This window comes from Methylophilus flavus (assembly GCF_042678905.1).
GTDB lineage: Bacteria > Pseudomonadota > Gammaproteobacteria > Burkholderiales > Methylophilaceae > Methylophilus > Methylophilus flavus.
In genome coordinates this window covers 57,672-173,014 of record NZ_JBHTLN010000001.1, presented here as the reverse complement: position 1 = coordinate 173,014, position 115,343 = coordinate 57,672, and the positions used below count along the sequence as shown (strand labels likewise).

At 49.6% G+C, this 115,343-nt stretch carries 107 protein-coding genes, 2 tRNA genes, 1 pseudogene and 2 riboswitches (2 of these 112 cut by a window edge); of the genes and pseudogenes, 56 read left to right on the top strand and 54 right to left on the bottom strand.

What is annotated here, in order from left to right; translation table 11 throughout:
* On the top strand, positions 1 to 1,411 hold the 3' portion of the coding sequence (locus tag ACFQ2T_RS00800) for an acetamidase/formamidase family protein (RefSeq protein WP_379029176.1). The gene continues 47 nt to the left of window position 1, outside the view; the window shows 1,411 of its 1,458 coding nt (coding positions 48–1,458); the start codon falls outside the window, past its left edge; it ends in the stop codon at positions 1,409 to 1,411.
* Between the two features lie 136 nt (positions 1,412 to 1,547).
* Here the strand turns inward: ACFQ2T_RS00800 and ACFQ2T_RS00795 are convergent, their stop codons facing one another.
* From ACFQ2T_RS00795 to uvrB, 4 genes are read right to left on the bottom strand one after another with little or no spacing between them, the layout of a single operon-like run.
* The gene (locus ACFQ2T_RS00795; protein WP_379029173.1) at positions 1,548 to 2,099 is read right to left on the bottom strand and encodes a hypoxanthine-guanine phosphoribosyltransferase; all 552 of its coding nucleotides are present in this window, start codon (positions 2,097 to 2,099) and stop codon (positions 1,548 to 1,550) included.
* 29 nt (positions 2,100 to 2,128) lie between these two features.
* Positions 2,129 to 2,998, bottom strand: a complete 870-nt coding sequence (galU, locus tag ACFQ2T_RS00790) for a UTP--glucose-1-phosphate uridylyltransferase GalU (RefSeq protein WP_379029170.1) — start codon at positions 2,996 to 2,998, stop codon at positions 2,129 to 2,131.
* A gap of 52 nt (positions 2,999 to 3,050) precedes the next feature.
* Positions 3,051 to 3,317 carry a SemiSWEET transporter gene (locus ACFQ2T_RS00785; protein ID WP_379029167.1) on the bottom strand — a complete coding sequence of 89 codons (267 nt, stop codon included), beginning with the start codon at positions 3,315 to 3,317 and terminating at the stop codon, positions 3,051 to 3,053.
* Positions 3,314 to 5,347: an excinuclease ABC subunit UvrB gene (gene uvrB, locus ACFQ2T_RS00780; RefSeq protein ID WP_379029164.1), complete on the bottom strand. Its 2,034-nt coding sequence runs from the start codon at positions 5,345 to 5,347 to the stop codon at positions 3,314 to 3,316. The genes ACFQ2T_RS00785 and uvrB overlap by 4 nt, the downstream gene beginning before the upstream one ends.
* 156 nt (positions 5,348 to 5,503) lie before the next feature.
* On the opposite strand from uvrB, the gene ACFQ2T_RS00775 reads away from it, so the two are divergent.
* Positions 5,504 to 6,523, top strand: a complete 1,020-nt coding sequence (locus ACFQ2T_RS00775) for a trypsin-like peptidase domain-containing protein (RefSeq protein WP_379029161.1) — start codon at positions 5,504 to 5,506, stop codon at positions 6,521 to 6,523.
* A gap of 131 nt (positions 6,524 to 6,654) precedes the next feature.
* On the top strand, positions 6,655 to 7,869 hold the full coding sequence (locus ACFQ2T_RS00770) for a pyridoxal phosphate-dependent aminotransferase (protein ID WP_379029158.1): 1,215 nt from the start codon (positions 6,655 to 6,657) through the stop codon (positions 7,867 to 7,869).
* Positions 7,870 to 7,959: 90 nt separating this feature from the next.
* Here ACFQ2T_RS00770 and ACFQ2T_RS00765 read toward each other — a convergent pair whose 3' ends face one another.
* Positions 7,960 to 8,541 (bottom strand): hypothetical protein, encoded by a 582-nt coding sequence (locus ACFQ2T_RS00765; protein ID WP_379029156.1) that lies wholly within the window; start codon positions 8,539 to 8,541, stop codon positions 7,960 to 7,962.
* A gap of 229 nt (positions 8,542 to 8,770) precedes the next feature.
* Here ACFQ2T_RS00765 and ACFQ2T_RS00760 point away from each other — a divergent pair.
* The 17 genes from ACFQ2T_RS00760 to ACFQ2T_RS00680 all read left to right on the top strand — a co-directional run bounded on the left by ACFQ2T_RS00760 (position 8,771) and on the right by ACFQ2T_RS00680 (position 26,846).
* Positions 8,771 to 8,846 (top strand) — tRNA-Asn (locus tag ACFQ2T_RS00760).
* A gap of 222 nt (positions 8,847 to 9,068) precedes the next feature.
* Positions 9,069 to 10,514 (top strand): cytochrome ubiquinol oxidase subunit I, encoded by a 1,446-nt coding sequence (locus ACFQ2T_RS00755; protein ID WP_379029153.1) that lies wholly within the window; start codon positions 9,069 to 9,071, stop codon positions 10,512 to 10,514.
* Positions 10,515 to 11,528, top strand: coding sequence for a cytochrome d ubiquinol oxidase subunit II (gene cydB / locus ACFQ2T_RS00750; protein WP_379029150.1), 1,014 nt, complete (start codon positions 10,515 to 10,517; stop codon positions 11,526 to 11,528).
* A gap of 14 nt (positions 11,529 to 11,542) precedes the next feature.
* Positions 11,543 to 11,683 carry a DUF2474 family protein gene (locus tag ACFQ2T_RS00745; protein ID WP_379029147.1) on the top strand — a complete coding sequence of 47 codons (141 nt, stop codon included), beginning with the start codon at positions 11,543 to 11,545 and terminating at the stop codon, positions 11,681 to 11,683.
* Between the two features lie 158 nt (positions 11,684 to 11,841).
* A complete protein-coding gene (locus ACFQ2T_RS00740) occupies positions 11,842 to 13,125 on the top strand; it encodes a PqiA/YebS family transporter subunit (RefSeq protein ID WP_379029144.1) in 1,284 nt (427 codons plus the stop codon).
* The gene (gene pqiB, locus ACFQ2T_RS00735) at positions 13,109 to 14,941 is read left to right on the top strand and encodes an intermembrane transport protein PqiB (RefSeq protein ID WP_379029141.1); all 1,833 of its coding nucleotides are present in this window, start codon (positions 13,109 to 13,111) and stop codon (positions 14,939 to 14,941) included. Before ACFQ2T_RS00740 ends, pqiB begins: the two co-directional genes overlap by 17 nt.
* A 12-nt stretch (positions 14,942 to 14,953) precedes the next feature.
* A complete protein-coding gene (locus ACFQ2T_RS00730) occupies positions 14,954 to 15,565 on the top strand; it encodes a PqiC family protein (protein WP_379029138.1) in 612 nt (203 codons plus the stop codon).
* A 90-nt stretch (positions 15,566 to 15,655) separates the two neighbouring features.
* Entirely contained in the window at positions 15,656 to 15,982 is a 327-nt protein-coding gene (locus ACFQ2T_RS00725; RefSeq protein ID WP_379029135.1) for a hypothetical protein, read from the top strand.
* Between the two features lie 190 nt (positions 15,983 to 16,172).
* A complete protein-coding gene (locus tag ACFQ2T_RS00720; RefSeq protein WP_379029132.1) occupies positions 16,173 to 17,792 on the top strand; it encodes a GGDEF domain-containing protein in 1,620 nt (539 codons plus the stop codon).
* A 253-nt stretch (positions 17,793 to 18,045) separates the two neighbouring features.
* Positions 18,046 to 19,272: a cation:proton antiporter gene (locus tag ACFQ2T_RS00715; protein WP_379029129.1), complete on the top strand. Its 1,227-nt coding sequence runs from the start codon at positions 18,046 to 18,048 to the stop codon at positions 19,270 to 19,272.
* Positions 19,273 to 19,375: 103 nt separating this feature from the next.
* The gene (locus tag ACFQ2T_RS00710; RefSeq protein WP_379029126.1) at positions 19,376 to 20,992 is read left to right on the top strand and encodes a GGDEF domain-containing protein; all 1,617 of its coding nucleotides are present in this window, start codon (positions 19,376 to 19,378) and stop codon (positions 20,990 to 20,992) included.
* 97 nt (positions 20,993 to 21,089) lie between these two features.
* A complete protein-coding gene (locus ACFQ2T_RS00705; protein ID WP_379029123.1) occupies positions 21,090 to 21,257 on the top strand; it encodes a hypothetical protein in 168 nt (55 codons plus the stop codon).
* Positions 21,258 to 21,479: 222 nt separating this feature from the next.
* A complete protein-coding gene (locus ACFQ2T_RS00700) occupies positions 21,480 to 22,163 on the top strand; it encodes a PEP-CTERM sorting domain-containing protein (RefSeq protein ID WP_379033851.1) in 684 nt (227 codons plus the stop codon).
* 114 nt (positions 22,164 to 22,277) lie between these two features.
* Positions 22,278 to 22,440: riboswitch (yybP-ykoY riboswitch) on the top strand.
* Positions 22,441 to 22,449: 9 nt separating this feature from the next.
* Positions 22,450 to 23,028: a manganese efflux pump MntP gene (mntP, locus tag ACFQ2T_RS00695; protein WP_379029121.1), complete on the top strand. Its 579-nt coding sequence runs from the start codon at positions 22,450 to 22,452 to the stop codon at positions 23,026 to 23,028.
* A 156-nt stretch (positions 23,029 to 23,184) separates the two neighbouring features.
* Positions 23,185 to 24,987 carry an AIPR family protein gene (locus tag ACFQ2T_RS00690; protein WP_379029118.1) on the top strand — a complete coding sequence of 601 codons (1,803 nt, stop codon included), beginning with the start codon at positions 23,185 to 23,187 and terminating at the stop codon, positions 24,985 to 24,987.
* Positions 24,988 to 25,102: 115 nt separating this feature from the next.
* Positions 25,103 to 26,137: a CobW family GTP-binding protein gene (locus ACFQ2T_RS00685; RefSeq protein ID WP_379029115.1), complete on the top strand. Its 1,035-nt coding sequence runs from the start codon at positions 25,103 to 25,105 to the stop codon at positions 26,135 to 26,137.
* A 169-nt stretch (positions 26,138 to 26,306) separates the two neighbouring features.
* Positions 26,307 to 26,846 carry a TIGR00645 family protein gene (locus tag ACFQ2T_RS00680; RefSeq protein WP_379029112.1) on the top strand — a complete coding sequence of 180 codons (540 nt, stop codon included), beginning with the start codon at positions 26,307 to 26,309 and terminating at the stop codon, positions 26,844 to 26,846.
* 389 nt (positions 26,847 to 27,235) lie between these two features.
* On the opposite strand, the gene ACFQ2T_RS00675 is transcribed toward ACFQ2T_RS00680, so the two are convergent.
* The 4 genes from ACFQ2T_RS00675 to ACFQ2T_RS00660 all read right to left on the bottom strand — a co-directional run bounded on the left by ACFQ2T_RS00675 (position 27,236) and on the right by ACFQ2T_RS00660 (position 29,996).
* Entirely contained in the window at positions 27,236 to 27,946 is a 711-nt protein-coding gene (locus ACFQ2T_RS00675) for a PEP-CTERM sorting domain-containing protein (RefSeq protein WP_379029109.1), read from the bottom strand.
* Between the two features lie 246 nt (positions 27,947 to 28,192).
* The gene (locus ACFQ2T_RS00670; protein ID WP_379029106.1) at positions 28,193 to 28,525 is read right to left on the bottom strand and encodes a cupin domain-containing protein; all 333 of its coding nucleotides are present in this window, start codon (positions 28,523 to 28,525) and stop codon (positions 28,193 to 28,195) included.
* 69 nt (positions 28,526 to 28,594) lie between these two features.
* Complete coding sequence (locus tag ACFQ2T_RS00665) at positions 28,595 to 29,140, bottom strand: cysteine hydrolase family protein (RefSeq protein ID WP_379029103.1); 546 nt, start codon at positions 29,138 to 29,140, stop codon at positions 28,595 to 28,597.
* 76 nt (positions 29,141 to 29,216) lie between these two features.
* The gene (locus tag ACFQ2T_RS00660; RefSeq protein ID WP_379029100.1) at positions 29,217 to 29,996 is read right to left on the bottom strand and encodes a hypothetical protein; all 780 of its coding nucleotides are present in this window, start codon (positions 29,994 to 29,996) and stop codon (positions 29,217 to 29,219) included.
* A 238-nt stretch (positions 29,997 to 30,234) separates the two neighbouring features.
* Between ACFQ2T_RS00660 and ACFQ2T_RS00655 the strand changes: the two genes are divergently transcribed.
* A complete protein-coding gene (locus ACFQ2T_RS00655) occupies positions 30,235 to 30,624 on the top strand; it encodes a DUF6232 family protein (RefSeq protein WP_379029098.1) in 390 nt (129 codons plus the stop codon).
* Here the strand turns inward: ACFQ2T_RS00655 and ppk2 are convergent.
* Complete coding sequence (gene ppk2, locus ACFQ2T_RS00650) at positions 30,621 to 31,595, bottom strand: polyphosphate kinase 2 (RefSeq protein WP_379029096.1); 975 nt, start codon at positions 31,593 to 31,595, stop codon at positions 30,621 to 30,623. The two genes, ACFQ2T_RS00655 and ppk2, sit on opposite strands and share 4 nt — an antisense overlap.
* A 169-nt stretch (positions 31,596 to 31,764) precedes the next feature.
* On the opposite strand from ppk2, the gene ACFQ2T_RS00645 reads away from it, so the two are divergent.
* Entirely contained in the window at positions 31,765 to 33,387 is a 1,623-nt protein-coding gene (locus tag ACFQ2T_RS00645) for an inorganic phosphate transporter (protein WP_379029093.1), read from the top strand.
* 59 nt (positions 33,388 to 33,446) lie between these two features.
* Here the strand turns inward: ACFQ2T_RS00645 and ACFQ2T_RS00640 are convergent, their stop codons facing one another.
* From ACFQ2T_RS00640 to ACFQ2T_RS00630, 3 genes and pseudogenes are all read right to left on the bottom strand, one after another.
* The gene (locus tag ACFQ2T_RS00640; protein ID WP_379029090.1) at positions 33,447 to 33,920 is read right to left on the bottom strand and encodes an arsenate reductase ArsC; all 474 of its coding nucleotides are present in this window, start codon (positions 33,918 to 33,920) and stop codon (positions 33,447 to 33,449) included.
* Positions 33,921 to 33,971: 51 nt separating this feature from the next.
* The gene (arsB, locus tag ACFQ2T_RS00635) at positions 33,972 to 35,018 is read right to left on the bottom strand and encodes an ACR3 family arsenite efflux transporter (RefSeq protein ID WP_379029088.1); all 1,047 of its coding nucleotides are present in this window, start codon (positions 35,016 to 35,018) and stop codon (positions 33,972 to 33,974) included.
* A gap of 92 nt (positions 35,019 to 35,110) precedes the next feature.
* Positions 35,111 to 35,431 (bottom strand): annotated as a pseudogene (locus tag ACFQ2T_RS00630) (ArsR/SmtB family transcription factor); the annotation flags it as partial.
* Between the two features lie 320 nt (positions 35,432 to 35,751).
* On the opposite strand from ACFQ2T_RS00630, the gene ACFQ2T_RS00625 reads away from it, so the two are divergent.
* Positions 35,752 to 38,310, top strand: a complete 2,559-nt coding sequence (locus ACFQ2T_RS00625) for a methyl-accepting chemotaxis protein (protein WP_379029085.1) — start codon at positions 35,752 to 35,754, stop codon at positions 38,308 to 38,310.
* 330 nt (positions 38,311 to 38,640) lie between these two features.
* Entirely contained in the window at positions 38,641 to 41,133 is a 2,493-nt protein-coding gene (locus tag ACFQ2T_RS00620; RefSeq protein WP_379029082.1) for a methyl-accepting chemotaxis protein, read from the top strand.
* Between the two features lie 189 nt (positions 41,134 to 41,322).
* Here the strand turns inward: ACFQ2T_RS00620 and ACFQ2T_RS00615 are convergent, their stop codons facing one another.
* From ACFQ2T_RS00615 to hemN, 6 genes are all read right to left on the bottom strand, one after another.
* The gene (locus tag ACFQ2T_RS00615) at positions 41,323 to 42,237 is read right to left on the bottom strand and encodes a hypothetical protein (RefSeq protein WP_379029080.1); all 915 of its coding nucleotides are present in this window, start codon (positions 42,235 to 42,237) and stop codon (positions 41,323 to 41,325) included.
* A 40-nt stretch (positions 42,238 to 42,277) separates the two neighbouring features.
* On the bottom strand, positions 42,278 to 46,270 hold the full coding sequence (gene hrpA, locus ACFQ2T_RS00610; RefSeq protein ID WP_379033849.1) for an ATP-dependent RNA helicase HrpA: 3,993 nt from the start codon (positions 46,268 to 46,270) through the stop codon (positions 42,278 to 42,280).
* Positions 46,271 to 47,220: 950 nt separating this feature from the next.
* The gene (locus tag ACFQ2T_RS00605) at positions 47,221 to 47,640 is read right to left on the bottom strand and encodes a hypothetical protein (RefSeq protein WP_379029077.1); all 420 of its coding nucleotides are present in this window, start codon (positions 47,638 to 47,640) and stop codon (positions 47,221 to 47,223) included.
* Between the two features lie 15 nt (positions 47,641 to 47,655).
* On the bottom strand, positions 47,656 to 48,492 hold the full coding sequence (locus ACFQ2T_RS00600; RefSeq protein WP_379029075.1) for a DNA ligase: 837 nt from the start codon (positions 48,490 to 48,492) through the stop codon (positions 47,656 to 47,658).
* Between the two features lie 116 nt (positions 48,493 to 48,608).
* On the bottom strand, positions 48,609 to 49,313 hold the full coding sequence (locus ACFQ2T_RS00595) for a sulfite exporter TauE/SafE family protein (protein WP_379029072.1): 705 nt from the start codon (positions 49,311 to 49,313) through the stop codon (positions 48,609 to 48,611).
* 9 nt (positions 49,314 to 49,322) lie between these two features.
* Positions 49,323 to 50,708: an oxygen-independent coproporphyrinogen III oxidase gene (gene hemN / locus ACFQ2T_RS00590; protein ID WP_379029069.1), complete on the bottom strand. Its 1,386-nt coding sequence runs from the start codon at positions 50,706 to 50,708 to the stop codon at positions 49,323 to 49,325.
* Between the two features lie 220 nt (positions 50,709 to 50,928).
* Between hemN and fnr the strand changes: the two genes are divergently transcribed.
* Together fnr and ACFQ2T_RS00580 are read left to right on the top strand one after the other, a co-directional pair.
* Positions 50,929 to 51,693: a fumarate/nitrate reduction transcriptional regulator Fnr gene (gene fnr, locus ACFQ2T_RS00585; protein WP_379033847.1), complete on the top strand. Its 765-nt coding sequence runs from the start codon at positions 50,929 to 50,931 to the stop codon at positions 51,691 to 51,693.
* A gap of 15 nt (positions 51,694 to 51,708) precedes the next feature.
* On the top strand, positions 51,709 to 52,554 hold the full coding sequence (locus ACFQ2T_RS00580) for a hypothetical protein (RefSeq protein WP_379029066.1): 846 nt from the start codon (positions 51,709 to 51,711) through the stop codon (positions 52,552 to 52,554).
* A gap of 20 nt (positions 52,555 to 52,574) precedes the next feature.
* On the opposite strand, the gene ACFQ2T_RS00575 is transcribed toward ACFQ2T_RS00580, so the two are convergent.
* The 10 genes from ACFQ2T_RS00575 to ACFQ2T_RS00530 form a co-directional block, all read right to left on the bottom strand.
* On the bottom strand, positions 52,575 to 52,841 hold the full coding sequence (locus ACFQ2T_RS00575; RefSeq protein WP_379033845.1) for a FixH family protein: 267 nt from the start codon (positions 52,839 to 52,841) through the stop codon (positions 52,575 to 52,577).
* 58 nt (positions 52,842 to 52,899) lie between these two features.
* Positions 52,900 to 54,345, bottom strand: coding sequence for a cytochrome c oxidase accessory protein CcoG (gene ccoG / locus ACFQ2T_RS00570; RefSeq protein WP_379029063.1), 1,446 nt, complete (start codon positions 54,343 to 54,345; stop codon positions 52,900 to 52,902).
* Positions 54,346 to 54,360: 15 nt separating this feature from the next.
* Entirely contained in the window at positions 54,361 to 55,257 is an 897-nt protein-coding gene (gene ccoP / locus ACFQ2T_RS00565) for a cytochrome-c oxidase, cbb3-type subunit III (protein WP_379029060.1), read from the bottom strand.
* Positions 55,258 to 55,287: 30 nt separating this feature from the next.
* Positions 55,288 to 55,428 (bottom strand): cbb3-type cytochrome oxidase subunit 3, encoded by a 141-nt coding sequence (locus ACFQ2T_RS00560; RefSeq protein ID WP_055825643.1) that lies wholly within the window; start codon positions 55,426 to 55,428, stop codon positions 55,288 to 55,290.
* 11 nt (positions 55,429 to 55,439) lie between these two features.
* Positions 55,440 to 56,066 (bottom strand): cytochrome-c oxidase, cbb3-type subunit II, encoded by a 627-nt coding sequence (ccoO, locus tag ACFQ2T_RS00555; protein WP_055825648.1) that lies wholly within the window; start codon positions 56,064 to 56,066, stop codon positions 55,440 to 55,442.
* Between the two features lie 9 nt (positions 56,067 to 56,075).
* Complete coding sequence (gene ccoN, locus ACFQ2T_RS00550) at positions 56,076 to 57,512, bottom strand: cytochrome-c oxidase, cbb3-type subunit I (RefSeq protein ID WP_379029055.1); 1,437 nt, start codon at positions 57,510 to 57,512, stop codon at positions 56,076 to 56,078.
* Positions 57,513 to 57,615: 103 nt separating this feature from the next.
* On the bottom strand, positions 57,616 to 57,753 hold the full coding sequence (gene ccoS / locus ACFQ2T_RS00545; RefSeq protein WP_325240666.1) for a cbb3-type cytochrome oxidase assembly protein CcoS: 138 nt from the start codon (positions 57,751 to 57,753) through the stop codon (positions 57,616 to 57,618).
* A gap of 4 nt (positions 57,754 to 57,757) precedes the next feature.
* Positions 57,758 to 60,064, bottom strand: coding sequence for a heavy metal translocating P-type ATPase (locus ACFQ2T_RS00540; RefSeq protein ID WP_379029051.1), 2,307 nt, complete (start codon positions 60,062 to 60,064; stop codon positions 57,758 to 57,760).
* Positions 60,065 to 60,258: 194 nt separating this feature from the next.
* Entirely contained in the window at positions 60,259 to 62,325 is a 2,067-nt protein-coding gene (gene metG, locus ACFQ2T_RS00535; RefSeq protein WP_379029048.1) for a methionine--tRNA ligase, read from the bottom strand.
* 231 nt (positions 62,326 to 62,556) lie between these two features.
* Positions 62,557 to 63,015, bottom strand: a complete 459-nt coding sequence (locus ACFQ2T_RS00530) for a fasciclin domain-containing protein (RefSeq protein ID WP_379029045.1) — start codon at positions 63,013 to 63,015, stop codon at positions 62,557 to 62,559.
* A gap of 262 nt (positions 63,016 to 63,277) precedes the next feature.
* Here ACFQ2T_RS00530 and apbC point away from each other — a divergent pair, with 262 nt between their 5' ends.
* Together apbC and ACFQ2T_RS00520 are read left to right on the top strand one after the other, a co-directional pair.
* Positions 63,278 to 64,366: an iron-sulfur cluster carrier protein ApbC gene (apbC, locus tag ACFQ2T_RS00525; RefSeq protein ID WP_379029043.1), complete on the top strand. Its 1,089-nt coding sequence runs from the start codon at positions 63,278 to 63,280 to the stop codon at positions 64,364 to 64,366.
* Positions 64,367 to 64,378: 12 nt separating this feature from the next.
* Positions 64,379 to 64,933, top strand: coding sequence for a DUF1003 domain-containing protein (locus tag ACFQ2T_RS00520; RefSeq protein WP_379029040.1), 555 nt, complete (start codon positions 64,379 to 64,381; stop codon positions 64,931 to 64,933).
* 76 nt (positions 64,934 to 65,009) lie between these two features.
* Here the strand turns inward: ACFQ2T_RS00520 and pgl are convergent, their stop codons facing one another.
* On the bottom strand, positions 65,010 to 65,696 hold the full coding sequence (gene pgl, locus ACFQ2T_RS00515; RefSeq protein ID WP_379029037.1) for a 6-phosphogluconolactonase: 687 nt from the start codon (positions 65,694 to 65,696) through the stop codon (positions 65,010 to 65,012).
* A gap of 231 nt (positions 65,697 to 65,927) precedes the next feature.
* Between pgl and gnd the strand changes: the two genes are divergently transcribed.
* The 4 genes from gnd (at position 65,928) to ACFQ2T_RS00495 (ending at position 71,526) form a co-directional block, all read left to right on the top strand.
* On the top strand, positions 65,928 to 66,833 hold the full coding sequence (gene gnd / locus ACFQ2T_RS00510; protein ID WP_379029035.1) for a phosphogluconate dehydrogenase (NAD(+)-dependent, decarboxylating): 906 nt from the start codon (positions 65,928 to 65,930) through the stop codon (positions 66,831 to 66,833).
* 108 nt (positions 66,834 to 66,941) lie between these two features.
* Positions 66,942 to 68,417 carry a glucose-6-phosphate dehydrogenase gene (gene zwf / locus ACFQ2T_RS00505; protein WP_379029033.1) on the top strand — a complete coding sequence of 492 codons (1,476 nt, stop codon included), beginning with the start codon at positions 66,942 to 66,944 and terminating at the stop codon, positions 68,415 to 68,417.
* A gap of 182 nt (positions 68,418 to 68,599) precedes the next feature.
* Positions 68,600 to 69,169, top strand: a complete 570-nt coding sequence (gene dcd / locus ACFQ2T_RS00500) for a dCTP deaminase (RefSeq protein WP_055825679.1) — start codon at positions 68,600 to 68,602, stop codon at positions 69,167 to 69,169.
* Between the two features lie 110 nt (positions 69,170 to 69,279).
* Positions 69,280 to 71,526: an Orn/Lys/Arg family decarboxylase gene (locus ACFQ2T_RS00495; protein ID WP_379029030.1), complete on the top strand. Its 2,247-nt coding sequence runs from the start codon at positions 69,280 to 69,282 to the stop codon at positions 71,524 to 71,526.
* Between the two features lie 156 nt (positions 71,527 to 71,682).
* Here the strand turns inward: ACFQ2T_RS00495 and ACFQ2T_RS00490 are convergent, their stop codons facing one another.
* Positions 71,683 to 72,168: a dihydrofolate reductase gene (locus ACFQ2T_RS00490; protein WP_379029028.1), complete on the bottom strand. Its 486-nt coding sequence runs from the start codon at positions 72,166 to 72,168 to the stop codon at positions 71,683 to 71,685.
* 9 nt (positions 72,169 to 72,177) lie between these two features.
* Complete coding sequence (locus tag ACFQ2T_RS00485) at positions 72,178 to 72,717, bottom strand: peroxiredoxin (protein ID WP_379029025.1); 540 nt, start codon at positions 72,715 to 72,717, stop codon at positions 72,178 to 72,180.
* A gap of 134 nt (positions 72,718 to 72,851) precedes the next feature.
* Here ACFQ2T_RS00485 and ACFQ2T_RS00480 point away from each other — a divergent pair, with 134 nt between their 5' ends.
* Positions 72,852 to 74,687: a tetratricopeptide repeat protein gene (locus ACFQ2T_RS00480; protein ID WP_379029022.1), complete on the top strand. Its 1,836-nt coding sequence runs from the start codon at positions 72,852 to 72,854 to the stop codon at positions 74,685 to 74,687.
* A gap of 4 nt (positions 74,688 to 74,691) precedes the next feature.
* On the opposite strand, the gene ACFQ2T_RS00475 is transcribed toward ACFQ2T_RS00480, so the two are convergent.
* Positions 74,692 to 75,528 (bottom strand): HDOD domain-containing protein, encoded by an 837-nt coding sequence (locus ACFQ2T_RS00475; RefSeq protein WP_379029019.1) that lies wholly within the window; start codon positions 75,526 to 75,528, stop codon positions 74,692 to 74,694.
* A gap of 229 nt (positions 75,529 to 75,757) precedes the next feature.
* Here ACFQ2T_RS00475 and map point away from each other — a divergent pair, with 229 nt between their 5' ends.
* Complete coding sequence (gene map / locus ACFQ2T_RS00470) at positions 75,758 to 76,552, top strand: type I methionyl aminopeptidase (RefSeq protein ID WP_379029016.1); 795 nt, start codon at positions 75,758 to 75,760, stop codon at positions 76,550 to 76,552.
* Between the two features lie 15 nt (positions 76,553 to 76,567).
* Positions 76,568 to 79,144, top strand: coding sequence for a [protein-PII] uridylyltransferase (locus ACFQ2T_RS00465; RefSeq protein WP_379029013.1), 2,577 nt, complete (start codon positions 76,568 to 76,570; stop codon positions 79,142 to 79,144).
* Between the two features lie 19 nt (positions 79,145 to 79,163).
* Here ACFQ2T_RS00465 and ACFQ2T_RS00460 read toward each other — a convergent pair whose 3' ends face one another.
* On the bottom strand, positions 79,164 to 79,439 hold the full coding sequence (locus ACFQ2T_RS00460; protein ID WP_379029010.1) for a cupin domain-containing protein: 276 nt from the start codon (positions 79,437 to 79,439) through the stop codon (positions 79,164 to 79,166).
* 252 nt (positions 79,440 to 79,691) lie between these two features.
* Here ACFQ2T_RS00460 and ACFQ2T_RS00455 point away from each other — a divergent pair, with 252 nt between their 5' ends.
* A complete protein-coding gene (locus ACFQ2T_RS00455; RefSeq protein ID WP_379029008.1) occupies positions 79,692 to 80,171 on the top strand; it encodes an acyloxyacyl hydrolase in 480 nt (159 codons plus the stop codon).
* A 138-nt stretch (positions 80,172 to 80,309) separates the two neighbouring features.
* Positions 80,310 to 81,185: a phosphotransferase gene (locus ACFQ2T_RS00450; RefSeq protein ID WP_379029005.1), complete on the top strand. Its 876-nt coding sequence runs from the start codon at positions 80,310 to 80,312 to the stop codon at positions 81,183 to 81,185.
* A 22-nt stretch (positions 81,186 to 81,207) separates the two neighbouring features.
* On the opposite strand, the gene pnuC is transcribed toward ACFQ2T_RS00450, so the two are convergent.
* The 7 genes from pnuC to ACFQ2T_RS00415 all read right to left on the bottom strand — a co-directional run bounded on the left by pnuC (position 81,208) and on the right by ACFQ2T_RS00415 (position 86,422).
* Complete coding sequence (gene pnuC / locus ACFQ2T_RS00445; protein WP_379029002.1) at positions 81,208 to 81,828, bottom strand: nicotinamide riboside transporter PnuC; 621 nt, start codon at positions 81,826 to 81,828, stop codon at positions 81,208 to 81,210.
* A 26-nt stretch (positions 81,829 to 81,854) separates the two neighbouring features.
* Positions 81,855 to 82,115, bottom strand: coding sequence for a YkoF family thiamine/hydroxymethylpyrimidine-binding protein (locus ACFQ2T_RS00440; RefSeq protein ID WP_379028999.1), 261 nt, complete (start codon positions 82,113 to 82,115; stop codon positions 81,855 to 81,857).
* A gap of 49 nt (positions 82,116 to 82,164) precedes the next feature.
* Positions 82,165 to 84,243 carry a TonB-dependent receptor gene (locus tag ACFQ2T_RS00435; protein WP_379028997.1) on the bottom strand — a complete coding sequence of 693 codons (2,079 nt, stop codon included), beginning with the start codon at positions 84,241 to 84,243 and terminating at the stop codon, positions 82,165 to 82,167.
* Positions 84,244 to 84,339: 96 nt separating this feature from the next.
* Positions 84,340 to 84,443: riboswitch (TPP riboswitch) on the bottom strand.
* A gap of 192 nt (positions 84,444 to 84,635) precedes the next feature.
* A complete protein-coding gene (locus ACFQ2T_RS00430) occupies positions 84,636 to 84,911 on the bottom strand; it encodes a cupin domain-containing protein (RefSeq protein WP_379028994.1) in 276 nt (91 codons plus the stop codon).
* 76 nt (positions 84,912 to 84,987) lie between these two features.
* Positions 84,988 to 85,077, bottom strand: a tRNA-Ser gene (locus ACFQ2T_RS00425).
* Positions 85,078 to 85,101: 24 nt separating this feature from the next.
* Positions 85,102 to 85,635: a peptide deformylase gene (def, locus tag ACFQ2T_RS00420; protein WP_379028992.1), complete on the bottom strand. Its 534-nt coding sequence runs from the start codon at positions 85,633 to 85,635 to the stop codon at positions 85,102 to 85,104.
* Positions 85,636 to 85,666: 31 nt separating this feature from the next.
* The gene (locus ACFQ2T_RS00415; RefSeq protein ID WP_379028989.1) at positions 85,667 to 86,422 is read right to left on the bottom strand and encodes an S-methyl-5'-thioinosine phosphorylase; all 756 of its coding nucleotides are present in this window, start codon (positions 86,420 to 86,422) and stop codon (positions 85,667 to 85,669) included.
* 75 nt (positions 86,423 to 86,497) lie between these two features.
* Between ACFQ2T_RS00415 and hpnC the strand changes: the two genes are divergently transcribed.
* The 3 genes from hpnC to hpnE are packed head-to-tail and all read left to right on the top strand — an operon-like array spanning position 86,498 to position 89,519.
* Positions 86,498 to 87,367, top strand: a complete 870-nt coding sequence (gene hpnC / locus ACFQ2T_RS00410) for a squalene synthase HpnC (RefSeq protein WP_379028986.1) — start codon at positions 86,498 to 86,500, stop codon at positions 87,365 to 87,367.
* A complete protein-coding gene (hpnD, locus tag ACFQ2T_RS00405; RefSeq protein ID WP_379028983.1) occupies positions 87,364 to 88,200 on the top strand; it encodes a presqualene diphosphate synthase HpnD in 837 nt (278 codons plus the stop codon). The genes hpnC and hpnD overlap by 4 nt, the downstream gene beginning before the upstream one ends.
* Positions 88,201 to 88,208: 8 nt before the next feature.
* Positions 88,209 to 89,519, top strand: a complete 1,311-nt coding sequence (gene hpnE / locus ACFQ2T_RS00400; protein WP_379028980.1) for a hydroxysqualene dehydroxylase HpnE — start codon at positions 88,209 to 88,211, stop codon at positions 89,517 to 89,519.
* A 15-nt stretch (positions 89,520 to 89,534) separates the two neighbouring features.
* On the opposite strand, the gene ACFQ2T_RS00395 is transcribed toward hpnE, so the two are convergent.
* The 5 genes from ACFQ2T_RS00395 to ACFQ2T_RS00375 all read right to left on the bottom strand — a co-directional run bounded on the left by ACFQ2T_RS00395 (position 89,535) and on the right by ACFQ2T_RS00375 (position 95,439).
* Positions 89,535 to 89,819 (bottom strand): hypothetical protein, encoded by a 285-nt coding sequence (locus ACFQ2T_RS00395; RefSeq protein ID WP_379028977.1) that lies wholly within the window; start codon positions 89,817 to 89,819, stop codon positions 89,535 to 89,537.
* Between the two features lie 501 nt (positions 89,820 to 90,320).
* The gene (gene radA, locus ACFQ2T_RS00390) at positions 90,321 to 91,676 is read right to left on the bottom strand and encodes a DNA repair protein RadA (protein ID WP_379028974.1); all 1,356 of its coding nucleotides are present in this window, start codon (positions 91,674 to 91,676) and stop codon (positions 90,321 to 90,323) included.
* Positions 91,677 to 91,716: 40 nt separating this feature from the next.
* Entirely contained in the window at positions 91,717 to 92,784 is a 1,068-nt protein-coding gene (gene alr, locus ACFQ2T_RS00385; RefSeq protein ID WP_379028971.1) for an alanine racemase, read from the bottom strand.
* 18 nt (positions 92,785 to 92,802) lie between these two features.
* Positions 92,803 to 94,185, bottom strand: a complete 1,383-nt coding sequence (gene dnaB / locus ACFQ2T_RS00380) for a replicative DNA helicase (protein ID WP_379028969.1) — start codon at positions 94,183 to 94,185, stop codon at positions 92,803 to 92,805.
* 441 nt (positions 94,186 to 94,626) lie between these two features.
* The gene (locus tag ACFQ2T_RS00375; RefSeq protein WP_379028966.1) at positions 94,627 to 95,439 is read right to left on the bottom strand and encodes an inositol monophosphatase family protein; all 813 of its coding nucleotides are present in this window, start codon (positions 95,437 to 95,439) and stop codon (positions 94,627 to 94,629) included.
* 136 nt (positions 95,440 to 95,575) lie between these two features.
* Here ACFQ2T_RS00375 and ACFQ2T_RS00370 point away from each other — a divergent pair, with 136 nt between their 5' ends.
* The 10 genes from ACFQ2T_RS00370 (at position 95,576) to fdx (ending at position 103,957) form a co-directional block, all read left to right on the top strand.
* Positions 95,576 to 96,313 (top strand): RNA methyltransferase, encoded by a 738-nt coding sequence (locus ACFQ2T_RS00370; RefSeq protein ID WP_379028964.1) that lies wholly within the window; start codon positions 95,576 to 95,578, stop codon positions 96,311 to 96,313.
* A gap of 118 nt (positions 96,314 to 96,431) precedes the next feature.
* A complete protein-coding gene (gene cysE / locus ACFQ2T_RS00365; protein WP_379028961.1) occupies positions 96,432 to 97,166 on the top strand; it encodes a serine O-acetyltransferase in 735 nt (244 codons plus the stop codon).
* A 129-nt stretch (positions 97,167 to 97,295) separates the two neighbouring features.
* Entirely contained in the window at positions 97,296 to 97,766 is a 471-nt protein-coding gene (locus tag ACFQ2T_RS00360) for an Rrf2 family transcriptional regulator (protein ID WP_379028958.1), read from the top strand.
* 15 nt (positions 97,767 to 97,781) lie between these two features.
* Positions 97,782 to 98,927: a cysteine desulfurase family protein gene (locus ACFQ2T_RS00355; RefSeq protein WP_379028955.1), complete on the top strand. Its 1,146-nt coding sequence runs from the start codon at positions 97,782 to 97,784 to the stop codon at positions 98,925 to 98,927.
* A 24-nt stretch (positions 98,928 to 98,951) separates the two neighbouring features.
* Positions 98,952 to 100,169 (top strand): IscS subfamily cysteine desulfurase, encoded by a 1,218-nt coding sequence (locus tag ACFQ2T_RS00350; protein WP_379028953.1) that lies wholly within the window; start codon positions 98,952 to 98,954, stop codon positions 100,167 to 100,169.
* A 237-nt stretch (positions 100,170 to 100,406) separates the two neighbouring features.
* Entirely contained in the window at positions 100,407 to 100,790 is a 384-nt protein-coding gene (iscU, locus tag ACFQ2T_RS00345; RefSeq protein ID WP_379028950.1) for a Fe-S cluster assembly scaffold IscU, read from the top strand.
* 1 nt (position 100,791) lies between these two features.
* Positions 100,792 to 101,115: an iron-sulfur cluster assembly protein IscA gene (gene iscA / locus ACFQ2T_RS00340; RefSeq protein WP_379028948.1), complete on the top strand. Its 324-nt coding sequence runs from the start codon at positions 100,792 to 100,794 to the stop codon at positions 101,113 to 101,115.
* Between the two features lie 94 nt (positions 101,116 to 101,209).
* A complete protein-coding gene (gene hscB / locus ACFQ2T_RS00335; protein ID WP_379028945.1) occupies positions 101,210 to 101,722 on the top strand; it encodes a Fe-S protein assembly co-chaperone HscB in 513 nt (170 codons plus the stop codon).
* A 5-nt stretch (positions 101,723 to 101,727) separates the two neighbouring features.
* A complete protein-coding gene (gene hscA / locus ACFQ2T_RS00330; protein WP_379028942.1) occupies positions 101,728 to 103,614 on the top strand; it encodes a Fe-S protein assembly chaperone HscA in 1,887 nt (628 codons plus the stop codon).
* Position 103,615: 1 nt separating this feature from the next.
* Positions 103,616 to 103,957 (top strand): ISC system 2Fe-2S type ferredoxin, encoded by a 342-nt coding sequence (fdx, locus tag ACFQ2T_RS00325; protein ID WP_379028939.1) that lies wholly within the window; start codon positions 103,616 to 103,618, stop codon positions 103,955 to 103,957.
* Positions 103,958 to 104,024: 67 nt separating this feature from the next.
* Here fdx and ACFQ2T_RS00320 read toward each other — a convergent pair whose 3' ends face one another.
* From ACFQ2T_RS00320 to ACFQ2T_RS00305, 4 genes are all read right to left on the bottom strand, one after another.
* Positions 104,025 to 104,669, bottom strand: a complete 645-nt coding sequence (locus ACFQ2T_RS00320; RefSeq protein ID WP_379028935.1) for a carbonic anhydrase — start codon at positions 104,667 to 104,669, stop codon at positions 104,025 to 104,027.
* A 56-nt stretch (positions 104,670 to 104,725) separates the two neighbouring features.
* A complete protein-coding gene (locus ACFQ2T_RS00315) occupies positions 104,726 to 106,309 on the bottom strand; it encodes a SulP family inorganic anion transporter (RefSeq protein ID WP_379028932.1) in 1,584 nt (527 codons plus the stop codon).
* Positions 106,310 to 106,468: 159 nt separating this feature from the next.
* Positions 106,469 to 106,759, bottom strand: a complete 291-nt coding sequence (locus tag ACFQ2T_RS00310) for a hypothetical protein (protein ID WP_379028929.1) — start codon at positions 106,757 to 106,759, stop codon at positions 106,469 to 106,471.
* A 96-nt stretch (positions 106,760 to 106,855) separates the two neighbouring features.
* Positions 106,856 to 107,125 (bottom strand): hypothetical protein, encoded by a 270-nt coding sequence (locus ACFQ2T_RS00305; RefSeq protein WP_379028926.1) that lies wholly within the window; start codon positions 107,123 to 107,125, stop codon positions 106,856 to 106,858.
* Positions 107,126 to 107,265: 140 nt separating this feature from the next.
* Between ACFQ2T_RS00305 and ACFQ2T_RS00300 the strand changes: the two genes are divergently transcribed.
* The 3 genes from ACFQ2T_RS00300 to ACFQ2T_RS00290 are packed head-to-tail and all read left to right on the top strand — an operon-like array spanning position 107,266 to position 110,474.
* Positions 107,266 to 108,033, top strand: coding sequence for a LuxR C-terminal-related transcriptional regulator (locus tag ACFQ2T_RS00300; RefSeq protein ID WP_379028923.1), 768 nt, complete (start codon positions 107,266 to 107,268; stop codon positions 108,031 to 108,033).
* Between the two features lie 8 nt (positions 108,034 to 108,041).
* Entirely contained in the window at positions 108,042 to 110,009 is a 1,968-nt protein-coding gene (locus tag ACFQ2T_RS00295; RefSeq protein ID WP_379028920.1) for a hybrid sensor histidine kinase/response regulator, read from the top strand.
* Positions 110,010 to 110,021: 12 nt separating this feature from the next.
* Entirely contained in the window at positions 110,022 to 110,474 is a 453-nt protein-coding gene (locus ACFQ2T_RS00290; RefSeq protein ID WP_379028917.1) for a response regulator, read from the top strand.
* A gap of 27 nt (positions 110,475 to 110,501) precedes the next feature.
* Here ACFQ2T_RS00290 and ACFQ2T_RS00285 read toward each other — a convergent pair whose 3' ends face one another.
* Positions 110,502 to 110,741: a hypothetical protein gene (locus ACFQ2T_RS00285; protein ID WP_379028914.1), complete on the bottom strand. Its 240-nt coding sequence runs from the start codon at positions 110,739 to 110,741 to the stop codon at positions 110,502 to 110,504.
* 206 nt (positions 110,742 to 110,947) lie between these two features.
* Here ACFQ2T_RS00285 and ACFQ2T_RS00280 point away from each other — a divergent pair, with 206 nt between their 5' ends.
* Positions 110,948 to 111,289: a PepSY domain-containing protein gene (locus tag ACFQ2T_RS00280; protein ID WP_379028911.1), complete on the top strand. Its 342-nt coding sequence runs from the start codon at positions 110,948 to 110,950 to the stop codon at positions 111,287 to 111,289.
* A 31-nt stretch (positions 111,290 to 111,320) separates the two neighbouring features.
* Here the strand turns inward: ACFQ2T_RS00280 and ACFQ2T_RS00275 are convergent, their stop codons facing one another.
* Genes ACFQ2T_RS00275 through ACFQ2T_RS00265 form a run of 3 tightly spaced genes read right to left on the bottom strand, consistent with a single transcriptional unit; the run spans position 111,321 to position 113,637 of the window.
* A complete protein-coding gene (locus tag ACFQ2T_RS00275; protein WP_379028908.1) occupies positions 111,321 to 112,649 on the bottom strand; it encodes a sensor histidine kinase in 1,329 nt (442 codons plus the stop codon).
* A complete protein-coding gene (locus ACFQ2T_RS00270) occupies positions 112,646 to 113,341 on the bottom strand; it encodes a response regulator transcription factor (RefSeq protein WP_379028905.1) in 696 nt (231 codons plus the stop codon). The genes ACFQ2T_RS00275 and ACFQ2T_RS00270 overlap by 4 nt, the downstream gene beginning before the upstream one ends.
* Complete coding sequence (locus ACFQ2T_RS00265) at positions 113,341 to 113,637, bottom strand: PepSY domain-containing protein (RefSeq protein ID WP_379033843.1); 297 nt, start codon at positions 113,635 to 113,637, stop codon at positions 113,341 to 113,343. Before ACFQ2T_RS00265 ends, ACFQ2T_RS00270 begins: the two co-directional genes overlap by 1 nt.
* Positions 113,638 to 113,882: 245 nt before the next feature.
* Between ACFQ2T_RS00265 and ribA the strand changes: the two genes are divergently transcribed.
* Together ribA and ACFQ2T_RS00255 are read left to right on the top strand one after the other, a co-directional pair.
* On the top strand, positions 113,883 to 114,488 hold the full coding sequence (ribA, locus tag ACFQ2T_RS00260; RefSeq protein WP_379028902.1) for a GTP cyclohydrolase II: 606 nt from the start codon (positions 113,883 to 113,885) through the stop codon (positions 114,486 to 114,488).
* Between the two features lie 142 nt (positions 114,489 to 114,630).
* A protein-coding gene (locus ACFQ2T_RS00255; protein WP_379028899.1) for an O-acetylhomoserine aminocarboxypropyltransferase/cysteine synthase family protein crosses the window boundary here: on the top strand, positions 114,631 to 115,343 show its 5' portion. 556 nt of this gene lie beyond the right edge of the window; 713 of the gene's 1,269 nt are visible here — the first part of the coding sequence; its start codon is at positions 114,631 to 114,633; its stop codon lies beyond the right edge, outside the window.

Sequence of the window (115,343 nt, the reverse complement as noted above, 5' to 3'; positions counted from 1 at the left end):
GGAAAATGAGGGGCTGATCAAAGAAGAGTTTCATGAGGCCAGGCGATCATTTCTGAAAGATGCATTTGCTGTTGGCAGCAGTACAGCTGCCCTAGGCGCGTTGGGAATTACGATGTCTCAAAGTGCATTCGCGCAAAGCCCTAAGGTAGGTGCTGGCGCCGGGCGGGCCAGCCATTATTATGTGCCAGCCAATGATAAAACTGTGCATTGGGGCTTTTTCAGCAAATCACTCAAACCATTGATCGAAGTTGAATCCGGCGATTATGTCACGCTGGAAACCCTTACCCATCACGCCAATGATGACGCCGAGCGTATGGTACGCGGCGACCCTGGTGCGGAAAGCGTGTTTTACTGGGACAGCAAGCGCAAAGGGGTGGATCGCCGCGGTATTGGGGCGATGAATGCCAAGGTCGGAGCCGGTGGCGGTTTGGGCGTGCATATCTGCACCGGACCAGTTGCCATCAAGGGCGCTGAGCCAGGCGACATACTGGAAGTGCGTATTGTAGATGTCACACCCAGGGCCAGTGCAAATCCACTTTACAAAGGCAAAGCATTTGGCAGTAATGCGGCAGCCTGGTGGGGATTCCACTATGGCGATACAGTGGAAGAACCCAAGAAACGCGAAGTCATCACTATTTATGAAGTAGATGCAACCGGTGAAAGAAACTACGCCAGTGCGGTGTATAACTTCCGCTGGACGCCGCAGACCGACCCTTTCGGCGTGGTGCACCCTATCATTGATTACCCTGGCGTGCCGGTGGACCACAAGACCATACAGGAAAACCACAACGTACTGAAAAACGTGCGCGTACCTATCCGTCCGCACTTTGGCACCATGGGCGTGGCACCTGCCGAAGTAGATATGGTTAACTCGATTCCACCAAGTTACACCGGCGGCAATATCGACAATTGGCGCATAGGCAAAGGCGCTACCTTGTATTACCCGGTTTCCGTTACAGGCGGATTGTTTTCGGTGGGTGATCCGCATGCGTCACAAGGCGATTCCGAGTTGTGTGGTACCGCCATTGAATGTTCGCTCACCGGCACCTTCCAGCTGATTTTGCATAAAAAAGCCAGCTTGCCCGGCACGCCTCTGGAAAGCCTGAAGTACCCGTTGCTGGAAACGCAGGATGAATGGTTGCTGCATGGTTTCAGCTACCCTAATTACCTGGCTGATCTGGGGCCGGATGCGCAGAACAGTATTTTTGCCAAGTCTTCAGTGGATTTAGCCTTGCGGGATGCTTACCGGAAAATGCGCGACTTCCTGATGAGTACGCAAGGATTAAGCGAGGATGAAGCCATTTCACTGATGTCGATTGCCGTGGACTTCGGGATTACGCAGGTAGTGGATGGCAACTGGGGTGTACATGCATTGGTGAAGAAAAGTATTTTCCCGCCACGCAAAACCTGATTGAAATGCTGGCTATACGAGTTTAATAGTGGGTTTGCCAGCCAGCTATGGTAATAAAAAAAGCCGGTGCTGTTTTTTACACTCAGCATCGGCTTCTTGAATTTCCTGGCATTGAATCCTTAACTGCCACGATTCCTTAAGCCACTCTTAGTGCACGAATCTCGGGCAGATTCCGCCACCAGCCATACACATCCATGCCACAGCCAAACACATAGCGGTTTGGTACTGTTAAGCCTACGACATCTGCTTTGAGTGGTTTTGTCAGGCCATTATCTTTGTCAGTCAGTACGGCGGTCAGCACCTGCTTTGCCCCCGCCTGCTGGCAATGACGCACCACTTCAGCCAGCGTAATACCTTCATCGAGAATATCATCCAGCACCACCACAGTTTGCCCGGCCAAGTCAAATTCCGGCGCCTTGGCCCACACAATGTCACTGCCTGAGGTACCGTGGTAGCGGTTCGCTTGCAGGTAATCGAGGCGCGCAGGCAGTTGCAGCCTTTGCATCAGCTGCCCGGCGAGATATAGCCCGCCGCGCATCACACACAACAGCAAGATGGATTGCCCGGCCAGCCTTTCGTGCAGGGCATGGGCCATGCGGTCCAATGCCTGCGTTACCTCGGCTTCAGTAAATACGACGTCAGAATTGGCAAGCCAGTAGTCGGGCGACTGGGTGTGGGGATCTTGCATAGTGACTTGTATGTTGACTTGATAGGGAATTAAATATCCAGTGTTTTCAGGTACTCCCTGAAGCTGTCGGAAATTTCATGATGCTTTAATGCCAGCTCAACGTTAGCCTGCATAAAGCCCAGTTTGCTGCCGCAATCATAGCGTTTGCCTTTGTAGCGGTAGGCTTTCACCTTTTCAAATTCCATTAAAGCAGCAATACCGTCAGTCAGCTGGATTTCACCACCCTTGCCTGGTTTTACTTTTTCCAGGCATTCAAAAATACGTGGTGATAATACATAACGGCCAACCACTGCCAGGTTGGAAGGCGCTTCTTCCGGTTTTGGTTTTTCAACCATTCCTTTCACTAACAGCAGGTCGTCAGTTTCTGCAACCGCATCCACTATGCCATAGCTGCTGGTTTCTTCGGGCGCAACAGTTTCAATGCCGAGGATAGAGCATTGGTTTTGCTCATAGACATCGACCATTTGCTTGGTAATCGATACATCGCCGCACAGCAAGTCATCGGCAAGTAAAACGGCAAATGGCTCATCACCGACTACCGGTTTTGCACATAACACCGCATGGCCCAGGCCCAGCGCTTGTGACTGGCGGATAAACACGCAGCTCACGCCTTTAGGCAAAATGCTATGTACGATATCCAGCAATTTTTGTTTACCGGCGGCTTCCAGCTCGGCTTCCAGCTCGTAGGCTTTGTCAAAGTGATCGGCAATCGAACGCTTGTTACGACCGGTGATGAAGATCAGTTCTGTAGCACCTGCGGCAATCGCTTCTTCAGCGGCATATTGAATCAGTGGTTTATCTACGATGGGCAACATTTCCTTGGGGCTGGCTTTGGTCGCCGGTAGAAAGCGGGTGCCTAACCCGGCAACAGGAAACACTGCTTTTGTAATTCTTTTCATGGTCGTATCCTAAGAAATTTCTAGTTATAAAATAAGTAAAATTAATCTGACATTAGCACTGTGCAATTGATTTCAATTTTAACAAAAGAACCACACCTGCGAGTAGTGCCGTGATCGCGTTGGCAATAATCACTGGCCAATCGCGTATCAATAATCCGTAAACCAGCCACAAAATAACACCTATGGTAAAAATGGTGTACATGGGCAGCGAGATACCACTTAAATCTCGCGTGCGCCACGATTTAATCACCTGTGGCACAAATGCTACTGTAGTGCAGATAGCGGCTATCGCGCCAATACAGGTATTTAACGCAATCATTTCAAATCTTCTACTTCGGCACCAAACATCTGCAACTTGAGTTTTTTGAACTGATCACGGAATTGGGCCGCTTTTTCAAATTCAAGGTTTTTGGCTGCGTCGTGCATGGCTTTTTCAATCCGCTTGAGTTCTTTGGCCAGTGTTTTTTCACTCATGCTTTCATAACTGGCCTGCTCTTGCGCGGCTTTACGTTCACGATGCGCCTCATCCTTGTCGTATACGCCCTCAATAATATCTTTAATGCGCTTGGTCACCCCTTTAGGGACGATGCCATGCTCTTTATTGAAAGCTTCCTGAATGGTGCGCCGCCGATCAGCTTCATCCATCGCCAGCTTCATGCTGCGTGTGATCTTGTTGGCGTAAAAAATCACCTTGCCATTCAGGTTACGCGCGGCACGGCCTGCGGTCTGGATCAGTGAGCGTTCCGAACGCAAAAAGCCTTCCTTGTCCGCGTCCAGCACCGCGACCAGCGATACTTCCGGAATATCCAGGCCTTCACGCAACAGGTTGATCCCCACCAGCACATCAAACTCGCCCAGGCGCAGATCGCGGATAATTTCCACCCGCTCCACCGTCTCGATATCACTGTGCAGGTAACGTACCTTGACGCCATGCTCGGACAGGTAATCTGTGAGGTCTTCTGCCATGCGTTTGGTCAGGGTTGTAGTCAACACGCGTTCGCCCACCGCGACACGCTCCCTGATCTCGCCCAGCAAATCATCGACTTGCGTATCTGCCGGTTTGACAATGATTTTCGGGTCAACCAGTCCGGTAGGCCGCGCGATCATTTCAACAACCTGCTGCTGGTGATTCTTTTCGTAATCTGCCGGCGTGGCTGATACGAATACACACTGACGCATGATGCGCTCGAATTCTTCAAACTTGAGCGGACGGTTATCCATGGCTGAAGGCAGGCGCCAGCCATAATCCACCAGGTTCGCCTTGCGTGAACGGTCACCCAGGTACATGCCGCCGATCTGCGGCACTGTGACATGGCTTTCATCGATGATCATCAACGCTTGTTCAGGCAAATAATCAATCAATGTTGGCGGCGGATCGCCAGGCTTGCGACCGGTCAGGTGGCGGCTGTAGTTTTCAATGCCTTTGCAGAAGCCTATCTCGTTCAGCATTTCCAGGTCAAAACGGGTACGCTGCTCAATCCGCTGGGCTTCTACCAGTTTGTTTTCACCCAGGTAGACTTTGACCCGGTCGCGTAATTCGGCCTTGATGGTTTCCATCGCCCGCACCGTCGCTTCACGCGCCGTCACATAATGGCTGGAGGGGAAAATACGGAAATTATGGATTTTATTGAAGACCTGGCCGGTCAATGGATCAAATAGCTGGATACTCTCGATCTCATCATCAAACATGCTGATACGCACTGCAGTTTCACTGTTCTCGGACGGGAACACATCGACAATATCGCCACGGACACGGAAGCAGCCACGGCCAAAATCAAAATCGTTGCGGTCATATTGCATCGCAACCAGGTGTGCCACAACGTCTTTCTGTTCCATCTTCAGGCCCTGGTGTACATGCAACACCATGCCATGATATTCACCCGGGTCACCAATACCGTAAATCGCAGAGACGGTGGCGACAATAACCGCATCTTCACGCTCAAGCAAAGCCTTGGTCGCTGACAAACGCAGTTGCTCAATATGTTCGTTAATACTGGAGTCTTTTTCGATAAACAGGTCGCGCGAAGGTACATAGGCTTCAGGCTGGTAATAGTCGTAGTAACTGACGAAATACTCAACCGCATTATTGGGAAAAAACTCGCGGAACTCACTGTATAACTGCGCCGCCAGGGTTTTATTCGGCGCCATGACGATCGCAGGTTTGCCTATGCGCGCAATCACGTTAGCCATAGTGTAGGTCTTGCCAGAGCCGGTCACCCCGAGCAGGGTCTGGAACTTCAAACCGTCCTCAAGGCCCTTCGTGAGTTTTTCAATCGCCTGAGGCTGATCTCCAGCCGGAGGGAAAGGCTGGTGTAACTCAAATTTGCTACCTGGAAAGGTGACGATCACGAAAACAATCTGATGAAATACATAATAGTGTCATTTTAACCGTTTTTGGTTCATCAAGCGTGTGATTTACATTTTCAAATCGCATACTATTGATAGAACTTTTACAGGCGCAAATGGTCCTTTTGTGAATGCCTGCAAATCACTCCGGGGAATAGTTTGAAGCTTCTGTTATCGGTGTTTATCGTATTACTCTCCTCAACAGCGCAAGCATATAATCAGCAGGCCATGATGGAAGCTTATTTTGGCGTGGTCATGATACGTGGCTACAATGAAAATGGCGGTATGGCTTATGGCTCCGGCGTCATTATCGCGGACCATACCGTGGTCACCAATTGCCATGTGTTGCGCGCCACCAAACAACCCTGGGTGTCGCGTGGAGAAGATAACTATCCGATCACTACTGTGCGTGCCGATGTCTGGCATGACTTGTGTGTGGTCACCTCGCCCACCCTGCCATTCAAACCTGTCGCACGCGGCAACAGCTATGCACTAGTGCGCGGGCAGGAAATCAGCGCCATCGGTCACTCCAACGGCGTGCCTGCCCCCATCACCTCTATCGGTGAAATCCAGGGGCTTTACCCTACGCCATCCGGCAATATGATACGCAGCAGCGCCAAGTTCATGATGGGGGCCAGCGGCAGCGGCTTATTTGATATGGATGGCAAACTGGTCGGCATCAATACGTTTAAAACCGCCGGCCATGGTGGCAGCATACACTTTGCGTTACCGGTAGAGTGGCTGGAAACGCTGGAGAAAATGCCTGCCAGCTCAGAATTTCCGGTGCGTGGTAAAGCCCTGTGGGAAGAAGACGAAGATAAAAAGCCTTATTATATGCGGGCAGCCGTGCCAGAGTCGCGCCAGGATTGGCCTAACCTTGAAAAAATCAGCATGCTCTGGACACAGCAGGAAGTCACTAATGCGGATGCCTGGTTCAGCCTGGGCCTGGCCGAACAATCCCTGAAACAATTAGATGCTGCCGCCAATGCTTTCCAGAGAGCCGTGACGCTGGACGGCCAGTTTGTGGAAGCCTGGTTCAGGCGCGGTGAAGTCGCCCAGCTATTAGGCGACAGCAAAACCGTGAAAGATATTGAACTGCAATTACAGAAAATTGATCCCTTGCTGGTGTCTGTGTACCAGAATTACCTGAATTGCGAGAAAAACTGCCAGAAACAATGATTTAAACCGGCAAAAAACGCCCGTCGCTGACTTCCAAGACACTCCATTTTTGCGTAAAATGTTGCGTTTTTCATTTTTTTGCAGGCATCACCTGCCTGCTTGTGCACCTACCGATCAACAAGGAAGCCATTTTGAGCAAACCTGCCGCCAACGTGCTGTCAGCGCGTGTTTTATCCATCAAAGAATCCCCTACTTTGGCAATTACTGCCAAAGCCGCCAGATATAAATCTGAAGGCCGCCCGATCATTGGCCTGGCAGCAGGCGAGCCGGATTTCGATACGCCACAGCATATCAAGGATGCAGCCAAAGCAGCCATTGATGCCGGTTATACAAAATACACACCCGTCAGCGGCATCCCTGCCCTGAAAAAAGCCATTGTTAACAAATTCAAAAATGAAAACGGCTTTGACTATGCCGTGAATGAAGTGATTGTGGGCGTAGGCGGCAAACAAACCATTTTCAATCTGTGCCTGGCCGTGTTGAACCCTGGCGATGAAGTGATTATTCCTGCGCCTTACTGGGTCAGCTATGCCGATATCGCCATGGTGGCTGAGGCCAAACCGGTGATCCTGGAATGTGGTATTGAACAAGGCTTTAAATTACTGCCTAGCCAATTGGAAGCAGCGATTAACAGTAAGACCAAACTGGTGATGTTTAACTCGCCTTCCAACCCTACCGGCGCGGTATACAGCCTTGAAGAATTAAAAGCACTGGGCGAAGTATTGCTCAAACACCCGCATGTATTGATCGCTACGGATGATATGTATGAACACGTCAACCTGACCGGCGACAAATTCTATAATATCCTCAATGCAGCACCGGGGTTGAAAGAACGTTGCATCGTATTGAACGGTGTTTCCAAAGCCTATTCCATGACCGGCTGGCGTATTGGTTACGCGGCGGGCCCGGCTTATATCATTAAGGCGATGGAAATCCTGCAAAGCCAGTCCACCAGCAACCCGACCTCGATTTCACAATATGCTGCTGAAGCAGCCCTGAGTGGTTCTCAGGACTGTATCAAGCCTATGGTCGCTGCGTTTAAAGAGCGCCACAAATACGTGGTTGACCGCTTTAACGCGATGCCTGGCCTGAGCTGCCTGATGGCTGGCGGCGCTTTCTATGCCTTCCCGGATGCACGCCAGGCAATCAGCAACCTGCACCAGGCTGGCAAGATCAAGGAAACCTCCGATATGGCCCTGGCTGAATACTTGCTGGAAGAACATAACGTGGCCGTGGTGCCTGGCTCTGCTTTCGGTGCCGAAGGTTACTTCCGCATCTCGTTCGCCACCAGCATGGATAACCTGCGCGAAGCCTTAGACCGTATTGAAAAAGCACTTATCGTTTAACCTATTGACGCATTCAGCAGACAATAAAAAAGCGCCTCTGGCGCTTTTTTAGTTTTACATCGTTAATCCCGAGTCATTGAGAATTAACCCTTAGTCATTCAGGATGTCTTTAAACGGGCTATTCGGCAACCCGATATCTGCACTGGCGGTTTGCGTCATCAGGTCAGCCAGCTGGGTAATTGGCAGCACAGTCGGCGAGACAACTGCATGGTGTTCGCCAGACACCAGTACATCATGGATATTCAATGCATCATGGATATTCAATGCATCAAGCGACAATGGCTGCTCGGTGATAGAAGCATGCGCGATTGAAACAAAAGCGCTGGTATCTTCTTGCAGCATGGATGCCAGCGGTGGCGACAAATCAATCGTATCGTTCTGCAAGGCAGCCAGCAAATGCTGGATCACAGCCGGGTTCACGGCATGCTCACTAATATCCACTGCATCAGGTGAGGCGGAAAAAACCTCCGAAAGCTTGATCGCCTGTTGCTCGGCAAAATTTACAACCTCGCCATTCCCCACTTGCATGGACACCTGAGCGCCAGCGACAGTGACTAATTGATCACCCTCATGCAAGGCATCGCCCGTTTTCAGCAATTTATGTTGCCCATGCTGATCCACAATTTCCGCCACACCGGTGAGCGCAACGACTGTTCCTAACACTGTACGCATAATCATCTCCTGTTGCGCTCATTATAAACGACGTTGCCATAATAAAAAATTGACCCATTTGGGTAATAAAACCGCATCTGACCCATGTAAATCACTTGACTTCCATCCACAGTTTATTAGCAAAACCGGCATTTAAAGTGCGCATGGAAAAATATAAAGAAATTCGCAAAAAGTGGTTGACCAAGGGGCACGCTCTCAGTAATATAGCGCCTTCAAACGACGTACCGATTCCTCAATAGCTCAGTCGGTAGAGCGCCGGACTGTTAATCCGTAGGTCCCTGGTTCGAGCCCAGGTTGAGGAGCCAAATTAAAAAATAGCCTTGCAGAAATGCAAGGCTATTTTCATATCAGCGAGTCTTATCATTCTTTCCGCTACCTTACCGCTAACTTTTATCACGGATGCAACTATCCTCGATAAATTCGGCTCCATGTAATAACGCTAGTCACTCTGTTAACATTCCTGAGTAAGTCATCATTCGCTCGGCATGAGACTAGCAATAGCACATGCGCGATACATAAGGATAAGAATGTCTGATTTGGCTTTAACGCTGGCAAGAATTCAGTTTGGATTCACCATCTCTTTCCATATCGTCTTTCCGGCGATCACCATTGGTTTGGCTAGTTACCTGGCTGTACTTGAAGCCAGCTGGTTAAAAACCAAAAACACCGTTTACCTCGACCTTTACCACTTCTGGGTCAAGATATTCTCTTTATGTTTTGGCATGGGCGTCGTGTCCGGCCTGGTAATGGCTTACCAGTTCGGCACTAACTGGGCAGGGTTTTCCACGGTGGCTGGCAGCGTGACCGGGCCGCTACTTGCTTATGAAGTATTAACCGCTTTCTTTCTTGAAGCTGGTTTTTTAGGCGTAATGCTGTTTGGGTGGAACAAAGTCGGGCCCGGCTTGCACTTTACTTCTACCGTAATGGTGGCGATTGGCACCCTGGTTTCAGCGACCTGGATATTAGCCTCCAACAGCTGGATGCATACTCCGCAAGGGTTTGAGCTGGTCGCTGGTAAAGTCATCCCGGTGGACTGGTTCAAGATTATTTTCAACCCCTCCTTCCCCTACCGTCTAGTGCATATGGTGGTCGGTGCCTATCTGGCAACCGCACTATTCGTCGTGTCTGCGGGCGCCTGGCAATTGCTGCAAGGCAAAAACAATCCTGCCGTGCGCAAAATGATGTCTATGGGTTTATGGCTGATATTATTGCTCGCGCCTATGCAGGTCGTGATCGGTGACCTGCATGGCCTGAATACCCTTAAGCACCAGCCTGCTAAAATCGCTGCGATTGAAGGCCACTGGGAAAATCCGCCAGGTCAGCCAACACCACTGGTTTTATTCGGCTGGCCGGATATGGCAAATGAAAAAACGCATTTTGCGCTTGAAATCCCTGTGCTGGGCAGCCTGATCTTACGCCATTCACTGACTGAGCAAATTCCTGCACTAAAAGACTTCCCGGCGCAGGACAGACCCAATGCAACCATCGTGTTCTGGACCTTCCGCCTTATGGTAGGCCTGGGGATGCTGATGATATTGCTGGCAGTGACTTCGTTATGGTTACGTGTCAAAGACCGGTTATACCAGAGCACGCCATTCCAGAAATTCGCCATTGCCATGGGCCCAGCCGGCGTGGTCGCCATTTTGGCTGGCTGGTATACCACCGAAATCGGCCGTCAGCCATGGGTGGTGTACGGCGTTTTGCGCACAGCTGACGCCGTCACACCGCATACTACCGGCGAAGTCGCGCTTACCCTGGGCTTATTCGTGGTGATCTATCTCGCCTTATTCGGCATGGGCACCTTGTATGTGTTGCGGTTAATTAAGATCGGCCCGAAAACCGGAGAAGCCTTGCAAGGTGATGCCATTTCCATCAACCCCACCGATGTGGATGAGTTTGCAGTGGCGCCAGAATTTCACCCGGATAACAAAGTGCCGGCAGCGCCTGGTCATACTGATAAAAAGGATCAATAAATGGACTTATCTCTGGACTTATCATTGGTATGGGCCGGCATTATCCTGTTTGGCATCATGATGTATATCATCATGGATGGCTTTGATCTCGGCATAGGCATCCTTTATCCTTTTTTCCAGGAGAAGCATGACCGCGACCTGATGATGAACACGGTGGCACCGGTATGGGACGGCAATGAAACCTGGCTGGTGCTGGGTGGAGCCGGGCTGCTGGCAGCCTTCCCGCTCGCTTATGCCGTGATTTTGAGTGCGCTTTCCTTGCCGCTGTTATTTATGCTGATGGCATTGATCTTCAGAGGCGTGGCGTTTGAGTTCAGGTTCCGGGCCACGGATGAAGAACGGCATTTCTGGGATAAAGCCTTCTTGTGCGGTTCGATTGCAGCGACTTTCTTCCAGGGCATGGCACTGGGGGCGTATCTGCAGGGGATTAAAGTCGTGAATGACGCCTACGCCGGTGGGCCACTGGACTGGATTTCGCCATTTTCCATTTTCACCGGCCTGGGATTGCTGGTGACTTATGCTTTACTAGGCGCTACCTGGCTGATCATGAAAACAGGGGGCGATCTGCAAAAGACCTGTTACAAACTCTCGCGCCAGGTTTCCATCCTTTTGTTCGTGATCATCATTGTCATCAGCCTGTGGACGCCGCTGATGGATAGTGACATTGCGAAACGCTGGTTTTCCATGCCTAACTTCCTGTTTCTCTCGCCGGTGCCGTTGCTGGTGGCATTTGTGTTTTATCGCCTGCAAGCATCGTTGCGGGCTGCATCAGAAACGTCACCTTTCATCTATACGCTGTGCCTGATCCTGCTCGGTTATGTGGGCCTGGGCATCAGCATCTGGCCCAATATCATCCCGCCACATATCTCCATCTACGCCGCCGCAGCACCGCCACAAAGCCAGATGTTTGCACTGATAGGCGCGGTGGTCATTATCCCGGTAATCCTGATTTACACCGGCTGGGCCTATTACGTGTTCCGCGGCAAGGTAAATCCGGATGAGGCTTATCATTAACAGGGAATGGGCATATGACAGGCTCAAAACCAAAAAGCAGTTTTGCTAAAAGATTAGGCTGGCTGGTGCTGATCTGGCTGGCCAGCATTGCTACCCTTACCCTGCTTAGCCTGCTTATCAAGCTATTGATGAAAGCCGCTGGATTCAACAGCTAGGCCAGGCCAGCTTGGTTTTGAGAATCTTTTTTACATTTTCCGGTCATCACTATATGGGCATTGCGATTGCATGCATGATCAAATATGCTTGCCCGTTCAAAAACTATACGTTTAACATGCCATATAAAGCTTTGCCTTAACCAATCCAACCAGACCGAATGACTAACCAGCAGAAAATTAAATGGCGACGTTTGCGTGCCTGCAGTGCATGCGACCTGGTCAGCGCGATTCCGGTGCTGCGGCCGGGCGAGCACGCCAACTGCCCGCGCTGTGGTCATGTGCTGGCAAGGCGGCATCTGCATCCGGTGCAGCGTAGCATCGCACTGGCTGTCACTGCCCTATTGAGTTTGATGATTGCGGTCGCCTTCCCGTTTATCAGCATGGATACCAATGGCCTGGATAGCCAGATTCTCTTGCCGCAAACCGCGGCGACACTGGTGAATGTGAACCAGCCACTGGTAGCGCTGATCGTGAGTGCGACGGCGATCATCCTGCCCGGCTTGTACCTGATCGGTGTCATCCTGATGCAGGCTAACGTGTTACGTAGAGTGCCGCGCGCCTACAGTGATGTGATTGCCAGGTTATTCTCGCAACTGCATCCGTGGATGATGGCAGATGTATTTATTATCGCCGCGCTGGTGAGCCTGGTGAAGCTGACCGATATTGGCGAAGTGCATCTGGGTGCTTCATTCTGGGCATACTGCGTATTTGCCGTATTGCTGCTGATGACCACACGCTCGGTCGATATCGATCTGTTATGGTTGAAGCTGGCTGGTGAGCCTGCGCCTGACCCATCCATACGTTGCGGCATTAACGCCAGAGACCAGCATGTGATCGGATGCTCCACCTGTGGCCTGGTCAACGCCATACCCGAAACTCAAACCGCATCGGCATTTATCTGCATCCGCTGCGGCAGTACCTTGCACAAGCGCAAACCCAACAGCCTGCAATTCACCTGGGCATTGCTGCTGACGGCCGCAGTATTATATATTCCGGCCAATGCCTACCCTATGATGATTACGACTTCGCTAGGGAAAAGTCATTCTTCGACCATTATTGGCGGCATGATAGAACTCTGGCAGCATGGTTCAGAACCTGTGGCAGTGATCATCTTTGTTGCGAGCGTCATGGTGCCGATTATCAAAATGGTGATACTGGTCATTTTGTTATGGCTGGCGCGCCACCCAGGCCCGTTAAATGCCGAGCAAAAAACCAGGCTTTACAGAATTACCGAATTGATTGGCCGCTGGTCTATGGTCGATGTTTTTGTCGTCGCCATCATGGTGGCACTGATACAATCCGGCAACCTGATGTCGGTATTACCCGGCCCTGCAGCGCTGGCATTCAGCGCAGTGGTGATTACGACCATGCTTGCCGCCATGGCATTTGATCCCCGCTTATTGTGGGATACACAAGGAAAACCTAATGACAGAGCACTCTAATAATCCGCCACCTGATAATGAGCTGCCGCCAAACCAGCCGCCAGGTCATCAGTCATCGAATGATCAGCAAGCTGATAACCAACCAGATGGTGAGCTGCCACAAAAAGATCACCAGCTGGCAAACGTCAACAAACAAGTCAGAATTTCACCTATCTGGATCGTGCCTGTTGTTGCCCTGCTGATAGGCTTATGGCTGGCTTATGATAACTACACCAAAGTCGGCAAACAGATCACGCTCTCCATGACCAATGCCGAAGGCATTGAAGCCGGTAAAACCAAAATCAAGGTGCATAGCGTGGATATCGGCCAGATCGAGCAAGTGACTTTGTCTGACGACCTCACCCATATCGAAGTTACCGCGCGTATTACGCCTAAAGCGCAACCCATGCTGGTTCAGGATACCCAATTGTGGGTAGTCAAACCACGTATCGGGCTGGAGGGCATCAGTGGCCTGAATACCGTGATTTCAGGCTCTTATATTCAACTGCAACCGGGTAAAAGCCTGGAAGAAACCGACCAGTTTACGGTACTTGATCAACCACCGATTTCACTGAATGGCGCCAAGGGCGTGCATGTAAACCTTGAAGGTAAAGTCGGCAATGCCTTGCGTGTCGGTGACCCGGTCACTTACCAGGGTTTGCGCGTAGGCCGCGTCGTCAGCGCTACCTTTGACCCCAAACAGCGCAAGATGCAGCACGAGCTGTTTATCGAGCATCCTTACGATGTATTGGTCACCAACAATTCGCGCTTCTGGACTGCCGTAGGTATAGACGTGAAACTGGATGCACAGGGCTTCAGGGCAAATATCCCGACTGTGGAGTCATTGATAGCCGGCGGCGTCAGCTTTGGTCATCCGGATGATATCCCCATGGGGCAACCGGTACGCTCGGAAACCACCTTTGAGCTGTTTGCCAATGAAGAGGCTGCACGCCAGCAAACCTACGACCAGTACATTGAATATGTGCTGCTGGTGGATGACACCGTGCGCGGCTTGAACAAGGGCGCCCCCGTGGAATTCCGCGGCCTGCGCATAGGTACCGTCATGAGTGTGCCATGGAAATTCAATTCGCCTGAACGTAAAAAAGATTTCCGCTATGCGATACCGGTACTGATTCACCTGGAACCGGGACGGTTGGCCGATAACGGCCAGGCAAACCTGGAAGAATGGAAAACACGCATAGGTCATATGCTACAGCGCGGGCTGCATGCCACCCTGAAATCCGGCAACCTGCTCACCGGCTCCGTGTATGTTGATTTGAATATGGATCAAAAAGTACACAAACCCTATAAGCGCGAGCGCTTTGAAGGTCTGCCGGTATTGCCAACCAGCGCCACAAGCCTGGCCCAGATCGAACAGAAACTGTCAGACCTGCTGGATAAACTCAACCAGCTGAAAGTAGAACCTGTACTTTCCGGCCTGGATAAAAACCTGCAGCAGTCTGAAGTGACGATGAAGGAAATCCGCTCGCTGAGCGTGCAAGTGAACCAGTTTATCAGCCAGCCTGAGCTGCAACAGATGCCTGCCAACCTGAACAAGACCATGCAGGAAATGCAAAGCACGCTGAAAGGTTTGTCACCTGATTCACCGGCCTACCAGGAACTGACCGCAACGCTGCAACGCCTGGATAAAGCTTTGCGCGATATCCAGCCATTGGCGCGCACCCTGAATGAAGAGCCGAGTGCCATCCTGTTTGGCCGCAAACCAGGAAATGACCCGGTGCCTCAAGCACCGGCAAATCAAATAACGCCCCAAGCACCGGCAAATCAGAACGCACCACAGGTGCCTGATCCTCAACCAGCATCGGCCAACCCGTAAGGAACCCGCATCATGATAAAGACCTACCACTTACGTACCGGCCTCATGCTGATCCTGGCAGGGAGCCTGGCCGCCTGCCTGAAATCCAACCCGCCGATACAAAGCCAGCGATACAGCCTGCCTGAAGTGCAAGCCTCCACGGCAGTGCAGCAGAATAATCCGGCTGTAACCTCCCGGCAGACCTTAGTCCTTAACCGTATTCAGCTGGCAGATTACCTGGACAGCGATAGAATTGTGGTACAACTGAGCGATATCACCTTGCATCCGGCACGCGACCATCTATGGGTAGATAACCTGTCCCAGGAGTTGCAGCGTGGTTTACGTAACCGCCTGTCCAATCGTTTGCCTGCTACATCGGTAGTAGATCCACTGCCAGGCGCGCCGCTTAACGCCCCCAGCCTGCAACTGACGATAGACCAGTTCCATGGCCAGATAAATGGCTATGCCGTGCTCAGTGGTCAATGGCAGTTACTGTCGGCAGACCGCAAACCCGTACAGAGCCAGCCTTTCAAATTCACTACACCATTGGCTGAAAGCGGCTACCCGGCACTGGTGCGCGCACTGGGTAATAACCTTGATTTGCTAAGTGACCAGATTGCAGCGCAATTAAAGCAAAAGCCATAGCGATGATGGGCGTCGATTAGAGTTCTGATTTAAGCGCACTGTAAGCTTGAAGTGATTTAATTGGTTGAAGTGAATAAACTAGGAGCCTTTATGACCGCATTTTTTCGTTTGTTAAGCATTGCTGGTTTGAGCATGACCCTGTTGGTAGCTTGTAGCGATAACGAAACCACCATTGAAGAAGCGTACAAGTCCGCCCACGACCAGCCTAACGAGACAGCAGACCCTGCTCAGGCTGGTGCATCAAGCACCCCTCAGGCTGATGCCACAGGCACTTCTCAAGATGCTACTACAGGCACCGCTCCGGATAAGGATAGCGCAGCAGGGGCTGTGCAGGCGGCCAGAGATGCAGTAGCAGCAAGCAATGCACAGACTAAAAAAACGAATGAAGCGACCGAAGCCGCGATAAAAAACAACTAGGCTTTTCAGCCTTTTTTGTCTAAACCACCACCCGCACTCCAGTGCGGTTTTTTTATATCCTGTTCAGCCATCACCAACCCAACGTTCGTTAGTAATTCTTTGCTTTTCTTAATCAGATCACCCACCTATAGCACGGGAACTTTTCATGTACACTGCCCCGTGATTTGCAGCGTTGACTGGGAAACTAAGAGTGCATCGATATCGGTTATGGACGCGACTGACACAATGGATCATCCTGATTCCATTGATGTTTTGCATGGTGCCTCTGGCATCAGCGGCCCCGGCTTTGCTCGGCACTACCTGCATCAACCAGCAAGGCGTGATCATCGCCAGTATCCCGCTGCAAGGGGGGAAGTTTGTCTGCCAGAGCGTAGTGAAAATCACGCAGGCCAACCTGTACGTGATCGACTTCAAAAACACGTCGACGATTGCCCGCTTCCAGCATGAGATTTTCCGCGATGGCGATCTTAAGGATAACCTTAGCGAAGAGAAAGACCTACTGAGTATCCTCAAGGGTGGCTTGAGCGGAAACGAACACAACCCGTTTATGCTTCGGCACGGGCGCACCGTCAGCCTCAATCCCGGTACCTACCGGCTGGTGACCTGGGTGCAATCCCCCTACTACCTCACAGCCCCCACCCTGTCTATCACCGACCTGGCCAGCTATCAGCAGCAGAGCAATATCAGTGCAGCGACCAGCTTATTGCTGTTGGGGATTCTGCTGGGTTTATTTATTTACTATGCCGCACTGGGTGCATTACCAGGCCATTTGACCGAACGCATGTATGCCATCTTTATTTTTGGCAACCTGGTATTTCACGCCGCCGCACTGGGCGCATTCAACCAGTTTTTTCACTGGCACTGGTTTTACCTGACTGGCCTGCCCTTGCTGATTGCCAACCTGGCCTATGTCAGCTTTATCTGCCACCTGCTAGGCATCAACCAGTTTCACAGGCCGCGCCTGTACCAGCTATCACTGATCGCCAGCAGCCTGCTGATTGCCCTGATTGTGCTCGGCATGATCTTCCCGGACTGGATGCTGGAGATGTCGCGCACAGGTATCGTTATTTTCCTGGCTTTTGGCCTGTTTTGCGGGGCGCGCCTCAGCATGCAACGGCAAATCATCGCGCAACTCTACCTGCTGGCGACGTTAGGGTTTGGTGTTCTCGGCATGATGGCGATCAGCGCGGCTGATGCGACCCAACATATATTCACCATTGAGCAGCTGGGCCTGTTTGCGGTGACGATTCATGCCATCCTGCTCTCTCTGCTGGTCGCTTACAAACTGAATCGCCTGCATCACGAGAAAGAACAATTACTGGTCGAGCTGCAGAACACACGCTCGCTGGCACTCACCGACAGGCTGACCGGCATCCCCAACCGGCATGCACTGGAGAATAAACTGCTGAAGTTGCCGCTACATGGATGCCTGATGTTTCTGGATATGGATAACCTGAAATATTTAAATGACCAGTTCGGCCATGAAACCGGGGACATGCTGCTGACGCTATTTAGCCGGATACTAAACGATAAACTCAGCGAGTATGGCCAGCTTTACCGGCTGGGCGGGGACGAGTTCGCCATTCTTTGCCATGAAGATGATGTCGAGTGGTGTCAGCACCAGCTCGAATACACCCACATGCAACTGCATAAAGAAGGCTTTGCCGGGGTCGGTGCCAGCATGGGCATTGTGTTCGCACACGAGGCCACCACAACTGATGCCTTGTTACGTATCGCAGACAAACGCATGTACGAAAACAAACGTATCCGTAAGAACCGTAAAGAAATGATGCAGGTTCTGCATCCTTAACATTTGCAGCACACGCAAAAAATCGCCACATGATTTAATTTCGTCTAATATACATGCATGGCTGTATTTAAATCTGTAAGCCTGGCCTGCTTATGATTTATACTCACCAGATTGATCGTCAGGCACCATCACCAGCGTATCGGATTTAAGACCTTTTAGTCTGTGCATTAAAAAAGGCTTTCGATAAAAGCGGATCTATACAAATCAAGCGAACGCAATCAGGTGCCTTGCACAAGTATTAAAGAAAGTAGTCATGCCTTTACTTACTACCCTGCTTGTACTGATTGTCTGCGCCCGTCTGCTGGGGCAGGTATTTAGCCGCTTTAACCAGCCCGCTATCATCGGTGAAATGGTTGCCGGGGTCATTCTTGGCCCCAGCCTGCTCAACTTCATCACGCCTACACCAGCCTTATCAGGCATTTCAGAACTGGCCGTATTCCTGATCGTGTTATCAGCCGGCCTGGAAATGAATTTCAAGGAAGTCATAGACTCCATGCGCGGCAAAGGCATTGTGATTGCCTTGCTCGGTTTTTTACTGCCACTCACAGGCGGCATCCTGGTCGGTGTAGCGTTTGGGCTGGATGTCAGCCGCACCATCTTTTTAGGCTTATGCGTGTCTATCACCGCCTTGCCTGTCACCGTCAGCATTCTGCAAAGCTTCAAACTGCTGGATTCGGATATTGCGCGCTACTCGGTCGCCACCGCGATTTTTAACGATGTCGCCGCGCTGCTGGTGTTAGGTGTGATTCTCAACCTGCCGGAACAGAAATCCTACCAGGCGGTCAGCATTGCCATTTTCAACGCCAGCTGGAAACTCATCCTGCTGATTCTGCTGATCGTCAGCGTCAGCCTCATCATCAAAAAGGTGATTGATAAAGGCGTGAACCTGCACCTGTGGTCAGAAAAACTGGTGGCGCTCATAGGGAACGAAGCGCTGTTCGGTATCCTGCTGCTGTTCGTGCTGGTGTTTGGCTCGGTGAGCGCTGCACTAGGCTTCCACTTTGTCATTGGTGCATTCTTTGGTGCGCTGTTGATAGACCGCAATTTCTTCCTGCCCTCCCGCTACAAAGAATTGGAGTTAACCCTGGGCTCCATCACTGGCGGGTTCCTGGCGCCGGTGTTCTTTGCTTACCTGGGCCTGGAATTCAAAGTGCAGATCATCGAATCATTCTGGTTTGTGGCGGTGGTGCTGGTCGTCTCTATCGCGACCAAGATATTAGCCGGATGGCTAGGCGGACGTTTGATCGGCCTGCCGAAGAGTGATGCGTTGGGCATAGGCTTTATCCTCAATGGCCGCGGCGTGATGGAACTGGTGATTGCCAGCATTGCCTACGAGCGCGGCTTTATTGGCCAGGAGCTGTTCTCGGTGCTGATCCTGATGGGCGTGGTGACCACCCTGATTACGCCGCTGATGTTCCGTAAATGGATCATGCCGCAGATCGAAGCCAGGGCCGGCACAGCGGCGCCCACCATCCGCTAAGCCGGATTTAAAGAATTGCCGCAGAAAATAACCTATAATAACAATTACTAACACTTGAAAATCCTTTTTAGGTCCTAAAAAAACCGGGAAGGATTCATACATAATGGTATTCACCCCTACTGTTCAAGGCAAAGCCGTGCTGTTGTCATCACTACTACATCGTTGCTTATTGCTGTTGATCAGCCTGCTTGTAGCCAGCCAAGCCTATGCCGCGCCATCGCTCAGTGCAACCCAGTGCCAGAACGCACAAGGCCAGCCCGTCACACATATTCCACTTGAAGGCGGCAAATTCAACTGCCACACCACGCTGACGATTACTGACACTGATGCGTATGTGCTGGATTTTAAAAACACTACCGTCATCGCCAACTTCAACCATTCACTGGCTGCCCCGGATGGCAAAACCTATCTTGCACACGGCGGGCTCAGTAGTCGCGAGACTAACCCTTATCTGTTACGCCACGGGCGCAAGTTCACCCTGACACCCGGCACTTACCAGCTCACTACCCAGCTCGACTCGCCTTATTACCTGGCGCAACCAGAACTGTTTATCACCAGTGAACCCGATTACCTGAACCAGGTGCTTAAAAGCTCGGCAGGCGCGATCCTGATGCTGGGCGTGCTGGTGGGTATTTTTATCTATTACATCGCCATCGGCATGACGCCGGGCAACACGACCGAACGCCTGTATGCCCTGTTTATCCTAGGCAACCTGCTGTTCCAGGGTGCGGCTCTGGGCGCATTTGCGCAACTGGCAGATTCACACTGGTTTTACCTGAGCAGTGCGCCTATCCTGCTTTCAAATATGGCCTATGTCGGCTTTGTCCGCCACCTGCTCGGCATCAACGCTACGCATTACCCCAAGCTGCATAAGCTCACCTTACTGGTGTACGCCATCCTGGTCGTTTTATTGATCAATGCCATGATCAACCCGAACTGGATGCTGGAAATGGCCCGTACCGGTGTTGCGATCTTCCTGTGCTTCAGCTTTATTTGTGGCAGTTATTTCAGCTGGCTGAAACATCGCACCGCGCAATTCTATTTAATCGCGATTACGGTATTTGGTATTTTGGGTGGCATGAGTATCAGCATGCAAAAAATCAGCACCAATATCTGGACCATAGAACAGATGGGCCTGATTGCAGTGACGGTAGAAGCCATCCTGCTGGCACTGGTGTTGGCTTACCAGATAAACCGCATGCACAAAGACAAAGAGCGCATGCTGATTGAACTGCAAGATACCCGCTCACTCGCCATGACCGACCGGCTCACCAATATCCCCAACCGTCACGCGCTGGAAAGCAAAATGCTGAATTTCCCCTCGTATGGCTGCCTGATCTTCCTGGATATGGATAACCTCAAACACTTCAACGACCACTTTGGTCATGATGTAGGCGATACCCTGCTGAAAAACTTCAGCCTGTTCCTCAACCAGCGCCTCGACAGCGAAGCGCAGCTATACCGCCTTGGTGGCGATGAATTTGCCATTCTGTGCCACGAAGATGAAGTGGAATGGTGCCAGCACCAGGTAGATGCCACCAACAAGCAGCTGCAAGCCGGCGGCTTTGTCGGTGCCGGTGCCAGCCAGGGCGTGGTGTTTGCGCGTGAAGCCAATACCCCGGCAGAACTGATGCGCATTGCCGACAAACGCATGTACGCGAACAAGCGCTCGCGTAAAGACCGCAAGGAAATGATGCACGTCTTGCAGCAGTCCAATTGACCTTCCCGGCTTTATTCCGGCAAACGTCTAGCCACCGTACCGCCTACTTTTTCAAAGCTTAAATAGCACCATCATCAAACTGCCAGCCGCAGCAGGTGTGCCGCCAGTCGATTTCAGCGGCAACCAGCCACCGTTTGTACCTGATTATGTCGCCAACCTCGGCTTCAGGGTGCGCAACCTCACTGACGAGTTTTACGCGATCTTTGGCTCGTCAAATGGCAGGCAAGCCATGATTGCAGCACCGCGTACGTTTGAAGTGTCATAAAACCTGCGCTACTAATTCAGGCACATTTTTCTTAATCCCCTTTTCAAAAAAGCAAAACGACCCCCTCATATTGGGGGTTGTTATTTTTCACCAAGAAGCGCAATTTACAAGCTACTCGCCAAACTGATCACTTTCACGTTTATTTAATGTCCATAAACGACTATGCTGACTGTAAAACGATTATCCGTACTAAAAAAAGACACAACTTGAGAGGAGAAAGTGATGTTTAGTAAAAAGTACTATCTGGCTTTAATAATGGCAATTCTCGGAACAGCGAATATCGCCCAGGCAGCCACCTACAATGTCTATGGCACTGTGAATTTCTCAGCACAAGGCTCTGAAATTGCCAACCCAACCGGTCAGTCGATTGTCGCGGCGCTGGTTAATAAATATGCGGCTTTTTCAGCTACGGTCGATACAAGCGTTCCTGATAGTGACTCCTCAAACGATGTTTTTCTACTGAATACCGCAGTCACTTCTACAGCGAGCATAGGAGCGTTTAACTTTGGCACTGATAGCAACTCATGCTTCAGCGTGCAATTTGATTGCAAAGTAGAGTCCAAAATCAATTTCCCTACTGAAAGCTTTACTTTTGACAATCAATTTATTACCAGCCAGATGATGACTGCAGATGCATTAGGTGCAAACAGTAGACTGAATTTTTACTACTCCACTGTTGGCTACGATCTGTTCAACACCGCACAATTGATTGACCCGTTTGCAGGCACCCTCAGCGTTGGTTTCTCGGTTTTCTACCGCCACGACAACCAATTTCAACGTATCAATTTTGATCTCTCCAATATCACAGCCACACCAGTCCCGGAACCAGCTACCAGCGCAATGCTTGGTGCATCGCTGCTACTGCTAGGGTTTCTCAGGCAACAACGCAAAAAATCCACTATTTAATCCAGTGGACGAATACAAAAGCCTCCAACACCGGAGGCTTTTTGCTTTGAGCAAATTATCTGCTTTCTAGCAAAGGTTTCATAATCTTAAAGCCATGCCTGAGTTATAATGCCGCCACCTTTGGGGAGTAGCCTGCTTCATCTAATATGAAGCGCCTGTGTCAACATAATCGACTCACGTCGTGGTGCAGGCGGCCGTTTTCGGTTGGCGAGACTAATGGATATCAGTGCGACAAGAGTCGGGCGTGCTGCTATCTGTTAATTTCGTCCCGACTAGAGAACCCAACATGAACTTCACCTCCATCGCGCTGATCGCGCTTGCCATGTCCACCGACGCGTTTGCCGCAGCGATCAGCAAAGGCGCAGCGCTCAAACATCCCAAACTGTCAGAAGCACTACGCACCGGATTGATTTTTGGTGTCATCGAGGCCATCACGCCTTTAATCGGCTGGGCCATCGCCACCTTCGCCATCAAAACTTTTGCGTCACATTACATTACCGATTGGGATCACTGGATCGCCTTCACCCTCCTGCTCGCCCTTGGCCTGCATATGATTTACGAAGGCTTTAAACCGGCAGAACTCGAAGAAGAAAAACCCACCAGCCACTCCTTCTACATCCTAGCCCTCACCGCAGTCGCCACCAGCATAGATGCCATGGCCGTAGGCGTCAGCTTGGCGTTTATGGAGGTGAATATATTCATCACCGCCGCAGCGATTGGTTTTGCCACATTTATCATGGTGACCATTGGTGTGATGCTTGGGCGTGTGTTAGGGTTAATGTTTGGAAAACGTTCGGAAGTGGTTGGAGGTTTGGTGTTAATTATGATTGGGGCTTATATTCTTTACGAACATTTAGTCACATAGAACTCATTGCAAAGTAAGTCGACCAAAAATCAGACAACCAAATTGTTTTGAGCAGTACCAGTCATGAATAACATCAACTTGAAAATTATGCTCTAATTTAAAGAGTTTTAAATCATTTCGGAATTAACTTAACTACCGTAATAATCAAAGACCAATATGAAATATAACTTCCTAATAAACGTTCTTGATAAATTAAGATATGAAGCAACTAGTAGTTACATAAAGCGCTATCTCCCTAATGAAAATGACTTGGAAAAAATAAACCAAGCCAGATCACGTGCATACATACATTTATATTTGAAAGTATTATTTGGAATACTAGACTTTGATGAACGTGAAAAACTTATCACAGATGACCCCTATGATGGAGGCATTGATGGTTACTATATTGATGAAGATAGAAAGTTCATCTATTTAATTCAATCCAAATTCAGGATAACTGAACATTTATTTGAGAATAAAGAAATTAGATTAGATGAAATATTAACCATGGATATAGATAGGATTCTTGGAGGTGAATTAACTGACGAGAACAATAACCCTTACAATGGAAAAATAAAAAAACTGCAGAGAGAAATAGCAGAAACTCCTGATATTGCTAGATACAACTATAGAGTTACGATTTTAGCTAACTTACCTTCAGTAAGTCCGACTAAATTACGTCAATTAACTGGAGGCTACAACGCAGAAGTATTTGACCATCAAAGAAGTTATCGAGAGTTATTATTGCCAGTGATATCTGGCACGTACTTCACAGCAGATGATATAAGCATACCTATTGATCTTTCTAACAAGAATGCAGGAAGTAAAATAAGTTATACAGTGAATACAAAATATAGCGATTGTGAGATCACTGTTCTTTTTGTACCTACTTTAGAAATTGCAAAAATAATGAGTAAGTATAAAAACTCAATTCTCAAGTACAACCCAAGAAGTTTTTTAGAGTTTGAAGGGAAGAATGTAAATAACTCGATTAAAGAAACAATTCTAAAAAATGGAACTAATGAGTTTGCTCTTTATAACAATGGCATAACTATGATTTCCGATGAGACCAATATTAATGAAAAAATTGGAACAAAAAATAAAGCTCAATTGAGAATTAAGAATCCGCAAATTATCAATGGAGGCCAAACATCATACTCATTAAGTCGAATATATGAAGAAAATCCAGGCCTAGACTCCGAAAATATTTTTCAGAATAAAGAGGTTTTGTTAAAAATAATCACATTCATGGATAACATCAGTGACGAAAAAAAGCTTGAACTTATAGATGAGATTTCAGAAGCCACCAATAAACAAACTCCGGTAATTAATGCGGATAGATTTGCAAATGAGTCCTTTCATAAAGAAATACAACAAAAAATATTTGAAACCTATGGCTTACTTTTTGAAAGGAAAAGAGGAGAGTACGCAGATGGAATACAAAGTGAGTATGTTGCAGAGTCTGATGTTATTGAGCGAAATTTATTCTTTCGCTTGTATTACACCGCAAATGGCAACTTGCGAAAAGGGATCCAAAGAAAACTATTTCAGAAGAACGACTTCTTTGGATTTGACATTAATGATCAACAGTCTTTAGATAAATGCGTATTAGGCTATAGAATTTATTCACTTTTGGCTCTAGGGAAAAATACGCAGAGTCCAGTTAGCCATGCCTTCTATTACAAGATATTTTTATACATATGTTTATTCTTAGAGGAAGGTATTCATCAGGATCAAGCTCAATTTGAATTGAATTATAAAATTGTTGAATTAGCTTGGGCACAGTTTATGAATGACAGAAGAAAAAATTCAGAGGTTGCTAGAAAAACCCGTATTAATAAGACCACTGGTGAAGAAATCGTGATTTTTATGGAAAAAAAATATTTAGAATCAGTACATGTAACTGACGATTTACGAATATTCCTTAACAAATTCAACCTCTCTGCAATAAAGCAAGGACTCGAATTGAATACGTAAACCGTTTATCTCACTATGATTAGCATTAAGCCGTCATTGTTGTTTAAGTCTAATGGTCAAAAAATAATTAACATCCGCGTTAAAATACCGCCACACTCGTTTTATTAGAATTTATATGGATAAACGTATCCCCGTCACGCTACTCACTGGTTTTTTGGGCAGCGGCAAAACCACCCTGCTCAACAAGCTGCTACATAACCCGGCGATGAAAGACACCGCCGTGATCATCAACGAGCTCGGCGAAGCGGGTTTAGACCAGATTTTTGCCAATAGCCAGATTTCGCAAACCATCGAGAGTGAGCATATTGCCGATAACACGGTGTTGTTGAGTTCTGGCTGTTTGTGCTGCTCGCTCAAAAACGAACTGGCCGATACCATGCGCGATTTGTTCTTCAAGCGCAGTTTGCAAGCGGTACCGGAATTTAACCGCCTGGTGATTGAAACTACTGGCATGGCTGACCCTGGCCCGATATTAGCTAACCTGATGAATGAGCCGGTGATTGAGTCGGTATATCGCTTGGACGCCGTGGTGGTGACGATTGATGCGGCTTATGGTTTGCAGCAGATTGAATCGCAGAAAGAAGCGCTCAAACAAGCAGCCGTAGCGGATGTATTGCTGATTACCAAGTCTGACACTGCCACACCGGAACAGATTAGCGCGTTGCAGGCAAAGCTGAACGCGATTAACCCGAATGCGACGCAGCAGTTTGTGTTGCATGGTGAAATCGACCCGATGCAGATTATTGATGTCGGGCTGTTTGATTTTGCCAAGCAAGCTAACCCGCAGCGCTGGTTGAAAGCACCTGCTAGCGGCTTTAGCGCAGCTAAGAAAGGCACGATTCCACAAGCACCAGCGCATGATGATGTAACGACGTTTACTGTCTATTTGCCTAAACCGATGGCATGGTCAGATTTCAAGGGCGTGATCCTCAAGCTGTGTCAGGTGCATGGTGAAAACCTCTTACGTTTAAAAGGCATTCTGCACGTGGAAGATGCGCCTGCACCGCTGGCGATACACGCGGTGCACTTTACGCCCTACCCGCCTACGCTGCTGGAAGGCTGGGATGAAGATGAGCCGATCAGCCGGATTGTGATTATCGGCAAAGGTATCGATGAGCAAGCAGTTCGCGATATGCTCACCCAGTTCTAAAAATAAAGACTGCGCGGGCGAATTGTTGTGTTGCGCGGTACTCAAAATCCTCATGTACTAAATGTACATTCCGGTTTCTGTGTTCCGGGCGCCTTGCACTTCATCCCGCTCGAATATTTATTTGACGTTTGTGTAAACAATAAAATTTGAATTAAACAATGGAGTTTTTATGGGTCGTTATTTAGAAAGATTAATTGAAAGCTGGATTTTCCAGAGCCGCTGGTTGATGGCACCGATGTACCTTGGTTTGGTCGGTGGCCTGTTTATTTTGCTGGTGAAGTTTGGCCAGGAATTCTTCCATATTGTTTCGCACCTGGCTTCGTTCTCGGAGCAGGAAACCGTGCTGTCCCTGCTGGCACTGGTGGATATCACGCTGGTCGGCAATTTGCTGATCATGGTGATTTTCAGTGGTTACGAAAACTTTGTCTCGCGCATTGATACCGCGAACAGTGAAGACAGACCTGAGTGGATGGGTAAAGTCGATTATTCCGGCCTGAAAATCAAGCTGATTGGTTCTATCGTCGCGATTTCTGCCATCGACCTGCTGAAAGCCTTTGTGCACCAGAGCTCAGGCACTGCCAGCTTCACCACTGAGCAAATGGCATGGCTGGTGGGCATACACCTGACCTTTATCATCACCGGTGTGCTGTTCGCCTGGATGGATAAAATTGCCGGGCACAGCCATGGCAAAGGTAAGTCAGATCATTAAGTAATTTGTCAGCGCCGAAGGTATACTGATCAGCCAGCAAAGACTGTACACGGAAGTTTCCGTAAGAAATATTTCAAAAAATTAATCAGATAACCTTGGGAAAACCACTATGACAAAAAAAATTGTTTTATTAGCGCTAGTGAGCATGCTGCTTTCCAGCTGTGTCATCTTGCAAGATCGTAATCATTGCCCACCAGGACAGGCTAAAAAAGGTAATTGCTAGATTAAGTTGCTCGCTTAACACGTTGAAAATAAAAAGCCTCACAGATGTGAGGCTTTTTATTTCGCGGGGAAGATCAGTGCACGATGGTTCTGATATGCCAGGTTTATAGCGTGTATGAAAAACGGGAGCTTAAGCGCCCGCCATCTGATCAAGAGATCAATATCGATTAAGCTTGTTTTTGTTTACGGCGTTTGGCAACTGTACCTACCAAAGCCAAACCGGCAAACATCATGGCATAAGACTCTGGCTCTGGTACTGCCGCAGCAACTGAGGTCACCGCTGTGTATTGCAGACTGAGGAAGCCGTTGAAAGGCAACTGCCAGCCCTGACCAGGAATCGTGCTGTTATAGGCATTACCCAGACCAAAGCCTGTGCTGTCCGCTGCAGTTTGGGTACGTGACAGCTGAATGCCGGTCACGCTAGCGTCACTGCTGGTCAGGTAGGCGATGTACTTGGTGCCCGCATTCAGGTTCAGGCCCAGGTTTTCAAATGACAATGTGGTGTAACCGCCTGCAGCATTGTATGTATCGACAGCGTTAAATGTTGAGGTTAGCAAGTTGCTGCCTACGGTATTTTCAGCCTGGTTCTGGGCGTTAGTAGCTGGGTTCCATTGGGCGACATTCAACTGAAAAGAGGCTGATGTATTACCAACAGCGTAGAAGCTGAATGATGACAGCAGGCTGTCGGATGTCAGTGAGAACACCTGGCCGACTTTTGGTGAATCACCACTTGGGTTAGCGGCGTTGCCGAAAGAGGCAAATGGCAAACCGGTGTTCGCGCCAGCTGGCACATTGGTGTAAACCGTAGCTGAGGCGCTGCCTGCAAAAGCAAGCAACAGGCCGGCAACTATCTTCATTTTAAATGCTGATGAGGTCATGATTTTTCCTAGAGGGTGGCAATGGCAATTGGTTAGAACAGTGCTCTAACCCAGCCAAAGTACACTGGCAATATTTCAGATATTTGAAAAAATATGACCGGCCATAGTCCGAAAAATCGGAGCTAGCTATACAGAATATGGGTGGAAAGCATGCATGTAAATTTGTATAAAAGTAGTGGCTGAAGAGATTTACAAACGCTGATCAGCGCCTGAGTGGGGCCAGAAGAATCGAGTATTGCTTTAGTATTACTCGCGTTGCAGCAGGATAGTAATCAGCAGCGTGGTATCAGTGAGCGCTTTCACGGTGTGTGCTTCATTGGCTTTTAAATAAACCAGATTGTGGGCTTTTAGCACCCTCACTTCATCCCCCAACCCCAGCTCAATTTCGCCCTCGATACACTGTATGGTGATTGCACCAGCGGCGGTGTGTTCCGGTGTGGTTTTACCTGCGGTTAACACAAACCTGAACACCTCGATATGGCTTTCACGTATCAGCGTCTCAGATGCGGCTTTCACAAAATTCGCGCCGTAAGGGCTGATATCAATGACCTGGCCAGGTGCAAAATGCTGGATACTCATAAAAGTAAGCCTCTCTTGATGCGTGTATATTTAATTTTAACGCGACTGTGCTGGCTTTCCAAATAGGTGTTAAGAGAGATATTTATCCGTGGAGATGACAGACCCGTAACCAAACGCGAATGCTGCCATCATGGCGGCATGCACTTGCGACGCTGGTATGTTCACGCCATCAAACTCCAGGTCCAGCGTGGCACAAGCGTCGTGCAATATGGTGGCGACATAGCCCATATCGACTGCCGCGCGGACAACGGCATCGACACACATATGGCTCATGGCACCAACCACGATCACTTCTTCAACCCCTTGCGCATCTAGCTGGTGTTTCAGGTCAGTATCGCGGAAGGCATTGATGTGATTCTTGACGATGACCGCTTCTCCTTCAAGCGGTGCGACCGATGGCTGGATTTCGACACCTGGCGTGCCCGGCACAAATACCGGTGCTTCGCCATTGGCGAACTCGTGGCGGATATGGAATATCGGAATGCCTTTTTGTCTGGCATCGGCAATCACCCTGGCAGCATTGGCGGCAGCGGCTTCAATACCACACAACGGTAACTTGCCGGTTGGCAGGTATTCGTTTTGCAAATCAACAACGATGAGACCACTTTTCTTCATGCTGCTCTCCTGTCAGGTTCACGATAGCGTTATGTTAGCACCAGTCTGTAACATAGCTTCAACCTGCCTGTTGCGATCAGTTTACTTCTGTCGCTATATTTAACCTGTTGTATTCACTGGTATTTTCCGAGGCGTAACATTCCAGGATCTTGGCATCATTCGCCTTGAATTTGATGCTCTCGATGGAATTGATATTTTTTTCGAAGCTGGGGTCCAGCTCACCGCACTTTTTGGCACGGTTGCTCACAAAATGGAAATAATCTTTCCTGTTCAACTCAGTCCTGATAGAACCATCATTGAGCAAGTTTGTATAGGCACGCCTTAACCTGAGCTCAGACACACTCCAAAGGCTGAAAGTGATCTGGTTGGTAGACACGTTCACAACAGGTCGCAGGTCTTCTACCGGCGCGGGTTCAGCTTTTGGGGTGACCGCACTTTCCACGACTGGCGCTGGCGGTGGTGCGATTTCTGGTTGAACAACCGGAGCAGCGGGTAATGATTCCACATCAGCAGGTTTTTCTGCGGGTGGCGTTTTTGCAGGCGCAACTTCACTCTCAGATTCTTCCTCAATCTCGGGCAGCTCAATCTGTTGCTCTGCTTTGGTTAAAGATTCTTCCACCGCACTTAAGGGCTCGACTGCCGGCGGCGGTTCAGAGTCTTGCAAGCTGAATATCACCAGGCCCAACACGATCAAGCCGGTTAAATAAAACAGGACGGTCGCGATGAAGTTGAATTTTTCATTGGAGGTATTTTCGCTGTTGCAGTTTGGGCAGTTAGACGACACCGCCTCATCTTTTGGGTACCAAATAAATCCGCAGTCGTTGCAGACCTTGTGAAGTCGAAGAAATAGGCTCATCAGGTTCTCTTATTGTTATCGAAAAATCGTTTCATTTGAAGCCACTGCCACTTACTTATTGTAAACCCGGGCCACTATCGCTCAGGTGATGCCTTATTTTAGGTTTTGGCATTTGATATAAGTTCATCCATATTGCAGCCATATCTACATATAAAGCGCATGAACCAGCAGACAGCTGGTGAATTTAAATGAATACGCAAGGTCGGTATGGATTATGGACTTGAAACAGGATGTAAACATGGAAGAAACCGTATTTTTTAATTTTAATGGCATCATCGTCAGCAATAGCCGCTTTATCGTGCGCAGCCAGACCTATGCCATGCAGAGCGTCACCTCAGTGAAGCCCGGCATCGTGAAACCATCGCGAGGTGTCGCGATGGTGTTTATGCTGATTGGCGTACTACTGCTGATAGCGGAGTTGCTGGAGCTGTTTGATAAAGGAGTATTGCTGGTCGCCGGTGTGGTCGCCATTTTGATTGGTTTAATCGCCTGGTATCTGGAAAAACCCAGATACTCGGTGATCTTGAATACGTCAGCCGGCGAGCACCACGCATTGATCAGTGACAAGAAACAGGATATCGAGCATGTGCTGCAAGCGCTGAATCAGGCGATTGTGAGCCGGGGTTAGTACTTGGCCGGGACAAACATCTCCTTGGGCACTGGCCCGCGTATGTAATCCGGGTTGTGCACACGTTTAGGCAACACGACTGACGGATGCTCTACCTTGTCATACTCGATCTGGCTTAACAAATGGTTGATGCAATTCAGCCGCGCTTTCTTTTTATCCACCGCTTCAATCACCCACCACGGCGCTTCAGGGATATGCGTACGCTCGAGCATGATCTCCTTGGCTTTGGTGTATTGCTCCCACAGGCGACGTGATTCCAGATCCATAGGGCTGAGCTTCCATTGCTTGAGCGGATCCTGGATGCGCGTCATAAAGCGTAAGTGCTGTTCGTCATCGGTGATCGAGAACCAGTATTTGATCAGGATGATGCCGGAGCGCACCAGCATCTTCTCAAACTCCGGCACCGAGCGAAAAAACTCTTCGTATTCGTCCTCATTGCAGAAACCCATCACCTTTTCCACCCCGGCGCGGTTATACCAGCTGCGGTCAAACAGGACGATCTCGCCACCGGCTGGCAGATGCGAGATATAGCGCTGGAAATACCATTGCGTGCGTTCACGTTCACTCGGCGCTGGCAAGGCGGCGACACGACAGACGCGCGGGTTCAGGCGCTGGGTGATGCGCTTGATCACGCCACCCTTGCCTGCGGCGTCACGGCCTTCAAACAGCACCACCACCTTCAGTTTATTGTGCACCACCCAGTCTTGCAGTTTGACCAGCTCGCCTTGTAGCCGGAACAGTTCTTTAAAGTAGATCTGGCGGTCAGACAGGGACTCGGTGTGGAGGCCTTCCATTCCGGTTGCGGAAGCGAACTCTGCCAGCAGCTGATCCATGCGCTGATCATCCAGCTCCATTTCCAACTCCTCATCAAAGCTGTCCAGCATCTCATTATGCAATTGCGCCTCAGTAAATCGTTCATGGCTGAATTGCTCATCGTTAGCAGGGTTTTCGACAGTTTTATCATCAGTCATGGTGATTTCCGGGGAGATTGAGGTAGAAACTGAAAATCCTAATTTTCCAGCATGACAGTTTGATGACTATTTTGCTTTTGCGCCTGTTTGACCAGTTATCTCCTGTCATCAATTTGTCACATTGAAAATCAATACTCAGGGTTCTCGATAAAAAAATCAGGCGAATATCATGAACACTTCCTCTGCCAGTGCCTCGTCGTTGTTGCATAGCAGTTCTAAACCAAATCTCGATAACAAACCGGGCTTGCTCACCAAAACGATATTTATCGGTTTATTAGTATTGGGCCTGATTTATACCGGCTTCAGCCTGATGAACGATGTCAACGATACCGGCGCCAGCACGACCACCTGGGTACCGTTTATCCTGCTGGGTGTGGCCCTGGTGATCGCACTGGCGTTTGAGTTTGTGAATGGTTTTCATGACACGGCCAATGCAGTGGCGACGGTGATTTACACGCATTCGCTACCGGCCAACTTTGCGGTGATCTGGTCAGGCACTTTCAACTTCCTCGGCGTGCTTGTTTCCAGCGGCGCAGTGGCATTCGGAATTATTTCCCTGTTGCCGGTGGAACTGATTCTGCAAGTCGGCTCAGGTGCAGGCTTTGCCATGGTGTTTGCTTTACTGATCGCCGCCATTTTGTGGAATTTAGGTACCTGGTTACTTGGTTTGCCAGCTTCATCCTCACACACCCTGATCGGATCCATTATCGGCGTCGGTGTGGCTAACGCTTTAATGCATGGCCGCAATGGCACCAGCGGTGTGGATTGGGCGCAAGCAACCAAGATTGGTTACTCATTATTGCTCTCCCCTGTGATCGGTTTCTTTTTCGCGGCTTTGTTATTACTGACGCTGAAAGCGTTTGTCAAAAGCAAAGAGCTTTACCAGGAACCTAAAGGTAACAAACCACCGCCATTGTGGATCCGTGGCTTACTGATTCTGACCTGTACCGGCGTTTCGTTTGCGCATGGTTCCAATGACGGCCAGAAAGGCATGGGGCTGATCATGCTGATCCTGGTGGGGACGGTGCCTATGGCCTATGCCCTGAACCGTGCCATGCCGGTAGACCAGATGACGCAGTTTGTCGCTGTAGCACACGTCACCCAGCAATCCCTGGAACAAAACAGTTCTGCTACCCCGCCTGCCAGCAATGACGCTGCCCGCCATACACTGACGGAATATGTACGCACCAAAGCAGTGACGAAGGAACTGATCCCGGCGCTGGCGGCCATGACCGGCAGTATCGGCGACCAGGTCAAATCACACGGCACCTTTGCTGCATTCCCTGCCGAGCAAGTCGGTAACGTGCGTAACGATATGTACTTGGTGTCGGAAGCCATTCGTTTCCTGGATAAAGACGAAACCGTTAAATTTGATGCTGACACCAAAGCCAATGTGACTGCCTTCAAAAAAGAAATCGATAAAGCGACCAAATTCATCCCATTATGGGTAAAGGTGGCGGTTGCGATCGCGCTGGGCTTAGGGACGATGGTCGGCTGGAAGCGTATCGTCGTGACCGTAGGCGAGAAAATCGGCAAGACACATTTAACCTACGGACAAGGCGCCTCTGCCGAACTGGTGGCGATGACCATGATAGGTGCGGCGGATATGTACGGTTTACCGGTATCGACTACACATGTGTTGTCGTCAGGGGTGGCAGGCACCATGGCTGCCAATAAATCCGGTCTGCAAATGTCTACTATCCGTAACTTGCTGATGGCCTGGGCGCTGACACTGCCAATGGCGATGATCTTATCCGGCAGCTTGTACTGGTTGTTCACCCACCTGTTTTAATCAGCCCTGCCAGATTTAAAAAAGGCCGCTACTTCATGTACCGGCCTTTTTTATTTGTCTCAGAGAATATTGCCAATCTGGTCCAGTTCCGCTTTCAGCTTCCTGGCATCGCTCAATATCTCCTGATCCAGTTGCACGAACGCCAGGATACGCGCGCGTAAAATACGGTAAGCAGCCTCAAAACTGGCGTTGATTTCTTTGTCTGTGCCGGTTGCTTTGGCAGGATCATCCACGCCCCAGTGCGCTCTTAATACATTGCCAAGATACGCCGGACAAGTCTCCCCCGCGGCATTGCCGCAGACGGTGATCACAATATCCGGCGTGGCAGGCAAATCATCCCAGGACTTGCTGTAATAGCCTGCCGTTGCTATGCCTTTTTCTGCCAGCAAAGCCAGTGAACGTGGATGTACCTCACCGGTTGGCTGGCTGCCTGCACTGATGGCGCGCATATGTGCAGAGGCTAAATGATTGAATGTCGCTTCAGCGATGATTGAGCGGCAGGAGTTACCTGTACAGAGGAATAGGATATTCATAGTGTTAGTGAAAAGTTTTGAAGGGATAGCTTTGATTAATGGCTTTGATAGTTAGCTGTTTTCGTACCAGCGCTGGCTACGGTTGACGATAGCGACCACAGACAACATGACCGGCACTTCAATCAGCACACCGACCACGGTGGCGAGCGCAGCCCCTGAGTGAAAGCCAAATAATGCAATGGCAGTGGCAACAGCCAGCTCGAAAAAATTGGAAGCACCGATCAGGGCAGACGGCGCCGCCACACAATGGGCGACTTTAAGTTTTCTGTTCAGCCAGTAAGCAAGCATGGCATTGAAATACACCTGGATAAGGATAGGCACCGCGAGCAAGGCGATGATAAATGGCTGCGCGATGATCTGTTGCCCTTGAAAACCAAACAGCAACACCAGCGTTGCCAGCAATGCCATCAGGGACACAGGCTGAATGCGCTTAAGCAAGGCATCAATAGACTGCTGGCGACCGGAGAGTATGACTTCCCGCACCAGCTGGCTGATTACAACAGGCACGATGATGAATAACAACACCGATAAAAACAGCGTGCCCCATGGCACTACGATGCTGGACAGGCCCAGCAGTAAAGCGACCAGTGGCGCAAATGCAAACAGCATGATGGCATCATTCAGGGCTACCTGCGATAGCGTGAATTTGGGGTCACCTTTACACAAGCCACTCCAGACAAACACCATGGCAGTGCATGGCGCCGCAGCCAGCAGTATTAGGCCTGCGATGTAGCTGTCTATCTGGTCTGCTGGCAGCAGGTCGCCAAACAGGTGACGGATAAACACCCACGCCAGCAACGCCATGGAAAAAGGCTTTACCATCCAGTTGATGAATAAGGTGACGCCTATACCCCTGCTATGCGTTAAAACATCGCCCATGGTTCTGAAGTCTATCTTCAGTAACATCGGGATAATCATCAGCCATATCAGGCCAGCCACAGGCAGGTTTACTTCTGCCACCTTGAGTGCAGCGACCGTTTGGAAGAAAAGCGGGAATAGCTGGCCCAGGGTAATACCGGCCACTATGCAGCCCAGTACCCACCAGGTCAGGTTACGTTCAAAGCGGCTGATCGGGCTCGGTGCAGTAATGACATTCATTCGCAGCCCTGCTTACTGGTAGCCACTGCCACCTCTTGCACAACCGGAATGCCGGAGGCTGCGCCCGGCTTAACTGGCTCAAGGTTTTTGCCTGGGTTACAGCTGCTTACATCAGGGCAGCACTCATTGACACCGGCACAGCAATTCTCGGTAAGGTAAGCAAGCAGTGTATTCATTGCCTGATAATTCGCTGAGTAATAAATAAACCTGCTGACTTGCCGTGAGGAAATCATGCCAGCGTTGCTTAATTCTTTCAGGTGGAAAGAAAGCGTGCTTGGCGGAATGTTAAGCCTCTCCCCTAAGCTTCCAGCTGGCACGCCGTCCGCCCCTGCTTGCACGAGTACGCGAAATATCTCCAGGCGCGCTGCTTGCGCGATGGATGAAAGTTGTGTCACTGCTGATTGAATATCCATAGATTCCATATTTCCATAAATATAGAAATAATACAAGAAGACTGACAGACATATTTAAGGACTAAATATCCCTTTACATTTTCAACCTGCCATAAAAACTGCGCCATTTGCCAGTCAATATCGCTTTCACCAAGTTGCATTAAGAATTTAAATGATTTATGTAAATTGAAAAACAAAGGGCAAATACTGCGTTTCGTCATAGAAATGGAGTATAAATCCGCTCTTTTTCGGCTAATCCTTTTTTGGGTGTTCAGTATTTAATAGTGAGGTATAAAAACCGCACATGGTTAAACCAAACATTCTCATTGAGGGCAACACTTATGAGTATCGATTTTCTGAATAAACTGACTGGCAAAGCGTCTAAAGCCAACGACACCAGGCAGCGCGATGATGCCGGGCAGATTCAAGCCATTCATCAAGTCATGGGCGTGATTGAGTTTGACCTGCAAGGCAACATCCTGGCGGTCAATGATAATTTTGCCGCAGTGACTGGTTACAGCAAACAGGAAATCGTGGGCCAGCATCATGAAATGTTTGTCGAACCCAGCTACAAGAAAAGCGCGGAATATAAGCAGTTCTGGGATAACCTGGGTCGCGGCCAGGCAGACAACGGCCAGTTCAGGAGACTAGGTAAAGGCGGCAAGGAAATCTGGCTGGAAGCCAGTTATGTGCCGATGACCGATGAAACAGGCAAGCCGTTTAAAGTCATTAAATATGCATTCGACATCACAGTTGAAAAACAGCGTGATGCCGAATCACAAGGACAAATCGCCGCTATCAACAAAATCATGGGCGTGATCGAGTTTGACCTCAAGGGCAATATCCTGGCGGTGAATGAGAATTTTGCCGCCGTCACCGGTTACAGCAAGGAAGAAATCGTCGGCCAGCACCACAGCCTGTTTGTTGAATCCGCTTACAAAAGCAGCGCGGAATACAAACAGTTCTGGGATGACCTGGGCAACGGCAAAGCCAGTGAAGGCCAGTTCAAACGCGTAGGCAAAGGCGGTAGGGAAATCTGGCTGCAAGCCAGCTATAACCCTATTTTTGATGCGACCGGCAAGCCATTCAAGATAGTGAAATATGCGACCGACATCACCGGTGCACAACGCAGGAATTCAGATTACGCAGGCCAGATCAGTGCCATAGGCAAAGTCATGGGCGTGATCACTTTTGACCTGAAAGGTAATATCACTGACGTGAACGACAATTTTGCCGCCGTCACCGGTTACACACGCGAAGAAATCGTGGGCCAGCACCATAGTCTGTTTGTTGAACCTGCTTACAGGAATAGCGCGGAATACAAACAGTTCTGGGAGAAGCTTGGACGCGGTGAAGCGAATGAAGGACAGTACAAGCGCGTCGGTAAAGGTGGCAAGGATATCTGGTTACAGGCAAGCTACAACCCTATTTTCGATGCCGCCGGCAAGCCTTTCAAGGTGGTGAAATACGCCACTGATATCACCAAAGATAAACTGAAGAACGCAGACTTCTCGGGCCAGATTGAAGCCATAGGCAAAGTCATGGGTGTGATCACGTTTGACCTGACCGGCAAGATCACCGACGTTAATGACAATTTCGCCAAGGTCACCGGCTACAGCAAGCAAGAGATCATCGGCCAGCACCACAGTATGTTTGTGGAAAGTGCTTACAAAAACAGTGCCGAATACAAACAGTTCTGGGAAAACCTGGGTAACGGCAAGGCCGACGAGGGCCAATACAAACGCGTAGGCAAAGGTGGCAAGGAAGTCTGGTTACAAGCCAGCTACAACCCTATTTTTGATATCGATGGCAAACCGTTCAAGGTGGTGAAATACGCGACCGATATCAGCAGCAAAGTGGCCGAAGCCAACGCCATGAAACAGGCTGTACACGAAACTACTGAAGTGGTTGCAGCGACCAAAAGTGGCGACCTGACTCAAAGGATAGCCACTGATAACAAGCAAGGTGAAATCAAGACGCTATGCGAAGGTGTGAATACCATCGTCGATGAAATGACCGATATCCTGTCTGCGATCAAAATCGCTGGTGAAGCGATCAATTCGGCAGCCACCGAAATTTCACATGGTAATAATGATTTATCGCAACGCACCGAAGAGCAAGCCAGCTCACTGGAAGAAACTGCTTCCAGCATGGAAGAAATTGCGTCTAATGTGAAAAACAATGCTGAAAATGCACAGCAGGCCAACGCTATGACTGACCAGGCCAGCAGCATCGCGGCCAAAGGCGGTGAGGTATTTGGCAAAGTGGTTTCTACCATGTCAGAAATTACCGAAAGCTCTTCACGCATTGAAGAGATCATTTCCGTCATCGACAGCATTGCTTTCCAGACCAATATCCTGGCGTTAAACGCAGCGGTTGAAGCCGCGCGAGCCGGCGAACAAGGCCGTGGTTTTGCCGTGGTGGCCAGCGAGGTGCGTAACCTGGCACAACGCTCTGCCAGCGCCGCCAAGGAAATCAAATTGCTGATTAATGATTCGGCCACCAAAGTCGCCAATGGCTCTTTATATGTAGAACAGGCCAGCGGCACCATGGAAGACCTGGTGACCGTGATTGACCGCTTCTCGCAACTGATCAGCGAAATCACTGCTGCTTCAGTAGAACAAAGTAGTGGCATAGACCAGATCAATATTGCCGTGAATCAAATGGATGAAGTCACCCAGCAGAATGCCGCACTGGTTGAAGAAGCCGCCGCAGCGGCGATGTCACTGGTGAATCAGGCCGAAAAACTGCAGGAAACCGTGAGCCATTACCAATTTCAGAGTACTGCAAGCAGCGGATCATACGCAAAAACCTCTAAAGCGCAATCGCCATCCAGAAGCCAGAGCTATGCAAAAAAAGTCAGAACCGGCACCAATGATGCTGGCTGGGATGCTTTTTAAAGCCAAGGCATTGATGAAAGCTTAAAAAAGCCATGTAACTACCTCCAACCCGCCTGCTGGCGGGTTTTTTTGTACCTGTGCAGCCCGCAAGCGCTTAGCCGTACAAGGTATTGTGATTGTTTATAAAAACCATCTCTTCCCGATCATTTTCTGGACTTCATCACAAAAAAAAGTCATCAAAGACGTGTTTTTCCAGCCATAAATGCACAATACATTTACGGCAATTAATTGAAGTATAAATACCTCTCTATTTCAGCAGTTAAAAACCTAACACTTATATTAATATAAATTAAATTTAGTTGATCTTAATTATGACCAAGGGACATTTGTATGCTCAATATTTTTAATGGTATTAAGAATTCCAGCAAAGAGCAGTTACTCAAGCAAATTGACCTTGCTGGTCAGATAGACGCTATCCATAAAGTGATGGGCGTCATCGAATTTGATCTGCAAGGCAATATACTTGCAGTCAATGATGGCTTTGCGGCTGTGACGGGTTATCGTGCTCAAGACATTGTCGGGCAACATCACAGCATGTTTGTCACAACGGAGTATAAAGCCAGCACAGAATACAAGCAGTTTTGGGAAAAGCTGGCCCTCGGTGAATCCAATGATGGCCATTTCAAACGCGTAGGTAAAGATGGCAGGGAAATCTGGTTACACGCCAGTTATAACCCGATCTTTGACACAGATGGTGCACCCTTCAAAGTGGTGAAATATGCCACCGATATCACCCAGGAAAAACTCAAGAACGCTGACTTTTCAGGCCAGATTGAAGCCATTGGTAAAGTGATGGGGGTGATCGAATTTGATCTCAAGGGTAACATCCTGTCAGCCAATGACAATTTCGTCGCAGTGACCGGCTATAGCGCGCAGGAAATCGTAGGCAATCATCACAGCATGTTCGTGGCAGCTGAATATAAAAACAGTGCCGAATACAAACAGTTCTGGGAAAACCTGGCGCTGGGTGAAGCGCACAACGGGCAATACAAACGCTTCGGCAAAGGCAACCGTGAAATCTGGCTGCAAGCCAGTTACAACCCGATTCTGGATATGGATGGCAGGCCATTCAAGGTAGTGAAATATGCTACCGATATCACGCGTGAAAAACTCAGGCAAGCTGACTTCTCAGGCCAGATTGCCGCCATTGGTAAAGTGATGGGGGTGATCGAATTTGACCTCAAAGGCAATATCCTTTCGGTCAATGACAACTTTGCCGCAGTCACAGGTTACAGCGCCCAGGAAATCGTAGGCAACCATCACAGTATGTTTGCCACGCCTGAATATAAGAACAGTGCAGAATACAAGCAACTCTGGCAAACACTTGCCCAGGGTGTCGCCAATGATGGCCAGTATAAACGTATTGGTAAAGGCGGCCGGGAGATCTGGTTACAAGCCAGCTACAACCCGATTTTTGATATGGACGGTAAACCGTTCAAGGTAGTGAAATACGCCACCGATATCACCCGGGAAAAACTGCAATATGCTGATTTTTCAGGCCAGATTGCCGCCATCAGCAAAGTGATGGGCGTGATTGAATTTGACCTTAAAGGCAATATCCTGGCAGTGAATGATAACTTTGCCGCAGTCACCGGTTACAACGCGAAAGAAATCGTCGGGCAACACCACAGCATGTTTGTGGAAGCTAGTTACAGAGGCAGCCAGGAATACAGGAATTTCTGGGCGAATCTGGGCCTTGGTCAACCTGATAGCGGGCAATACCAGCGAGTTGGTAAAGGCGGTAAGGAAATCTGGCTACAGGCGACTTACAACCCTATTTTTGATATGGATGGCAAACCGTTCAAAGTGGTGAAATATGCCACCGATATCAGTGCCAAAGTCAAGGAAACCCATGCCATGAAACAGGCGGTGGATGATGTCGTGCGTTACACCCAGACCGGCGATCTGACCCACAGGATCCCTACTTCGGATAAATCCGGCGAAATCAAACAACTGTGTGAGGGCATCAACATCATCATCGATGCCATGACCGGTATCCTTTCCATCGTTAAAACATCTGGTGAAACCATCAACCTGTCTGCCTCGGAAATTTCCATGGGCAACAATGATTTGTCGCAACGCACCGAGGAACAGGCCAGTTCGCTGGAAGAAACCGCAGCCAGCCTGGAGGAAATCGCCGCGACCGTCAGACACAATGCCGAAAACGCCAAGCAGGCAAACATCATGACCAGCAAAGCCGGTGAGGTAGCCAACCGTGGCGGTGAGGTATTCGCCAAAGTCGTGCAAACCATGTCGGAAATCACCGAAAGTTCTTCGCGTATTGAAGAAATCATCACCGTGATTGACAGCATTGCCTTCCAGACCAATATCCTGGCCCTGAATGCGGCGGTAGAGGCGGCGCGTGCCGGTGAACAAGGCCGCGGATTTGCGGTAGTTGCCAATGAGGTACGCAATCTGGCGCAACGTTCGGCAACAGCGGCGAAGGAAATCAAACACTTGATTGGCGATTCTGCCAGTATCGTTGCCAATGGCTCGCAATACGTAGATCAGGCCAGTGGCACCATGGAAGAAATGCTGCAATCCATTAAAAATGTGTCTGCCATCATTTCTGAAATCACCGCTGCATCGGCCGAGCAAACCACAGGCATAGACCAGATCAACGCGGCCATGAACCAGATTGATGAAGTGACACAGCAAAATGCTGCGCTGGTTGAAGAAGCGGCTGCCACTGCCATGTCACTGGTTGAACAAGCCCATAAACTGACCGACACGGTGAACCAGTACAAACTACCAGAAGCACGCCCTGCCTATCAGGGTAAAACAGTCAGCAAAGAAAGTTACAAGATCGCAGCTGCAGCGTAACGCAGGAGCAGCTGCCCTGCGATGCTTTAAAGACAATTGCCAGATTAAATAGCTAACGAGACTTTCATTTGGTACCTTGCATGGCTCCTGCAAGGTACTTTTTTTTATTTCACGCTGCATATTCCCGTGCTTTTTCCAGCATACCGCAAGCCAGCAACCACTGGTCTTACGCTGAGGTATCAATACTCTTTAATGGCCGTATAGATCCTGGGTCTTGTAGTTAGGCCCGAAGAATTCTTTCATCAGGAAATCTTCCAGCCCGGCACTGTCAGCAGGCCTTGCAGATAAAGTGACGGTACGCCCCAGGCGGTTGGATATCCAGTCAAAATCACCATTGTAGTGCTCGCGGATGATTCCGATCATGCGGCGTATCATGACCAGCCGGATATCCTCACCACTGCCCGCTTCCACCTGGTAGAACTGGGTATTGGCCGACGTGTAATCGTTGACCCAGCCTTTAAAGCTGAAGCTTGCGTTGTAAGGATCCATACGCTTGATCGAGAACAGGCCATTGGTGCCGACCTTGAGATTGTTCATAATGTTTTTGGTGCGACGCTCATCTTCTGAAGGCCCGCGCTCGGCCGCCGCTGCCGCATCGTTGATTTCCTTGGCGGCCATTTCTTCAGAATTCCGATCAGATTGCCTGCGTTTGATCATGCTGGAAAAATCTTCCACCGGTGGTGGTGTCTGTTGGGGCGTAGGCTGAGGACGTGGTTGCGGTTTTGGCTCAGGCAACTTGAACGTACTATTCGGGTTCTGCGACTGGATAATCTTCTTTGGCAGCTTGGGCGCTTCTTTAGGCTGTGGCTTGGGTTTTGGCTGCGGCTTGGGCGGCTCGGGCAATTCCAGCGGCGGTTCAATCACCTTGGGCGGGCTGGCAGCAGGCTTGCCAGGGTTCAGCACAATGCTTAACGGCGATTGCGATGATTCTTCCATCGGTTTCAGCAAGTCGAGTATAAAGCCCCAGAACAGAATCGCATGAAACAGCAGCGACAGCAAAAAGCCCCACATCAGCCTGGCAGGGATGCGTAACACACGGTCCCGCTGCTTGGGTTTCAGCCAGTTGGGCGTGCTAAAGGGTTCAAATGGGGAGGACTTTTGCATGAACAGGATTAATCACAGAGGTTGCTGATGTCACGCATGACTATTGTATTTCTTGCCAAAGTTTTTCGAGTCTTTTGATTGAGACAGGATAAGGCGTTCTTAATTCCTGTGCAAATAATGATACACGTAACTCCTGCAACTGCCACGCAAAGTCTTGTAACCCGCTTGTTACAGACAGGTTGGCTTTACGCAGTTGCTCTATCTTCTGCTGCCAGCGCTGCTCCAGTTGCACAATCGCCTGCGCATGCTTGCCATCCCGCTCTATACTGGTCGGATATTTATCGATACGCATGCGGATGGCTTTTAAATAGCGTGGAATATGCGGTAGATATTCCCACGGTGTGCGGCTAAAGCACCCGTGATAGACCAGCGCCTGCAATTGTTGTTCACATTCACGTTTGATTTTCTGCGTCACCGGCGTCATTTTCTGCAATTGCGCGGTTAATGCCTGGTATTCGCTGGCAATCAGTTGCACTTGCCTTGTCAGCGCTTCCGCCACCGCCGGCAGGCGGGTGCGTGCACGCTGTTTGAGTTGCATGAACTCGGCATTGGTACGCGGCAGCTCATCATCGGCAATAAACGCACGGTCGGCAATCGCTTGCAGCATGTCTTCACGCAACTGGTCAGGGTTCATGACCGAGCGCAACAACAAGGCATACTGGTTAAAACCCGGCAGGCTTTTTTCCAGCTGCTTCATCTGCTCCTTGAGCTCGAAGCGCATCAAGCGGCACACGCCTTTACGGTGTGCCTGGGCTGCCATCTCCGGCGTATCAAACAATTTGACGGCCACACTATCCTGGTTATCTTCCACCGCCGGGTAACCGGTCAACTGACGGCCATCTTTGCTGAAGGTCAGCGTTTGCGGCAGGTCACCAAAGTCCCATTGCTTGAGATCAGTCTTTTCAATATCCGGCGAGCCGCTACGGAAAGTCAGTTGCGCGGCAGAACCCAGTTGCTTCTTGAGCGTATTCCAGTCGCGGCCCATGCCAAGCTCGCGGCCTTTTTCATCCACCACCCTGAAATTCATCAGGTGATGCGCATCCAGCCCGGCCAGATCAAACTCTTCCGGCTTCAGTTTGAGTGAAGTTTTTTGTTCGACAAACTGTGATAAGGCTGGTAATAACGCGCCTACTGGTTGGTGTTTCTGCAAAAAGCCAGTCACAAAATCAGGCACCGGCACACATACACGTCGCAAGGTCTTGGGCAGTGCTTTGATCAAGGCCGTAAGCTTGTCACGTATCATGCCCGGCACCAGCCATTCAGTTACGTTTGCATCCAGTTGGTTCAACAGCGCTAACGGGATGGTCGCTGTCACGCCATCCAGCACGTGGCCAGGTTCAAACCGGTATTTCAAGGGCACGCTTTCGCCGTCTATGGTCATCTGTTCGGGGAACTGCACCTCCGTAATCGCATTGGCGCCGTGGCGCATCAAAGACTCACGCGTCAGGTATAACACTTTCGGATTGATTTTTTCAGCATCCTGCCGCCACTTCTCGAACGAAATGCCGTTGAAAACACGATACTGCTCGCTGATTTCAGGCACCACCTTGTCATAGAACGCAAACAGCTGATGCTCATCAATCAGCACATCCTGGCGGCGCGCCTTATGCTCCAGCGCTTCCACCTCTGAAATCAGGCAGCGGTTAGCTTCCTGGAAAGGCGCACGCGTATCGAACTCCATATTGGCAAGCGCTTCTCGGATAAAAATCTCGCGCGATTGCTCAGCATCTACCGGGCCATAATGCACCCGCCGTTTCGGCACGATGGTCAGGCCATACAGGCTGACGCGCTCCCACGCCACCACTTGCGCGGTCTTGCGGTCCCATCGCGGGTCGCTGTAATGGCTTTGCGTCAGGTCACGCGCCCCGCCCTCATGGGCGACTGGTTCAATCCAGTCCGGGTCTATTTTGGCGACGATGCGTGCATATAACTTGGTTGTATCTACCAGTTCCGCGGCGATCACCCATTTAGGGCGGCTTTTTTTCAATGCTGAACCTGGTGCAATGGTGAAACGGATGCCACGCGCACCGGCGTAGGTTTCGCCGTCACCATCCTTGAAACCGATATTACCCAGCAAACCGGATAGCAAAGCCTTATGCACCTGCTCATAGCTGGCTTCCTTATCGCCCAGTTTGAAGTCCATTTCCTCAACCATTTCGCGCAGTTGCGCGTGCAACTCGCGCCACTCTTTCAGGCGCAGAAATGAAAGGAAAGACTGGTGACACTGGTTCAACAAGTCTTTATTTGATTTTTTTGTTTTGAGCGCCTGGTCATACCAGTCCCACAATTTGAGATAACTCATGAAATCAGAGTCATCTGCCTTGAATTTAGCGTGCGCCTGATCAGCCGCTTCGCGTTTATCCATAGGCCGTTCACGCGGGTCCTGCATGCTCAGCACACTGGCGATAATCAATATCTCGCGCAGGCAGCTTTCTTTTTTCGCCGCGAGTATCATGCGCGCGACACGCGGGTCCAATGGCAGGCGCGCCATTTGCCGGCCGATCTCGGTAATCTCGCGCCGCTCGGTTACGGCGCCCAGCTCCTGCAGCAACTGGTAACCATCACTGATCAAACGCGATGAGGGCGCTTCAATAAAAGGGAATTCGGCGACATCCCCCAGGCGCAAATCGGCCATGCGCAGAATGACACTGGCCAGCGAACTGCGCAAAATCTCAGGTTCGGTAAACTCCGGGCGCTGGTTGAAATCTTCTTCAGAATACAGGCGCACGCAAATACCACTGGACACCCGGCCACAACGCCCTGCCCGCTGTTTGGCCGCTGCCTGCGAGATCTTTTCAATCTGTAATTGCTCGACCTTGGCACGCGGGCTGTAACGGTTTACCCGCGCCAATCCGGCATCAATCACATATTTAATCCCAGGCACCGTCAGTGAGGTTTCTGCGACGTTGGTCGCCAGCACGATCCGGCGCTGCCCGCTGGGGCGGAAAATCTTTTGCTGGTCTTCAATACTCAGCCGCGCAAACAAAGGCAGTATCTCGGCTGACTTCAGCTTGAGCGAACGGCCCTGGTTTTTACGCAGATGGTCGGCAGTATCGCGGATCTCACGCTCACCCGGCAAAAACACCAGGATATCGCCATCACCCTGCCGCAACAGGTCCTCAGCAGTATCGAGGATGGCGTCTTCCATCACCTCCTCTTCGTCATCCTCCTCCAGCCAGCGGGTTTCCGTGCGTGGTGGCTTGCGCTTGATACCCATCAGGTCCTGCGCAAAACGGTCTATATCGTCCAGCCCGTCATCAATCGGCACTTCCACCGCCACCATGGTGGTTTTATTGCCGAGCGGCCGGTAGCGGATATCCACCGGATAGGTGCGGCCAGACACTTCAATGACGGGTGCGCCATTGAAATGACTGGAGAAACGGTCGGCATCAATTGTCGCCGAAGTGACGATGATTTTCAGGTCGGGCCGCTTTGGTAATAACTGCTTGAGGTATCCCAACAGAAAATCGATGTTAAGGCTGCGTTCGTGCGCCTCATCGATAATAATGGTGTCATAGCCATTGAGGAATTTATCGCTTTGCGTTTCCGCCAGCAAAATACCGTCGGTCATCAGTTTGACGTAACTGTTTGCGGAGAGTTTATCGTTAAAACGCACCTTGTAACCTACGACCTCGCCCAGCGGACTTTTCAGTTCCTGTGCGATACGGGTGGCGACGGAACGCGCCGCAATCCGGCGGGGCTGGGTATGCCCGATCAGGCCGCTGACGCCACGTCCCAGTTCCAGGCAGATTTTAGGTAACTGTGTGGTTTTACCGGAGCCGGTTTCACCGCAGACAATCACCACCTGGTGCTTCTGGATCGCCGCCGCGATTTCGTCTTTCCTGCCGCTGACAGGCAACTCTGGCGGGTATTCTGGTTTAGGTACCGCGGCTAAGCGCGCCTGCAATCTTTGTTGCGAGGCATGTACCTTTTGTGCGATCTCTGCCAGGGCTTTATCGATAGATTTGTTTTGCTTTACGGCATCGCGCAACTGGTTTAAACGGCGTTTCAGCGGGAAGCGGTCAGCCAGCATGCATTGCGGAAGTTGTTTTTCGAGTTGGCTGATGAGTTGTGCGGGGAAGACAGCGGTCATAGGGGTGGGATTTTAACATGCCGGTGATTAAAGCTATTCATGGTTAGCGTTGAGATCAGCAGGGAATTTTCAGGATCGATGTAATGTTTCTTTTCGCCTGCAGGCGAGTTACTTTTCTTTGCTTGCACAAAGAAAATGTAACCAAAAGAAATGCACCCTAGCTTCCGCTTGCTTCCTGCGTTGCTCATCAACGTGGGCGGCCAACGAAACTCGCCCTAGTGGCTTGCAAAAATCGCAAGCCACCGCGGAACTCAAACAGTCGCGGGCCGAAAACTCCCACGCTGACTGCGCTACTCGGCGCGTCAGATAGGGGCCCGTTTAAAACCACCACGATGAAACGATGGCGGTACGCAATTGGCAAAGGGCGCTAAGTGGTCTTTTCAATCTCAAGACCAAGCTAAACAATCAAGTACGTTGTTTTGTCTTTTGGCTTTGTTTTATTCCAATGGTTAAGCGGGATGCCATGCAAAGAATCTTTATTTCGTAAAAGCGTGTAGTTTTCACGGGCCCCTATCTGACGCGCCGAGTAGCGCAGTCAAAACAAGATTAAGGGAGCGTTTGTTTGAGTCCCGCAGCAGCTCACGTATTGAGTGAGCTGCCAGGTCGAGTTTCGCGACCGCTTGTTTTGACGAGCAACGCAGGGATAAAAGCGGAAGCTAGGGTGCCCTTTCTTTTGGTTACTTATTCTTTGGGCAAGCAAAGAAAAGTAACTCGCCGAGTGGCGAAAGAAAGTGGTGAATAATCTAAGAAATACTTATTAAAATTAAATCCAAAGCAGTGCAGGACTCGCTCTTCTATTGTCCTCAAGCGAGGGATTAACATTGCCTGGATTCTGGACTCCGCCAGAATGACGACCTAAAAACCATTCAGCAAAGCAGAGATTCCAACAATTACCTTCTAACACACTCCTCCACGCCCGTATTCCCACCTTTAAACGCCGGTTCAAAATAAAACTTCCTGAACATTAACTGCCCCTTAGATCCCTTCTTGAACTCCGCAATACCGGTACCAAAATCCTGCGTCTTACCCCCATACTCACCATTCTCCACCGGCAAGGCAAAATGCATCGCCGCATGCATGCCATGTGCCGCCGCATGTCCTTTATAGATGCCATAATCAGGGACCTCCAGCTGAAAGTCATAACTGGTATCTGCACCCTTGCTATGTTCCTTGCGCAACTTCATCGTCACTATGCCGGTATATTCACCTTCATGTGCATCCTCGCCGCGGCAATCATAGATGCCGCTCAGATCAACCGCATTAGCATTGGTGACCAGTAATCCCAGCATCAGCGCTGCAAAATATTTCATATTCTTTTCCTAACATTATTCAGGTGGGCGCACCCGTACAAAGCTGGCAAATTTTGGTTTGCCTTTTTTGGTGATATCCCGGTAAGTATAAGTGACCTGGCTGCCGACTGGTGGTGGATTCGCACGTTCTGCATCAGTAAAACCTGTGCCTAGCTTGAACTGCAATCCATCCGGCATTTCTACCAATAATGCGCCCATTTTACCTACATATTTGCCTTTGCCAGGTACGTGCGCGATGACTTTAGCTTCGGCATCCAGTTGCGGCTTGAGTTTGAGTAAAGCATGATTACGGCCGGTGAGATATGGCGCATCAGCACGATGCAACATCAGCCCTTCCCCATGTTTGGCAACCACGCTATCGAGTGTGCGTTTAAGGGATTGTTCATCTTGCACCTGAAATTGTTTAATGGCTTTCAGGTAGGGGCTGTTTACTTTTCGTGCGAGTTGCTCCAGCTGCCAGGCGCGATCTGAGAACGAGCCTGCTGCATCCGGTAGCTCGAATACGTAATAAGTCACTTTTTGCCATGCAGCATCTTCCGGCACTGTTTGCCTGACGGTAGCCGACAGTAACTCGAATTGGCCGCGCGCTATCCACAACTCGCCATCCAGTGCCTGAGCGGAAAATTGTTTAGTAAACCAGACTGGTGCGTGAATCGGGTGCCCCTGACGGCTGACTAATTGCTTGCCATCCCAGACTGCGCGGATGCCATCCAGCTTTTCGCTTACCAGGTATTCGCGGACATCTAAACCTTGCTGGTAAATGTGTGCCAAGAGGATATCCGGCGCTTTAGCAAAAACTGGGAAAACCCACAAAGTGAATACCAAAAGAAGGCAGGTTTTGATATAAGACATTAATCACCCCTGATAATTAATTTAAATTAACAGGAGTAAACTACATCAAACGGGTGATTCCGGCAATATTTCTTATCGATAACGCTGAGAAATTAAATTGTTTTTTTATTTAAAAATCATAGTACTTGGCACCATAATTTATCGTGATGCATGAGGTCCATCCATAAGGCGATCAAGCTCAATACAACCAGCATCATGCCGCTGATACGCATGCCGGTGGTTTCTTTAAACCATGCTGGTAATGCTTGCTGGCCTGACTGCCACAGCACAGGCGCGATCGCCATCACGGTGGCAGAACCGATAGCGAATGCCATCATCACCAATGCACCTTGTAACCATTGAGATTGCAGGGATGCCAGCATCACGGCCGAATAAAGTAGCCCGCACGGTAATAAGGCCCAGACCATGCCGGTGAACAGGAAATTAAATCTGGCGTGTCGGGTATGCTGTTTGATCCACACCCATACCTGTTGTGCGCCCTGCACCGCCCATTGTGGCTGCTTACCGGTGACCAGTAACAAAAAGCCCCAGGCAAAGATCAGGGTGTGCGAGAAAGTCCATAAGGGCTGGAATACCTGGCTTTGCCCAGATAACCAGGCCAGGCCACGCAAACTTTGTGCAGCTAATGCGCCCAGCATGCCATAACCGAGCATACGGCCCAGGTAAAAGCTCCAGGGAACGGTTTTGACTATGCGTATCGGGATGGATTTAGCGTTGGAGGGTGACTGCATGGCGCCGCAAGCTGCACCACACATGGCAATGCAGTGAGGCCCGCCTGCCAGCCCCATGACAAAGGCGGTCAGGAGTAAACTGGCTAACATGCCGGCAGTTTAAAGGATTTTGGAAAACCTTGCACGGTTGGCATCGTGCTGTAAATAACGGTCAAAAACCAGGGCAATGGCGCGGATAAAGAACCAGCCCATGTCGGTGACTTTAATCCCATCCTCTTCCAATATAACTAAGCCCTGTTTTTCTTTTTCTAAAAGTTGTTGAAGCTCATACTTAAAGTATTCTCTGAAGTTGGTCATGTAGGATAATTCGATGGATTCATAACTTAATTCACCATGACACATGATGGCCATAATCACCGCACGGCGTATGAGGTCATCACGGCTGAGCGCCAGGCCACGGACAATCGGCAATTGTTGCTGGTCCAGAAAGTCATAATACTCTTCCAGCGTTTTGGCGTTCTGGCTGTAAGTCGCCCCCATTTTACCAATCGCTGACACACCTAAAGCCAGAATATCCTGGTCGGCCATGGTACTGTAGCCCTGGAAGTTGCGGTGCAACCTGCCCTGCTGTTTGGCGGTGGCGAGCGCATCTTCAGGCAAGGCAAAATGATCCATGCCTATGTAGACATAACCCGCCTGCATCAACTGCTGAATCGCTTCGGACAGCATCTGGATTTTGTCGACGGCATTGGGCAGATCTTCCTGCAAAATACGCCGCTGTGGTTTGAAACGTGATGGCAAATGCGCGTAGCCGTAAAGTGCGATGCGATCTGGTCGCAGGGTGATGATCTGGGAAATGGTCTGCCTGAAAGTGACAGGTGTTTGTTTGGGCAAACCGTAAATCAGGTCGGTATTCAGTGACTGAAAACCCATCTCGCGCGCCTGGCGCATCAGGGTGGCGACTTGTTTGTAAGTCTGGATGCGATGCACGGCTTCCTGCACATCGGCATCAAAATCCTGCACCCCAAAACTCAGACGGTTAAAGCCAAGCTGCCGCAAATGTTGCAGACGTGCCTGGTCTACCGTGCGTGGATCTATTTCAACCGAATACTCCCCTTCGGCACTGAACGAAAATGCTTCTTTCAGCATGTGTATCAGACGGGATAATTCTTCATCATTGAAGAATGTAGGCGTACCGCCTCCCAGATGTAACTGGTTAACTGGTTGCTGCTGACCTAATGGTTGCAGATGCAAATCCAGCTCGCGTTGCAGGTAGTCCAGGTAAATTGCGCTTTGCTCATGGCGCTTGGTCACAATCTTGTTGCAGGCACAGTAAAAACACAGCGACGCACAAAACGGGATATGCACATATACCGATAGCGGTTGCGTCCAGCTGTTGATATTGCGCTGTTCGATCGCCTTGCAATAGGCCGTGGCATCAAACGCCTCAACAAATCTGTCGGCCGTCGGGTAAGAGGTATAACGTGGCCCCGAAACGTCGTAGCGCTCGATATGCTCCTGCGTAATCATCAACGGTTGTTTCATGGTAGCTGGCAAACTGTTTCCTGTCCGGGTGGGATGACAGTCACTTTGCCACAAAGTAATTGGCGGCTACTTGATGCAGATCAAATGGATAGCGGTCGTGCGCGTGCACAATGGGGTCACATATAAAAACGGGAAGAGAACTCGCATCATGCTCAATGAAACATCAGGCCAGGACGCGTATAATTTGGCAGATACTCAACTCCAGTCCAGGATTGCCGCTATGCATGCCGAGCCAAGGCCAATTGAACACCAGCAAGCCGAAGCCAAACAACTGGAATCCAGTTTCAAGGTCGCCTGTTCTAACTGCAATCTGCGTGAACTTTGCCTGCCCGTTGGCCTGAGCACAGACGAAATGCAGCAGCTGGATGGCATGGTTGCGAGCCGCAAAAAAATCAAGCAAGGTGGGCATTTGTATAGCAGTGGTGATGCTTTCACCATGCTGTACGCGATCCGCACCGGTTTTTTTAAGACCTGCGTGGTTTCTGAAGATGGTCGCGAACAAGTGACAGGTTTCCAGATGGCCGGTGAAATCATAGGTCTGGATGGCATCGTCAGCGACAAACATAACTGCAATGCCATTGCGCTGGAAGACGCCGAAGTCTGCGTGATGCCTTTTAATCATGTGGAAGACCTTTCACGGCAAATCCCCATGCTGCAACGCCATGTACACAAAATCATGAGCCGCGAAATCGTGCGCGAGAATGGTGTCATGATGCTGTTAGCAAACATGCGCGCTGAAGAGCGCCTGGCGGCATTTCTGTTAAATCTATTACAACGCCTGCACGCCAGGGGTTACTCCAAAAGCGAGCTGATTTTGCGTATGACGCGTGAAGAAATCGGTAGCTATCTGGGCATGAAGCTGGAAACCGTCAGCCGCACGTTTTCCAAGTTCAGCGAAGAAGGCATCATCGAAGTCAAACAGAAGAATATCCGCATCCTCGATCACGACAAACTGAAAGCGATCTTTAACGCCAGCACCTGCTAAGCCAGGTTTTCCAGGATGGAAGCTCAAGCACTATTCTGTGAGCTCACTGCCTATGCGGCGACGCGTGACTGGCAATATATCTACCCGGTCTGGTCACGCCGGGCACAAGGCATTTCCATAGGCATTAACCTGCATCCCAACCATTGCTGCAACTGGCATTGCATTTACTGCCAGGTGCCAGGCTTGCAGCGCGGCCCGTCACCTGTTATCGCTATGCAGATACTGCAAGCTGAGCTGCAAGAATGTTTGGACTGGATCACAGAGCAATCAATGGCGCATGGGGTTGATCCCTTATCATCTCTCATACAGGACATTGCCTTTGCAGGCGATGGCGAACCAACTACTTCACCCCAGTTTCCTGAAGCTTTAAAGGTCGTTAACCACATCCTCAAGCATCATCAGCAGCCTGTATTAGTCAGGCTGATTACCAATGGCAGTCAATTGCAATATGCCCATGTTCAGCACGCCATTCAATGCTTGAACGCAATGGGCGGTGAAGTATGGTTTAAGCTGGATGCGGGAAGTGATGCCGAGATGCACGCGTTGAACGATAGCCATGTGCCGCTGGCATTGCATTTGCAGCGTTTGCAGACCTGTTGCACCCTGTGCACGACGTGGGTACAGACGGCGGTTGTCAGCAGGCAAGTCAATCAGCAGATGATCACTACGCCATCCCTGCCTGGCTATATAAAAGCGCTGGAAGCGTATCAAGGAAAGATGGCAGGTATTTTGTTATATGGCATTTCCAGGCCTAGTCAGCAAGCGGCTGCAGTGTGCTTACAGCCTACGTCAGAAAAAGTGATACAGGGTTATGCAGGGGAATTGCGCGAACATGGGTTTAATGTGCGCGCATTCAGTTAGATATACTTAGGAGTCAGCGTTTAGTCGTCAGCCGGTTTCATACCGGTTTGCGCGTGGTTGCGTGCCGCGACAGCAGGTGCCATGCCATCTCTTTCCGCATCCAGCGTTTTATTGATTTCAATCCCTTTGCGGTAGTAATCGTCTATCGGTGGATCAGGATGGGTAATCGCCAGATACAGCGTGATAAACGAAGCCACTATCACCAATGCCGGGCCACCAATAATCAGCCAGACGTAGGGATTCTGGTACCACTTTTGTGGATCAACCGTCTGTGTTCCTTTGTGCATTATGCTTTGTGCCACGTCGCTCTACTCCGTTTGTTAACCTTAATTACCTGGCTACCCATTAATTACTGGGCACGATAAATACAGATTTTTCCTTGATGGTTTCTTTGGCTTGAATATCCGTCATTTCAAAGAAGATCTTGTGCGATCCGGCGCGCGTTTCACCATCCGGCAACTGTATCTCAACAATGACATTGCGCTTCTCAAAAGGTTTAAGCGCTTTGATCTGCTGGACATTGTTATCTGAGAAATGAATGACCAGGTCAGGTAAACCGGTGACTTTCAGATCATAATCCCGCATCTCTTCAGTCTCGTTTTCCAGCTTGAGGTTATACACGTTCTCAATCTTGCCATCGTTGGTGTAACGCGCCATCACAGCGCGGTCACGTAATACGTCCAGCCTGAAATCTGCTTTGTAATAGATGCTGACTGCCATGCCCACAACCATGGTCATGAGAATAGCCGTGTAAATCAGCACACGTGGCCTTAACAATCGCGCCAGCATCTGCTGACGGCTCCAGCGGTTATCCATGCCATTTTGCGTGGTGTATTTGATCAGGCCTCTGGCATAACCCATTTTATCCATGACATCATCACAGGCATCAATACAGGCACCACAACCGATACACTCATATTGCAAACCGTTACGGATATCAATGCCGGTCGGGCATACCTGCACACAAATATTGCAATCGATACAACTACCCAGGCCATTAACGTTTTCACCGGCCTTTTTAGAACGCGCACCGCGTGGTTCACCGCGTGCTTCGTCGTATGTCACGTTCATGGTATCGCCATCAAACATGGCACTCTGGAAACGCGCATACGGGCACATATATTTGCAGACCTGCTCGCGCATATAGCCGGCGTTGCCATAGGTGGCAAAGCCGTAAAAACATACCCAGAAGGTTTCCCAGCCACCAGCCTGGAACTGCAGCAAGCTAGGCACCAGTTCACGCATGGGCGTGAAGTAACCAACAAAGGTGACGCCAGTCCATAAGCCAAATGCTATCCAGGCAAACTGTTTCAGGGATTTACGCGTGATCTTGTTGAGATTCCACTTGCTGTCATCAAGGCGCATACGTGCAATACGGTCACCCTCGATCTTCTGCTCCATCCACATGTAAATCTCGGTGTATACCGTTTGTGGACAGGTGTAGCCACACCATAACCGCCCGGCAATGGCGGTGAACAGGAACAGCGAAAGCGCAGAGACAATCAGTAGGAATGCCAGGTAAATCAAATCCTGCGGATGAAAGATCAGGCCAAACACATAAAAGCGCATGCCCTCCAGGTCAAACAGCATGGCCTGGCGGCCATCCCATTGCAGCCATGGCACACCGTAGAAAAACAGCTGCGTGACCCACACCATGACCCAGCGCCAGTTATTGTAAAAACCTGAAACGCTACGCGCGTAAACCTTGTCTTCAGATTTATAAAGCGAAAAAACCACCTCCTGCTCAGGTATGGTGGTTATTTTCACAGCGTTCTTTCCAATGTCACCCATGGATTTCTGCATGCCTTACTTGTTGGAAAGACCCCAAACATAAGCAGTCAGCAGATGGATTTGCTCAGGACTGAATTTCTCTTCCCAGGCTGGCATCTGGTTGGTTTTACCTTCATGAATACGTTTGATAATGGCCGCTTCACCCTGGCCATGTAACCAGGTGTTGTCTGTCAGGTTAGGTGCACCTATCATCTGGTTACCTTTGCCTTCAGCGCCATGGCAGGCAGCACATACCACGAATTTATCCTTACCGGCATTGGCACGACCTGAGTCATGAATGCTGCCAGACAGGCTTAATACATAGTTAGCCACGTTTTTAACGTCTTCTTCGCTACCAACAGCAGCGGCCATTGGCGGCATCATGCCGATACGACCGCCGGTGATGGTTTCCTTGATTCTTTCCGGGCTACCACCGTATAACCAGTCAGTATCAGTCAGGTTTGGGAAACCACGGCTGCCTTTGGCATCAGAACCATGACAAGCAGCGCAGTTATTCAGGAAAATACGCTTGCCGATATCTCGTGCTTCCGGGATCTTGGCAACATCTTCAACCTGCATCGCGGCATATTTGGCATACAGCGGTGCAATTTTTTCGTTGTTTTTAGCTTTTTCAGCTTCGTACTGCTTAACGGCAGTCCAGCCAAATTTACCCTGATACTCACCCAAACCCGGGAACAGGAACAGGTAAGCCAGACCAAAGATCACGGTGATGATGAACAGACCTACCCACCACATTGGCAGCGGGTTATTCATCTCTTTAATACCGTCCCACTCGTGACCATTGGTATTGTCACTGTCCAGCGTCACTTTTACGCGGCTGGCGAAAATCAGCAAGCCAACACAAAACGCAATGCCACCCAGGGTAATGGTCGAAATCCAGATCGGCCAGAATCCACTTACAAAATCATTCATGATGTTTTCCTTAACCTTTTTGCGCAGGTTTTAGTCTTGATCGAACGGCAGGTTCTGCGCGTCCTTGAAATTTTTGGAGTTACGGTTGCGCCATGCCCACACTGCGATCACTACAAACAATACAAAGGTGAGTAATGTGAACAGTATGCGTAATATGCTGATGATATCCATGGCGCGACTCCTTATTTAAGATGAGTACCTAGAACCTGCAGGAATGCCACCAGTGCATCCATTTCAGTTTTGCCTTTAATGGCAGCACTACCCTCTTTGATCTGCTCATCGGTGTATGGCACGCCTACTTTACGCAACGCAGCCATGTGGTCACCAATGGTCGCATCATCGACCAGGTTCTCATTCAACCAGGGGTAAGCCGGCATGATGGATTCAGGGACGACGTCACGCGGCTGGTTGAGGTGCACACGGTGCCAGTCATCGCTGTATTTACCGCCTACACGATGCAGGTCTGGACCTGTACGCTTGCTGCCCCACTGGAACGGGTGATCGTACACATATTCACCCGCGACTGAGTAATGGCCATAACGCAGCGTTTCAGCATGGAACGGGCGGATCATCTGTGAGTGGCAGTTGTAGCAACCTTCACGCAGGTAGATGTCACGACCAGCCAGCTGCAACGCAGTGTATGGTTGCAAGCCACGGATAGGCTCTGTCAGTGTCTTCTGGAAAAACAAAGGCACGATTTCTGCCAAACCACCGAAAGAGATGGTGATTAAAGTCAGCACGATCAACAGGAAATTGTTGGTTTCGATCTTTTCGTGCAGATTGCCACTATTTTGTTCATGAGATGCCATGAGGATTCCTTAAGCGTGAGCTACGACAGCTGGTATTTCTACCGTGGCTGGTTTGCCGCTGTTTGCTGTTTTATATGTGTTCCACAACATGATCACTAAACCGCTCATGTAGAGGAAACCACCAATCGCACGGGTGAGGTAGTACGGGAATTTTGCTTTTACGCTTTCGACAAAGGTATAAGCCAACGTACCGTCAGCGTTCATTGCACGCCACATCAAGCCTTCCATCACACCGGAAATCCACAATGCCGAGATGTATAACACCACACCAATGGTCGCCATCCAGAAGTGCACTTCAATCGCTTTCACGCTGTACATGGTTTTTTGACCGAACAGACGTGGAATCAGGAAGTACAGGGAACCGATGGAAATGAAACCTACCCAGCCCAAAGCACCAGAGTGCACGTGACCTACAGTCCAGTCAGTGTAGTGAGATAAGGCGTTCACTGTTTTGATCGCCATCATCGGGCCTTCAAAGGTACTCATACCGTAGAAAGACAGGGAAACGATCAGGAAGCGCAAGATAGGGTCTGTGCGCAGTTTGTGCCAGGCGCCGGACAAGGTCATGATGCCGTTGATCATGCCGCCCCAGCTTGGCGCGAAGAGAATCAGGGATAACACCATGCCTAAAGACTGGGTCCAGTCAGGCAATGCGGTGTAATGCAGATGGTGAGGACCTGCCCACATATAAGTAAAGATCAGCGCCCAGAAGTGAACGATAGACAGGCTGTAAGAATACACAGGACGCTCGGCTTGCTTAGGCACGAAGTAGTACATCATGCCCAGGAAACCGGCTGTCAGGAAGAAACCAACCGCGTTGTGACCATACCACCACTGCACCATCGCATCTTGCACACCTGCGTACGCAGAGTAAGACTTGAACCAGCCGGCAGGGATCGCCGCACTCTCAACGATATGCAACAAAGCCACCGCCAGGATAAATGCACCGTAGAACCAGTTAGCAACGTAGATGTGTTTGACCTTGCGGATACCGATAGTACCGAAGAACACAACGGCATAAGAAATCCATACGATTGCGATCAGGATATCGATTGGCCATTCCAGTTCACCGTATTCCTTACCCTGGGTATAGCCCAGTGGCAGGGAAATCGCCGCAGCCACGATCACTGCTTGCCAGCCCCAGAAAGTGAAACTCGCCAATTTATCGCTGAACAAGCGGGTCTGGCAGGTACGTTGCACAACATAGTATGAAGTCGCGAACAAAGCACAGCCACCAAATGCAAAAATCACGGCATTGGTATGCAGTGGTCTCAGGCGGCCGAAAGAGGTATATGACAAGCCCAGGTTTAAATCAGGCCACACCAGCTGGGACGCGATGATCACGCCCATCAATGTGCCAAACACACCCCAAACCACTGCCATGATTGCGAATTGGCGAACTACTTTATCATTGTAGGTCGCAGCCTTCACGGTTGCATCTTGCATGGATTTCTCCCAATCATTAAAACAAACACCCAACATGAAAAAACTACTTTTTTTGATGTATGCCCAATGTCGCACACATTAAGTGGCGACGATTTGACACATATCAATCCTGCTCTAATATTCGGGATCCTTCTTCTTCCAGATCCTCAAATTGTCCGGTATGGATCGCCCACCAGAAGCCACCCAGAATCACAAACACCAGCAGCACCGCCAGTGGTATCAACATAAATGCTATTTCCATAGAGCTATGCCTGACCTTTCTGCCAACGCGACTTGTCCCAATCGGTCAATCGCAATGCATTCAGCAGTACCAATAGCGAACTGGCCGCCATGCCTAACCCGGCCAACCAGGCAGGCAGCAGGCCCATGATCGCTAAAGGCACACCGGCAGCGTTATAAAGCGCTGCCCATAACAAATTTTGTTTGACGATGAGGATGGTTTTCTTGCAGTGCGAAATGAGCGAAACCAGCACACCGATATCATTACCCAATACCACCATATCGGCTTGTGCCTGCGTCAAAGGGACGCCGGTACCCATTGCAATAGAAGTATGCGCTGCTGCAATGACAGGGCCGTCATTCAAACCATCACCTACCATTAAAACTTTCCGCCCCTGTTGTTGCAGCAACATCACGTGTTGCAGCTTATCTTCTGCTTTTTGCAGACCTGACGCACTCTGAATACCGAGTTGTAATGCCAGATTTTTTACCGGCGCTATTCTATCACCAGATAACAGTTGAATATCAAGCCCTTGTGAAATTAATTGTGAAATCGCCGCCTTGGCATGTGGCTTCACCTGCTCGGTCAAGGTAAACCTCGCCACCATCACATTGCCAGCCATCAAATACACCTGGCGCTCTGCTCCACTTTCCGACTCCACCACGCCACAGAACTGTGCATTGCCCAGTTTCACTGCCACGGCAGCTTCGGCTTGCGTATCCAGGGTAGCTGAAATACCGCCACCGACGACTTCCTGCCAGTCATGCATGACCAGGTCAGTGAGGGCATCTTGTTCTACAGCATACGTATGCAGAGCCTTTGCCACCGGGTGCAGGGAGTCGCGTGTGATCGAGGCCAGTATATCCACAATCAGGGTATTGCCCCAATCCGGGTGAGCTTCAGCCAGCTGAACCTGCTGCAGGTTCTCGGTCAGCGTGCCGGTTTTATCAAACACGATGGTATCGATTTCGCTCATGGCCTGAATCGCCTGCAAGCGGCGGATCAGCACACCACCTTTGGCAAACGTGCCCGCACTCGCCAGCATCGCCGCCGGTGTCGCCAGAGACAACGCGCATGGGCAAGTCACCACCAGCACCGCGACCGCCGACATCACGGCTTTGGCCGGGTCTATAGACCACCAGTAACCAACCGCCACCAATGCGGCAAGCAACACGCCCCACAGGAAAGGTTGCGCGACTTTATCCGCCAGCAAGGCGATGCCAGGCTTTTCAGTTGATGCGGATGCCATTAAATTCACCAGCGCATGGTATTGCGTGCCCTCGCCCACCTGCTCGACCTGCATCTCAATCACTGAAGTCAGGTTGCCGGAACCGGCGATCACTTGCGCACCGGTTGCTTTCATCACCGGGTCAGATTCGCCCGTAAGCATGGATTCATCGGCACTGGTATTGCCGACTATGACCTTACCATCCGCCGCAAATATCTCGCCTGGTCGAACATACAGAATATCGCCGACATTGATATTGCTGGCCGCAATCTGCACCCACTCGCCTGTTTCACTTTTTTTCAGCACTGCATGTGGCAAGCGGCGCATCATGTTTTCCAGTGCTCCCGCAGTACGGTTGCGCAGTTTCACATCCAGCCAGCGGCCGATCAGCAGGAAACTGACGAACATGGTGAGTGAATCGTAATACACCACATCGCCCCACCAGCCGCCAGGCGCAAAGGTTGCCAATGTGCTCATGACAAACGCAGTGATAATACCAAGCGACACCGGCACATCCATTCCGAGCTGGCGCTGCTTGAGACTGATCCAGGCCTGAGACAAAAACGGCGTTGCCGAGAACAGCATCACCGGCAAGGTCAGCACCCATGAAGCCCACTTCATCAGTTGTACCATATCAGGCGCCATGTCATTGCTATCGGCGGTATAGGTGGGGTAAGCGTACATCATGACCTGCATCATGCAGAAAACGGCGACCACCAGCCGCCACAGCATCTTGCGCTGCTGGACAGTTCTATCGGTGATGGCGTTGTATTCGTTGACAGGCAATGCGGAATAACCAATCTCATCCAGATTGGCAAACCATAACGAAGGGGAGATTTTTTGTGCATCCCAGACTACGCGTACGCGTTTGGATGCAGCACTGGCATGCACGGCAAGCACGCCGGGGATTTGTTTAACAGTCTGCTCGATGCGGCCACTACAGGCGGCGCAGTGCATACCGTCAATCCAGACGTGTGAAGTCCAGATATGAGAAGCATTGGCATCACGCTGGCTAAAACGCTCCCATTCAGACTGGATATCCAGTCCTTGCCAGGGGTTTGCGCTGTTCACTACCTGCGACTTTGCCATTGCAATATGGACCATTCGTGAAACATTATACAACTTTATATTATATGATTGAATATAATATAAATCAATGTCTTAGCTGGTTTCTGAAGTGTTTATTAAGCCCGGAAACGGCTGTCTTTTCTTTGATTTAGCGCAAGCATCTGCTACGAAAAATAACGCTAACATGGCAATAGCCGAAGCCATCGGCTTCGGCACACCATCAATTTAAGTTACTTCACGCGCATGCCAGGCTGGGCACCGCTGTCAGGCGACAGAATGTATGGTCCGCCGCGCTCATCACTGGCTGCCAGCACCATGCCCTCACTCATGCCAAACTTCATCTTGCGCGGTGCCAGGTTAGCCACCATCACGGTCAGGCGTCCGACCAGAGTGGCCGGGTCATAAGCAGACTTAATCCCTGCAAAAATCTGACGCGGGTTTTCTTCGCCGATATCCAGCATTAATTTCAGCAACTTTTCTGCGCCTTCCACATGTTCGGCACTAACGATTTTTGCAATGCGTAAATCCACCTTGGCAAAGTCATCAATCGAAATATAGGCACCCTCTTCTGCTGGCTTGCTTTCGACTTTCGCCTGAGCTTTAACGACTGGCGCAGATTCAGTTGCCTGCAAGTTTTCCTTGTTGGCTTCCACCATGGCTTCGATCTGCTTGCCTTCCAGGCGCGTCACCATATGTGAATACGGCTGTATGGTTTGCGAACCCAAACCAAATGCCGCATCGGCCCACTGCAAAGGTTCCACATCGAAGAAAGCCTCTACCGCCACTGCAATATTTGGCAGCACCGGCTTCAGGTAAATCGTCAGCAGGCGGAACATTTCCAGCGCGTTACTGCAAATGGCATGCAATTCCGGTGATTTAGTTTCATCTTTAGCCACCACCCATGGCGCCGCCTCCGCTACATAGGTATTGGCTGCATCTGTCAGTTTCATAATCTCGCGCAAGGCACGCGCAAAATCACGCGCTGTAAAGGCTTCCGCAATAGCTGGTGCCGCTGCTCGCATGTCATCAATCACCGCATGCTGGGCAGGAATGATTTTGTTGTCGAACTTCTTGGCGATAAACCCGGCAGTACGGCTGGCGATATTGATGTATTTACCCACCAGGTCGCTATTCACACGCGCGACAAAATCTTCCAGGTTCAGGTCGATATCTTCCATGCTGCCATTCAGCTTGGCCGCATAGTAATAGCGTAAATACTCCGGATTCTTGACGTGATCCAGGTAACTGCGCGCCGTGATAAACGTGCCTCGTGACTTGGACATTTTCTCGCCATTCACGGTCAGGAAACCATGCGCAAATACCTGTGTCGGCGTGCGGTGACCAGAATACTCCAGTGTCGCCGGCCAGAACAAGGCGTGGAAGTAGAGAATGTCTTTACCGATAAAATGATACAGCTCGGTGGTGGAATCCTTTTTCCAGTATTCGTCAAAATCAAGACCAGCTTTAGAACACAGATTCTTGAAACTGGCCATGTAACCAATCGGCGCATCCAGCCACACATAGAAATATTTGCCTGGCGCATCCGGAATCTCAAAACCGAAATAAGGCGCATCCCGCGAAATATCCCAGTCAGATAACTTGTTCTCACCCGCCTCGCCCAGCCACTCATTCATTTTGTTAGCGGCTTCAGCTTGCAAGGTTGGCTTACCTTGGATAGCTTCGCGGCGAGTCCAGTCACGCAAAAAGTCCACGCACTCGCTCAATTTAAAGAAATAGTGCTCAGTCTCCTTACGTACCGGTGTCGCGCCGGACACGGCAGAATAAGGATTGATCAATTCTGTCGGGCTGTAAGTGGTACCGCAGACTTCACAGTTATCACCATACTGATCCTTGGAGTGACATTTAGGGCACTCGCCTTTAATAAAACGGTCCGGCAGGAACATGCTCTTAACCGGGTCAAAATACTGTTCAATCGTCTTATTGGCGATCTTGCCATTGGCTTTAAGCGCGCGGTAGATATTGCCGGATAACTGGCGATTCTCTTCCGAGTTGGTGGAATAGTAGTTGTCAAACTGCACCAGGAAATCGGCGAAATCCTGGCTATGCTCAACATGCACCTTTTCAATCAGCGCTTCCGGCGTGATGCCTTCTTTTTCCGCCCGCAGCATGATAGGTGTGCCGTGCGTGTCATCGGCGCAAACGTAATGCACAGTATGGCCCTGCATTTTCTGAAAACGCACCCAGATATCGGTTTGAATATATTCAACCAGATGCCCCAAATGGATACTGCCATTGGCATAAGGAAGTGCAGAAGTGACCAATATTTTGCGTGTCATGACACCGTAACCAAAAACTTAAAACGCTTATTTTAGCAAACCCGTTGCAGTTTCAACGAATCTTTATGCCATTCGACACTACATAATCACAAGCCTGGAAATTATATTGCCTGCGATAAGCAGGCAATATGATGTGTAGCAATGAAGCAACCATTTATTTCAGCAACATCGGCGAAATCAATAATCCTTGATTGGCCTTAGCTTTGGCAAAAACCAATCACTCTCAATTCACTAATTTTTAGGAATCAGCACAGCACTCATTGTATGAATTACACCGTTATCTGCATTGAGTTCATTGCCCGTTACTTTCACGTTATTCACTTTAACCCCCTCGGTGACTGATAACTGTAGGTCAGCACCTTCCAACGATTTAATCTTACCGGCGCTCACGTCGGCCTGAGTGATTTTGCCGGGGTAGATATGGTACGAAAGCACTTTTTTAAGTTGGTCGCTATTTGCCATCAGCGCGTTTAATTTGGCTTTAGGCAATTTGGCAAAAGCGGCGTCATCTGGTGCAAACAAGGTAATCGGCCCATCGCCGTTCAAGGTATTTTCAAGGCCCGCTAGTTTTACCGCTTTTAAAAAGGTTTTAAAGCTGCCATCTTGTTGAGCTGTTTGTAGCAAGGTATCTGCATAGGCAACACTGGAAAGGCTCATGGCCAGGGCAGTGAGTGCGAGTATTTTTTTCATGTTATTTTCTCCTGATAAATGGGTAACTTAAGTGTTCGGGCACAAATCTATGTTACCGATGTATTCACATTATCCTTGGAGCCTTACTGCTAACTTACCAGAACACACTCAATAGCTTACACCTAGCTTACTGGCCTGACGGAGAACGTGCCTTGGTCTCTAATTTAATGTCCAAATCGCATAGAGTCTGCATGACTAGGAATGCTCAATGGGGTAAGATACCCGCTCTCTTTAGTCAGGCATTACCTCAGGAATCCCAGGCATGGCCATCAGCGAATTATTGATCCAAAGTACCCTCAAACTTTGCATAGACCCGAATACCGGTAAAGACTTTATCAGTGGAAAATCCATTAAAAATATCCAGATTAATGGCAGCGATGTCAGCCTGGATGTGGTGTTGGGCTATCCGGCACAAACTCAGTTTGATGTGATTCGCCAGCAAGTGCTGGATGCACTGAGAAGTGTAGAAGGCGTAGGCAAAATCACGGTGAATGTAGGCTCCCGGATTGTCGCGCACAGTGCGCAACGCGGCGTGAATCTGCTGCCTAATGTGAAAAATGTGATTGCGGTAGCTTCTGGCAAAGGTGGCGTGGGAAAATCGACTACCTCAGTGAATCTGGCGCTGGCTTTAGCAGCGGAAGGCGCGACTGTAGGCTTGCTGGATGCTGACATCTACGGGCCCAGCCAACCGCAAATGCTGGGTATCAGTGGCCGCCCGGATAGCGCCGATGGCAAAAGCATAGAGCCTATGCGCGCACATGGTATTCAGGCGATGAGTATTGGTTTCCTGGTGGATACAGACACGCCTATGGTTTGGCGTGGCCCTATGGTGACTGGTGCATTGGAACAATTATTAAGAGATACGCGCTGGCAGGACCTGGATTATCTGGTGATCGATTTGCCGCCAGGTACCGGTGATATCCAGTTAACCTTGGCTCAGAAAATTCCAGTCACTGGTGCAATTATCGTGACCACGCCGCAAGACATCGCCCTGCTCGACGCGCGCAAAGGTCTCAAAATGTTTGAGAAAGTCGGCATCCCAATCTTGGGCATAGTCGAAAATATGAGTACGCATATCTGCTCCAACTGCGGCCATGAAGAACATATTTTCGGTGCTGGCGGTGGCGACCTGATGGCTAAAGATTACAACATCGATTTACTGGGCAGCTTGCCGCTGGACATTAATATCCGTGTGCAGGCGGATAGCGGCCAGCCGACGGTAGTGGCCTCGCCGGACAGCGCGATTACTAAAACTTATAAAGAGATCGCCCGTAAAGCCGCCAGCAAGATTGCAATCGCCAGTCTGGACCACAGTGCCAAATTCCCAAATATTGTGATTCAGAAAACCTAGAAAGATACACGCATGACCATCCGTGAGCATCATATTGCAGAAGACCTGATCGGCGCGCAGTACGAAGCCATGGATGAGCGCACACAAAAGGTGGCGAGACAGCTGACCGAGCGGCGCCACATTTCACGCCACCCGTCACAAAAGGCTGGCGAGCCGTCTGATTTCGGGCAACGTGCGGCGGATGCCGTGGCGCGTTTTGGCGGCTCATGGACGTTTATTTTTGCGTTTATTTTTGTCCTGATCGCCTGGGTCATACTGAATTCCGTCATCTTGCTGCGCTACAACAGCGCATTTGATCCCTACCCTTACATCCTGCTCAATCTGTTTTTATCCATGCTGGCTTCAATTCAGGCGCCTATCATACTGATGTCGCAAAATCGGGAAGCCGAGATAGACCGTGGCCAGGCCGAGCACGATTACGAAGTGAACCTGAAAGCAGAATTGGAGATATTGCTGCTGCATGAAAAAATGGATGGCCTGCGCAACCAGCAATGGCAGGAGTTGATTCAGTTACAGCAGCAGCAAATCACCTTGCTGGAAAAATTGCTGGTAGATAAATCCAAATAAATCAGAGATGCCAAAGATTTAAGCATTAAAAAAGCGCCTGATGGCGCTTTTCTGTTGAATGCTGAGTGAAGCTTTACTATTTCAGCTCAACACCAAAATTATAAACATCGACCCCATTCGGCGACTGAATCAGCGTCGCTGGAATCGCCACACCATTACGCCAGTTATCGACCGCCTCTTGCTTGCCGGCGCCTGTCACCAGGAACATGACTTCATTGGTATTATTCAGGCGGTCCTGGCTGATGGTAATGCGGTCTGCCGGTGGTTTGGGGGAGTTGAAAACTGGCACGGCATCAGCAGTATTATTCACTACCTGACCCGGGAACAGGCTGGCAGTATGACCATCTTCACCAAGCCCCAAAATCACCAGATCAAAAGTACGTACGCCTTTTAATGTCTCCGCATATGCCTTGGCACCTTCGATATTGCCTAATTCAGCAGGAATATCATGAATCTGGTTTTCCGGGATCGCCACATGGCTCAGCCAGGCATCACGTGCCATTTTGCTGTTGCGTTCCGGATGGTCTGCCGGCAGGCAGCGGTCATCGTTATGATAGACATGCCACTTGGACCAATCAGCATCCGCTTTTGCCAGCAGTTGGTATACCGCTTTGGGAGTGCTGCCGCCTGCCAGGACAACCAGGAAATCGCCGTGTTTGGCGATGGCTTCGTCAGCAGCTTTTAAAATGCGCTGTAAAGCTGCCTGGTTGATTTCATCTTGTGATTGAAAAGTGTGCCAACGTGTTTGAGAGTTCAAAGACATATAAAACCTGTAAGAAAACGATACAAAACAACTTTAAGTCATTTACAAAAACACTTTGTGACATTTTTGTTAAATAACAAAATGCAGCCTTTCAGTCGCTGGCTGCATTTGTTATAATTATAACCGACTCGACATGATAATTCTGCAAAATTATCAAATAACCCGCTCGGGTTCATGCCATCCAAAAGATGGGTGTTTCAATAACTGTCCTTACACCATAGGAAAATCCTGATGAAATTAGCAATGATTGGCTTGGGCAAAATGGGCGGCAATATGGCTGCACGTTTGCTTCGTCACAAAATCAACGTGGTTGGTTTTGACTTTAATACCGAATTCGTAAACAAATTAGTAAAAGACGAAGGCCTGGAAGCAGCAACCTCAGTTGCTGATGCAGTGAGCAAACTGGAAGGCCAAAAAATCGTCTGGTTGATGTTACCAGCAGGTGAAATCACCGAAAACCAAATCAAAGACCTGATTCCACTGCTGAACAAAGGCGATATTATCGTTGATGGCGGTAACTCTAACTACAAGCACAGCCAACGTCGTGGTGCTTTGCTGGCTGAACATGGTATCGGCTTTATCGACTGTGGTACTTCCGGTGGTATCTGGGGCCTGGATAATGGCTACTGCCTGATGTACGGCGGCGACAAACAATTCGCAGACGTATTGGCACCTTATGCACAAGCATTGACCCACGCTGACCGTGGTTGGGCACACGTTGGTCCGGTCGGTTCCGGCCACTTCACCAAAATGATCCATAACGGTATCGAATACGGCATGATGCAAGCATTTGCTGAAGGTTTGGACCTGATCAAGGGTAAAGAAGATTTCCATCTTGACCTGGCGCAAATCACTGAATTGTGGCGTCATGGTTCTGTAGTACGCAGCTGGTTGCTTGACCTGACTGCAGAAGCCCTGAAAGATGACCAGAAACTGGAAGCTATTGCACCTTACGTGGCTGACTCAGGCGAAGGCCGCTGGACAGTGGTTGAAGCAGTTGAGCAAGGCGTTGCCGCACCAGTATTGACAGTGGCACTGCAAGCACGTTTCCGCAGCCAGGACTCAAAAGGTTACAGCTATAAGCTGCTATCCCTGATGCGTAATGCATTTGGCGGTCACGCAGTAAAAACCAAGTAATAAAACAAGCCTCTCTTGATGAGAGGCTTTTTTGCTTATTACTTGTGATGTTAAAAATATGGGAAAGGCTTGCCCTTTCCCGTTTACATTTTTATCTTAAGGTTAGAAATGACGAATAAAATTGATCCATGCACACTGGTGCTGTTTGGCGCTAGTGGTAATCTGGCCCGCGTAAAACTTTATCCTGGCTTATTCAGGCTGGACTCACTGGGCCGTTTGCCAGCAGAACTGAAAATTGTCGGCGTTGGCCGTCAAGTGGTTGACCTTGAAGCCTGGCGTGCAGACATCAAAAGCATGCTGGATGCCAAATTTAAAAAAGGCTACGACCAGGCCGTGTTTGAGCGCTTTATTGCGCGTAACTTCTACCATGCCAACCCGCCGACAGACCCTGATGCATTCAGCAAACTGAAAGCAACGCTGAGCGATGAATCTGTATTCCCGCAGAACCTGGCCTACTTCCTGTCAGTACGTCCGGTGGATTTCGCGCCGGTGGTGGAATCACTGGCTAATGTTGGCCTGACGCAGGAAGACAAACACTGGCGCCGTGTGGTGATCGAGAAACCATTTGGTACCGATCTGCCATCTGCGAAAGAACTGCAAGCTGCCATTACCAAGCATCTGAAAGAAAGCCAGATCTACCGTATCGACCACTACCTGGGTAAATCTGCACTGCAAAACATCTTGCTGCAACGCTTTACCAATACGGTGCTCGAACCGATCTGGAACAACCAGTATGTGGACCACGTACAAATCACCAACACCGAAATGCTGGGTGTAGGCGACCGTACCCAGTTCTACGACAGCACTGGCGCTTTGCGTGACATGCTGCAAAGCCACATTCTGCAAACCCTGGCACTGACCGCGATGGAATTGCCTAAGGACTTATCTCCTGAAGGTGTGCGCGACGCAAAAATCGCATTGCTGGAGCAGATCCGCCCGATTCCAGTCGACGAACTGGAAAAACACGCTTTCCGTGCGCAATATAGCGCTGGCGAAATCAATGGCGAAAAAGTACCAGGTTACCTGGAAGAGCTGGGCAACAATGACAGCGTGGTTGAGACTTATGCCGCACTGAAACTGTTTATCGACAATCCACGCTGGAAAGGTGTGCCGTTTTACATCCGTACCGCTAAACGCCTTCACGAAGCCGATACCCGTATTGCTATCCGCTTTAAAAAAGCACCGCTGCAGATCAATGACCAGGACCAGAACTGGCTCATCATTGGTATCCAGCCACGCGAGTGCATTAAACTGGAAATCCAGTCCAAGATTCCTGGCCTGGATATTCAAACGCGCACCATCCAGCTGGATGCCGCCAACCGTTGGGATAGTGATGACTCCGTAGATGCATACGAAGCTTTATTGCTGAACCTGATGCAAGGTGACAACTCCAACTACCTGCACATTTCTGAAGCTGAAGCGCAATGGCGTCTGGTTGACCCGGTCGTTAAAGCCTGGGCTGAAGACAAGCGTCCGGTATATCAATATCCTGCCGGTAGCCGTGATCCTGAAGCGTCCAAAGTGATCTTCGAAGGTGAAGACCAATTCTGGCGCTACAGTATTGAATTGGGCGGCGACAAATAAGCACTTGCGGTAGAAATACCGCCGGTTTAAATAATCGCCAAAAATTCATAAAAAGTTTGCAAAACTGACAGCATTTATTGTTATTATTTGCACCTACTAAAAGCGGAGTTTGAAACTCCGCTTTTTTCTCTTTATTTGCAAGTACATAAGCGCCACGAAACGCGCAAAGACTGGATACCGGAATGAGCATTAAGTCGGACAAATGGATACGCAGAATGGCTGAACAACACGGCATGATAGAGCCGTTTTCGCCGACACTGATACGCGAAGAGAATGGCGGGAAAATCGTTTCCTACGGTACGTCATCATATGGTTACGATATCCGCTGTGCTGACGAATTCCGCGTGTTCACCAATATCAACAGCACCATTGTCGACCCCAAACAGTTTGACCCGCAATCGTTTGTCGAAGTATCTGGCAAAGGCTATTGTGTGATCCCCCCCAATTCTTTTGCATTGGCACGTACTGTTGAATATTTCCGCATCCCGCGCTCTGTGTTGACTATTTGCCTGGGCAAATCCACTTATGCCCGTTGCGGCATCATTGTCAATGTCACACCATTTGAACCAGAGTGGGAAGGCTATGTCACACTGGAGTTCAGCAATACAACACCGCTGCCTGCCAAAATTTACGCAGGTGAAGGTTGCGCCCAGGTACTGTTCTTTGAGTCTGATGAAGTGTGCGAAACCAGCTATAAAGACCGCGGTGGCAAATACCAGGGCCAGGTCGGCGTTACATTGCCAAAAATATAGCTTTTGAGAAAACCAACAACTACCACAGAGGCACAGAGTAAAAGCATGGCTTTCTCAGTGCCTTTGTATTTTGAGCTACACGTTTCAGTGACAAGTTAAGGATTCATTGAATGAAATTTAGATTTCCCGTCGTCATTATTGATGAAGACTTCCGCTCCGAAAACTCTTCCGGTCTGGGTATCCGAGTATTGGCTAAAGCGATTGAAGAAGAAGGAACTGAAGTACTGGGCGTGACCAGCTACGGCGACCTCACCTCATTCGCACAACAGCAAAGCCGTGCCTCTGCTTTTATTTTATCTATCGATGATGAAGAAATCGTCGAAGAAAAACCGGAAGCGATCGAGCAACTACGTAATTTTGTGCAGGAAATCCGTTACCGCAACGAGGAAATCCCGATTTTCCTGCACGGTGAAACGCGTACCAGCCGCCATATCCCGAATGATGTGTTGCGCGAACTGCATGGCTTTATTCATATGAATGAAGACACGCCCGAGTTCGTGGCGCGCCTGATTATCCGTGAAGCTAAAGCTTACCTTGATAGTCTGCCGCCGCCCTTCTTTAAAGCATTAACGCATTACGCAGCCGATGGTTCTTATTCCTGGCACTGCCCTGGTCACTCCGGTGGCGTGGCTTTCCTGAAATCACCAGTAGGCCAGATGTTCCATCAGTTTTTTGGCGAGAACATGCTACGTGCCGACGTGTGTAATGCGGTAGATGAACTCGGCCAGCTCCTTGACCATACCGGTCCGGTTGCTGCTTCCGAGCGTAATGCTGCGCGAATCTACAACTGCGATCACTTATACTTTGTGACTAACGGCACATCAACTTCCAACAAAATCGTCTGGAACTCGACTGTTGCACCGGGTGACATTGTGGTGGTTGACCGTAACTGCCATAAGTCCGTATTGCACTCGATCATTATGACCGGCGCGATTCCGGTATTTCTGATGCCGACCCGTAACCATTTCGGTATTATCGGCCCTATCCCGAAAAGTGAGTTCGCCTGGGAAAACATCCAGAAGAAAATCGCCCGCAATCCGTTTGCCAGCGACAAAAACGCCAAGCCACGTGTGCTGACCATTACGCAATCCACCTATGACGGCGTGTTGTATAACGTTGAAGAAATCAAGGAAATGCTGGATGGCAAAATCGACACCCTGCACTTTGACGAAGCCTGGTTGCCGCATGCGACTTTCCATGACTTCTATGGTGATTACCACGCCATTGGTGCGGATAGACCTCGCTGTAAAGAGTCTATGGTGTTTTCTACCCAGTCTACTCACAAACTGCTGGCCGGTTTAAGCCAGGCTTCGCAGATTCTGGTGCAGGATGCTCAGGATAATCACCTGGACAGGGATTTGTTTAACGAAGCCTACCTGATGCACACCTCGACCAGCCCGCAATATTCGATTATTGCCAGCTGTGACGTCGCTGCCGCCATGATGGAAGCGCCAGGCGGTACTGCCCTGGTTGAAGAGTCCTTGAAAGAAGCGCTGGACTTCCGCCGTGCCATGCGCAAGGTGGATGAAGAGTGGGGCACCGACTGGTGGTTTAAAGTCTGGGGACCTACAGATTTGTCCGAAGATGGCCTGGAAGAACGCGACGCCTGGATGCTGAAAGCCAACGAGCGCTGGCACGGATTCGGCAACCTGGCCGAAGGCTTTAACATGCTCGATCCGATTAAAGCGACTATCATTACTCCCGGCCTGGACGTGGATGGCGACTTTTCGGAAGAGTTCGGTATCCCTGCAGCGATTGTCACCAAATACCTGGCTGAGCACGGTGTGATTGTAGAAAAAACCGGCCTTTATTCTTTCTTTATCATGTTCACCATTGGCATCACCAAAGGTCGCTGGAACACCATGGTGGCTGCGCTACAGCAGTTTAAAGACGACTACGACAAGAACCAGCCATTATGGAAGGTATTGCCGGAATTCGTACAGAAACATCCACGTTATGAGCGCATAGGCCTGAAAGATCTGTCTACACAAATCCATGAAGTCTACAAAGCCAATGACGTTGCTAGACTAACCACCGAAATGTATTTGTCGGACATGGTGCCTGCCATGAAACCTACCGATGCCTTCTCGAAAATGGCGCACCGCAAGATTGAGCGTGTGGCGATTGATGATCTGGAAGAGCGCGTCACGGCCGTATTGCTGACACCCTACCCGCCTGGCATTCCATTACTGATTCCGGGTGAGCGTTTTAACAAGGTGATTGTGAATTACCTGAAATTTGCGCGTGAATTTAACGAGAAATTCCCTGGTTTTGAGACTGACAACCATGGTCTGGTGAAGCAGCTGGTGAATGGTAAAGCCGAGTATTTTGTTGATTGTGTTAAGCAGGACGATTAAGAAGGTATAGCGCAACTTTAAGAGAGTCAGCGGAACAATAAGTTAACAAGTTAACTCTGTGTTCCGCTGCTTTTCGCCCTTAGGCGAAAAGCAGCGTCGGTAATTCAGATCACAACCGTATGCAAAACTGATCTAAATCCGCCAAAAAATTAAGCATTAAACCCGCCTGTGATAAACCAAATCACTATACTGCAATCCCTTTTCCGAAGTATTTTCCTGTTCCGATACCAGCTCCCAATCACTTATTTCCAGTTCAGGGAAAAAAGCATCGCCTTCGACATGCGCAAACACTCGGGTAAGGTATAAACGCGTCACAAACGGCAACGCTTGCGAATACAATTCCGCACCACCAATCAAAAAAGGCTCATCGTCCCCGGCACACGCCGCCAGCGCCTCCGGTATCGAATGCACCACCTTCGCCCCCTCAACCTTGTAATGCGGGTCGCGCGTGACAATCACAGTCGTCCGCCCGGGCAATAACCGCCCCAGCGATTCATAAGTTTTACGGCCCATCATAATATGGTGCCCCATGGTAAGGCTCTTGAATCGTTTCAGATCTTCCGGCAAATGCCAGGGCAACTGGTTATTGTGCCCGATCACACGGTTATCCGCGTGCGCTACGATCAGGGATAGTGCTTGCATATATTCTTCTTAAAAAGCGGAGAGCCGTTTCAGGTCATTAATAATTGTTTCGCTGTGCCCGTCAGGGTTCACATTGCTGTAAATCTCCGCGATGGTGCCTTGAGGATCAATGACAAATGTGGTGCGCTTGGCAACCTGGAATACCACCAGGTTAAATAATGCGCCATAGGCATCCGCCACCCTGCCATTGGTATCTGCCAGTAGCGGGAATGGCAAACGATGTTTGTGTGCAAAGCCTGCGTGGCTGGCAACAGTATCGACGCTGACACCAATCACTTCTGCACCCAGGGCGTGAATTTGCTGAATATCATCACGAAAATGACAGGCTTCTTTAGTGCAGCCTGGGGTGTCATCTTTCGGGTAAAAATAGAGCACGACCCATTTGCCTTGCCAGTCGGCCAGGCGACGGTTTTCTCCCTGCGCATCCTGCAACGTAAAATCCGGGGCTTTCATGCCGACACTGACGCGCGCAGATGGTTGTTGATATTGGCGATAGCCCCAAATAGCTAACCACAATAGCAATCCATATATAATCAGTTTAAATAACATTGGTACTTTTCCTTTTTAAACATGGCTACACGACATCTGGGTCGTTGACGCATCAAGCTGCTTATTGTACCTTAATCCGCCGTCTGTCATTTTAAGGTCATCCGCAAACGTAATAAGTGTTGCAGTCTCCCCCCATGAATAATGAAGCCATTGCAAAACTGCTGAAACAGATTGCCGCTGACCCGCAAAGGTGGGAGGCATACCAGAAACTGGCAGGCCTGATGCTGCAGAGCGATGAGTTTCATGCTGCCGAACAATATTTGCTGCAGGCGATCAGCCTGCAGCCTAAGGGGCTACAATTACGGTTGCAACTCGCCAATTTACAGATGCGCACGCAGCAATTTTCAGCCGCGCATGAGTCTTACAAGGTGGCGATTAAACTGGATGCCAGGCAGGCGCAAAGCTATTACCTGGATGCACGCGCATTAAAAAACCTTGGTCGCGCGCAAGAAGCGATTCTACGTCTACGTACCGTCACCAAGCTGGATCCGCAGCATATCCAGGCATTTACCGAGTGTGTCGATTTAATGCTGCAAGTCCAGCAATTTGAACAGGCGATCGCGGTACTCAAACAGGCAGTCTCCGCACATCCTGAACACGTGCACTTTCACTACCGGCTGGGTGTTTTGCACCAGCAATTACATGCATCAACAGAGGCACTAGCCTGCATGGATGCCGCTATAAATATTCAGCCGGATTTTGCTGAAGCGCATCATCAGCGCGCCCTGATACTGCAATTGCAAGGACAGCCCGAAAGAGCGTTGCGGGCGTTTCACCATGCGATTGCCCATCAGCCCAATTTGCCAGTGCCTTACAACAATCGCGGCGTGGTTTTGTGCCAGCTGGGTAAATACCCCGAGGCCATCGCGGATTTCAGGCAGGCATTACAGTTGAATCCCGGTTATGCCTCTGCCTATTGCAACCTTGGCCTGGCATTATATGAAAACGGCGATACCGATGAGGCGTATCAGTACCTGGAAACCGCCTTAAAACATGCACCTTCGCATACGCAGGCCCGCTATGTGTTAAGCATGCTAAAACTGGCCCGTGGTGAATATGAAGATGGCTGGCCTATGTACGAAGCACGCTGGCAGGTAATACCAGCCACCGCTTTACCAGACCGCCAATTGCTGTGGCCAGGCAATACGTCACTGGTAGGCAAAACGATTTTGATCCTGGCAGAACAAACGCTGAGTGATACCTTGCAGTTTTGCCGCTATGTGGAGTTGGTGAAGGCCTTCAAACCCAACCAGCTGATAGTGGCAGTGCCTGATGCCCTGTATAACCTGTTCAATGAATTGTGGGGCCACGATGTCGTGATACAGGTGATCCGGCAGGATGGCCGCGCATTGCCGCATTTTGACTTGTACTGCCCCATGCTCAGTTTGCCGCTGGCGTTCAATACTGTCGTAACGACGATTCCTGCTGTACTGCCCTATCTGCATATTGCCGGGCGGCATCAGCAACCCTGGCAGCAGCTGCTCGGACCGGCGAGAAGATTACGTATCGGAGTAAACTGGTGTGGAGATGCCAGTAATAAATACGACCGCCTGCGCAGTATTCCGCTGCATTTGATGGCGCCATTATTGAAGATGGAAGTCGAGTGGCACAGCCTGCAGAAAGAGTTCCGGCGTGAAGACCACATCATGCTCAAGCGCTTCCCCATGCTGGAATGCCATCATCCCTTGCTGCCTGACTTCACAGATACCGCCGGGCTGATCATGCAAATGGATTTTATTATCTCGGTAGATACGGCTGTCGCACATCTTGCGGCCGCGCTGGGCAAACAGGTATGGTTATTATTGCCGGCACAAGCGCACTTCCGCTGGCTGCAACAGCCTGAAACCTGCACCTGGTACCCTGGCATGCGCTTATTCAGGCAAGCGCCCGGCACCTCTTGGGAAACCCTGATTGACCAGGTACACCAGGCGATTACCGATGTGCTTAGCCAGAGCTACCGCTCAGAGTAAATCTTTATTCGGAGTGCGGCACACCGACAATATGCATCACGCGCGGCACATCGACATGCAATAACTGGGCAATATCCTTGTAGTCATCCGGTAGCGCCGCGTTATCCCAGCCATCAGCGGAATGCCTGGCCAGGTTAACGGCGAATTGCACATTGCGCACCCGCGGCAGATGCGCGCGCTGCTCATCCATCAGGTCAGTCAGTAATGACGGTAAATTAAACACGCGCACCAGTTCGGCCTGCAAATCCAGTATCCTGAAACCCAGCACTTCCTGCTGCACAGTGCGGCTGCGCAGAGTTGTATCCGCATGCTGGCGTTTATGTATCTCAATCATGGGATCAGGGTTAAAGCACCACATCAGCATTTCGGCAAAGTCATGCAAAGAAGCGGCGACACGCAGCTCTTCAGCATGCAAATCCATCAGATGTGACGCAAATTCAGCCGCGAAATAGCCTGCGCGGTGGGCGCGCACCACAAGCTTGATTAAATCGACCAGTGCAGCCACATGTTGGCTTAGCATCTCTTCCACATGCGGCACGGTAGGAATCTGCTCAAAAAAGGTACTGGTGCCCATCATGATAATCGCCTGCTCTACCTGCACCAGGTCTTGCAATTGGTGGCGGCTGCGATGGTTATTGGCAAAGGTCAGCACTTTGAAAGTCATCAGCGGGTCATTAATCACTACGCGGGTAATGTCACGCGCGCCGGTATCATCTTCCCGCTCGCGCAATTGTGCCAGCTCCCTGGCCGTTTGCCGCAGTACCGGAATATCGGCATTTTCAAAAAACTTCACCCAGTCGGAAATACTCCGGTTGGCTCTTGCCTCGGTAAGTGTCACCATCTAAACGCTCCTGCTTGAGTTTTATCCGCCCGAGTATAGAACAATGTTGTTTTGCAGCATGTGGCGATGAGCCACCGAATTCAATGCCAGTTTTAATCATGAATTCAATGCCTCGGGGCTAGAAAGGCTTGTTTCTTTAGGTATTGGACTCAATCTGCTATGTTAGAATGCAATTTTCGTGACTGATTCAGGGTCGGGCAAATATGCCGCGACCCCCGTGACCAAACTTATGGCAATTATTCTGCATACCCCCGAAGATATTGAAAAAATGCGCGTGGCCGGGCGCCTGGCATCAGAGGTGCTGGATTACATCACGCCATTTGTCGTGGCGGGTGTCACTACCAACAAGTTAGACCAGCTATGCCATGACTACATTGTCAATGTGCAGCAGGCGATTCCTGCGCCTCTCAATTATGCGCCGGATGGCCACACGCCTTATCCAAAATCAATATGCACCTCGATTAACCAACAGATCTGTCACGGTGTGCCTAGTGAAAAAGAGCTGAAAAATGGTGACATCGTTAACCTAGATATCACCGTAATCAAAGATGGTTACCATGGCGATACTTCTCGCATGTTTATGGTGGGGCCGGCTTCACCGCAGGCCAAGCGTTTATGTGAGATCACCTACCAGGCCATGTGGCGAGGTATCGATAAAGTAAAACCAGGTAATACCCTTGGGGATGTAGGCTACGCAATCCAGTCATTTGCCGAAAAGAATGGTTACAGCGTGGTACGCGAATTTTGTGGTCATGGCATAGGCAAAAAATTTCATTGCGAGCCGCAGGTACTGCATTACGGCAAACCGGGCACCGGTGTCACGTTGAAACCCGGCATGATTTTCACTATTGAACCCATGATCAACGCCGGACGTCGCGAGATCAAATTCATGCCTGATGGCTGGACAGTAGTGACAAAAGACCGCAGCCTGTCAGCACAATGGGAGCACACCATCGTCGTCACCGAGGATGGGTTTGAAATCATGACCGTTTCAGACGGCACTCCACCACGCCCAACCCTGTAACAAGCATTTGAGACCATGCCAGTGATTGCCAAAGAACAACTCAAGCAGTGGCGTGAGTCGTTCCAACTGTCACAGCAGCAACTCTCTGCTAACTACCTGGCAAGGCCGAATGCAAAAGTCCTGCTTCAGCAAAACACCCGCTATCTCGATCAGTTATTACGCGACATCTGGTCTGCGTTCCAACTACCTGCCACGGTCAGCCTGATCGCCGTTGGCGGCTACGGCCGCGGTGACATGTTCCCCCATTCGGATATCGACCTGCTCATATTGCTGCCGGAAGATTGCCCTGCCGCTTTGCAAACAGAAATCGAGTCGCTGATAGGGGCATTGTGGGACATCGGCCTGAATATCGGCCATAGCGTGCGGTCGCTCACCGAGTGCCTGGCTGAAGCGCAGCTGGATGTCACCATCATGACCAATTTGCTGGAAGCACGCTGGCTGACCGGACATAAAACCACCTTCAAAACATTAATGCAGTCATTGCATGCGCAGCTGGATAAACCGCGCTTTTTCGCCGAAAAGTTACGCGAACAGCAAATCCGTCACGCAAAATTCCACGATACCGCCTACAACCTGGAACCGAATATCAAGGAAAGCCCGGGCGGCCTGCGCGATCTGCATATGATTCTCTGGATCGCGCAAAGCCAGGCGCTGGGCAATGACTGGCAAGATCTGGTACAGGCGGGACTGCTCAGCCAGACACAGGCACGGCAACTAAAACGCCATGAGCGCTTATTGCAAAATCTGCGTATCCGCCTGCATTTGATGGCCAAAAGGCGTGAGGACCGGCTAGTGTTCGACTTCCAGAATACGCTGGCAGAGCAAATGGGCTACCAAACCACTTTGCAAAAACGCGCCAGCGAACAATTGATGCAAGGGTTTTACCGTAGTGCCAAAGCCATCATTATCGAAAACGAAGTATTGCTGAAATTAATGCATGTGCGGGTCAGCCCGCAAACTGAATCCGCCACTGCGATTGACGAAGATTTTGTGTTATCGCAAGGCCTGCTCAGTGCACAGGCGCCTGACCTGTTTCAACGCAAGCCAGAAGCTATCCTGAGGTGTTTTCAGTTGTTGCAACAGCACCCTGCCATTGCGGGTTTCAGTGCACCCCTGGTCAGGGCATTGCAGTCAGCACAACCGTTGATCAACAATCAATTCCGCCAGCAATCTGCAAATAAAGCCTTGTTCCTGCAGATCCTGCAATCCCGCGAAGGCGTGCACCGAAGCCTGCGCCGCATGAACCGTTATGGCATTCTGGGGCGTTATATTCCGGTGTTTGGTCGTGTCATTGCGCAAATGCAGCATGACTTATTTCATGTGTATACAGTGGATGAACATACCATGAACGTCCTGCGCAACCTGCGCCGCTTTGCAAAACCTGATTTACGGCATGAGTTTCCGCTTTGCAGCCAGTTATTTACCGAATTCAGCCAGCCGCATCTGCTGTACCTGGCAGCTATATTCCATGATATTGCCAAAGGCCGTGGCGGTGACCATTCAGTGCTTGGCACCATAGATGCCAAGCGTTTCTGCCAAAAGCATGGCTTGCCTAAAGCAGATTCAGACCTGGTTGCATGGCTGGTAGAAGCACATCTCAAGCTCTCCAGCACGGCGCAGAAAAGTGACCTGTCTGACCCGGATGTGATTGAAGCCTTTGCGAAACTGGTAGGCTCTGAATATAGACTGACTGCCTTGTATTTATTAACGGTAGCCGATATCCGCGGCACCAGTCCCAACGTGTGGAATGCCTGGAAAGCCAAGCTGCTGGAAAGCCTGTTTCTGCAAACACGGCGCGTATTGCAGCAATCACTGAATACTGACGCACAATTAAGCCTGCGCAAGCAGGAAGTCCTGCAAAAACTGAGCAGCTTCAATATGAAAGAAGATTCAGTACAGCCTTTGTGGCAGGCATTTGGTGAAAGTTATTTCAACCGATTTGACAGCGATGAAATCGCCTGGCAAAGCCGCTTGCTGATTCCGCATAAGCTGACCGAAACCGCCATTGTACGCGCCCGGCTTAGCCCAAAAGGCGACGGCATCCAGGTCATGATTTACAGCCGCGACCAGAAAGAAATTTTCGCGCGTATCTGCCATTTCTTCGACAGCATGCAATACAACATCGTGCAGGCAAGGATTTATACCACCACCCATGGCTATGCGCTGGATAACTTTATCGTACTCGAGCCCGATACGCACCAGATCAGTTACAACGGCTTACTGAAACATATTGAACAAGGACTGACCGAACAATTATCCGGCAGCACGGCCATCCCTACCCCCATTCGGGGCCGCGTCAGCAGGCAAGTGAAACATATGCCATTGCCTACGCAAATATTTATCCACCCTGCCAGCGCTAACCACGATCACCAGCAACAGTTCCAGCAGCTGGATGTAGTTGCCAATGACAGGCCCGGCCTGCTGGCGAGCATGGCGCTCGTGTTGCTCAACCATGATGTAGCATTGCACAATGCGAAAGTGAATACCCTGGGTAATCGCGTTGAGGATAGCTTCCTGATTTCAACGAGTGATGGCCAACCACTTAACGAAACACAGATCGCCACGCTTAAATCTGCGTTCAGTGAGCTTTAACGCTGCCCCAATCTAGCAACTATTCAAAGTGGTAATGTTTGCGCAATGGCTTGATGACTTGCCAGGTACAATCCAGTCCGCTGGCAAAAGTCACTAAATCCCCTGCCTGAAAGCTTACCGGCTCACCACCATTCTCTGGTGTAACCGTGACCTGACCCTCCAGGATATAGGCAATTTCGGTACTGCTATATTGCCATGGGAAAGTGGACACCTCTTTTGTCCAGACCGGCCACTGCTTTACGCCCAGCTCAGCCAGCTTTTCTGCAGAGGGATTTTCAACCGTAATTTTGCTCATTCCTTAATCCTTTCTTTTCACATAATTGCTAAAAGCACCAAAACATCTCACCACGATAATGATGTTTAAACAAAAATGTCGCATTTTTGGTTTTTCGATTGGCAAAACTGTGGCATTTATGCCAATTTTTTATACTTTCCGACATATTCATCTCATAACAAAATTTCACCATGGACTTGGTTAATATTAGCCTGTGCTATATTCAAAAAACTTTCTCTTTTTAAATGTTATTTACCTCACATGCTAACAACAATGAAAAGAATTTCCCTGCTTGCACTCACTTTCTCTATCACCACTTCTTTTAACGTATCCGCAGGCACCTTAGGTATTGGGTTAGGCAGTTATGATATTGATGGTTCAAATTCAGCTGCAGATTTCCGGCTTGAGTATGAATCGGACAGCAATATATGGCTGGATAACCTGAAGCCCTGGGCAGGTGTCCAGGCCACCACGGATGGCACCATCTGGCTAGGTGGTGGTTTGCTGTATGACTGGGAATTTAGTGACACCTGGCACTTGAAACCTGGGCTAGGCGCTGGTTATTACAGCCGTGGCAGCAGCGACCTGGACTTGGGCTATCCAATTGAATTCCGTACCCAACTCGAAATCGCCAAAGATATTAATCAACAGCATAGCCTGGGATTGGCGATCAGTCATTTATCCAATGCCAATCTGGATAGCGAAAACCCTGGAGTCGAAGCGTTGAATGTTTACTGGCATTATCGGTTCTAGACAGCCGATGCCATTGCAAAAGTATCTTGTACGACTAAACACAAAAACCCTGCGCTGCAGGGTTTTTTTATTAGATGCGTAATCGCAACACAAGAGGATGATTTAAATAGCCTGATGACTTAAAATGCCAGGCTTACCATGTTTATCTATCCGCTACTCACAACGTCCGAACAGGCCAGTTTGCCAAAACTGATTGCCCAGCCAATCGCCATTCCGAATAAGTTTGCGGATAGTACGCATCAGTTGTTTTATTGCCAAACGGCCAAGGGAGAAATGGTACTCAAGGTTTGTAATCAGGCGACCATAGAAAAATCTCACTTTTGGTTAGGCGCAAACCATTTATTTGCAGCGGACTTTCCTAACAGCCTGGGTAATATTCATCTAACGCATCATTTTTTGGAGAAAAACGGTGTGCTGGCAGTGCCTGATTTTGTGTCAGCAAGCGCTCGCCGTTTTGTGATCGCCCAATTTTTAGCGGGAAAGGATATAGAAACCGAGCATATCACCGACCAATGGGTGATTCAGCTAGCTGAACATATCGCCAGATTGCACCAGTGTACTTACTCCAACTGGGGCAAACTGCATGCACCACAATTTTATGCAAAACAATGGGCTAGCCGCTTACATGAAACGCTTGTTGTTTTGGTCAAGCAACATGGTTCATTGGCTACTAAACCGTTAGTGACTGAAATATTGGCGCACGCAAAAAATATCAATGAAACCGAATTCGTACCGATGATGCTGGATTTACGTTGGGATCAATTCCGTTGTTTAAGAAACAATGATTTGGCGCTGATTGATCTGGATGCATTTGTGATTGCACCGCGTGCGCTGGATTTGGTGTTGCTTGAGTATGTATTAACGCCGTCTCAGCTGGCTGTATTTAAAAAGCACTATATTCAAACGCATACCTGGCCTGATCACACTGCTGATACACCCTGCTACCAGCTACTGTTGTTCTTGATGAATGTAATGGGTGAAACTAACCTGGCAAAATGGATGCAGCAAATCTAAAACTCAATATCCAGTAAAAAAATCAAGCAGTATATGTAGCTTGTTGCCGGTAAAGCTTCACCCAACTGATAAAGCCGACCACTGCCAGGATCGTATTCAGCACAAATAAAGCGGCTGTGGCGTAATAGCCTGTTTGAATATACAACAGCGTGGCAGCGCCATCAATCACCGCCCAATACAGCCAGTTTTCCAGCACTTTCCTGGCGATCAGCCAGGTATTCATCACAGAAAAAACTGTCGTATAAGCGTCCAGCATTGGGCTTTGCGATTGTCCAGTCTTCTGTAAATAGGCGCTCACCAAAGCACTTATAACAATACCGACTGCAATAAATCCAATATGCCAAACCCACGGCCAACGGCTGATCGATAATGTGTCGGTTTGCTTGCCATGCTTATGCCATAGCCAGAAACCATAAATCGCCATGCCCATATAATAAAAATTCAGCAGCGCCTGCATGGGAAGCTGACCTTCCCAAAACAGCGCGGTATAAACCAGCGTGCTGAAGAAGGCAAACAGCCAGCACCATTGCGACTCTTTTGCTGCCAGAAGAATATAAGCGACACCCATCAAAGCAGCGGCTATTTCCCAATTGGACATTTGCTGAAATGCTGTAAGGATAGCCTGGAGATCAACCTGGTTCATGATATGTGCCTTTGCATGCCCTACCCTTAGACATCAACCACATCCGCCCGGTCAGTGCCTATGAATTTCATCACAAACACGCTGTGCGGCAGCGCATTGAACACCGCTTCCATTTCCGCATCCAGGCAATCCATCACTTCGCGGTATTCACCAAACACTTGCGTCGCCAGGCTGTTGCGCTTTACCACCAGGTTGGGATTGGCTTCAAGCTTGTTGATGAACTCAAGAATGGGTTCAACATAGCCTTCTGTTAATGGGTATAAACTGATATCGACTGAAATACGCACTTCTCACTCCTTTATTAAGCGGTTTTTTTATAGCTATGCCAGAATAATTTTAGTAGTCATAACTCACAGTTATACCGGCAACGCGTGGCTCAGCAAACTGAACATATTTTTCAGCCGCATAGCTATTAGCGGGATTATTACCAAAGAAGAAACCGCGCGTTGCATAGTCTTTATCCAGTAAGTTTCTCACCCACAACCGCACTTTGTAATGGCCATGCTTATAATCGGCGCTGGCATTCACTATTGCATAGGCACTGGATTTCGAATTGTTACTATCTGAAAAGTAAAAGCCGTCTTTACCTTCCACGTTGGCGCGCAGCGTCCACGCATCATTCATATAATATTCAGAACCTAGGTTAAAGGTATATTTAGGCGCATGTGCAACTTGGCGACCATCGTAATTCACGCCATTGAAAGAGTGTTTATCAAAGGTAGCATCGAGCAAGCCTAGTGAGCCCAGCATTCGTAAATTGTCAGTTAAAAACCAATCCAGGCTAGCTTCCACACCCTGGTGGGTAGCACTTGAAGCATTGCCGGTAAACTCAAGAAACTGTACACCGTTGGCAATTGAATTTTCGACTTGTGCATTACGTCTATCAGTATAGAAAGCTGCCAAGGCGGTTTTTAAGCGTTTATCAAACCAATTGGATTTGACGCCAACTTCAGCAGTTACATTGTATTCAGAATCAAATCCCAATCGGTTTACTGGCAGTGCAGCATTATTATTCACACCGCCTGATTTATAGCCGCGTGATAATGTGCTGTAAATAAAATGATCCTGATTTACTTGATAATTCAAGCCGACCTTTCCACCAAACAGACCTTCATCCTGACCAATATTTAAGGCATTTGAATCACTGTATCTTGCTTTAAAATACTCTATACGCCCACCGGTAATCAGCGTCAGTTTATCGGTTAAATGTGTATCAAGCTGACTATAAATCGAGGTATTTTGCGTGTTGTAATCGCCATTTCTTAGCGTTGCGCCAAAGATGCCGAAATCGGAGTTTTGCTTAAAGGCTTCATCCTGGTCCAGAAAAAACAGGCCGACTGTCCAATCGGTAGTATCGTTAAAAATACGACCAGCCTTATCCGACAATGCCCGCAACTCTAAAGAGTAGTTTTCACGATGACGATCAAAACGTTCAAATCCGATATATGGGCCTAACGCAGGGTCGAACTGTCCAACATAACCCCAGTCGGCATCATAGCTATAGACAATATCACTCTTCAGGTAAGTGGCCGTTGATTGAACAATCACTGCATCAGAAACCTGCCAGTTGGTGTTTAGCGCAAACGCGTTGGTGAGCTGTTTATCTTGCCCGGGGTGGTCAGACAAACTGTTGCGACTGTTATCGAATGTAAAAGCATCGTAGCCATTATCAATATTCAAATGGGTGTAGCCTAAATCCACCGTAAAATCGTCAGAGGCCAATAACCTTAATTTGCCGCGGAAAGTGAGTTCATCCTGGTTTTGGGTATTGTCGCGATTCAAAAAATCATTATTCATATAGCCATCCGACTTGTGGCTGTAAATGGAGGCGCGGCCTAATAACTTGTCTTCAACCAATGTGCCACCTACCGCAACACCAAAATTGCGCGTGTTATATTCCGCCAGGCCGGATTCAGCCCGCAGGGAAAACTCTTTAGTAGGCTCTTTGCTGCGCATATTGATGGTCCCGGCCAAACCATTGGTGCCGAATTTCGTCCCTTGCGGACCACGCAAGATTTCAATCGAATCAATATCAAACAAAGTGGCCGCACCACCTGTACGGCTAAAATCCACTCCGTCAATCACCAGGCCAACAGATGGATTGAGAGGCGCACTGAATTGGCTAGTTGCACCCATGCCACGAATTTGAAAAAACTGGCCGCGCGAAGCACCACTGGACAAATTCACATTCGGGGCCAGGCCCAGGACTTCTTCCAGATGCTGAGCGCCACGTGACTCTATGGTTTCTTTGTCAATCTCGGTGAGGCTGACCGCTGTTTTCTCTGCAGTGCTGGGGCGGAAATCTGCACTTACCACGACATCAGGCAGTTTTACTGCTTCCTCTTCTTCTGCAGCAAACGCTTGTGTAGTCAGCAAAATCCCAATCAGGGACAATGGTTTTGAAATCGGTTTCAAGATAATCCTTTCTATAAAATACATAAAAAGGACAGGTGAAGAGTGACAATGACGTGAGTAGGTTTGTTGAGGGACAACAAACCAAAAACTTTTGCGTTGTAGATGCTCTGCCTGTCCCTACGCCAGCATTATCTGGGTCAGGTTCATTGGGTTCCTCGCTTGCGCGAGATCTCAGGCGTTAGCCACCCCAAGGCGGTTGATTTTTCAATCAGGGTAAGATTGTAGTTTGATATCAGTCACTTGACTAGAGATTGATGCTGGTTTGCGTCTAAATCCGTTGTCATTTTGCAAAGTTTAATGATTCGAGCCAGTCTCAAGTCATATTGAAGGCTAAAAAACAAAAAACCCTGCAATGCAGGGTTTTTTTATTGAATATTTGCTACAACTTCTGATTAGAAGTGTTTGTAGTGTTTTTTCAATTGTTTAACGACTTCCCACTGGGATTTCAGGCCTTTTGGAAACTCAACATAGTCGCCAGCCTTGATCGTTACTGTGTCGCCACCTTGTGGAGTCACTTTGAATTCGCCTTCCAACACATAGGCTTTTTCAGTCATTGTGAAGTCCAATGGGAATTTTGAAGGTGCGCAATCCCAGGTATTCCAGCTTTTTACGCCCAGATCTTTCAATTTTTCTTCAGATGGATTGTGGTCGATGATGATTTGAGTCATGACAAATTCCTTAATAAATTAAAGTGACTATAAAACTTTAAATAGAAATGCCGCAATCATGCGGCATCTTGGTAACTGGCGGAAGAGGTGAGATTCGAACTCACGGAGGGCGTGAACCCTCGACAGTTTTCAAGACTGTAGCATTAAACCGCTCTGCCACTCTTCCGGAAGGCAGAATTATAGCAAACAATCAGTCATCTGGAAGCGTTATTCCAGGAAAAAGTACATCATTAAAGCCAAATTTTGTAAGATCGCGGATACGCATCGGGTAAAGTATGCCAAAAAGATGGTCACACTCGTGCTGCACTACCCTTGCATGGAAACCGCTTACCGTGCGATCTATCACATTACCTTGCGGGTCAAAACCTTTATAACGTAAATGCTGAAACCTTGGAACAACACCTCGCATCCCGGGTACCGACAAGCACCCTTCCCAGCCATCTTCCTCTTCGTTTCCAACAGGTATGAGCTCAGGATTGATCAGGATAGTGAATGGCACTTCCTCAGCATCCGGGTAACGCGGATTTTTGCCGACACCGAACATGACTACCTGCAAACTCACGCCAATTTGGGGCGCGGCAATCCCGGCCCCATTCATATCAGTCATGGTGTCATGCATGTCTTGTATCAATGCATGCAAGTCTGGCGTATCAAACTCGATGACTTTTTCAGCCACTTGATACAACACCGGGTCGCCCATTCTGAGCACTGGTTTAATAGCCATGATCAGGCTCCATTAGATTTCAAAAAACCGATCACACGGTTGCGCAGTTGTGGTCAGACAAATATTGCGCAATCACACACTTCACTTTTTCCATGGTTTGCTGCAACAAAGGCATCACCTGCTCAAAATGAATGGCTTGCGCGCTATCGCCGCGACCGGCTGCAAAATTAGCTACCGGGCAAAGTGCCGCATAGGAAACACCCAGTTCGCGTGCCAGTACCGCTTCCGGCATACCGGTCATACCCACAACGGTTGCGCCATCGCGCTCATAGCGGTTAATTTCAGCAGCGGTTTCCAGTCGCGGCCCTTGTACGCAGGCATAAACGCCCCCTTCCACCAATCCACAGCCGGCATCCAGAGCTGCTTTCTGGCAGCGCTCACGCATGGCTTGTGAATACGGCTGGGTGAAATCAATGTGCCTTACCGGCAACTCCACACCGTCGTGGTAGGTGTTATCCCGGCCATAGGTGTAATCCAGAATCTGGTTAGGCAAAACGATATCGCCAGGAATAAGGTGTTGTGAAATACCCCCTACTGTCGCTACTGCCAGCAAGTCTCTCACACCCACCGAATGCAACGCCCATATATTAGCGCGGTAATTTACTGCATGTGGTGGAATGGTATGCCCGCCGCCGTGACGCGCGAGAAACACCACTTCTTTGCCATTGATTTCACCAAAGACCAAAGGTTGCGAAGGTTTGCCATACGGTGTACGTACAATCAGGCGTTTTGAAATATTCAGATTGGTGAGCTCTGTCAGCCCGGTGCCCCCAATAATGCCTAACATCCTATGATCTCTCTCTATTAACGCTGGTTATATCCAAGGTATAAGCGTATCACGGATTTATGGCATACTTAAGCCATGCAAGCCTTTTCCAAGCCAGTGACAGCACCGGCCAGCGTGCCGCTGGCGCATACACATTATGAGAATTTCCCGGTAGCCTCATTGTTGCTCCCCGCACATTTACGCTATGCGGTTAGTGTGATTTACCAGTTTGCGCGAGAAGCGGATGACATTGCCGATGAAGGTGATGCCGGTGAAACCGAGCGTTTGCAGGCACTACAATCTTATGAAGATGAGTTATTACTGATCCAGGCCTATATTCAGGCTGAACGCCTGCAGTTTAAAACGCTGCAACAAGTGGTTAGAACACACAAGCTTGAAGTGCAATCCCTGCTGGATTTAATCAGTGCCTTTAAGCAGGATGTCGTTAAAACCCGCTACGCCAATTTTGAAGAGTTACTGGATTATTGCCGTCGCTCAGCCAACCCGGTGGGCAGGTTGATGCTGCAATTATATGGTGCTGATACAGCGCAAAACCGGCAATGGTCAGACCAGATTTGCACCGCTTTGCAACTGATCAATTTTTACCAGGACATTGCCATCGATCTGCAAAAGCATGGCCAGACCGGGCGCATATACTTGTGTCAGGACGAAATGCAGGTGGCAGGCATGACAGAAATGGATTTACGTAATCAGCGACTGGATAGCACCTGGCAGGCATTCTTTTTGTACAATGTCGCCCGTGCCGAGCAATTACTGCTTGCAGGTAAGCCGCTTAGCCGACGTTTGACTGGCCGTATCGGATTCGAACTGCGCATGATAGTCGCGGGTGGTGAACGGATTATTTATAAATTAAAACGTTGTCGTGGCGATATTTACCACCACCGTCCGACATTAAATGCTTTTGATTGGCCGATTATTTTGCTGAAAGCCCTCTTTAAACAATGACCCCGCAACAATACTGCCAGCAGAAAACCAAACAAAGCGGCTCCAGCTTTACCCTGAGTTTTTTGTTTTTACCCAAACACAAACGCGAAGCCATGACGGCACTGTATGCGTTTTGCCGTGAAGTCGATGATGTCGTTGATGAATGTACCGACTACCAGATCGCACAAACCAAGCTGCAATGGTGGAAACAGGAGATTCATCGCCTGTTTCATGAAGTGCCGCAACACCCGGTCACCAAGGCATTGAAGCCAGTGGTGGAAGAATTTGGCTTGCAAGAAGCGCATTTCATAGAAATTATCGATGGCATGCAAATGGATACGCAGTACAACCGCTATGCCGATTTTGAGCAACTGGCATTATATTGCTACCGCGTCGCCAGCGTCGTCGGCCTGCTCTCGGCGCAGATTTTCGGCTACAGTGATAAATCTACCCTGGGCTATGCGCATGACCTGGGGATGGCTTTCCAGCTAACCAATATCATTCGCGATATTGGCGAAGACGCGCGCCGCGGCAGGATTTATATCCCGATTGATGAACTGGAAAAAGCAGGCGTGACTGAACAGCAGTTACTGCAAAGCCAAGTATCTGCACAGACACAGGCTTTATTACTCAGACAGATTGAGCGTGCAGAAATGTTTTATGACAAAGCCATCAACCAGTTGCCAGAAGCTGATATCAAAACCCAGCTACCTGGCCTGATGATGGCAGCCATTTACCGCGCATTACTGCGGGAAATCAAGCAAGACCCTAATCTGGTGCTCAACCACAAAGTCATGTTGCCGCCTTTCAGGAAATTGAAACTGGCACTGGGTGTATGGTTTAAACGCCGCTGATGCACTGAATGCTTAACCATACGCCTCCACCCCGTAATATCGCGGTTGTCGGTGCCGGGCTGGCCGGGCTGGCTGCCGCACACACCTTGCTGAGCTCAGGACACCAGGTATCGTTATTTGAAGCTGCCCCGCAAGCCGGTGGCCGTGCGCGTGGCGTCCCGCATGTTGAAACCATGTTGGATAATGGCCAGCATTTATGTATAGGCGCTTATCAGGCCACACTCTCATTATTAGGCGAAGCTGGCCTGAATCCCAAGCATCTCTTTACCCGCTTGCCGCTGGCGTTGCATATGCATCATGGCGCGGATCGCATGTCTCTTGTCACACCCAGCTGGTTACCTGCTCCCCTGCATTTATTGTGGGGATTGCTCACCGCGCGTGGATTGACTGCTAACGATAAATGGCAAGCCATCTGCTGGATGTTGCGGTTAAAAAAATCTGCATTTACCCTGGGGCAAGATACCACGGTTGAAAATCTATTACAGCAAGGCCGGCAAACAGAAACGGCAATCCAGACCTTATGGGAGCCTTTGTGCCTGGCCGCATTGAATACCCCTATCCAGATTGCCAGTGCGCTAATATTTCTGAATGTATTGCGTGACAGCTTCCAACAAAAGCGTTCAGACAGTGACTTTCTGATCCTGAAGTCGGATTTATCCAATAGCTTGATTGAGCCTTTGCTAGAGAAAATCACCCTCTCAGGTGGCAAGATATCACTGCGCACACCTGTGATTTCAGTCAAAAACGAACACTCACATTGCGTGCTGGAAACTTCAGAAGGCACACAGTTATTCGATGATGTGATTCTGGCTGTAGGCCCGCATCAATTGAAAACCGTGGCTTGCGACATTACAGTGCCGAAATTTGAATACCAGCCTATCACCACGGTGTACCTGCAATATTCGACTCATTTCAGGCTACCCTACCCAGTCATGGGATTGTATGGCGGTCTGGCACAATGGGTATTTGACAGGGGACAATGCTGTGACCAGGCAGGTTTGCTGGCGATAGTGATCAGTGCGCATGGGCCATTAACTGGTGACAAGACAGTATTGATACAGCAATGTATCAGTGAGTTGAATCAGGCATTGTCATCGCATGATATGCAACTTGAAGCAGCGCCATTGTGGACGCAAATCATTACCGAGAAGCGCGCCACATTCAGTTGCACGCCAGATCTAAATCGCCCGCAAAACAAGACTACACAGCCGCATATCTACCTTGCGGGTGATTATACTGCTGGTCCCTATCCAGCCACCATTGAAGGCGCTGTCAGAAGTGGAGTCGCGGCTGCCAATCTGATAGTGGCCAAGACCTGACTACATCAGCAAGCCTCAAGCTTGCGGATCTTTACAGCCTACTACCAAATGGTTTCTGGCAGGGACATAGATACCATCACCCGCATCGGGATAAGTCTCACGAAAAGAAAGATGCGGATCAACCTCAAAACCGTGTGAACAATTCTCACTGGCTTTTGCCTTGCATTGCTCCAGCGTGGTATTGAATTCACTACAGGTCAGTTTATAGCCGGGCTTTCCATCGCTGGTAGCGTGTGGGGTTGGCTGGTTACTTGCGCAAGCAGATAACAGCAAGGGAATCAGTATTAGCGTTTTTTTCATTGTTTCTCTCCATTTCCACCTTTATTACATCACGTCATATTATTGTCATATTGGTGTGTTATAGGCACACATATGATAAGGCAAGAAACGAACCATATAGTTTCATGAAGATTTTGTGAAAAAACCGTGCCGATTTAAGGCCAAGCCTTTGCCAGACTTGTATCCAGACGGCTACAAACTGCTACAAAACCGGGCGCTTTGTAACTGACCCGCCAGTCCAGATTTCTTATACTGCACTCACTGGAATCAATACGCAGTCATGAATCAATACGAAGTTTTTAAAAATGCTCAGTTAAGAATAAAACAGGATTTTATGTATAGCGGGCAGTTGCCCTGGAAATGCCTGTTGGCACAGTGAATAAAATTGAAAAAACTAAAGGCAGATAAATCGCGAAGCTAGATTATCAAATATCAAACCCACTTCCCTGTGGCTGTTCAACCTCTTCTGAACAACCACCACTCCAGGCAACGATGCCACTCCCTGACATCGTTGCCATTTTTTTATCCACGCCACAAATCGATAGCTTGTTCCAGCCTGTCAATCGCATCAATATGCAACCCAGGCACGCCGCCTTTAGGCGCATTGGCTTTGGGGATAATCGCATGGGTAAATCCCAGCTTGGCAGCTTCTTTTAAACGCTCTTGACCGCGTTGCACTGGCCGGACTTCTCCCGCCAGCCCTACTTCGCCAAACACAATTAATTTGTTTAGCAATGGCTTATTTTTAAAGGATGAAACTATCGACAACAGTACAGCCAAATCCACGGCGGGCTCGCTGATTTTCACGCCGCCCACTGCGTTGATAAAAACATCCTGATCGAAACACGCGACACCGGCATGACGATGCAACACAGCCAGCAGCATCGCCAAGCGGTTCTGCTCTAATCCCACGCACAGGCGCTTGGGGTTCGGGGCATGGGAGGTATCAACCAATGCCTGTATTTCAACCAATAAGGGACGGGTGCCCTCTTGCGTCACTGTGATGCATGACCCTGGCACAGGGGTATCGTGATGCGACAAAAACAGGGCAGACGGGTTACTGACTTCCCGCAGGCCTTTTTCGGTCATGGCAAACACGCCCAGCTCGTTCACCGCACCGAAACGATTCTTAAAGGCACGGATCAGCCTGAAACTCGAATTCTGGTCACCTTCGAAGTAGAGCACGCTATCCACAATATGCTCCAGCACCCGCGGGCCTGCCAATGAACCTTCTTTGGTGACATGGCCGACCAGTATCATGCTGATGCCCAATTGCTTGGCGATGCGTGTGAGTTGCGCGCTACATTCACGCACTTGCGCCACCGAACCTGGCGCGGATTGCAACGCTTCAGAATACACGGTTTGGATTGAATCAATAATCACCAGATCAGGCTGATGCTGCTGCAATACCTGGCTTATTTTTTCCAGATTGATTTCAGCCAGTACATCCACCTGGCTGGCATCCAGCCCAAGCCGTTTTGCCCGCATGGCAATCTGCTGCGCAGACTCTTCGCCGCTGATATAAAACGATTTCAGGTTCTGTGACACCTTGCAGACTGTTTGCAGCAACAGTGTAGATTTACCGATGCCGGGATCCCCACCAATCAGCACCACCCCACCCGCTACCAAACCACCGCCTAATACGCGATCAAATTCAGCAATACCAGTCTGCTGACGCGAGACATCCTGCGCTTCAACATCCGCCAGTTTCTGCAACTGTGCCGTGGGTGCCAAACTGGCAAAGCGGCTTTGGGTAACGGTTTCCGGCACCGTTTCCACCAGGGTATTCCAGGCATGACAACTAGGGCACTGCCCCTGCCATTTAGGCTCGCTAGCACCACATTCGGTACAGGTATATTGTGTTTTTGCTTTAGCCATGAAAACCTTGATTATGCTTATTGGGTGAGGCTATTATTTGTTAATCAATCACGTGCATGGGCACGCGAGCAGTCACTGCACATAGCAATTCATAACCGATAGTGCCACTGCTTTGTGCGACTGCGTCTACCGGCACCAGATTGCCCCATAGCTCCACGGCACTACCGATCTTGGCTTCTGTAATATCCGTAATATCTACCGCCAGCATATCCATTGAAACTCGGCCTAATGTGCGGGTGAGCACGCCATTCACTGCAACAGGCGTACCAGTAGGTGCATGGCGGGGATAGCCATCGGCATAACCGCAAGCGACTATGCCAACACGGGTCGGTTTGTCTGCAGTGAATAAGCTACCGTAGCCTACACTTTCACCAGCTTCAATCTCCTGCACCCCGATCAGGCCGGATTGCAGTGTCATCACCGGGTGTAATCCAAGCGAGACAGCGGATTTCTCTGCAATCGGGGTTGCGCCATACAGCATGATGCCAGGGCGCACCCAATCAGCATGTGTCTGCGGCTGCTGGATAACGGCAGCAGAATTGGCGAGCGAGCGTTTATATGGCTGCGCAGTCATTGCCTGCTCCACTTTCAGCATGGCTTGCGTGACGCCGTCGACCAGATCAGAATTGGCAAAATGGGTCATCAGTATGATTTCACTGACATTTGCACTAGTCGCTAATTGATCCAGTGCAGCCTGGTAGTCGGCAGGCTGGAAGCCCAGCCTATGCATGCCACTATCAAGCTTAAGGTACACCCGTAAAGGGATATTAGGCTGGCTTTCGAGTAACCATTGCAACTGAGCGCGATGGGAGATGACGGTATCCAGTTTGTAGCGATCCACCAGACCCATGTCTTTGGCAGAGAAAATACCTTCTAGCAACAGGATAGGATGCTGGTAACCGGCATCACGCAAGGTCACTGCCTCACTGATATTTAGCACGCCAAATGCATCTGTTTCTTTCAAGCCTCGCGCAGCATTCAGCAAACCATGACCATAGGCATTTGCTTTAACCACAGAAATGACTTTTGAATGTGGCGCATAACGCCTGACTTGTGTCAGGTTATGTGCAAATGCTTTTTCGGAAATATAAGCGACGATAGGACGCATATTGAAAAATTCAGCGCGTTAGTATTCGTCTGGCATGTACGCGGCGTTCGCGTAATCCATAAAGCGCGTATGCGCACCCATAAAGGTCAGGCGCACACGGCCGATCGGGCCGTTACGCTGCTTGGCAATAATAATCTCCGCAGTGCCTTTTTCAGCACTGTCCGGGTTGTAGTACTCGTCGCGGTATACGAACATGATCAAGTCAGCATCCTGCTCAATCGCGCCGGATTCCCGCAAGTCACTCATCACAGGACGCTTGTCCGGGCGCTGGTCCACGCTTCGGTTCAGCTGTGAAATGGCAATCAGTGGTACATCCAGCTCTTTCGCCAATGCTTTAAGCGAACGTGAGATTTCAGAGATTTCTGTAGCCCGGTTCTCACCCTGGCGACCTGCCGGTGAACTCATCAACTGCAAATAGTCGATCACGATCAACCCTAATTCGCCGGTCTGGCGGTGCAAACGGCGTGCACGTGCGCGCACATCAAAACTGCTTAAGCCAGCCCCTTCATCGATATAAATCGGTGCTTCGTTCAGCTTACCTAAAGCGGTGGTCAGTTTTTCCCAGTCTTCGTCTTCCAGGTTACCGTTACGCATCTTGTGCTGGTCAAGGCGGCCAATCGAACCAATCATACGTGTGGTCAGCTGCGTAGCACCCATCTCCATCGAGAAAATCGCCACCGCTTTATTGGTATTCAGCGCTACGTTCTCGGCAATATTGATCGCAAACGCAGTTTTACCCATGGATGGACGCCCGGCAATAATCACCATATCACCACCCTGCAGCCCAGAAGTCATTGAATCCAGGTCAGTAAAGCCAGTCGGAATACCGGTGACATCGGAATGGTTTTCACGTGAATACAGGTAATCAATACGGTCAGCCACTTGTGGCAATAATACCTGCATACCCAGAAAGCCCTGACTCTTGCGATTGCCGCCTTCAGCAATCTGGAAAATCTTGGCCTCAGCCTCATCCAGCAATTGTTGTGCGTTACGCCCGTTCGGCAAGTAAGCACTTTCAGCGATCCCCGTTCCCACGGTGACCAGTTGGCGCATAACGAAGCGTTCGCGCACAATTTCGGCATAACGGCGGATGTTTGCCGCTGTAGGCGTGTTTTGCGCCAGTGCGCCAAGATAGGCAACGCCGCCAATGGTAGTGAGCTCTGCTGAACTTTCCAGAGATTCAGCGACTGTGACAATATCTGCCGGATGATTGCGCTCAATCAGCTTGGTAATATGTTCATAAATCAGTTTATGATCATGCTGATAGAAATCCTGGCCGGATAAAATATCGGCGATTTTGTCCAGGGCTTCGTTGTCCAGCAACAGCCCGCCGAGGACGGATTGTTCGGCTTCGATGGAATGCGGAGGGAGTTTGAGAAATTCTAGTTGTTCGTCAGCCATCTGGCGATTATACCGAAAAGCGAATCCGCTTTTTCGAGTTTTAGAATTAACTCTGGGTCAAGGCAGGTAAAAGTGAGCTGATTATGGTTGAGGATGAGCATTTCAGTTGAATCAGAGAATGAGTGAATTAGACGTAAATGGCGAGCGCTACAAAAACCGTCATTCCGGCGACGGACGGAACACAGGCAGTTCGCATTAAATAAGTAAATACCTCTCTTCCAGTCAAAGTATCTAGCCGGTGTTTCTTTAGAAGCTTTGAGCGTTCTTTTGGTTACTTATTCTTTGGGCAAGCAAGAAAAGTAACTCGCCTAAGGGAGAAAGAAAACATTACCAATTTAATCAGATTCCAAATAAAAGAATTACCTTTTAACCAAACGCCTCAAGCAAAAAAATAAACCCGGACATTTCTATCCGGGTTTATTAAGCGCAAAAATTATCTGACTATTCCAAGGTCGGTGTCTTAATCCGCTCCGTCAAATGCGGTGCAATTACCTGCAACATCTGCCCGAACACCTTCGGGTTCGCCGCGACGATATTCCCGGTCCGTAACCAGCTCTCATTACCTTCAAAGTCACCCACAATCCCGCCAGCTTCCTGCACCAGCAAAGCGCCAGCAGCAATATCCCAAGGTGACAAGTTGATTTCAAAGAAACCATCAGAAAATCCTGCCGCAACATAAGCTAAATCAAGTGCAGCGGACCCTGGGCGGCGCAAGCCCGAGGTTTTCTTTGCCATGTCACGGAAAATGTTGATGTAGGTTTCGAGATAGCTGAAATCCTTGAACGGAAAGCCGGTAGAGAGCAAAGCCTCTTGCAATCTGGCACGCTGGGTCACGCGGATACGGCGATTATTCAAAAATGCACCGCTGCCCCTGGTGGCAGTGAAAAGGTCATTACGTACCGGATCATAAATCACCGCTTGAGTGAGCACGCCTTTTTCCTGCAAGGCTATCGAAATACAGTAAGCCGGGAAACCATGCAAAAAGTTGGTGGTGCCATCCAGTGGGTCTATGATCCAGATACTTTCTGCTTCAGCATTGGATTTGCCGCTTTCTTCACCCAGAAAGCCATGTTTTGGATAAGCATCTTTCAAGATATCGATGATCGCTTGTTCAGCACCGCGGTCGACTTCACTGACGAAGTCATTAGTATCCTTTTGTTCGATTTTTAAGGCGCCAATATCCTGGGCGGCACGGTTAATGATTTTGCCAGCTTCACGCGCAGCGCGAATGGCGACATTTAGGGTAGGATGCATGCTGTATTTGGGAGGATCAACTGATAAAATAGCATTTTAACGTTTTATCATGCGTTCACAAAATGAATTGCACTTTAAATTGAATAAGAAATTCAATTAGCACGCGCCAGTTTTATCATCTCAACCAGCCAGACTCATGACAACCCTCTTCAATAATATCCGCGTTGTACTTTGCCAGACCAGCCATCCCGGCAACATTGGCTCCACTGCCCGTGCCATGAAAACCATGGGGCTGGACCGTCTATACTTAGTCAGGCCAAAGCACTTCCCTGACCCTGAGGCGACGTCGTTAGCTGTGAATGCGGCTGGCGTGCTTGAGCGCGCAGTGGTGACACAAACCTTGGAAGAGGCCCTGGCCGACTGCCAGTTTGTCATCGGTGTCAGCGGCAAAGAACGTTCTCTGTCTCAGCAAGTGATGACTGTACGTGAGGCTGCGCAAGTAGTGAAAACGACTGCTGAACATAGCCAGGTGGCTTTGGTGTTTGGCACCGAGATGAGCGGTCTGAGTAATGCAGAGGCTGATCTGTGTCACGTATTAGCTACAATTCCCGCCAATCCGGAATACACCTCGCTTAACCTGGCACAAGCGGTACAGATCATGAGTTACGAAGTGCGTATGGCGTTGACTACCGGCGAACTGCACTACCAAGAAAAACCATCTGAGCTGGCGACGCAAGATGACCTGGAACGCTTTTATGAGCATATGCGCGAAGTGTTGGAGCATATAGGCTATATCAACCCGCGTGCGCCAAAAAAACTGTTTGAGCGCCTGCGCCGTTTATATGGACGAACAAGGCTGGAAAAAGAAGAAGTGAATCTGCTGCGTGGCATTCTGACGCTATCGGTAACTCCCAAGAAGCATAAAAAGTACTAAGCATCACAATCTTGAAATAACCCTCGATCCAGAACACTAAGCTTTACGGGGTAACTCCAGCACTCAGCCCCAAACCTGCCTTTGCGGCTGTCTTACTAACTTATGGCATAATGCGCGCATGTTTGATCACCTCAAAGAAGATATCTCTATAGTGTTTGACCGCGATCCGGCGGCACGTACACACTTTGAAATCCTCACGACCTACCCTGGCGTACACGCCTTGATTATCCACCGGGTCAGCCACTGGTTATGGACGCACCGCTTATACTGGTTTGGCCGTTTGCTGTCTCATTTCGGCCGTTGGATCACCGGTATTGAAATCCATCCTGGCGCGATGATTGGCCATCGCGTGTTTATCGACCATGGCATGGGTGTGGTCATCGGCGAGACAGCCATTATTGGCGATGACTGTACCTTGTACCATGGTGTCACGCTCGGTGGCACCAGCTGGAATAAAGGCAAGCGTCACCCTACGCTGCAAAACGGAGTGGTAATTGGTGCGGGCGCCAAAGTGTTAGGTCCGATCACCATCGGCAAAAACGCAAAAATCGGCTCTAATGCGGTAGTAGTGAAAGACGTTCCGGAAGGCGCAACAGCTGTCGGCATCCCTGCCCGCATCCTCGAAGAAGAAAAAAACAAACAACGGCAAAGTGCTGCACAAAAAATGGGCTTCAGTGCCTATGCGGTAGGAAATGATGAAAATGATCCCATGATCAACGCCATCAACAGTTTGCTCGACCATGCGCACAAGCAAGAAAGTGATATTGCAGAACTCAAAGCGCAGTTAGCCAAGCTCAGTGATGCCGAAACTGAGTCCGGCGTCGGTGAGGCTTTCGCCAAAAAACCTGAATAAGAATTACTCTCATCTACTATCCGGCGGCGCCCTTAAGCCATTTAAGAACAAAGAACTTTCCTGAATAATAATTGACTAAATTAGTAGGTTATTATAAAATTTAAGTCTGTTTTAAAAGGTGTTACATAGATGCGATTAACCACTAAAGGACGTTTTGCTGTCACAGCGATGCTGGACATAGCGCTTTACGAGGCGGACAAACCGATCACATTGGCTGGCATCAGCGAACGTCAAAGTATTTCCCTCTCTTACCTGGAACAGCTGTTTAGCCGCTTGCGCAAACAAGGCCTGGTTTCCAGTGTACGCGGGCCTGGTGGTGGTTACCGTATTGCCAAGGCACATACCGAGATTTCAGTCTCTGACATTATTACAGCAGTGGACGAGCAGATTGATGCCACCCAGTGTGGCGGCAATGAAGACTGTCATGACGAGGGGCGCTGCATGACGCATGAGTTATGGGCATCACTGAATGGCAAAATTCTTGATTACCTGTCTGGCGTGAGCTTGGCCGACATGGTGGAAATGCAGAAGAAAAAAGGCGCGGGCACCGTGCACTTTACTCCACGCAAATGTGGCTCTGATGCCACGCTTGCAGCTTAAGGTTTTTTAAATCGCATGAGTACGATTTATTTTGACCACAACAGCACCACCGCTTTAAAGCCTCAAGTTTTGCAAGCGATGCTGCCCTGGTTAACTGAGACCACCGGCAACGCAACCAGCCGCCATGTGTATGGACGCAATGCCCGCGATGCTGTTGAAGCTGCCCGCAAACAGATTGCTGCTTGTGTTGGCGTGCAAGCGTCACAAGTGGTATTTACCTCGGGTGGCACTGAAGCAAATAATTTCGCTGTTAAAGGCATTGCAGCAAACCTGACACCTACGCAATTACTGGTCAGCGCTATTGAGCACCCTTGTGTGTCACGCCCGGCACAATCGCTCGCCTGGCATAATTGGCAAGTGCAAACGATACGGGTAGATGCTCAAGGCGTGATTGACCTGGCAGATGCTGAACAAAAGTTAAATATCCGCACCGGCCTGGTTTCAGCCATGCTGGCCAATAATGAAACCGGTGCCATACAGCCGATTGCCGAACTGGCAGCGGTGGCAAAAGCCCATGGTGCTTTCCTACATACGGATGCAGTACAGGCATTTGGCAAATTGGCGGTGGATTTTAATGCATTAGGTGTCAGTGCCATGACAATCTCCAGCCACAAGATAGGCGGACCGGTTGGTGTAGGTGCTCTGATATTGGATAAGCGTGTGGACATAGCTCCGCTGTTGCATGGCGGTGGACAAGAGCGTGGTTTACGCAGTGGCACTGAGAACGTGGTAGGTATCGTAGGGTTTGCTGAAGCTTGCAAACTGGCAGTCGAAACATTGAAAACACGTGGCGAGACCCAATCTAGGTTACGTAAGCAGCTTGAAGTCGGCTTGCATACGCTGGGTGCAACTTTATTTGGCCAGCAGGCAAACAGGTTACCTAACACCAGTTTTTTTGCCATCCCCAATATTGAAGGGGAAACGCTGGTAACGGCGCTGGATAAAGCCGGTTTTGCTGTAGCCAGTGGCTCTGCTTGTTCCAGTGATAGTACAGAACCAAGCCATGTACTGCTGGCGATGGGTGTTGAACCAGATCTGGCACGTGGCGCTGTACGCGTCAGTGTGAGTGACACCAATACTGAAGCTGAAATACAAGGATTTTTGAAAGCGTTGCAACAGGAAGTGAAACGCTTAAAAGGATTAAGTGCCGTTGCGGCATAAGATTTTTATTGAAAGAGCATGAACATGTCTGATAGAAAGCCGATTTACCTGGATTACTCTGCGACCACACCGGTAGACCCGCGTGTTGCGCAAAAAATGATCCCTTTTTTGACCGAAGACTATGGCAACCCTGCTTCACGCAGCCATCCATACGGTTGGACCGCCGAAAAAGCGGTTGAAAACGCACGCGAAGAAGTGGCCAAACTGGTCAATGCCGATCCACGCGAAATCGTTTGGACTTCAGGCGCGACCGAGTCTAACAACCTTGCGATCAAAGGCGCTGCGCACTTTTACGCACAAGGTAAAGGCAAACACATCATTACGGCTGCGACAGAGCATAAAGCAGTGCTGGACACATTCCGTGAACTGGAGCGCGAAGGTTACGAAGCGACTTATTTGCAGCCGGAAGCTGATGGCCTGATTAATATTGACACATTCAAGGCGGCCATCCGCCCTGATACTGTGCTGGCATCTATCATGCTGGTTAATAACGAAATCGGCGTGATTCAGGATATTGAAGCACTGGGTAATATCTGCCGTGCAAACAATGTGATTTTTCATGTGGATGCTGCACAAGCGACAGGTAAAGTCGTGATTGACCTGGAAAAACTGCCTGTTGACCTGATGAGTTTCTCAGCGCATAAAACCTACGGCCCTAAAGGCGTTGGTGCATTGTATGTACGCCGTAAACCACGTATCCGTATCGAAGCGCAAATGCACGGTGGCGGTCACGAACGCGGCATGCGTTCAGGCACGCTGGCCACGCACCAGATTGCAGGCATGGGTGAAGCCTTCCGCATTGCACGTGAAGAAATGGCAAGTGAAAACGAACGTATCCGCATCTTGCGTGACCGTTTACTGCACGGCCTGCTGGATATTGAAGAAACCTATGTCAACGGTGATCTGGACCACCGTGTGCCGCATAACCTGAACGTCAGTTTCAACTTTGTTGAAGGTGAATCACTGATCATGGCGATTAAAGGCATTGCAGTTTCTTCCGGTTCTGCATGTACGTCAGCCAGCCTGGAACCAAGCTACGTGCTGCGTGCTCTAGGTCGTTCAGATGAGCTGGCACATAGCTCTATCCGTTTCAGTATTGGCCGTTTTACTACTGAAGCAGATGTCGATTACACAATCGACCTGTTGAAGAGCAAGATCGACAAATTACGTGAACTCTCGCCATTGTGGGAGATGTTCAAGGATGGGATTGATCTGTCCAAAGTAGAATGGGCAGAGCATTAAAAATTGATCTTTGACCGCCTGGCGGCGTTGTCGGATAGCTTGTTTAGAAAAACTAAACGGCGCTATCCTCCGCCTTGCCAGACAATCAAAGCTTCAATTTTTTAAAGAATGGAAGTTTAACTAAAAATTAAAAGGCGAAACAAAATCAAGGCGGTGAGGCGCAGACAGTACGTTTAGTACGGCAAGCCGAATCAACGCAGAGTTTGTGAAGCATTTTAATTTTCGAGGAGTATAGAGATGGCATATAGCGATAAAGTTTTGGACCACTACGAAAACCCACGTAATGTAGGTTCTATGGACAAAAATGACCCGACAGTCGGCACCGGTATGGTGGGTGCGCCTGCTTGTGGCGACGTGATGAAACTGCAAATCAAGGTCAACACGGCTGGCGTGATTGAAGATGCCAAGTTCAAAACCTACGGTTGCGGCTCTGCGATTGCTTCAAGCTCACTGGTCACTGAATGGCTGAAAGGTAAAACACTGGACCAGGCACAGGAAATCAAGAATTCAGCCATTGCGGAAGAGTTGGCGTTGCCGCCAGTGAAAATCCACTGCTCGGTGCTGGCTGAAGATGCGATTAAATCTGCGATTGCTGACCTGAAATCCAAACAAGGTAATTAAGATGGCGATTACCCTGACAGAAACTGCGGCTCAACGCGTAGAAAAATTCCTGGCCAACCGTGGCAAAGGGATAGGTTTACGCCTGGGCGTGAAAACCACCGGCTGTTCCGGCATGGCTTACACGCTGGAATTTGTCGATGACATGCTACCTGAAGACAGTATGTTTGAAAGTTTTGGCGTTAAAGTCATTGTGGACCCGAAAAGCCTAGTGTATATCGATGGTACCGAACTGGATTTCACGAAAGAAGGCTTGAACGAAGGGTTTAAGTTTAACAACCCGAATGTGAAAGATGAGTGTGGCTGTGGCGAGTCATTCACGGTTTAAGCCGTTGAATGACTTGCTTCAATCACGTGATTTGCTGACTTTGGTTTCCCCTTAGCTAGATTTTGCATCCTCTTTTTTGCTTTTGCTGCTAACCATGCAAAATTACTTCGCTTTATTCCAGCTTCCACAGCAGTTCAATATCGATTCAGCGACGCTGGATGCCAACTACCGAAAAGTGCTGGCTGAAGTGCACCCGGACAAGTTTGTGAATGCCTCTTCGGCAACGCGCATGCAATCCATGCAACAGGCTACTTTGGCGAATGAAGCTTACCAGACACTGAAACGGCCGACTGCGCGTGCACGTTACCTGCTAACACTGGCAGGTGTTGCTATCGATGAAGAAAACAATACCGCCATGCCTGCTGATTTCCTGATGGCGCAGATGGAATGGCGTGAAGCGATGGATGATGCCAGGTTTGCCAAAGATGTTGCCGCCCTGGATGCACTGCTGAAGGAAATGAATTCTCAAGCCAAAGCCTTGCAACAGCAAGTGGCTGATGAAATTGAGCAGGCACCTGTCCAGGCCGCCATGACAGTCCGCAAACTGCAGTTTATTGATAAAGTGAGCGAAGATGTAAATGCACTGATCGCTCAGTTGGAAGATTAAGTTTCATGGCTTTATTACAGATTTCCGAACCAGGCATGTCCCCTGCCCCGCATCAGCACAAGCTGGCGGTAGGCATAGACCTGGGCACGACTAATTCTCTGGTCGCTACTGTGCGTAGCGGCATGAGCACGGTATTGCATGATGAACATGGCCATGCCTTATTGCCTTCTGTTGTACGCTACCTAGAAGATGCCGTGGTGGTTGGTCACGAGGCACAAGCTGCGCAAAGCCAGGATCCGGTGAATACCATCGTCTCGGTCAAACGTTTTATGGGACGCGCCTTGAACGATATCACCGACCGCGCGCATATTCCCTATCATTTTGTCGAAAATGCCAGCTCTGAAGGCATACTGGAACTCAAAACGCGGGCTGGCTTGAAAAGCCCGGTCGAAATTTCAGCCGAGATTTTAAAAGCATTAAAAATTCGCGCCGAGAAAGCCTTGGGCGGCGAACTCACCGGCGTAGTCGTGACCGTACCTGCCTACTTTGACGACGCCCAGCGCCAGGCTACCAAAGATGCGGCCAGGCTGGCTGGCCTCAATGTGTTACGTTTATTGAATGAACCCACTGCTGCCGCAGTCGCCTATGGCCTGGATAATGCCGCCGAAGGCATTTATGTCATCTATGACCTCGGCGGCGGCACATTTGATATTTCCATTCTGCGCCTGAGCAAAGGCATTTTCGAAGTACTGGCAACCAATGGTGACTCAGCGCTGGGCGGCGATGATTTCGATCACCGTATCTACTGCTGGGTACTGGACCAGGTGCGTAGTAAAACCGATGATTTCAAACCGCTGACCGAAGCCGATACGCGCCTGCTGTTGACCAAATCACGCCAGGCCAAAGAATGGCTGACCGATAATCATGAAGCGAATATCCTGTGCAAGCTCAGCAATGGCGCACTGGTGGATGAAACGCTGACGGTTAGCCAGTTTATCACCCTGACCGAAAACCTGGTCAGCAAGACTTTAAGCCCTACCCGCAAAGCCATGCGCGATGCCGGCTTGAATATGGAAGAGATCAATGGAGTCGTGCTGGTTGGTGGCGCCACACGCATGCCGCATATCCGCCACGCAGTGCAGGCGTTCTTCCAGCAGGAACCGCTGACCAATCTTGACCCGGACAAAGTAGTCGCGCTAGGCGCTGCGATTCAAGCCAATGTGCTGGCAGGCAACCGTAGCGAAGAGGACTTATTGCTGCTGGATGTGACACCATTGTCACTTGGGCTGGAAACCATGGGTGGACTGGTGGAAAAAGTCATTCCCCGCAATTCGACATTGCCGATTGCACGCGCGCAGGATTTTACTACCTACAAAGACGGCCAGACCGCGATGGCGATCCATGTTGTCCAAGGTGAACGTGAACTGGTCGCTGACTGCAGGTCGCTGGCACGTTTTGAATTACGTGGTATCCCGCCGATGGCGGCAGGCGCTGCGCGTATTCGCGTTACCTTCCAGGTAGATGCAGATGGTCTGCTCTCCGTCAGTGCACGCGAACAGGGCAGCGGAGTTGAAGCCAATATCACTGTCAAACCTTCTTATGGCCTGAGCGAAGACCAGATAACAACAATGCTGAAAGATTCTTTTGGCGCGGCTGAAACTGACAAAGCCGCACGTATGCTGCGTGAAGCCACTGTGGATGCACAACGCCTGATAGAAGCGATTCAGGCGGCATTGGTTCAAGATGGCGCCTTAATTACACAAGACGAGCGTGACACCATACAAGCGCATCTGGATGCCTTGCATACCTTATGCCAGGGCACTGATAGCCAAGCCATCAACAATGGCACTGAAGCATTGAATCATGCGACAGAAAACTTTGCGGCCAAACGCATGGACGCTTCTGTACAAAAAGCCCTCGCGGGTAAAAACCTGGACTCTCTGGAACTGTAATATGCCTAAAATCACCATCCTCCCGCACGCTGAACTTTGCCCGAAAGGCGCTGTGATTGAAGCAGAAAATGGCACCTCTATTTGCGATGCATTGCACAACAATGATATCGACATTGATAGTGCCTGTGGTGGTGTCTGTGCCTGTACTACTTGCCATGTGGTGGTGCGCGAAGGTTTTAAAACCTTGAACGAGATTGAGGAAGACGAAGAAGATATGCTGGACCGTGCCTGGGGTTTGCAGCCTTTCTCGCGCCTTTCTTGCCAGGCGATTTTGCAGGAAGCTGATGTGACGGTGGAAATCCCCAAATACAGTATCAACCTGGCTAAAGAAGGCCATCAGTAATAAAAATGCATGACAAAAAAGCCGATGTTTTGACATCGGCTTTTTTATTTAATACGCCACAGGTTGATTAGCCGACGTAAGTATCATTCAGGAAATTCACCTTACCGTTAGAAATATCGTATATGGCACCGACAATCGCAATCTGCTTGCTGTGTATCATGTCATCGACAATATCGCTGCTGCGGATAATCGTATCTATCTGGTACCTGACATTCAATTCATTGATCTTTTCAACAAAGTCAGGATTCTTGGAATTACGGTTTGATGCATCAGCTACGGTTTTTTCATGACGGATAGCAGGTTTGATCAGGTTGATGATCTCACCGATATGGCCATCCTTGAAGTCATCACAAGCTGCTTTCACCGCGCCACAGGAAGTATGCCCCATCACGACGATCAGTTTGCTGCCCAGGTATTTGCTGGCGAACTCCAGGCTGCCCATCGCTTTGTCTGAAGCAATATTACCGGCCAGGCGTACACTGAAAATATCACCCAGGGCCTGGTCAAACAATAATTCAACCGGTGCACGCGAATCACTGCAACTCAGGAAAGATGCAAACGGATGTTGTTTGTCTTTGGTGATTTGTATCAGTGCCTTGAAATCTTTTTCCTCTTCCACCTCTGAAGTGAACCTTTGGTTACCTTCAACCAGAATATCCAGTGCCTCACGTGGCGTCATTTTGTCACGGTCAAGTAATGGGTGTTTGTACATACAAATAATCCTCTATAAATTATTATTCTAGCAAGGCCAGTCAGCCCTGCTTCTCATTAATGCCCCAGCAGATGCTTGGGCGGGTTAAACGCAATGGTTTCTACAGTAATGTTTTTCAGTTTGGCATGCTGCTGGTAGCCATGAATAAACTCCACCACATCATAAGCAATCGCTTTACTGTTTGTGCAATCGATCACTACTTTGCTATTGCGCGGAATCGCCTCCAGCACTTCCAGGATGCTGGCTTTGTTGAAGAAAGAGACTTCTTCAGCCAATACCAGTTCAAACACTTCCTGGCCATCCCTGGTGGTACGGGTTTGCTTGATGTAATGTGAGTTGCGGTAGCTGTGGTGCAAGGTGAAAAAGATCGCTACCACTAAACCCAGGCCGATACCGGTCAGCAGGTCGGTGAACACGATGGCGATAATAGTCACAATAAACGGGATAAACTGTTCCCAGCCCAGAGCAAACTGTTGTTTAAACAAGCTCGGTTTAGCCAGTTTATAGCCCACCATGATCAGGATAGTGGCCAGGCTGGCAAGAGGAATCAGGTTCAGGAAGCTGGCAATGGTGATTGCGCTGAGTAGTAACCAGAAACCATGCAAAATGGCGGATATTTTAGTCTGCGCGCCAAACGTGATATTGGCACTACTGCGCACAATCACCTGGGTGACTGGCAAGCCACCGATTAAACCAGACACGATATTGCCCAAGCCTTGCGCTTTAAGCTCCCTATTGGTCGGTGTGACGCGTTTGTGAGTGTCCAGCTTGTCGGTTGCTTCTACGCATAACAATGTTTCCAGGCTGGCGACTATCGCCATCACCAACGCAGTTTTAATCACCGCAGGCTGTGCAATCTGGCTGAAATCCGGGTGGGTAAAGAAACTGGTGAATTCACCCAGGCTACCCGCTACCGGCAATCGTACAATCTGGTCTTCTGCCAGTGAGAAATTCAGCCAGCCGCGCATAAATGCTATGTTGAACAGAATGCCGACCAGTACCACCACGATAGGCCCTTGCAGCAACTGGAAAATCCTGTGCTTTTTAGTCAGCACGGTATCCCACAGAAGCAGGATCGCAAAAGAAACTGCGGCAATCAATACCGCCCCTGGTGTCAACAAATCCCATGCCTGCAAAATGTCGCTGAAGGTATTGTGGCCGTCAAAGCCAAATGATTCATCCCCTTCATAATCAGCATCGTAGCCAAACGCATGCGGGATCTGTTTCAGGATGATCAGCAAGCCGATACCGGTCAGCATGCCTGTAATCACCGAAGAAGGCACAAAGTAAGCGATGAATCCGGCTTTGAACTGCCCCAGTAAAAACTGGAAAACACCCGCCAGTACCACGGCAGCCAAAAACACTTCATAAGAACCAAGATTGCCAATCGCGGCCATGACAATCACGGCCAGGCCAGCTGCCGGGCCACTTACGCCAAGTTGCGATCCACTGGCGAGGCCAACCACGATACCGCCGACAATGCCGGCGATCACACCCGAGAACAACGGCGCGCCGGAAGCCAGCGCAATGCCCAGGCAAAGTGGCAATGCAACAAAGAAAACTACAATTGAAGCCGGCAAATCCCGGTTCAAATGTTTAAACAGATCGAAAAAAATCGACCCTGAGGGTGTAGCGGACATAGTGTAATTCCTTCTCAGATGAAACAATCTTTTGTTATATTATTATTGGTGATTATAATTAAATTTTATGTTTATGCCACATACACAAAACCCCGCACGCATGCGGGGTGGGTGGAACACTAAGACTAGTTTCAATTCTCATTAATTTGAATATTTATTTTAGTCTCTTGGTGTATCAGCTACGTAAGGACGTCTACCAATAAAGTTTAAACGCAGCTGATCGTGTTTATCAAACCCTTTATCCGGTTTGTCAGTCACAATACCTGCACCCTCCCATTTATCTTCAGCGCTCTGTTGTTTGGCAACAGGTGCTTTGCTGTAAGGACGCTGGCTGCTGAAGTTCTTGTGATGCAAAGTACGCACACCATTATCCTGCTCTTGTGTTTCATCCGCATGAACATTCGCTACCAAACCGAATGAAACTAATACTACCAATAATAATTTGCTCATTTCATACTCCTTTATCATTTTATCCGTCACACAGTCTTCATGCACCTTACATAAGGGCTGGCAATATTATGTGCCAGCTACCTTACGCGACTCTGACTACAAAGGACGTTTGCCGATCGAATGCATTCTCAATAATTGCAGGTGTTTTTCTTTTTGTTCCTGGCCGGCAGTCATTGAAGCACCCTCCCAGCCTTGTTCGGAAGCAGGCTTGTTAGCTACCACCACCGGTGCCTGATAAGGCCGTCTGCTCAGGGATTGGTGATGATGGACTTTAGATTCAACAGCCACTTCTTCATCCTGTGCATGTACTGGCAAAACAGCTACCAGACCCAATACCATTGCTACTGCAGCATATACGTTACGCATGTTGTTTCTCCTATTCATTGTTTGTTGGACATTCATTGTTGGTTTGTGTTTTAACTGATTCATCATGGTTCGCATTTTGCACCCTGACTGGCAACAAAAAATCTACCGATATAGGTAGTTCGGTATATACTTAACGGCATATGCCGAATGACAGCTCCACACCTGCAGCCGAGAGTGCATTTGCCTTGCGTAGCGCCCTGAAACAAAACCAGGCGCAAATGGCGCAGGACAAATTGTTTGAAAAATTTGGGCAACAATTATTTGTTTCCGGCTGGTCTAGCGAGCTATTACAATGGTTGCTCGATGAAATCTGCCTGCAATTTGGTGCACAGCATGGCTTGATCAGCCAGCAACACGGCGGTGCATTAAAGATTCTGGCCCAGCGTGGCAAAAGCTTTCCCATCGGCGCGCGCATCCCCATGCTGGGGGTGCTGGGACAATGGCTAAAAGAGCCCATCCGTTTTGAAGTGCATTCGCAATATGTGCCCAGCTTATGGACGCTGCCTACACCGATTGATCCGGATATACACTGCTATCACCTGCCTATCGCCTGCCAGCAACGTGCGGTCGGGTTAATGGCGCTGGTCACAGGCAACCCTTTAAGCCATAACAGCTTGCAGATTCTGTATAGCTTATGCGGCATGCTGGGTTTTGCGTTGTATGGCCAGGCACAGGCTACCAGCGTGATTGACGATAGCTATATGCAAAAACTCACGCCGCGTGAGCGCGAGGTATTCGCTCTGTTACCTTCTGGCGCCAGCAATGCCTTGCTAGCCGCAAAACTCGGCATCTCGCCCGGCACAGTCAAAATCCATATTGAGCGTATTCTCAGCAAGCTGGATTTAAATGACCGGACCCAGGCCGCTGTCAAGGCCGTAGAAGCCGGATTTAAAAGTGATGGATTGTGAAGACTGATATGCCTTTCCGTCATCTGAAAGCATTCAGTTACTTAAACCAGTTGTGGCAAGACGCGCCCTTGACGATCAAGGGCATTATTTTAAACACCTTGCCATTGACCGTTTTGCTGGCGTCGCTGGCCCTGATTTTTGAGAGTGAACAACAGGCAGCTTTGCTTGAACGGCGTGTGCAGAATGCGCTACAGATTCAGCAAGATATCCAGACCCTGCAGACACAATTACTGGAAGCTTCAACCGGCGTACGCGATTACCTGCTCACGGATAACAGCCAGTTCCTGTCCGGGTATGAAAGCGCCAAACAGGCGATGCCACAGCTGCTCAGCTCGCTGGAACTGCGCCTGGATGATCAGGCACAACAGAAGTTACTGCTGGTGATACACCCGCTGGTACAAAAAAACCTGAGTGACCTGGCTGCACTGGCCAGCAATACCGAGAAAGAAGCCAATGAAGAACTGATACATAAATTCAGCTCTCAAGGCGCGGCACTCAATCAGCTGCGTACACATCTGGACCAGATGAGTTTGCGTGAATCCAGAATCGTTGAACAGGATAAAAAAGAAGTCATTTATGAGCGAAAACGCAACCTGCGCATCAACTTGATGGCGGTGATTGCGGGTGTATTCGGTTCGCTGCTGGGAGTATGGGTATTCACGCAGACAATCGTGGCGCGCGTGAGGACGATACGTGACAGCGCCATCCATTTAGTCAAAAGCGAACCCTTGGCATTGCCTAGTATCAGCCAGGATGAACTGGGCGAACTGACGATGGAACTGGAGCATGCTTCACAATTGCTGAAAAAAAGTGCACAGGAAGCACATCAGGCAAAAGTTGAGGCAGAAGAAGCCAGCGCTGCAAAAAGTAATTTCCTGTCTCGCACCAGTCACGAGTTACGCACACCACTGAATGCGATTTTAGGCTTTGCGCAAATACTGGAGAACGACTTGCCGGATGGCCGACAGAAAGACAGTGCCACCCTGATACACAATGCCGGCCAGCACTTGCTGAAACTGATTAATGAGGTGCTGGATATTTCGCGTATAGAAAGCGGTGATATTGGCATGTCTATGGAGGTGATTGCGCTTAATCCGCTATTGGAAGAAGCTTACCATTACCTCAAGCCTCTGGAAAAAGTCCGTGACATGAGTATTGAAACGCGCTTTGAACCCGGCTTGAAGGTGCGTGCTGACCGCCAGCGGTTACTGCAAGTGATTTTGAACCTGCTGGCAAATGCGCTCAAATACGGCCCGGAAAACACGCAGGTAACCGTCACTGCTTACCGCGAGCACGACCAGGTGCGGGTGGAAGTGCAGGATCAGGGCAAAGGTATTCCGCCAGAGCACCGCTCACGCCTGTTCACACCGTTTGACCGCCTGGGTGCAGAACGCACGGTCACCGAAGGTACCGGGCTGGGCCTGGTACTTAGCAAGCAATTGATGGATGCCATGGACGGGCAGATCGGCGTGGCAGAAGATAAAAGCATGTTCTGGTTCAGCCTGCCAGCCTGCGAAGAAGAACTGCAGAAAAATATGTCAACTGAACCCACAAACGAGCTCGATGTGCAGGTATCGGCCACAGTCTCTTCCGGTAAACGCCATATCCTGTATGTTGAAGATAATCAGAGCAACCAGGCATTGATGCAAGCCATCATGACCAAACATCGCCATATCAAGCTGCATATTGCAGCCAGCTTGCAGGAGAGCATGGTCTGGCTACGCGATATGACGCCTGACCTGCTGTTGCTGGATTTAAACCTGCCTGACGGTTCCGGTGAGTCATTGATTCAACATATTCAATCATCGCGGGACAACCTGCGTGATATTCCAGTCGTGATCCTGAGCGCCGATGCTTTGCCGGAAACCATGCAACGCCTGAACACGCTGGGCATTACCCATTACTTTACCAAACCGTTAAACGTTGCCACCTTTAACCAGTTACTGTTAAAACTTTTGCCTGAACCCAAGCAGTGAGTATTAAAGACCATGAATATTGACCAATTACGCGCCTCTAAAATCCTGATAATTGATGACGCAGAAGCCAACCTGAGGCTGCTGGAAGAGCTGCTGACCAAAGAAGGGTTTGAGCAGGTGATCAGCACCACAGATCCCACTAAAACCATGGATCTGGTGAATGCCTTTCAACCCGACCTGATTCTGCTCGATTTAATGATGCCGGTTCTGGATGGCTTTGCGGTACTCGACCAGTTATCGCATCATCTCGGCCCGAATGAGTATCTGCCAGTACTGGTGCTGACTGCCGACGCCACCATTGCGACACGACGCAAAGCACTTGCCCTGGGTGCAAAAGACTTTCTGACCAAGCCTTTTGACCCAATGGAAGCGATGCTGCGCGTCTGGATATTGCTTGAAACGCGCTGGCTATTTACCCAACTCAAACAGCATCAACCCAACCTGCAAATGCCAGGCTACTCCTGATGAGATGGATTGATCCGTTTTACAGCATTAAAGGGTAGATCGCCTGCTGATATATTGCAAACCTGAAGGTCTACCTGCCTGCTGCTGTGCTGCATTCGATTGCAGGCTGGCGCCTTCCCAGGCCTGATCTGCTTTCACACTCACCGCCTGCACTACCACTGCCCTTCTGGCGATATTCTGTTGTACATTCGCCTGATCCGCCCACACTGATCCGGCAAATAGCAATCCGGCCAAGCCGATTACGTAACCCGCTTTCACTGTTTTCATCGTACGCTCCTTTGAATGATACTTCGGCAATCCCGTCTTCAGCAGACGGATTTGATGTAGCTACCTTAGCGCGATTGCCTTACAGCAGGCTTTCGCTAACTGTATTTTATTGATGGCCCAGTCTGATATGGCTTGGTTTGAGATTCAGCTTGAATTAAGGCATGTCGGCTATCGTGATGTTTCGATAACTTTAAATGGAGATCACAATGAAAAACTTTATTCAGGCACCCGGCCGTGCATTCATGCTTGCCCTGCTTTGCGGCTTACTGGCCAGCCAGCCAGCCATGGCAGATGATGACGACGGCGATGACATTCAAAAAATGACGGAAACGGCAAAGGCATTTGGTTTTATTTCCTGGGAAGACGCAAAAAGCAAAGCATTAGCGGCCAAGCCAGGCGTGGTCAAGGAAGTAGAGCTGGAACGCCGAAAATTCAAATCCGGCTGGGATTATGAAGTGGAGATTGTGGATGCCAATGGCGCCGAGTGGGAAGTATACATTGATGCGAAAACAGGCAATGTGAACAGCGTAAACCGCGACTGGTTTTAATCATTGGTCAGACTAATGCCTTATGCCTGTGCTAAGCAGGCATAAGGCTCAACTGAATACGTAAACCGCCCAGGCGGGCAGAATGATCCAGCGCAATAGTGCCATGATAGTGCTGCACGATATCCTGCACGATTGCCAGACCGAGACCACTACCCGGTTTGGACTCATCCATGCGCATACCGCGTTGCAGCAATGTCTCCAGTTCTGGCGCAGTACTACCAGGACCGTCATCTTCCACGACAATCGTAATACCAGAGTGCCCCGTAATATTCAGTTGCACCTGCCCACGACACCATTTGAATGCATTATCCAGCACATTACCCAACAGCTCCAGCATGTCTTCCCTGTCTATCATCAGCCTGGTCTGTGTATCATGCTGCCAGGCAAAAGCCACCTGTTTTTCACTATAAATTTTCTGCAGGGTGGCCACTAATCTGGGCACTTCGATTTCGAGGTCAGTCTGCTGGCTGGTATAGACATCGCCCATCAGGCGGGCGCGTTTCAGCTCGCGTTCCACATCCTGGTGTATTTCTTCGGCACAGGCTTTCATGGACTGCCTTAATTGCGATATGCCAATCCTGGATTCACTATCGAATAATAAATTCAAATGCGCCAGCCTGGTCTTGAGCGCATGAGCAAGATTACCGATCGACAGGCGCGAACGCTTGGTTTTCTGGCTGGCACTTTTCAGGATACGGTTGAATTCATTGACCAGCGGCATCACTTCCGCCGGGCCATTGGCATTGATCTGCTGCAACTCGCCACTTGCGACCCGTGCCAGATTATCCTTGATCTCCTGCAACGGATTCAGGCTATTCAGCACAATCCAGCGCTGCAAAGCTAACAATGCCAGTAGCCCCAGCAATGATAATGCGCCATAGATGCCATGAAACACCCGCAAACTGTGCTGTAAATCGTCCAGGCTTTCAGCGATATAGATAGTGATATCCCGCTGCTGTTTGCGGTAACCATGACCTAATAACAGCAAAGGCTGGTCTTCAGGGCCGGTGATATGCGTGACCTGCTGTTCGCCTACAGCCAAAGACGTTACCGGCAAACTCACATCCCACGCTGAACGCGACTGGAGTTTATGCCCCTCATCGGTGATCACTACGAAATAATGTCCAGAGAATGGACGCTGATAACCAGTAGTGACCAGTCGTTGCTCCAGCATAGGCAGGCCGCGTACATTGACCGTCACACCTGCCAACAGGCCTTCTGCCTCCTGCTGCATACGCTCGGTCATTTGTGACTGGATCAAATGATCAATAGTGAATGTGACTACCGCCCATTGCAACGTCAGCAAGCCGATCAGTGTGAGTGTGAGGCCAAGTGAAAGCTGCCTGCGTAGCGATTTCATGACCGATGACTTTCAGAAGCAAGACTACCGGGACCCATGCTGCCAAATACATAGCCTTGACCACGCCTGGTCTGGATTTTGTCTGTGCCGACTTTCTGCCGCAAGCGATTCACATACACTTCAATGACGTTGCTATCCTTATCTTCATCATAGGCATACACATGTTCCGTCAATTCACTTTTTGACAGTATCCGACCCGGGTGCAGCATGAAATAACGTAACAGGCGGAATTCAGTCCCCGTCAACGTGTATGACTCAGCACCCTGCCACACGGTTTGCGTATGTTCATCCAGGCGTAGGCCTTCGATGGCAAGTTCACCGCTGACCAGACCTATACTACGTTTATGTACGGCGCCGATACGCGCCAGCAGTTCTTCGATATGGAAAGGCTTGGTGACATAATCATCAGCGCCCAGGTTAAAGGCTTCCACTTTCTCCTGCCAGCTGCTGCGTGCCGTCAACACGATCACCGGCATACTCCGCCCCTCTTCTCGCCATGCGGCCAGTACCTGCAGGCCATTCAGCCCCGGCAAACCAATGTCAAGAATAGCCACATCATAGGGTTCCAGGCTACCCTGTATCCTCGCTTCGTTGCCTTCCTGTATCCAGTCGCTGGCATAGCCGGCTCCTTTCAGCGCCTGCTGCACGCTGGCACCGAGCAAGGCATCATCTTCCACCAGCAGCAAGCGCATCAGTCATCCAGTTCCATTTTAAGCAACTGGCCGGTTTTGGCGTCCAGCTTAAGCTCCCAGACCTGACTACGGGCATCCAGGATTTCCACTTCATACAGGTAGCGCCCATGTTTTTTCTCCAGTTCCACTTCGAGGATTTCACCTGGCTTATGAGACTTTGCCAGCCTGGATATTTTTTCGAGGCTCAAAATCTGACCTTTCGCCGCAAGTTGCCCGGCAATAGCAGGGCTTTCGCCAGAACCGGCAATTGGTAGCAGCCAGCCGGTAGCAGCCAGGCTGAAACACACCACCGTCATTACTCGAGACAAGGTCGAAGACCTGCGCATATCACTCCTCAATAGCATTGCCGTTAACAGCGGCTACAAACTGTCATCGGCTAAAAGTGTAACAGTATTAGGATTAATCCAAGCTGAATCGGTTCGTTTATTCACGCGGTTTTGAATGCAAGGCACACCAGGTTTAAAGCAAAAAATACATACGAACCTGCATGTAAACGGTACAATAATGGCTTGAAGATTTAAATTATTTTCCAGTCAAACACATGCAATTTCTCACCCATAGTTCCAGCGCCAGGTTACCTACCCAGTATGGCGATTTTGATCTGCACGTATTCCATGATAACCGGGCCAATGTTGAACATGTTGCACTGACATGTGGCGACATCACCCGTTCACAGAATCCGCTGGTACGCGTGCATTCCGAATGCCTGACCGGGGATGTGTTTTCTTCTACGCGCTGCGATTGCGGTGAACAATTGCATCATGCCCAACGGCTGATCCAGGAACATGGCCACGGGCTGGTGCTTTACCTGAAAAACCATGAGGGACGCGGCATTGGCCTCAGCAATAAAATGCGCGCGTATGCACTGCAAGATCAGGGACTTGATACAGTAGAAGCCAACGAAGCACTTGGGCTGCCGGTGGATAGTCGCAGCTACGAAGCGGCATCAGAGATGCTGTCCTTCTTTGAAATTAATTCTGTGCGCCTGCTTACCAACAACTCTGGCAAACGTTCCGCACTTGAAACACTAGGGATCACTGTGCACCAGCAAGTACCGTTACTGACCGAACCTACTTTAGAAAACCTGAAATACCTGCAAACCAAATCCGCAAAACTGGGCCATATTATTCCTGACCTGATGGGGTAACTCGCGGCAAGCACGCTTGAGCGCATTCAGTTCTCAACGCGACCGGTTTCTTGCGGTTATAGCATTGAATTAAATATTATAACCGCGGCCAAACGCCAGGTTTATACTGCACTCTTGTCACGCAATCACAAGGAGCAGCAAGATGAAACCTGAGACGATCTCCATCCATGGCGGCTATTCACCAGAAGCCACCACCAAAGCGGTCGCCGTCCCCATTTATCAAACCACTTCTTATGCGTTTGACAATACCCAGCATGGCGCCGACCTGTTCGACCTCAAGGTTCAGGGCAATATCTATACGCGCATCATGAACCCCACCACCGCGGTACTTGAAGAGCGCATCACCCAGCTTGAAGGCGGCATTGGCGGGCTGGCGCTGGCTTCAGGCATGGCTGCTATCACTTACGCCATCCAGACCATTGCCGAAGCTGGCGACAACATCGTTTCGGTATCAACGCTGTATGGCGGCACATATAACCTGTTTGCACACACATTACCCAAACAAGGCATTGAGGGGTTCTTTGATTACCGTGACCCGGCTTCGCTTGAGAAGCTGATAGATAGCCGTACCAAACTGGTATTTGCAGAAACCATAGGCAACCCGCTGGGCAACGTAGTTGACCTGGCCGCCATCAGTGAAGCCGCACACAAACATGGCGTGCCGGTGATTGTAGATAACACAGTTGCGACTCCGATTCTCTCAAAACCGTTTGAACATGGTGTGGATATTGTCGTGCATTCTCTGACTAAATATATCGGCGGCCATGGTAATTCCATCGGCGGCATTATTGTGGATAGCGGCAAATTTCCGTGGGGTGAGCACGCAGCGCGCTTCCCTAGTTTGAACACACCTGA

Bases quoted from the DNA above. Each gene is read 5' to 3' on its own strand.
- ACFQ2T_RS00560 (WP_055825643.1), bottom strand. From the start codon at position 55,428: ATGGATATCATCAGCATATTACGCATACTGTTCACATTACTCACCTTT.
- ACFQ2T_RS00430 (WP_379028994.1), bottom strand. From the start codon at position 84,911: ATGACTCAAATCATCATCGACCACAATCCATCTGAAGAAAAATTGAAA.
- ACFQ2T_RS00280 (WP_379028911.1), top strand. From the start codon at position 110,948: ATGAAAAACTTTATTCAGGCACCCGGCCGTGCATTCATGCTTGCCCTG.
- ACFQ2T_RS00685 (WP_379029115.1), top strand. From the start codon at position 25,103: ATGGATAAACGTATCCCCGTCACGCTACTCACTGGTTTTTTGGGCAGC.
- hpnE (WP_379028980.1), top strand. From the start codon at position 88,209: ATGCTTAACCATACGCCTCCACCCCGTAATATCGCGGTTGTCGGTGCC.
- ACFQ2T_RS00640 (WP_379029090.1), bottom strand. From the start codon at position 33,920: ATGAATATCCTATTCCTCTGTACAGGTAACTCCTGCCGCTCAATCATC.
- ACFQ2T_RS00700 (WP_379033851.1), top strand. From the start codon at position 21,480: ATGTTTAGTAAAAAGTACTATCTGGCTTTAATAATGGCAATTCTCGGA.
- cysE (WP_379028961.1), top strand. From the start codon at position 96,432: ATGTTTGATCACCTCAAAGAAGATATCTCTATAGTGTTTGACCGCGAT.
- ACFQ2T_RS00395 (WP_379028977.1), bottom strand. From the start codon at position 89,819: ATGAAAAAAACGCTAATACTGATTCCCTTGCTGTTATCTGCTTGCGCA.
- hrpA (WP_379033849.1), bottom strand. From the start codon at position 46,270: ATGCTGGCTGACCGCTTCCCGCTGAAACGCCGTTTAAACCAGTTGCGC.
- ACFQ2T_RS00665 (WP_379029103.1), bottom strand. From the start codon at position 29,140: ATGAAGAAAAGTGGTCTCATCGTTGTTGATTTGCAAAACGAATACCTG.
- hpnD (WP_379028983.1), top strand. From the start codon at position 87,364: ATGACCCCGCAACAATACTGCCAGCAGAAAACCAAACAAAGCGGCTCC.
- ACFQ2T_RS00740 (WP_379029144.1), top strand. From the start codon at position 11,842: ATGACTAACCAGCAGAAAATTAAATGGCGACGTTTGCGTGCCTGCAGT.
- ACFQ2T_RS00540 (WP_379029051.1), bottom strand. From the start codon at position 60,064: ATGGTCCATATTGCAATGGCAAAGTCGCAGGTAGTGAACAGCGCAAAC.
- ACFQ2T_RS00785 (WP_379029167.1), bottom strand. From the start codon at position 3,317: ATGATTGCGTTAAATACCTGTATTGGCGCGATAGCCGCTATCTGCACT.
- metG (WP_379029048.1), bottom strand. From the start codon at position 62,325: ATGACACGCAAAATATTGGTCACTTCTGCACTTCCTTATGCCAATGGC.
- ACFQ2T_RS00290 (WP_379028917.1), top strand. From the start codon at position 110,022: ATGAATATTGACCAATTACGCGCCTCTAAAATCCTGATAATTGATGAC.
- ACFQ2T_RS00460 (WP_379029010.1), bottom strand. From the start codon at position 79,439: ATGAGCAAAATTACGGTTGAAAATCCCTCTGCAGAAAAGCTGGCTGAG.
- fdx (WP_379028939.1), top strand. From the start codon at position 103,616: ATGCCTAAAATCACCATCCTCCCGCACGCTGAACTTTGCCCGAAAGGC.
- pnuC (WP_379029002.1), bottom strand. From the start codon at position 81,828: ATGAACCAGGTTGATCTCCAGGCTATCCTTACAGCATTTCAGCAAATG.
- ACFQ2T_RS00295 (WP_379028920.1), top strand. From the start codon at position 108,042: ATGCCTTTCCGTCATCTGAAAGCATTCAGTTACTTAAACCAGTTGTGG.
- ACFQ2T_RS00265 (WP_379033843.1), bottom strand. From the start codon at position 113,637: ATGACGGTGGTGTGTTTCAGCCTGGCTGCTACCGGCTGGCTGCTACCA.
- ACFQ2T_RS00655 (WP_379029098.1), top strand. From the start codon at position 30,235: ATGGAAGAAACCGTATTTTTTAATTTTAATGGCATCATCGTCAGCAAT.
- ACFQ2T_RS00465 (WP_379029013.1), top strand. From the start codon at position 76,568: ATGCCAGTGATTGCCAAAGAACAACTCAAGCAGTGGCGTGAGTCGTTC.
- ACFQ2T_RS00710 (WP_379029126.1), top strand. From the start codon at position 19,376: ATGGTATTCACCCCTACTGTTCAAGGCAAAGCCGTGCTGTTGTCATCA.
- mntP (WP_379029121.1), top strand. From the start codon at position 22,450: ATGAACTTCACCTCCATCGCGCTGATCGCGCTTGCCATGTCCACCGAC.
- ccoN (WP_379029055.1), bottom strand. From the start codon at position 57,512: ATGCAAGATGCAACCGTGAAGGCTGCGACCTACAATGATAAAGTAGTT.
- map (WP_379029016.1), top strand. From the start codon at position 75,758: ATGGCAATTATTCTGCATACCCCCGAAGATATTGAAAAAATGCGCGTG.
- hemN (WP_379029069.1), bottom strand. From the start codon at position 50,708: ATGAAACAACCGTTGATGATTACGCAGGAGCATATCGAGCGCTACGAC.
- iscA (WP_379028948.1), top strand. From the start codon at position 100,792: ATGGCGATTACCCTGACAGAAACTGCGGCTCAACGCGTAGAAAAATTC.
- ACFQ2T_RS00765 (WP_379029156.1), bottom strand. From the start codon at position 8,541: ATGCGTACAGTGTTAGGAACAGTCGTTGCGCTCACCGGTGTGGCGGAA.
- ribA (WP_379028902.1), top strand. From the start codon at position 113,883: ATGCAATTTCTCACCCATAGTTCCAGCGCCAGGTTACCTACCCAGTAT.
- hscA (WP_379028942.1), top strand. From the start codon at position 101,728: ATGGCTTTATTACAGATTTCCGAACCAGGCATGTCCCCTGCCCCGCAT.
- ACFQ2T_RS00480 (WP_379029022.1), top strand. From the start codon at position 72,852: ATGAATAATGAAGCCATTGCAAAACTGCTGAAACAGATTGCCGCTGAC.
- ACFQ2T_RS00675 (WP_379029109.1), bottom strand. From the start codon at position 27,946: ATGACCTCATCAGCATTTAAAATGAAGATAGTTGCCGGCCTGTTGCTT.
- fnr (WP_379033847.1), top strand. From the start codon at position 50,929: ATGCATGCCGAGCCAAGGCCAATTGAACACCAGCAAGCCGAAGCCAAA.
- ACFQ2T_RS00350 (WP_379028953.1), top strand. From the start codon at position 98,952: ATGTCTGATAGAAAGCCGATTTACCTGGATTACTCTGCGACCACACCG.
- cydB (WP_379029150.1), top strand. From the start codon at position 10,515: ATGGACTTATCTCTGGACTTATCATTGGTATGGGCCGGCATTATCCTG.
- ACFQ2T_RS00620 (WP_379029082.1), top strand. From the start codon at position 38,641: ATGCTCAATATTTTTAATGGTATTAAGAATTCCAGCAAAGAGCAGTTA.
- hpnC (WP_379028986.1), top strand. From the start codon at position 86,498: ATGCAAGCCTTTTCCAAGCCAGTGACAGCACCGGCCAGCGTGCCGCTG.
- arsB (WP_379029088.1), bottom strand. From the start codon at position 35,018: ATGAATGTCATTACTGCACCGAGCCCGATCAGCCGCTTTGAACGTAAC.
- ACFQ2T_RS00495 (WP_379029030.1), top strand. From the start codon at position 69,280: ATGAAATTTAGATTTCCCGTCGTCATTATTGATGAAGACTTCCGCTCC.
- ACFQ2T_RS00275 (WP_379028908.1), bottom strand. From the start codon at position 112,649: ATGAAATCGCTACGCAGGCAGCTTTCACTTGGCCTCACACTCACACTG.
- ACFQ2T_RS00680 (WP_379029112.1), top strand. From the start codon at position 26,307: ATGGGTCGTTATTTAGAAAGATTAATTGAAAGCTGGATTTTCCAGAGC.
- ACFQ2T_RS00490 (WP_379029028.1), bottom strand. From the start codon at position 72,168: ATGCAAGCACTATCCCTGATCGTAGCGCACGCGGATAACCGTGTGATC.
- ACFQ2T_RS00755 (WP_379029153.1), top strand. From the start codon at position 9,069: ATGTCTGATTTGGCTTTAACGCTGGCAAGAATTCAGTTTGGATTCACC.
- ACFQ2T_RS00300 (WP_379028923.1), top strand. From the start codon at position 107,266: ATGCCGAATGACAGCTCCACACCTGCAGCCGAGAGTGCATTTGCCTTG.
- galU (WP_379029170.1), bottom strand. From the start codon at position 2,998: ATGAAAAGAATTACAAAAGCAGTGTTTCCTGTTGCCGGGTTAGGCACC.
- ACFQ2T_RS00315 (WP_379028932.1), bottom strand. From the start codon at position 106,309: ATGTCCGCTACACCCTCAGGGTCGATTTTTTTCGATCTGTTTAAACAT.
- ccoP (WP_379029060.1), bottom strand. From the start codon at position 55,257: ATGAATGATTTTGTAAGTGGATTCTGGCCGATCTGGATTTCGACCATT.
- iscU (WP_379028950.1), top strand. From the start codon at position 100,407: ATGGCATATAGCGATAAAGTTTTGGACCACTACGAAAACCCACGTAAT.
- radA (WP_379028974.1), bottom strand. From the start codon at position 91,676: ATGGCTAAAGCAAAAACACAATATACCTGTACCGAATGTGGTGCTAGC.
- ACFQ2T_RS00575 (WP_379033845.1), bottom strand. From the start codon at position 52,841: ATGCACAAAGGAACACAGACGGTTGATCCACAAAAGTGGTACCAGAAT.
- ACFQ2T_RS00660 (WP_379029100.1), bottom strand. From the start codon at position 29,996: ATGAGCCTATTTCTTCGACTTCACAAGGTCTGCAACGACTGCGGATTT.
- ACFQ2T_RS00605 (WP_379029077.1), bottom strand. From the start codon at position 47,640: ATGAAATATTTTGCAGCGCTGATGCTGGGATTACTGGTCACCAATGCT.
- apbC (WP_379029043.1), top strand. From the start codon at position 63,278: ATGGCCATCAGCGAATTATTGATCCAAAGTACCCTCAAACTTTGCATA.
- alr (WP_379028971.1), bottom strand. From the start codon at position 92,784: ATGCGTCCTATCGTCGCTTATATTTCCGAAAAAGCATTTGCACATAAC.
- ACFQ2T_RS00625 (WP_379029085.1), top strand. From the start codon at position 35,752: ATGAGTATCGATTTTCTGAATAAACTGACTGGCAAAGCGTCTAAAGCC.
- pgl (WP_379029037.1), bottom strand. From the start codon at position 65,696: ATGTCTTTGAACTCTCAAACACGTTGGCACACTTTTCAATCACAAGAT.
- ccoS (WP_325240666.1), bottom strand. From the start codon at position 57,753: ATGGAAATAGCATTTATGTTGATACCACTGGCGGTGCTGCTGGTGTTT.
- ACFQ2T_RS00725 (WP_379029135.1), top strand. From the start codon at position 15,656: ATGACCGCATTTTTTCGTTTGTTAAGCATTGCTGGTTTGAGCATGACC.
- ACFQ2T_RS00360 (WP_379028958.1), top strand. From the start codon at position 97,296: ATGCGATTAACCACTAAAGGACGTTTTGCTGTCACAGCGATGCTGGAC.
- gnd (WP_379029035.1), top strand. From the start codon at position 65,928: ATGAAATTAGCAATGATTGGCTTGGGCAAAATGGGCGGCAATATGGCT.
- ACFQ2T_RS00450 (WP_379029005.1), top strand. From the start codon at position 80,310: ATGTTTATCTATCCGCTACTCACAACGTCCGAACAGGCCAGTTTGCCA.
- def (WP_379028992.1), bottom strand. From the start codon at position 85,635: ATGGCTATTAAACCAGTGCTCAGAATGGGCGACCCGGTGTTGTATCAA.
- ccoO (WP_055825648.1), bottom strand. From the start codon at position 56,066: ATGGCATCTCATGAACAAAATAGTGGCAATCTGCACGAAAAGATCGAA.
- ACFQ2T_RS00320 (WP_379028935.1), bottom strand. From the start codon at position 104,669: ATGTACAAACACCCATTACTTGACCGTGACAAAATGACGCCACGTGAG.
- ACFQ2T_RS00690 (WP_379029118.1), top strand. From the start codon at position 23,185: ATGAAATATAACTTCCTAATAAACGTTCTTGATAAATTAAGATATGAA.
- ACFQ2T_RS00485 (WP_379029025.1), bottom strand. From the start codon at position 72,717: ATGTTATTTAAACTGATTATATATGGATTGCTATTGTGGTTAGCTATT.
- ACFQ2T_RS00600 (WP_379029075.1), bottom strand. From the start codon at position 48,492: ATGTCTTATATCAAAACCTGCCTTCTTTTGGTATTCACTTTGTGGGTT.
- ppk2 (WP_379029096.1), bottom strand. From the start codon at position 31,595: ATGACTGATGATAAAACTGTCGAAAACCCTGCTAACGATGAGCAATTC.
- ACFQ2T_RS00520 (WP_379029040.1), top strand. From the start codon at position 64,379: ATGACCATCCGTGAGCATCATATTGCAGAAGACCTGATCGGCGCGCAG.
- ACFQ2T_RS00285 (WP_379028914.1), bottom strand. From the start codon at position 110,741: ATGAAAACAGTGAAAGCGGGTTACGTAATCGGCTTGGCCGGATTGCTA.
- ACFQ2T_RS00715 (WP_379029129.1), top strand. From the start codon at position 18,046: ATGCCTTTACTTACTACCCTGCTTGTACTGATTGTCTGCGCCCGTCTG.
- ACFQ2T_RS00645 (WP_379029093.1), top strand. From the start codon at position 31,765: ATGAACACTTCCTCTGCCAGTGCCTCGTCGTTGTTGCATAGCAGTTCT.
- ACFQ2T_RS00615 (WP_379029080.1), bottom strand. From the start codon at position 42,237: ATGCAAAAGTCCTCCCCATTTGAACCCTTTAGCACGCCCAACTGGCTG.
- zwf (WP_379029033.1), top strand. From the start codon at position 66,942: ATGACGAATAAAATTGATCCATGCACACTGGTGCTGTTTGGCGCTAGT.
- ACFQ2T_RS00375 (WP_379028966.1), bottom strand. From the start codon at position 95,439: ATGCATCCTACCCTAAATGTCGCCATTCGCGCTGCGCGTGAAGCTGGC.
- ACFQ2T_RS00310 (WP_379028929.1), bottom strand. From the start codon at position 106,759: ATGAGCAAATTATTATTGGTAGTATTAGTTTCATTCGGTTTGGTAGCG.
- ACFQ2T_RS00745 (WP_379029147.1), top strand. From the start codon at position 11,543: ATGACAGGCTCAAAACCAAAAAGCAGTTTTGCTAAAAGATTAGGCTGG.
- hscB (WP_379028945.1), top strand. From the start codon at position 101,210: ATGCAAAATTACTTCGCTTTATTCCAGCTTCCACAGCAGTTCAATATC.
- ACFQ2T_RS00355 (WP_379028955.1), top strand. From the start codon at position 97,782: ATGAGTACGATTTATTTTGACCACAACAGCACCACCGCTTTAAAGCCT.
- ccoG (WP_379029063.1), bottom strand. From the start codon at position 54,345: ATGGGTGACATTGGAAAGAACGCTGTGAAAATAACCACCATACCTGAG.
- ACFQ2T_RS00370 (WP_379028964.1), top strand. From the start codon at position 95,576: ATGACAACCCTCTTCAATAATATCCGCGTTGTACTTTGCCAGACCAGC.
- pqiB (WP_379029141.1), top strand. From the start codon at position 13,109: ATGACAGAGCACTCTAATAATCCGCCACCTGATAATGAGCTGCCGCCA.
- ACFQ2T_RS00270 (WP_379028905.1), bottom strand. From the start codon at position 113,341: ATGCGCTTGCTGCTGGTGGAAGATGATGCCTTGCTCGGTGCCAGCGTG.
- ACFQ2T_RS00475 (WP_379029019.1), bottom strand. From the start codon at position 75,528: ATGGTGACACTTACCGAGGCAAGAGCCAACCGGAGTATTTCCGACTGG.
- ACFQ2T_RS00455 (WP_379029008.1), top strand. From the start codon at position 79,692: ATGAAAAGAATTTCCCTGCTTGCACTCACTTTCTCTATCACCACTTCT.
- dcd (WP_055825679.1), top strand. From the start codon at position 68,600: ATGAGCATTAAGTCGGACAAATGGATACGCAGAATGGCTGAACAACAC.
- ACFQ2T_RS00730 (WP_379029138.1), top strand. From the start codon at position 14,954: ATGATAAAGACCTACCACTTACGTACCGGCCTCATGCTGATCCTGGCA.
- dnaB (WP_379028969.1), bottom strand. From the start codon at position 94,185: ATGGCTGACGAACAACTAGAATTTCTCAAACTCCCTCCGCATTCCATC.
- ACFQ2T_RS00530 (WP_379029045.1), bottom strand. From the start codon at position 63,015: ATGAAAAAAATACTCGCACTCACTGCCCTGGCCATGAGCCTTTCCAGT.
- ACFQ2T_RS00580 (WP_379029066.1), top strand. From the start codon at position 51,709: ATGGAAGCTCAAGCACTATTCTGTGAGCTCACTGCCTATGCGGCGACG.
- ACFQ2T_RS00595 (WP_379029072.1), bottom strand. From the start codon at position 49,313: ATGTTAGCCAGTTTACTCCTGACCGCCTTTGTCATGGGGCTGGCAGGC.
- ACFQ2T_RS00305 (WP_379028926.1), bottom strand. From the start codon at position 107,125: ATGCGTAACGTATATGCTGCAGTAGCAATGGTATTGGGTCTGGTAGCT.
- ACFQ2T_RS00795 (WP_379029173.1), bottom strand. From the start codon at position 2,099: ATGCAAGATCCCCACACCCAGTCGCCCGACTACTGGCTTGCCAATTCT.
- ACFQ2T_RS00415 (WP_379028989.1), bottom strand. From the start codon at position 86,422: ATGTTAGGCATTATTGGGGGCACCGGGCTGACAGAGCTCACCAATCTG.
- ACFQ2T_RS00670 (WP_379029106.1), bottom strand. From the start codon at position 28,525: ATGAGTATCCAGCATTTTGCACCTGGCCAGGTCATTGATATCAGCCCT.